Genomic DNA, 115,343 nt, shown 5'->3' on the forward strand with positions numbered 1-115,343 from the left:
CATTTTATTGCAAGTTATGGGTATAGACATTTTTAATGTTTCTAAAGATGCGTTATAAAAATCTCTTAAATTTATAGTATATCTATTAAATAAGTTAGAATTTTTATATAGACACAATACTATAAAGAGTATATTTATTGTTTCACCAATTGAAATTCCTAAAAGTGCAATATAGCAATTTTGTGATTTATCATTTAAATACATAATTATTAAATATACAAAAATAATTCTACTTACTTGTTCTAATACTTGCCCTATAGCAGGTACACAGACATCCTTCAATCCGTAGTAATAGCCTCTTAAAATATTAGATATTGTTATAACTACTATAGCAGGACATATAGCTAAAACTAATAGACTTAAATTTGAATTATGCAATAATTTAAATGCTATAAAATTTGAATTTAATGAAATAAATAATGATACAACTAAAGAGATGAAAAAAGCAACATATAATGTTGAAATAAATAAAACATTACTACTATGTTTATCATTTATAGCCTTTTTATTTGCAACAAGGCAGCTGAGGGTAGTGGGAATTCCGGTTGTAGTAAAAGCAAGACATATCATTAAAAAATTAAAAAGAATATGATAAATTCCAAGTCCTGTATCACCTATAACTTTTGATAAAAATATTTTGTACAAAAAACCGAGAACTCTTACTATTAAATTTGATAAAAAAAGTATTATTGTAGAGAATACAAGGTTGGGAACCCTCAATAAATCACCCCCTTATGTTTAAATATATTCATAAGGGGGTGAAAAAATAATTATATCTTTTTAAATTCGGGTTTCATTTTATTAAATGTTGATACATATTTAAACCCAGACTCTTTTAAATATGTATATATATAGTCAAATTGATAAGCAACCTGAGACGGATTATGAGAGTCAGACCCTGTAGTTATTATCTCCCCACCTAAATCTTTATATAAAGATATAATATTTCTAGATGGTGTTAAATCAGGGAGATTATATCTATAACAAGATGTGTTTATTTCTATACCTTTACCATCATAAATTACTTGTTTTAAGATGGCTTCTATTATATCTGAAAATAAGCTATCATCCAATAATTTATCATAGTTACCGTAACGTTTAATCAAATCAAGGTGACCTAAAACCGAATAGTCTTTATAATTTTTAACAACTGTATAAAGTTCTTTAAAATAAGTTTCATAAGCTTCGTGCTGAGTTTTGTTTTTAAAAAATTCACCAAAATATAAATCTAATTTGTTTATAGCATGAATTGAACAAATTATAAAATCAAAAGGATATTTACATGCATCCTCACTGCATTTTTGAGTAATTTGTTTTTGTAGTCCAAGTTCAATTCCTTTTTTTATAGAAATTTGTTTATGATATTTGTTTTGTAAAAAGTTTAGTTTTTCAAAATACTTATCATAGTCAATTCCCCAATCAAAATCAGTATCAAGATCATAATCAACATGATCTGTAAAACAAATTTCCTTTAATCCTAGTTCGATAGATCTTTTAACCATTTCCTCCATATCAGTTTTACTGTCATTAGAGAAACTAGAGTGCATGTGATAGTCATAAAACATAAATATTTCCCCTTTTTATCAAATTTTGGTATTATATATACATACTACATATTAGCAAATATAAATATAACCATCAAGGAATTAATGAAAAATACAAGTGGTGATAAAATGGAAAAATATAATATAGAATTAAAAAAAGATACCGCAAAATATTTACAAATTTATAATCATATAAAAAGTATGATTGGAGATAAAAAAATCATTGAGAATGAAAAACTTCCTCCAATAAGGAAGTTATCTCATTTGATAGGAGTAAACAATACCACTATAGTTAAAGTGTATGAACTTTTAGAAAAAGAAGGATATATATATAAAACTGTTGGTAGTGGTACATTTGTATCTCCTATGAAAAGTGAAAAGGAAGCTAAGGTAATAAAAAAAGAAGGCTTAATACATTTAGATAGTGGAAATCCGTCAACAGATATGTTTCCAATAGAAGATTTTAAAAGTGCAGTTAATATGGCTCTTACAAATGAAGGAAGCTCTATATTTGAATATGATGAAGGTTTAGGTTTTGATGATTTAAGGGAAAAGTTAGTTGATTACTTAAAAGAAAAAGAAATTAGTACAACTAAGGATAATATTCAAATAATATCAGGGGCTCAGCAGGGAATAGACATTGTTTGCAAAGGCCTTATAAACTACTCTGATGTAGTATTTGTAGAAGAGCCAACGTATAATGGAGCAATACAAGTATTTAAAAGTAGGGGAGCTAAAATAATATCAATACCAATGCTAGATGATGGAATAGATATAGGTATACTTAAATTAAAGTTAGACAAAGTTAAACCTAAGTTAATTTATACAATGCCTAATTTTCAAAATCCAACTGGAATTTCATACTCTAAATATAAAAAGAAAAAATTAATTGAACTAGCAGAAGAATATGATTTTTATATTGTAGAAGATGATTTTATTAGTGATTTTAAATTTGAATCTATTGATAACAAACCATTGAAAAGTTATGATGATAAAAATAGAGTCATTTATATAAAAAGTTTTTCAAAAATTTTAATGCCTGGTCTTAGAATTGGTATGGTAGAAGTTCCAAATGAATTATTAAAAAAAGTGCTTTGGGCAAAGTATTCTTCAGATATATCAACTCCAGGATTAATACAAAAATCTATGTATTACTATATGAAATATTTTGATTGGAATGAATATCTAAAATCTGTAGAAAATGTATATTTAGAAAAGTATAAATTAACAAAAAAATTAATAAAAGATAAACTGGAAGGTAGATTGAAAGTTCGAAATAGTGATGGTGGTATTAACTTTTTCTTAGAACTACCTAGAGGATATTTATCACAAGATTTTACTGATTTTATGCTAGATAAAGGAGTATCAATTCTTCCAGGAACATATTTTTTTGATAATATAATTGATGATAGATTTTTTAGGATAAATATAGCAAAGTCAAGTATACAAGATTTAGAAAAGGGAATATCTATAATAAGTGATAATTTAGATGAATTTTTTACAGAATATAAAAATATAGCAAAAATAAAAAGTAATAAATTATTTTATTAAATGCAAAAATAAGAAAGGAGATTACTTAAGATAACTAGTATATTTTAAGTAGAACTAAAAATGTTTGATAAGAAAAAATTAGATAGAATAAATGAATTAGCGAAAAAAAATAAAGAAGAGGGATTAACACAAGTTGAATTAAAAGAAAGAGAAGAATTAAGAAAAGAGTATTTACAACATTTTAGAGCTCATTTTAAATCAAGATTAGATAATGTTAAGGTTGTTCATTCTCAAGAAGAATATGATGAGTACATGAAAAATAATCCTCAAGCACAACCTGTAGAACCAATAATAAAGAAAGACTAATAAGTAATTTTTATAATATTGACTTAAGAAAAAATATAAAAATAATAAAGTTTTTGGAGGGGTAACATGGAACTTAAACATGAATTTAGAAATGCATGGGAAGTAGAAAGAAAAAATAATCAAATAGAAAATGTTATGGCTTATTCAAAAGAGTATATGACTTTCTTAGATAATGGGAAAACTGAAAGAACTTCAGCAAGAGAAATAGTAAAAATAGCTCAACAAAATGGGTACATATCAATAGAAGATGCTATAGAAAAAGGTAGTATAAGCCCTGGAGAAAAAATTTATGCGGTTAACAAAGATAAAGGTGTTGCCTTATTTGTAATAGGTAAAAATAATTTAGAAAAAGGAATGAGAATTGTAGGAGGGCATATAGATGCTCCTAGAATTGATTTAAAACCAAATCCTTTATATCAAGAAGCTAATTTAGGATTTTTCAAAACTCATTACTATGGTGGTATAAAGAAATACCAATGGACGGCAACACCACTTGCTATACATGGAGTAGTTATTTTAAATGATGGTAAAAAAGTAGATATTTGTATTGGAGAAGAAGATTCTGATCCAGTATTTTGTATAACAGACCTTTTAGTTCATTTAGCAGGAGATCAAATGCAAAAGAAACTAGCTGATGGTATAACAGGAGAAGGTTTAAACTTACTAATAGGACATATGCCGCTAGAAGGTGCTGAAAAAGAGGCTATAGAGCAAAATATATTAAAAATGTTAAATGAAAAGTATGGAATGATTGAAGAAGATTTTCTAAGTGCTGAAATAGAAATAGTACCAGCAGGTAAGGCTCGTGACTTAGGATTTGATAGATCTATGGTGCTTGCATATGGTCATGATGATAGAGTATGTTCTTATGGTGCAGTAAAAGCTATAATAGAAACTGAAAATCCAGAGTATTGCGCAGTAGCATTATGCGTAGACAAAGAAGAAGTAGGATCACAAGGAAATACAGGAATGCAGTCAAAATTCTTTGAAAATGTGGTAGCTGAGATTATTGCATTAGAAGGAAATTATTGTGACCTAAAAGTAAGAAGAGCAATGGCAAATACAAAAGTTTTATCAGCAGATGTTTCAGCAGGATATGATCCTAATTATCCAGATGTATATGAAAAGAGAAATTCTGCATATATGGGTCAAGGGATTGTACTTAGTAAATATACAGGTGTTAGAGGGAAAAGTGGATGTAATGATGCAAATGCTGAATTTATAGCGGAAATCAGAAGAATATTTAATAAAGCTGATGTAGTATGGCAAACAGCAGAGCTTGGTAAGGTAGACCAAGGTGGCGGAGGAACAATCGCCTATATATTAGCTAATTATGGTGCTGAAGTCATAGATTGTGGAGTAGGAGTTTTAAATATGCATGCTCCTTATGAAATAATCTCAAAGGTAGATATCTATGAAATGTATAAAGGATATAAGGCATTTTTTAATTTAAATATATAATTAAAAAATAGACATTGATTAATCAATGTCTATTTTTTTTCTAGTTTAAAGTATTCACATAAATTAGTTAAAAACTTATCTTCTAAAGGATTAAAAATTTTCTTCTTAGAGTAAACAAAGTAGAATTTTCTTTTAAATTCCATATTAGTTATTTTATAATATCTTATTTTACTAGAATTTAAATAATCTATACATGATGAATATGATATAAATGACACACCTAATCCTAACCTTACCATTTCCTTTATAGATTCGTTAGATTCTACATGTGCTAAAATGCTTAGCTTGTCTATTGAAAAATTGTTTTCTTTAAGTGTATTCATAATTAAATTTCTAGTTCCAGAGCCTTCTTTTCTCATAATAAGCTTTAGGTTTATTAATTCATTTATATCTATAAAACCATTTTTATTAGGTAACTCTAAATCAAAAGGAGTAATTAGAACCAATTCATCATCAACTAAGTCCATATATTCTATTTGATTATTGTTTATCTTAGACCCGACAAATCCGAAGCTTACTCTTTCGTTAAGTATTTCAGATATAGCATACTGAGAATCATAGTGACTAATACTAAACTTAACGTCTGGATATGTTGAAGAAAAACTTTTTAAAAAATTAGGAAGTATGTAAGTTTCAGGTATAGAGCTACAAGCAAGATCTATTACACCTTCTATTTTTCCCGCATATTCTTTTATATCATATACTGCCTTTTTACAATTATTCAATATATATATGGCATGATCATAAAGTATCTCACCTGATTTTGTTAAAGTGATATTTTTATTATTTCTATTAACTAAAATAGTATCTAGTTCTTTTTCTAAATTTTGAATATGAGAACTAACTGTAGGCTGCGTTAAAAATAGCTCTCTAGCAGCCTTGGAAAAGCTTTGATGCTTAGAAACAGCAACGAAAACTTCAAGTTGTTTAAAGTCCATTATTACCCTCTCCCTTTGATATTATATAAGTATTATATCACACATCAAATTTAAAGTAGGTGTAAACAATGTATAATGCCATGGTTTTGATTTAAATATAATAATTTGATATAATGTTAATAATTAATGTAATTATTTTACATAATTGGTAATAAATAAAGATTCTATTACAAAAATATTACAAAATAGCCCTATTTATTATTAAGATATAACAAATAGTATATAATTTATATAAGGTAAGGAATATCTTTATTTAATAAGAATGGTACTTTAGATTATATAAATATTTAAATCAACGGGAGGAGGTCTGTAAATATGAATTTAAAAAAGACATTTATGACTAGCATTGTTGTATTAAGTATACTTGTTACGGGATGTAATAAAAATAGTGCTAAAGAAGATGTTTCTATAGAAGATGAAGCAACTCAACAGAGGATGATGACAAAAGTTCAAAACGATGTTAACGAAATAATGAATAAAGATTATGAATATGTTATAAATAATATGGGGCAGCCATATTGCACAACATATTATTTAGATATGGACAATATAAATAATCTAGAAAATATGGATGAAACAGATAATTTAAGACTTATATATCCTAAGTATACGGCTGAAGACGAGTTTGAAGGAAGTGCTTTATATATAGAAATACATGATGATAAAGTCGTAGAAGTACAAACATATGAGTTTTCTGAAACTGATATAAAGTCTGAAACAGTTAGTGATGATATAGATATAATAGTAGACCAGTACAATGAATCATCGTATTTACCACTAAGTAAAGTTGAGGGTATAGACTTTAGTAAATATGAAGGAAAATCTATAGATTCGCTATATGAAGTAGTTGGAGATGCTATGTATAATGTAGAAGCATATGATAAAACTAGAAATCAATATGTGACAGCATATGCATTAATTGATAATGGAGGCCAAATAAACAAGATATTAACTGTTTTTGGAGACCATGAAAAAATTGAAAAAATTGAAATTGTAGATAAAGACAAAACAATGGACTTAGCTCAAAAGTATTTGTATAATTATTAAAGCTATAATTTAAAATTATAGCTTTTCTTGTTTAACAATCTATTATTCAAAAATATAGGCTATTTATTTAAGTAATAAATAATATTTTTTTGGATAAATTAATTCTAGATAATAATTTTTCTAGGAGGCATAGATTAAAATGGACAATAATAAGAATAGACTAAAAGATAGACCAAAATCAAAAGCTGAGATGAGAAAAATGTACTTTGAACATGGATCAGAATTAGGAATAAAAGATGGATTACATGTGGGTGCTAAAAATAGTGGAACAAATAGAACTAAAACAGAAAAATTATATAATAAAGTAAAAAAAGAAGATTAATAAATTGACTTTATAATAAAAGCAGCTATAAATTTATAGCTGCTTTTATTATTATTTTTAATATATATATAAAAGGGATATAAGGTATAATAGTAAAGACAAAATAATATAGAGGAGATATATTTATGTTAGATAAAGTGATTTTAGGAGGATCAGTATTATTAGGAATTGGTGGATTATGCTTATACGAAACTAATACGATTGAAATCAATCAATATGAAATAAAAAATAAAAAAATACCTAAAGAGTTTAATAATTATAAAATAGTTCAAATCAGTGACTTGCATAATAAAAGTTTTGGAAAAGACAATTATAAATTAATAAATAAGATAGATTCTTTAAAACCAGATGCGATATTTATTACAGGAGATTTGGTTGAAGGAGAAAATAAAAAATATAAAGTAGCATTAGATTTAGTAGATAAATTAAGTTCAAAATATCCTATATATCATATTATAGGAAATCATGAGCAAAAATCATTAAATAAAAAATATAAAGATTTATATAAAGATTATTTTAAGCAACTATATAATAAAAAAATAATTAATTTAGATAACGATAAGGTAAGAATAAACAAGGGGAATAGCTATATAAATTTATATGGAGTAGTAGTTCCACTAGAGTATTATCCGTATTTCTTTAGTAATTATAAAAATAAAAATAAATCTTTAGGATGTAATTTTATGAATGAAAGTTTAGGTGAAATTAATGCTAATGAATACAATATTTTATTAGCACATAACCCGTTTTTCTTTGAAGAATACTCTAGTTGGGGAGCTGATTTGATTTTAGCAGGTCATGTACATGGAGGAATAGTAAGACTGCCTTATTTGGGAGGTGTACTTTCTCCTAGTCGAGAATTTTTCCCTAAGTATGATTTAGGACAATATGAAAAAAAATCATCTACAATGTTACTAAGTAAAGGGCTTGGGGGATCTAAGGTTTTAGTTAGATTAAATTGCAAACCTGAAATAGTCCAGATAACTTTAAAAAGTAAATAATTAATAATATAAAAATATTTAGCATTTGCTAAATCTTTTTATATTATCAAATTGAAAAAATTTTTATTCATTAGTTTTACTATAAACTAAATTTACTTTATCCAAAGGAGTAACTTTAGTTTTATGTTTAACTTTATATCCGATATATAAAGTTAGGAATAAAGGAATACCTATATAAGAAGCTATTAAATTCTTCCAATCAACTCCATTTGGTGTGATGCAAGAATACCCTTGACCAACAATAATTATAATACACATTAAAAGTGCTAATATTGGTCCGAAAGGATACCATTTAGCTTTAAATTTTAATTCTTTTAAATCATGACCTTGATGAATATAGGCTTTTCTAAATCTGTAGTGGCAAATAGCAATACCGACCCAAGCTATAAAACCAGCTAGACCTGATGCAGCAACTAACCAAACATAAACTGTGCTTTCTGCAAATATACCTGTTAAAAAGCAAGCAGAGGCTACTAAAGTTGTTAATATAAGAGCATTTACTGGTACTCCTCTATTATTAGTTTTTGCAAAAACTTTCGGTGCAAGTCCTTCCCTAGCCATTGAGTAAAGCATTCTAGTAGAAGCATACATACCAGAATTTCCAGCAGATAATACTGAAGTAAGTATAATAGCATTCATAATAGATGCAGCTCCAGCAACTCCAGCCTTTTCAAAAACCATAGTAAATGGACTTTGTGAAACACTTGCTTGAGTAAAAGGTATTATAGCTCCCAAAACAATTATAGTTCCTAAGTAGAATATCAATATTCTCCAAAATATAGATCTAACCGCTTTAGGAATAGTTTTTTCAGGGTTTTCACTTTCACCAGCAGCAACTCCAATAAGCTCTGTTCCTTGGAATGAAAAACCTGCAACTAAGAAAATAGCAAATATTGACTTTATTCCACCGTGGAATGGTCCATCAGCTATGAAGTAATTATGGAACCCTATATTATCTGAACCCATTACACCAACAATCATTAGAAATCCTATTATTAAAAATATAATTACAGTAACTACTTTTATACCTGCAAACCAATATTCTGATTCACCATATGCTTTTGCAGATAAAAAGTTTAAACTGACAATTATAAATAAAAATATTATACTCCAGTAAAACCCAGGAATGTTAGGAAACCAATATTTCATTATTAAAGATCCTGCAACCATTTCAGCAGCTATTGTTATAGCCCAGTTATACCAGTAATTCCATCCAAGTGCAAAACCTAGTGCAGGGTCTATGAACTTTGTAGCATAAGAACTAAATGAACCTGATATAGGCATATAAGTTGCCATTTCACCTAAACTAGTTATTAAGAAATACACCATTACACCTATAAGACCGTATGCAACTAGTGCACCTCCTGGACCTGCTTGATTAAGGGTATCACCCATAGCAAGAAATATACCTGTTCCTATAGAACCACCTAAAGCAATCATATTCAAGTGTCTTGCCTTTAAACCTCTTTTTAAATCATGATTTTGTTCACTCATTTAAATTTTCCTCCTTATGGTATCAATTATAAATAAGTAACTAAGATAATATAAATTTTTCTAACAACAAAAAAGCCATGAGACTATGCCCATGACTTTATACGAAAATATCATACTAAAAAAAGTATAAATATACCGTACGTTTTCATTGAAAATAGCTCTCCACAAAAATGTGACAGTCCTATATATATTCTATATAAGCCCAGCGAATAGTATTAAAGCTATTAACTATTCACTTCGGCGAAACTTCCTTTCATATTACTTCATTGAGCTTACCTCCATAATATTACTTTTAAGTTTCGCGCCTCTATCTCAGTTATCTACTTGTTGTATACCATTATAAATCAAATTTTAAATAAGTCAATATGAACTACAATATTATAAAAATTTATTTTTAATATATATAAACATTTATTACAGTAATTTTAATACTTTATTTTATTTCTTAATTAATATTAACGGATTTATTATTTTAGGGTACAATAAAAGAGTTACAACTATTAGTTGTAACTCTTAAAAATATTGGTGCCGGATATGGGACTTGAACCCATACGGTATTGCTACCAACGGATTTTGAGTCCGTCGCGTCTGCCATTCCACCAATCCGGCAAAATATGAAATATAATTATATTATAACAATATAATTAAACGTTTGCAACATATTTATGTTAATATAATTTCAAGATTATGGTAATATTAAATAATAACATATTAGCTTATAAAAATAAAAATATGAAGCTTAGCAGGAGTGATAAATTTGGATAAAAAATTAGTTATAATAGATGGAAATTCAATAATAAATAGAGCTTTTTATGCATTACCAGAAATGAATAATAAAGAGGGATTAAAAACAAATGCTATATATGGTTTTACAACAATGTTGTTTAAGATAATAGATACATATAAGCCAACACATATTAGTGTTGCATTTGATAGAAAAGCTCCCACATTTAGACATATAGAATTTGAAGATTACAAAGCAGGAAGAAAGAAAATGCCAGATGAATTAAAAGTTCAGTTTGAGCCATTAAAAGAGCTTTTAGATAGATTTCAAATTAATAGATTAGAGTTAGATGGATACGAAGCTGATGATATTATAGGAACAGTTTCAAAATTAGGCGAAGAAAATGGATATAAGGTCTATATAGTAACTGGAGATAAAGATGCCATTCAACTAGCTTCTGATAAAACAACTACTTTGATAACTAAAAAGGGCATTGGAGAAGTTGAAGAATATGATTTTGATGAAGTTATCAAAAGGTATGAGATGACACCGACTCAATTTATAGATTTAAAAGGGTTAATGGGAGATAAGTCGGATAATATACCTGGGATACCTGGAGTAGGTGAAAAGACAGGTATAAAGCTTATAAAGGAGTATTCTAGCGTAGAGGGTATAATAGAAAATATAGAAAATCTAAAAGGCAGTATAAAAAAGAAGGTAGAGGAAAATAAAGAGTTAGCAATAAAGAGTAAAATGCTTGCAACCATAGTAAGAGATGTTCCTATAGATATTAATTTAGATGATTTAAAATATGGAGATTTTGACCCAAATAGAGTAGTTGAATATTTTAGATATTTAGGATTTACTAGTTTAATACCTAGAGTAATTGAAATCGATGATAAAGAAAAACTGAATTTTGATAATGAGAATTATAATATTAAAAAGCTTGAAGATATTGAGTGTTTTGTAAAAGAAGCAAGTAACAAAAAAGAAGTTTTAATAAAAACAGTTAGAAAAGAAGGGAATATACTAGAAAAAAATATTCTTTATATATTTGTAAGTACAGATGGTAGTAATATATACTATATAGAAGAGGATAATATAAGTGATCTAAAAGAGATACTTTTAAGTAAAGAAATTAAAAAGTTTGGATATAATCTAAAAGATGATTATATAGCCTTAAAATCATATGATATAAAATTAGAAAATATGTACTTTGATATAGCTATAGCAGAATACTTAATAGATTCTATGTCATCTACATCATATGAATGTAGTGCTATAGCTATGAAATACCTTACAAAAAAAGTAAAATCAACCGAAGAACTTTTAGGAAAAGGGGTAAAGGCTAAAAAGTACCAAGATTTAGAATTTGAAGAACTATCAACGCATATATCTCAAATACTAAGCACTGTTTATAATGTTAACAGTATCATGGAGAGTAATTTGAAAGAAATGGATATTGATGGTTTATTCTATCATATAGAAATGCCATTAGTTGAAGTTCTAGGTGACATGGAACATGAAGGTATAAAAGTTGATAAAGAAAAGCTAAATGAACTTGGAACTGAATTTAAAGAGATTATAAAAAGACTAGAGAAAGAAATATATGATATTGCAGGAGAAGAATTTAATATAAACTCACCAAAACAATTAGGTGTGATTTTGTTTGAAAAATTAGGACTACCTGTAGTAAAGAAAACAAAAACAGGATACTCTACAAATGCGGATGTTTTAGAAAAACTAAAAAATCAAAGTCCTATAATAGATAAAATAACAGAGTACAGACAAATAGTTAAGTTAAACTCGACTTATGTAGAAGGATTATTGAATATAATAAATCCAATAAGTAATAGAATTCATTCGTCATTTAATCAAACGATAACAACTACAGGGAGAATTTCATCAACAGAGCCAAATCTTCAAAACATACCTGTAAAACTTGAAATTGGTAGAAATATAAGAAAGGTATTTATAGCTGATGAAAATTGTAAGTTGGTAGATGCAGATTATTCTCAAGTTGAACTTAGAGTTTTGGCTCAAATGAGTCAAGATGAAAATATGATAGATGCATTTAAACATAACGAAGATATACATACAAAAACAGCATCTCAAGTATTTGATGTAGATGCAAAAGATGTAACCAGTGAATTGAGAAGTGCAGCTAAAGCAATAAACTTTGGAATTGTATATGGTAAAAGTGACTTTGGTTTAGCCGATGACCTTAATATACCAGTTAAGCAAGCCAAAGAATATATAGAGGGGTACTTTGAAAAATATGATAAAATAAAAAATTATATGGATCAAACTATAGAAAAAGCTACAGAAGATGGTTATGTAACTACTATATTTAATAGACGAAGATACATACCTGAAATTAAATCTAGTAACTTTATGGAAAGAAATCGTGGAAAAAGATTTGCCATGAATGCTCCTATACAAGGAAGTGCAGCAGATATAATAAAAATAGCAATGGTTAATGTATATAAAAAATTAGAAGAAAAGAATTTAAAGTCTAAACTGATTTTACAAGTACATGATGAACTTATTGTTGAAGCTATTAAAGAAGAACTAGATATAGTTAAAAGTATAGTCAAAGATGAGATGGAAAATGCTGTATTAATGGATGTACACTTAGATGTAGACTTAAATATAGGTGATTCATGGTATGAAACAAAGTAGGTGAAAGTGTGTTAATATTAGGTCTTACTGGTAATATAGGCTGTGGTAAAAGCAGCCTATCAAATATATTTAAAGATAATAACATGAAAATAATAGATGCAGATATAATATCTAGGCAAATATTTGAAGATAGAGATGTTTTACAATCGGTATTTAATCATTTTGGAGATTCTATAAAAAATGATGATAATACTTTGAATAGAAAAGTTTTAGGCAGCATTGTGTTTAATGACGATAAAAAACTTATAGAGTTAAATGAATTAACTCACCCACAGATATATATGAAAATAGTAAATCAAATTCAAAAATATAAATCAATGGGGGAAGAAATAGTAGTTATTGACGCAGCATTACTTATAGAAGGTGGATATTTAGATATAATAGATAAGCTAATAGTTGTAATTTGTAATAAAGAAGAGCAAATAAGAAGGGTACAATACAGGGATAAATGTAGTATAGAAGAAGCTAAAAGTAGAATAGATTCTCAAATGAAACAGGAAGAAAAAATTAAATTTGCAGATTATGTAATAGATAACTCAGGGGATATTAACAAATTAAAATTAGAAGCTGAAAAATTTATAGAGTATGTTAAGGTGAATTGGTTTGAATAAAAAAAAGATATTAATAATCTTATCTATTTTATTAATTTTATTTATAACAATTTTAATAGAAAGTAAAACTGTGCACAAAATTATATATCCTAAAAAATATCCTGAGGCTGTAGAAAAATATTCAAAAGAGTTTAATTTAGAAGAAAATTTAGTTTATAGTATTATAAAAGCAGAAAGTAAGTTTAGAAAAAAGGCAGTATCAAATAAAGGTGCTAAAGGTTTAATGCAAATAAGTGATATAACTAGAGACTGGGCTAAAGAGGAGCTTGAATTATCTGAAGTGGATATATTTGATCCAGATACTAACATTAGAATAGGATGTTGGTATTTGAATAAACTATTTAAAGAATTTGGAAGTTTAGACTTAGTTATAGCAGCATATAATGGAGGGTCGGGTAACGTGAAAAAATGGTTATCTAATAGTGACTTTAGTAAGGATGGAGAAAAGTTACATATGATTCCATTTAAAGAAACATCAAATTATTTAGAGAAAGTAAATAAAAATTATAAAAATTACAATGAGATATATGGCAAGGAAGGTATTAACTAATGAAAAAAGTAAAAATTTTACCTATAATCTTAGCAACTCTAATGGTAGCGTCTGGGTGTAGTAAAAGCAAAACGACTGAAACGAAAGAAAGTACTGTACAAAGTTCATTAAATTCACAAGAAATAAATTTAAGTATGGTAAAACCTATAACTATAAATCCACTACTAAATAAAGATAGATCAGTTGGATATGTTATGAATTTAATTTATGATGGATTATTTACAATAGATGAAAACTACAATGTAGTTCCACAACTAGTAGATACATATCAAATTTCACAAGACGGCATGAGTGTAGATATGAAATTAAAGGATGCAAATTGGCATGATAAGACGCCTGTTACATCTCAAGATGTTGATTTTACAATAAGATTAATTCAAAAAAATGTGGATAGTTCTTATTATGAATTAGTTAAAAATATATCATCTGTGTCTATTCAAAATGAAAAGGAATTTACAATTAAATTTAAACAAAAATATCCATTTTCTATAGATACACTAATATTCCCAATAGTGTCTGAGGATAAGATAGGAACTATGAATACAAAAGATGCAAATGAAATAAAGAAAAATTTAATAGGTAATGGACCTTATAAAATTGATAAATATGAGGAAAGAGAAGGTATGATACTTTCTAAAAATGAAGATTATTATAATGAACTACCTAAAGATGTAAAAGATATAAAAGTAGGTGTCGTTCCTGATGAAAATGCTTTAGTTTCTATGGTTATGGCATTAGAAAGTGATATAGCGAGCATATCTTTAAATGATTTAAGTAAATTTTACGAGAAACAATTTAATTTAACAACATATGAAGGAAGAGGATATGAAAATATAATATTTAATTATGATAATCCATATTTAAGAGATGTTAATTTTAGAAAGGCTATAGCACATGCAATTAACAGAGAACGTATAGTTGAAGAAGGCTATATGTCAGATGCCACATTAGTTAATTTTCCTCTAAATTCAAATTCAAAGTATTATGATAAAAGTTTAAAACCAATAAAGTATGATAAAGATAAGGCTAAATCTTATTTAGAAAAAGTTAAACCAGTTACAGACGAAGAGTTAAAGCAATTAGAAAATAAAGAAAAAGAAAATCAAAAAAATGCTAAGAAAGATACTAAGACAAATACTAAAGTTGTAGAAACTAAACAAGAAACTAAAAATGTTAAGGAAAAAGAAAAAGAACAAGATATAGATAAAGAAACTCAATTAAAAGAAAAATTAGCTAAAATAGACTTAAAAATACTTGTAAATAAAAACAATACGGAAAGAGTTAAATCGGCACATTTAATAGTTGAAAATTTAAAAACAATAGGAATCAAATCTCATATTGTAGAGTTAGAAGGGCAAGCTTTAGATGATGCAATAAGCTCTAAAAAATATGATTTAGCACTAGTAGGATGGGAACTATCAATTATACCAGATGCTAGAGAAATAATAAATAATTCTGGATACAGTGACAAAAAACTTGAAAGTTATGAAAATTCTTTAATAAATGCTACAACTGAAGAACAAATAAGTGATATATACAAATCTATGCAAAAATATATAAATGATAATGTAATATTTATTAGTTTAGCGATTAGAGATGAATATATAGTAACGAATAGAAGAGTTCAAGGAAAAATATCTCCAAATGAATTTGATGTTTATGAAGGAATAACTAATTTAAAAACTCCACAAGAATAATATTAAAAAGTCGATAAATCTAATAATTAGATTTATCGACTTTTTTCCAAATTAGACTAAATCGCTAGCAACATAAAACGTAGAGCCTGTGAAGTAGATTTTTTATTTAGTTTGATTTTATAATATATAAAAAATAAATTAGTATTATATTTAGTGAGATAAATGAAAAAACTATTGTTTAGATACTTAAAATTTATGGTATAATACCTATACAGGGTATATAAAGGAGGTATAAATTATGAATAAAAAATTATTAATTGAAGGCATGAGTTGTGGTCATTGTGTAAATCATTTAAAGACTGCTCTTACGGAAGATATAGAAGGTATAGATGTATTAGAGGTAAATTTAGAGGATAAGTATGCAATAGTTAAAATGGATGATAGCGTCAATCCTGAGGAGTTAAAAAATGTTATAGAAGAGTTAGGATTTGAACTAAAAGATATACAATAAAATAAGAATGCCAATAGAATAATAAGCTATTGGCATTTTTATTTTATTATATAAAAAAAGACTCCTATTGGGGGAAATAATAGAAGTCTAAAATGGGGGAGATTGAGTATGTTTGATTTTACATTAATAGTATGTCCATACTCAAATTAAATATACATATAAATATACTACAACTAAAATATCATTATTAATTTTTAAACTAATAAATATAAAATTAGTAAATTTAATGTATATAAGTTATATTATGAAAATTGTCCAAGAAGGGAACTCACATTTTAAAAAAATTTTGAATATAATATAAATAACTAAGGGGGGAGTATCATGGATGAAAGAGGATATAAAGAAAATTTGAGAAGGATGATACTTGAAATGGCCCAAAAAGAACTTGAAAGTTATGTATCCCAAAAGGGAGTACAAAAGTACTTTGAGGGAAATGTTGATAAAATAATAAATGAAAATATAAAAAAAGTATCACAAGGTATAGGAAATAATAAAACATATTTAAGAGTATTGAAAAAAGGGTCACATCAAGAAAATGCATCTTCTGTTGTTAAAGTTATAAAATCAGAGGACTTATTTAAGTCTAAAAATGAATTAATTAAATTTGCGAAACATTTAGGCATAAATGCTAACATGAAAAGTTCATACAATCAAACACTTAGAAAAGTAGCAAATCATATATACTCTAATAAAGATGAATATTCAAAGCGATATTTTTCGTATAAAAGAGGAAGTGACGAATATATATTAGAACCAGAAAGAATAAAAACAGATTTAATAGAAAGTTATCGATCAAAAACAAGAAATGATATGAGATCTATAGCAAGACTATTAGATTTAAAAGTAGAAGATGATGACTCTGCAGAAGAGATAAGAAAAAAAGTAATAAATTATATTATGAAAGAGAAACTTGTTAAAAAATAAATAAAATAATGTAAAATTGAAGGCGCTTATAAAGCGTCTTTAATTTTGAAAAACGCATATAATATAAAAGAAATCAAACAAGGAGTTGATGACATATACGTATTAAAAAATTAATTTTAGTAATTTTTATAATAATACTTATGAGCATAAGTTTTATGTTTGAGGTTAAATATTTTCCTCCTAAAAAAGAAATTAAAATAGTAAGTTATAATATTCATAGCGGATTAAATAAAGATATGTTTCCAACACTTTTTGATATAATAGATTTTTTAAGAGTATCAAAATCAGATATTATATGCCTTCAAGAAGTAAATGAGTCAGCGAAGGCAGGATTTCAAGTCAGTAGTTTTAAGGATGAGCTTAAAATGCATTCACACTTTGGAGCTAATGTTGTTGGACTAGGATCAAATTATGGTTTAGTAACTTATTCAAAATATCCCTTAAAGAGTCAAAATCATATATATTTAAAAAGTGATAGAGAGCAAAGGGGTATGTTACATACAGTTGTTAATGTAGAAGGTAGAAAATTAAATGTTATAAATGTACATCTAGGTTTAGGTGAAGAGGAAAGAAAAGTCCAATTAGATGAATTAGTTGGGTTTATAAGTACATTGGAAAATGAGCCTTATATTGTTGTAGGAGATTTTAATCAAGGCAATATGTCTATAGATGATAAAATTCTTAAAGATGTTGCAATAGAGCTAAATAAAGCAAATGTTTTAACCTTTGCAACTGGATTAGATAGAATAGATTATATATTTGTTTCACCCAATATTGAAGTTTTGGATTATGATGTTTTAATAAAAAATATGTCTGATCATTATCCTATAATTGCAAAAATTAGAATATGATTTTATAAAAAAACATATATATATATAGGCTATAAAAAAATAAATTTAATAAATAAATTTCATAACTAATCATAAATTTGTGTATTTAAAAATATATATTATTAATAATATTTTTAGGGGGGACAAACTAATGAATAAAAGAAAAACAATTTATAAAGGTTTTAATAAGAGACGTAAGACAAGACCTATTCAGGCACTTGTGATAACCGCTAGTATATGTTTAATTAGTGGATATGGTATTTATAAAATAAAAGATAGTAATATTTTAGAAAATGTATCTAAGAAGGTATCATTTATAAAATTAGAAAATCCTTTTAAAAAAGACAGTGATTTTTTAGGATATGAGGACTATAAGATTAAACCACAAACAAATGATAAAGAAGTAGTGGAAAACGTTGAAAATAAAAAGCAAGAAAAAAAAGAAGTTAAAGAAAAGGAAGTTTCTGAGGATGTTAAATTAGCAAGGGTAGAGCCTTGGAGTATATATACTGTTCAAGTAGCGTCTGTTAGCAATGATAAAGATTTAAATAAAGTAGAAACACAATTAGTAGAAAAGAAAATACCTTTCTCTGTTGTAGAAATTGATGGTGCAAAAAAGGTACAAACTCATGGATATTTTGATCAAGAATCTACTAGAAGTCATATAGATGAAGTAAAATCTATATTTCCAGATGCATTTTTATCAGAATTAAAGATTCCTGTATTAGCAATAGAATATACAAGTAAATATTCATATGTTGAAAGCATTACAAAGCAATTAAATAGTCTAATAAAGAACTTTGAGCAAGAATCTGCTTTCTGGCAATCAAGCAAGGAAAATGTAGATATAAAAAAATATAATGAAATATTAGCAGAAAGAAAAGAAATTGTATCAAATATAGAAAAAGAAGGTAAAAAAATTGATTATTCTGAAATGGATGTATTCAAAGATAACTTACTTAGCTATACAAAAAATTTAAATGAAAAGATGGAAATGGCTTTAAAATCAGCTAATGATAAAAATTATAATGTAAGTGAAAGTATGTATTTATCATCTATGCAAGAGTATTTTGCTTTTATAAATTCTATAAAGAAAGTATAAGAGTTGTTATTTAACAACTCTTTTTTACGATTAAAAAATGTAATATATCAAAGCTTACATTAAAAGTAAACATGCCATAAAGTATAAAAATATTTTAAAATCGGATATTTTTTTAACAATTGTTAAGTTTTTACAGTAAATATAGTATACTTATTAGTAAGTGGAAATAAATGTTTAAATTTATAGATAAGGGGGTAAAAGTATGAAACTCTTAACTTTTAGAGGGGGAATCCATCCTCCATATAAAAAGGAGTATTCTAACCAAAAAGCTATTGAAAAAGCAGAGAATCCTAAAGTCGTATACATACCACTCCAACAGCATATAGGAGCGCCAGCAAGCCCAATAGTTCAAGTGGGTGATTCAGTAAAAGTAGGTCAGAAGATAGGTGAACAACAAGGATTTGTTTCTTGTAATGTTCATTCATCAGTATCAGGAAAAGTAGTTGCAATAAAAGAATGTGAGGTAGCCGGGGGAACAGGAGTCTGTGTTGTCATAGAAAACGATTTCTTGGAAGAAAAGCACGAAAGTGTGAAACCTAAAGGCGAATTAGACAATTTAACCAAGGAAGAAATAGTATCAATAATAAAAGAAGCAGGTATTGTAGGAATGGGGGGAGCAACATTTCCAACTCATGTAAAACTATCTCCTCCACCAGACAAAAATATTGATGTAGTAATATTAAATGGAGCAGAATGTGAGCCATACCTAACTGCAGATCATAGGTTAATGCTTGAAAATCCAGAAGATGTAGTATTTGGTCTTAAGGTATTTATGAAAGCTTTAAATGTAAAAAAAGGTTACATAGGCATAGAAGTAAATAAGCCAGATGCATTAGATGCTATACAAAAAGCAGCTCAACAGTATAAAGATATAGAAGTAGTAGGACTTGAAATAAAATATCCTCAAGGAGCAGAAAAGCAACTTATATACGCTTGTACAGGTAGGGAAGTTCCTTCTGGAGGACTGCCAATGGATGCAGGTGCTGTAGTTAATAATGTTGGTACAGCAGCTCAGGTAGCAAGAACTATAAAAACAGGTATGCCTTTAATAGAAAGAATAACTACTGTTACTGGAAGTTGTATAAAAAATCCTAAGAACTTAATAACTAAAGTTGGTACTTTAGTTTCAGAAATAATAGAACAGTGTGAAGGATTTAAAGAAGATAAAACAGTAGGTAAAGTTATAATGGGTGGTCCAATGATGGGGATTGCACAGTATACAATAGACATACCGACAAATAAAGGTACGTCAGGGATACTTTGTTTAGATGAAGAGGAATCAAAAACTCCTAAGCCACAAAATTGTTTAAGATGTGGAAAATGTTTAAGTGTGTGTCCTGCATTTTTACAACCATTATATATAAGTGCATATTCTTTAAAAAATGATTTTGAAAATGCTCAAAACTATAGAGCTTTAGATTGTATAGAATGTGGATCTTGTTCATTTGTATGTCCAGCAAGAAGACCATTACTTCAATCTGTAAGAAATGCAAAAAGAGAAATAATTGCTAATAAAAGAAAGCAAACAACTAAATAAGGGGAGCTAGGAGGGAATAGGATGAATAATAAACTCATAGTATCATCTTCTCCTCATGTGAGAAGTAATGAAGATACATCATATATAATGAAACAAGTTATAATAGCACTTCTTCCAGCAACATTAGGTGCTTTATATTTCTTTAGATTAAGTGCTTTAAATGTAATTTTCTTTTGTATATTAGGTGCTGTTGGTTCAGAATTTTTATATCAAAAGATAACAAAACAAGAAAGTACTATAGCTGATTTTTCAGCAGTAGTTACAGGGTTACTATTAGCCTTTAACGTACCAGCATCACTTCCTTGGTGGATGTGTATATTAGGATCTATGTTCGCAATAATAGTTGTGAAGATGGTGTTTGGAGGTATAGGAAATAACTTTGTAAATCCGGCTCTTGCAGCAAGAGCATTTTTACTAGCATCATTTCCGGTAGCTATGACAGCTTGGACAAAAACAGGCGTAAATTGGGTTAGTAGTGGAAATATAGATGCGTATACAACAGCAACACCTTTAAGCTTTTTAAAAAATGGAGTACAAGGAATAGATGCCCTTACAAATAGCGGAATAAGCTTGACCGATATGATGATAGGGAATATAGGTGGATGTATAGGTGAAACATCAGTTATATTAATTTTAATTGGTGGACTTTATTTAATGTATAAAGGAATAATAAATTATGTAATTCCGGTTTGTTACATAGGAACAGTTTTCGTATTATCATTTATACTAGGTGGATTTAATTTAAATTTTGCTATCTATCAGTTACTTGCAGGAGGACTTATGATAGGTGCATTCTTTATGCTTACTGATTATACTACGTCGCCTATGACAACTAAGGGGCAAGTAATATATGCAGTATTAGCAGGGGTAATAGCGACTGTAATAAGATTATATGGTGGATATCCAGAAGGTGTATCTTATTCAATATTACTAGTAAATGTTGTTACACCTCTTATTGATAAGTATGTTAAAAATAGAGTATTTGGGGAGGTGGCTAAGTAATGAATAATATTGCAAAATTAGGTGCAACATTATTTGCTATATGTGCAGTAGCTGCTCTAGCTCTAGGGTTTGTAAACCAAGTAACAGCTCCAATTATAGAACAAAGAAATATACAAACCAATAATGAATCTAGAAAAATTGTTTTAGCTGATGCTAAGGAGTTTAAGCAGCTAGATGATAGTGTATTTAAACAGGTTGACGGACTAGAAGATGGGATTATTGCAGAAGTATATGAAGGTAAAAATGGATCTGAAACAGTAGGGTATACTATAAAAACTTTACCAAAAGGATATGGCGGACAAATAGAATTAATTGTAGGTATATCTAAAGATGGAGTTATAAAAGGTATAAATATAGGGAGCATGTCAGAAACACCAGGGTTAGGTACAAAAGCTGCTGAACCTGGATTTAAGGATCAATTCAATGAAAAGCAAGCTAAGGAACTTAATGTAGTTAAAGGGAAAGCATCATCAGATGATCAAGTTCAAGCAATATCAGGAGCTACTATAACATCAAAAGCTGTTACAAGTGGAGTAAATGCAGCGATAAAGGTGTTTGAAAGTAGTTTAAATAAATAGGAGGGTAGAATATGAAATTAGCTAAAATATTTAAGAACGGGCTAATAGATGAAAACCCAACGTTTGTGCAAGTTATAGGTATGTGTCCTACTTTAGCTGTAACTACTTCAGCTATAAATGGACTAGGTATGGGGCTTTCAACAACAGCAGTTTTAGTTTGTTCAAACTTGGTAATATCTTTAATGAGAAAAATAATACCAGATAAAATAAGAATTCCAGCCTTTGTTGTAGTAATAGCAACATTTGTTACTATTGTAGGGATGCTTTTAAAAGCCTATGTTCCTGCACTGGATGCAGCTCTTGGTTTATTTATACCACTAATAGTTGTTAACTGTTTAATATTAGCTCGTGCAGAAAGTTTTGCATCAAAAAATACACCGGTAGAATCTGCAGTAGATGGCTTAGGTATGGGTCTAGGATTTAGTATGGCCCTTACAATATTAGGGGCAGTAAGGGAAATACTTGGAAATGGTAGTTTATTTGGATTTAGTTTATTTGGAGCATCTTTTGAGCCAGTGTTACTATTCATATTACCACCAGGTGCATTTTTAACACTAGGGTTCCTTTTAGCAGGGTTTAATAAGCTAAGAAGCAAAAAAGCATAATGGGGGTGTAGAGTTTGAATTTAATACTTTTATTTTTAAGTGTTGTTTTAGTTAACAACGTTATAACATCACAATTCTTGGGGATATGTCCATTCCTAGGAGTTTCAAAAAAGGTAGATACAGCAGTCGGTATGGGTGTTGCTGTTACATTTGTTTTAACTTTAGCATCAATAATTACATACTTTATACAAAAATTACTAATTTCAACTGGTAATGTTTTTTTACAAGCAATAGCATTTATATTAGTTATAGCATCTATAGTTCAATTCGTTGAAATGGTAATTCAAAAAATGAGTCCTTCTTTATATCAAGCATTAGGGGTTTTCTTGCCTCTTATAACTACAAACTGTGCAGTATTAGGGATTGCATTAGTTAACGTTAAAAATGGATATAATTTAATAGAAACGATAGTCAATGGATTTGGGGCAGGTATAGGATTTACTTTAGCAATCGTATTATTTGCAGGCATAAGAGAAAGATTAGAGTTGGCAGATATACCAGATGCGTTTAAAGGTTTCCCTATAACTCTTATATCAGCAAGTCTAATGTCAATTGCATTTTTAGGATTTGCAGGGCTTATACAATTATAAGATAGGGGGGTGAAAAAATGAGTTTATTTAGTTCAGTTTTAGTATTAGGTATTTTAGGGTTAATATTTGGAGCAGTTTTAGCTTATGCATCTAAAAAATTTGCAGTAGAGGTCGATCCAAGAGTAGAAGCTATACTTGAAGCTCTTCCTGGAGCAAATTGTGGAGGTTGTGGATTTCCTGGTTGCGGAGGTTTAGCTAGTGCTATAGCCGAGGGAAATGCTCCTGTAAATGGATGTCCAGTAGGAGGATCTGATTGCTCTCTAAAAATAGGTGAAATTATGGGGCTTAAAGCGGAAGAAGGCGAGAAAAAAGTAGCAAAAGTTATCTGTAAAGGAAACTGTATGAGCTCAAAAGACAAGTATACATACGAAGGAATCCAAGATTGTAGATCTGCAAATGTTTTAAATGGTGGAGCTAAATCATGTAAATATGGATGTTTAGGATTAGGTACATGCAGAGATTATTGTAAATTTGGTGCTATATCTATAATAGATGGAGTGGCAGTAATAGATGAAGAGAAATGTGTTATGTGCGGTAAATGTATGGAGGTTTGTCCTAAAGGAATAATTATATCAAAGCCTCAAAAACACGAGATAATTGTTGAGTGTAATAGTAAAGATTTTGGAAAAGCTGTAAAAGAAAAATGTAGTGTAGGATGTATTGGATGCGGATTATGTGCAAAGGCATGTAAGTTTGATGCAATAGAATTTGAAAATAAGATTGCAAAAATAAATCCAGAAAAATGTGTTGGATGTATGGAATGTGTTCAAAAATGTCCAACAAAAGTTATAAGTGGAGATTTAAAAAATAGAAAAAAAGTAATCATAGATGAAGAGCTTTGTGTAGGATGTACTATTTGTAAAAAACAATGTAAATTTGATGCAATAGAAGGGGAACTTAAAGAAAAACATAAAGTAGACCCAGAAAAATGTGTTGGATGTCATTTATGTTTACAAAAATGTCCTAAAAAGGCTATTAAAACTATATAATATGGATAAGATAAAGGTATGGACTTCCATACCTTTTATTTTGTATGGGATAAATAAATTTATAAAAATGTAAATAAATAATAAAATACAAAAATTAAAATTTATTTTGTATTTTAAGTATGTCCTATGATATGTAAAAAAAGTATTACAAAGTAGAATGAATGTTAAATTGGTTATTAATGGAATTCAAGCATAAATATAACAATAGTGTAATAAAATCGTTCGACATTTGTGTTGAATTTTTTACAATATAATGATAGACTAAATAAGTACAAATTCTAAGTACTAAACGAGGTGAGAAAGTGAATATAATCTTAGCATCAGCATCCCCTAGAAGAAAAGAAATTCTAGAAAACACAAATACTAAATTTGAAATAATAAAAAGTGAAATAGATGAGGTTATATTAGATAATGAATTACCATCTCAAGTAGTAATGAGACTTGCATTTGAAAAATCTATTGATATAGCACTAAAGCATCCGGATAGTTTGGTTATAGGAGCAGATACAGTTGTAGTTTTAAACAATAACATCTTGGGAAAACCAAAAGATTCAAGCGATGCTTTTAATATGATAAAACAATTATCAGGAAAAACACATCAAGTTATAACTGGTATCAGTTTGATAAATTTAAATGCAAATCAAAAAATAATTGACTATGTAGTTAGTAATGTAAAGTTCAAAAATCTATCTGAAGAGGACATAAAAGATTATATACAGACTAATGAATCATTAGATAAGGCTGGAGCTTATGGAATTCAAGGTTTCGGTGCTATGTTAGTTGAAGAAATTCAAGGAGACTATTTTAACATAGTGGGACTTCCTATATCTAGACTTAGTGATTTATTAAAGAAGCATTTTAATATAAATCTTTTTTATGGAGGGTGATTTAGCTGAGAAAATCTTTTAATGTTTCCATGACAGTAAAGGAAATGACATTAGAAGAAAGACCTAGAGAAAAAATGTTAATACAGGGAGAAAAGAAATTATCTAACTCAGAGTTATTAGCAATTCTCTTAAGAACAGGAACTAAACAAAAAAATGCTATAGAATTAGCTAACTATATTATAAGTAAAGACACACAAGGACTAAGATATCTACAAGATATGACTATAGAAGAGTTATGTGAAATTGACGGAATAGGACTATCAAAAGCAGCGCAAATAAAAGCGGCACTAGAGTTAGGAATTCGAGTTGCAAGTGTCAAACCTAAAAAATATAAAGTTAAAAATCCTTGGGACATATATAAATTTTATATGGACGGATTAAGATATCAACAACAAGAGATTTTTAAGGTAGTTCTTTTAAATACAAAAAATGAAATCATATCGGATGTAGAGGTATCTAGAGGAACTTTAAATTCTTCGTTAGTTCATCCGAGAGAAGTTTTTAGAGAAGCAATAAAAAGATGTACAAATAAAATAATTTTAATGCACAATCATCCGTCAGGAACTATAGAGCCATCTAAAGAAGATAAGGATGTTACATTTAGACTTATTAAGTGTGGAGAGTTAATAGGAATAGAAGTAATTGATCATATAATAATAGGAGATGGTCTGTATTTTAGTTTTAAGGAAAATATGATAATTTGATTTGATAGAGCAGGAAGGAGCAGCAATATGGCTAAAGAGAAAAAAGAAAAAAAAGAAAAGAAGGGGTTCATGTCTATGTTTGGATTTAATAAAATGACAAAAGATATGGGGATAGACTTAGGTACAGCAAATACACTAGTTTATATAAAAGGACAAGGAATTGTAGTTAGAGAACCTTCAGTTGTAGCAATAAGAGATGATAGTAAAGAAGTTTTAGCAGTTGGTGAAGAAGCTAAAAAAATGATAGGTAGAACACCAGGGAATATAGTTGCTATAAGACCAATGAAAGACGGAGTTATAGCAGACTTCGATGTTACATCAGCAATGTTAAGCTACTTTATACAAAAAGCAGCATCTAAAAAAGGTGTAGTAAGCCCTAGAATAGCAATATGTGTACCTTATGGTGTAACAGAAGTTGAAAAAAGAGCTATAGAAGAAGCTGCAAGACAAGCAGGAGCAAGAGATGCATACTTAATAGAAGAGCCTATGGCAGCTGCTATAGGAGCTGGACTTAGAGTTGAAGAGCCAGAAGGAAATATGGTAGTAGATATCGGTGGAGGTACTACAGAAATAGCTGTAATATCTTTAGGTGGTATAGTTACTGCTAAGTCAGTTAGAATTGGTGGAGATGAGTTTGACGAATCTATAGTAGCTTATGTTAAGAAAGAATATAACTTAATGATAGGTGAAAGAACTGCAGAAGACGTTAAGATAAGTATAGGTTCTACATTTAAAGAGGACCAAGAAACAACAATGCAAATAAGAGGTAGAGATTTAATATCAGGACTTCCAAAAACTATAGAAATAGGTTCAGCAGAAGTTAGAGATGCATTAAAAGAACCAATAAATTCAATAGTAGATGCAATAAAATCAACTTTAGAAAAAACACCACCAGAATTAGCATCAGATATAATGGAGAACGGAATAATGTTAACTGGAGGGGGAGCATTACTTAGAGGTCTTGACAAGTTAGTTAAGCAAGAAACAGGAATGCCAGTTCAAATAGCAGAATGTCCACTAGACTGCGTTGCAATAGGAACAGGAAAATCAGTTGAAGATCAAGAAATATTTGAAAAAGTATTAATGATGAATGCTAGAAAGTAAATAAAAGTTGGTGATACCTTTGAAATTCGATAAGAATAAAAAAGAAAAAAAGAGGATTAATGTTAAAGTGATAGCAACAGGAATTGTTGCTATCACTTTAATTGGAATTGTAGGAATATCAATCGGGAGATTTGGAGGAACAAATCCAGCAGGGCCAGGTGTAGTATTAGATGGAATTGCTAGTATTGAAGGTGGATTTAATAAAGGATTTGTATTTTTAAAAGAAAACTTAGAGGAGCTTATAAATTATAAAAAAAATGCTAATAAAATAGCAAAAATAGAAGAGCAAAAAGAAGATTTAGAACAACAAGTAATTGAATTAAATAAAAAATTAGATGAAGTTGAGTCTTTAGAAAGTTTAAAAAAATCACTTAACTTTATAGATGAAAAGTATAAGGCAAATAGGGTAGCTGCAAGTGTAGTTGCCAAGAATGACGGTAACTGGTATGACAGTTTTACTATAGGAGCAGGTAGTGAAGATGGAGTTAAAAAAGATAGCATAGTTGTAAATGGAAATGGATTAGTAGGAAAAGTATATGAAGTTTCGAAAAATTATAGCAAAGCTATTTCTCTATTAGATAGTAAATCATCTGTAAGCTTTAAATTGATGAAAGATTCTAATTATAAAGGCGTTATAACTCAAAATACAACTTTAGATAACAAAGAATCATATAAAAATAAAGGTTATTTACAAGGATATATGTTTGAAACATCTTATGATGTGTTACCTGGAGATGTTGTTGTAACATCTGGCTTAGGTCTATACCCAGAGGGGATTCCTATAGGTGAAGTAGATAAGGTAATAGATGATAAAAATAAATCTATGAAACATATAGTTGTAAAACCATACGTTAACTTTAAAAACGTAGAAGATGTAACAATTATTGAACCAAGAAATATAGGATAAAGGAGACTAATAATAATGAAAAAAGTTTTACTTTGTCTTTTCGGTATTTTGTTAGTTATGGTAGAAAATAGTATAACTAACTACTTAGATATACTAAGCATAAGTTTTAATATAGTTATTATATACATGACCATAATAGCTCTTTATTTAGATGAACTAGATGTTGGAATAATAGGAGCTATAATTGGTTTAGTAAAAGATATAACTGTATGTGGTATATTTGGAGTTAATGGATTAGTTTTATTTATAATAGCTTATTCTATAAGTCATTTAAGAGATAAAATATATAAAGAAAGTAGTATGACTATATTTGTTTTAGTTCTTATAACGAGTTTATTTGATTCTTTAGTAAATATAGCTACAGTTAGCCAGGTATTTAATACTAACACAATAGCAATATTAGCTCTTAAGGGAATAATAATAATACCTATAGCTAATAGCTTACTAAGTATATTGCTATATAGAATTTCAAAAAAATCTATATTAAAACTTAAAGAAGATTAGTTGGTGATTTAATGGAAGAAAATAAAAAATTAGATAGATTATCTACAATAAGAAATATTATAATAGTTGCTTTTGTAGTAATAATATTAAAAGCAGTATTTATGACAACATTTAAGTATGAACACTATAATCAATTGGCTGAAAATAAAACATATAAAGAACTTGCTATAAAAGCCCCTAGAGGTGAAATAAGAGATAAGTATGGAAGGCTATTGGCAGGAAATAAAAACTTATTTACTATTCAGGTATCTGCAGATGGAATCAATAAAAAAGATTCTAATGGAGATTCTATGGCAAATGATATATGCTTAACTTTGATAAATTTATTAGAAAAAAATAATGAAGAATACATAGATGAATTCCCTATATACTTTAAAAATGGAAAATACTATTATACATATGATAAAAAAATAAATGAATTTAAAGATGAAGAAAATATACCAAGAAATTTAAATGCAAAAGAAAGTTTTTATTATATTGTAGATAGGATGATAAAAGAGGGTATTCTTACTGAAAGTGATAGAGATTTAGATCCTAGTAAACTTCAACAAAAACTTAATGAAAATGGAGTTTATCCACAAATTCTTGTAAGTAAATGGATGTTTACAGAAGAAAAGAACAAAAAGGATTGGCTAGAAAGTTACAACATTAAAAACCCTAATATAAGTGCAAAAAATGCTTTTAAAGAAATTAGAAATGAAGAAAGTAAAAAAGATAAAAATTACAAAATTGATGAAAAATTAAGCGATGAAGACGCTAGAAAAATACTTATAGTTAGAGATTTAATAAAATCACAAGGATATTCTAGATATAATCCGGTTACTATAGCTAGAGATATTGATCAAAAAACAATAGCTCAAATTGAAGAAAGTGCAATGGAACTATCGGGAGTAGCAGTAGCGGTAGAACCAGTTAGAGACTATCCTGAAAATAATTTAGCATCTCATACTATAGGACATATGGGTAAAATGCCTTCAACACAAGAAAGTTATTTCTTGAATAGAGAAGAGGGTAAAAAGTACTCAAAAGGTGACACTGTAGGAATGAGTGGTATAGAAAAAAATTATGAAGAACAATTAAAAGGTGTTGATGGATATAGAAAGGTTCAAGTAGATGCAGTAGGTAGAGTGACAAAAGAGCTTGAAGTAAAGGAACCTCAATCAGGAGATACAGTTTATCTAAGTATAGATAAAGATTTACAAGAGACAGCTCAAGATGTATTAAAAAGAACTATCGATGCAGCAAGAGTTGGAGGAACGTTTAAGAGTCCTCTTGGAAATAAAACTTTCTCAACGCCAGCACGAAATGCTAACTCAGGAGCTATTATAGCTGTAGACGTAAAAACAGGTGATGTATTAGCTATGGCAAGTTATCCTGATTATGATCCGAATAAATTTGTAAATGGTATATCATATGAAGATTATAAAGAACTTCAACCTAAAAATATGAATGATGTTTTAGCTCCTAATGCACAAGTTAACCTTGCAACTCAAGGTGTATTCCAACCAGGATCTACATTTAAGATGATAACAGGAATGGCTGCTTTAGATAACGGATTAGATCCTAATTACGCTATAAATGATACAGGAGTTATTTATTTATCTAAAGGTGGTAGACCTTTTGCCGATTATATATGGCATAAATCTAGAAGAAACCATGGATATACAGATTTATATAAAGCTATTCAAGAATCTTGTAATATATATTTTGCAACGATAGGTAGTGGTAAAAGCTGGACAGGTGGAAATGATCCAAATGCTAAAATAGGTCCAAATGACATACTTGATTATGCTAGAAAATTTGGATTAGACGAGTATACAGGATTAAATAAAGAGATAGATGAAAGAAAAGGTAGCGTACCTAGTGTAGAAGCTAAGTTGGAGTCTGCAAAATCTTTATTAAGATCATTCCTTGAAAAAGAAATGGCTAATGCATTTACTGACATAACTAAGAAAAGCAATGAAGATGAATACGAAGCTAGAATTGAAGAAATAGTTAAATGGGCAGATGAAAAAGAAACTATAAATAGAATAGAAGCTCAAGAAAGATTAGCTAAATTAAAAGTTAAAGAAGATAAGATAGAATATATTGGTGATAAAATAGTATTTGACCATTTAAAATTTGCTAAATGGAGTACAGCAGATACATTTAACCTTGCTATAGGGCAAGGAGAAAATCAATATACGCCAGCACAAATGGCAAGATTTACATCAGCTGTAGCTAATGGTGGGGATTTAGTTGAACTATCAGTAGTTGATAGAGTTATATCTAGTAATTATTCATCTGTTGATATAGATGAAAATGAAAAGGTAAAAGCTGACTTAAAGAAACCTGAAAGATTAAAAGATTTAACTGAAGGTATGAAAAGAGTTACAACAGTAAGTTCAAATAAATCACTGTTTAGTAATTTCCCTATATCTGTAGCAGCTAAAACAGGTACTGCAGAGAAAAGTGGTAAAATACCTACAGAAAATGAATATGACTATCTGATAAGCCAAATGAGTTCATGTGGTGTAGATAAAGAGGAAGCAGTAAAACTTTCAGAGAAGCTAAAGGCCAAAAGAGAAATAGAATTATCTGAAGAAAGAAAAAAAGAAATACAAGAAGAGCTAAAATCTAAAGATTTAGATGATAAAAAGAAAAAAGAATTAGAAGAGGAACTTAAAGAAGGTCCTAAAGCTAAATTAGAAAATACAGATAAAATAAATGCAGCTTACTTAAGAAAAGCTATGAAAGAGCTGAATCCTAAGTTAACTGATGATACGATAGACAAAAATAAAAGAAACTATGAACCTTTTTCATGGAGTGTCGGATTTGCACCTGCAGATGATCCAGAAATAGCTGTAGTATGTATGATACCTCAAGGTGAGCAAGGTTCGTATTCTATGATACCTCTTAGAGAAGTTATGGGTGCGTATTTTGGATTATTAGATAACAATAAAACACAAAATAATTCAAAAACTGAAGATAAAAATAAAGAAGAAGATAATAAAAAATCGAAAAATGAAGATATAAATTTCGCATCAAAAATGAAAAAATAAGAGGAATCAAGGTTTTTTTGCAGAATATATAATCATATATCACTCTGGAGGTTGTTATGTCTTTAAAAGATTTTGAAGCCAGAGAACTAGTTGAGTTTAAAGGCAGTAAAGCAGGGATAATAGTAAATATCAAAAGATCAGCATCTTTTGATGAAATACAGCAAAGCATAATAGAAAGACTAGAGTCATCTGTAGGTTTTTTTAGTGGGGCTAAGATTTGCGCTATTAATTGTGAATGTTTAAGTGATATACAAATTATATGTATAAAAGATTATATATCTTCTAGATTTGACGTTGAATTTGTAGAAGAATATGAAAAAAGGCAAATGTCAGAATTTAAAACAAAATATGTCAATAATCTTAGGTCAGGAGAGAATGTTGAATTTGATGGAGATGTTGTTGTTTTATTAGATATGAAGTCGGGTTCACAAGTAAGTTCTACCTCAAATGTTGTTGTTATGGGAAATATAGATCCAGGAGCAAGAGTTGTTGCAAATGGAAATGTGATTGTAATGGGTAGTGTAAAAGGATTTATACATGCAGGTGCACTAGGTAATGAAAATGCTTATGTAGTTGCTAATGATCTTAATGCTAAAGTATTACAAATAGCTCAAAATATAGCAGAAGCACCAGATGATGAAAGCTATGAAGAAAAGATAATTAAACCAGAAATAGCCTTAGTAAGTGAAGGCACAATAGTAATAGAAAGTTACGCATCTAAAATAGTAAAATAAAAGGATTTAATCCATAGGGGGTAGTAATATGAGCGAAGTTATAGTTATAACATCTGGTAAGGGTGGAGTTGGAAAAACTACTACCGCAGCAAACCTAGGAACTGCTTTAAGCTTAGAAAATAAGAAAACAGTTATTGTTGATGCAGATATAGGTCTTAGAAACTTAGATGTAGTTATGGGGTTAGAAAATAGAATTGTTTATGATATTGTCGATGTTGTTGAAGGGACATGTAGATTAAAACAAGCTTTAATAAAAGATAAAAGATTTGAAAATTTATATTTATTACCAGCAGCTCAAACAAGAGATAAAAATGCTGTTACAGTAGAACAAATGTCAGAACTATGTGATAAGTTAAGAGAATCATTTGACTTTATATTAATAGACTGTCCAGCAGGTATAGAACAAGGATTTAAAAATGCTATAGCAGGAGCAGATAGAGCAATAGTTGTGACGAATCCAGAGGTATCTGCTGTTAGAGATGCTGATAGAATAATTGGCTTGCTAGAAGCAAATGAAATAAAAGATATTAGATTAGTTATAAATAGAATAAGACAAGATATGGTAAGACGTGGCGACATGATGGGTAAACAAGACATCATAGAAATATTAGCTATAGAATTATTAGGATTAGTTCCTGATGACGAAAGTATAATTGTATCTACAAATAAAGGCGAACCAGCAATTTTAGATAGCAAGTCTTCTGCAGGACAAGCATATAAAAATATTGCCAAAAGAATATTAGGAAATGATGTTCCGTTGTTAGAAGTGTCAACAGATAACAATATTTTTAGCAAATTAAAGAAAATGTTTGGTATGGCCAAGTAGTGAAGGGGGATATATCCGTGTTAGATTTATTTAAAGTTTTTTCTAATGAATCTAGAACTAGTAAATCAGTAGCTAAAGAAAGATTAAAATTAGTTTTAGTACATGATAGGGTGGATTGTTCTCCACAACTTTTAGATATGATTAAGACAGATATTCTTAAAGTTATAGCTAATTATGCTGACATAGAAGAAGACGGTCTAGAAATAAAAATGTCTAAGGCTAGAGGCGAACAAGATGATAGGCCTGTATCAGCGTTAGTTGCGAATATACCGCTAAAAAATATAAAAGACAGAAGTATATAAAATAAAGGGGGGGAAAATCCCCTTTTATTTTGTATATGAGTAAATTATATTCAGAAAAGTAGGAAGACGGTGAACCAATGATAGAATACAAATCAACTATAAAATTAATTAAACAGTTAGATTGGAAACTGATAATTACAGTACTAGCTATATTTGGATTTGGACTTGTAGTTTTAAGTAGTGCTACACATGCTCAAATAACAGGTAATTACTGGCAAATATATAAGCAGGGATCAGCATTTGGATTAGGTGTTCTTATGATAATAGGGATACTACTATTTGATTATAATTTTTTAGGAAAATACTATAAGGCATTGTATATAGTTAGTTTACTACTATTAGCTGTAATTTTAATTCCAGGAATAGGAGCTGAAAGAGGTGGAGCTAGGTCTTGGCTAAATTTAGGTCCTCTAGATTTTCAAACATCAGAATTAGTTAAATTAACATTTATACTAAGTTATGCTAAAATAGTAGAATCTAAAAAAGGTAAGTTAAATAATCTTAAAGAAATAATGCCTGTAGTAATATATGCAGTTCCATTTATAGGGCTTTTATTTGCTCAACCTGATTTAGGAACAGCGATAGTTTTCAGTTGTATTATAGCTGGAATGCTATTTACTGCAGGGTTAGATATAAAGTTAATAAAAAGATGTATAGTTGCAGTTTTAGTAACTTTACCACTCATGTATTTAGTTATGGCACCACACCAAAAGGAAAGAATAGATGCATTTTTACACCCTGATGATCCAACTAAAAAAGGTAACTATCAAGTTATGCAATCTATGATAGCCATAGGATCAGGAGGAGTAACTGGTAAAGGTTTATACAATGGTACTCAAAATCAAGAAGGATTCTTGCCAGTACAAGAAAGTGATTTTATATTTGCTGTAATTGGAGAAGAATTAGGTGTAGTTGGAATGGCAGCAGTTATAGGTTTATATGCACTATTCTTAACTAGGATGATTTATATAGCCAAAGAGGCTAAAGACTTTTATGGAACTTTAATTGTAGTTGGAGTAATGAGTATGTTTGCGTATCAAATTATTCAAAATATAGGAATGACAGTTGCTCTAATACCAGTAACAGGAGTAACATTACCATTTATAAGCTATGGAGGAAGTTCATTGTTGACATCTTTAGCTAACTTAGGTTTAGTTTTAAATGTATGCATGAGAAGAAAGAAAATAAACTTTTAACTAAATATGGAGGGAAGCATGAATATAGCATTAATAGCACATGATGAAATGAAAAACACTATGATTGGATTTTGTATAGGTTATGAGGCGATATTAAAAAAGTATGGCCTATATGCAACAGGAACAACAGGTAAGAAAATCATGGATGCAACAGATTTAAATATAAATAGGTTAGCATCAGGTCCTTTAGGTGGAGATCAACAAATAGGGTCATTAATTGTTTCTCAAGAAATAGATTTAGTTATATTTTTAAGGGATGCTTTGACAGCTCAAGCTCATGAGCCAGATATACAAGCTTTAATTAGACTTTGTGATGTATATCATGTACCAGTAGCTACTAATTTAGCTTCTGCTGAAATATTTGTTAAGGCTCTAGATAGAGGAGAGCTTTCTTGGAGAGAAGTTAGAAAAACTACGAGCCAAAGAGTGTAAATTAAAAAAGGTTATATATCATTATATGATATATAACCTTTTATTATTTATTTTATTAATTTAGCAAACTCTGCACCATAGTTAAAACATTCATCTAATGTTTGACAACAAGGGAAGAATTTTTTCTTTACTGTTTCAACAGGCATTTTAAAGGCCATTGACTTTAATAAGTTTTCTGCCATTGTAATACCTTCTCCACTCCATCCGTAAGATCCGAATACACCAGCTATCTTACCTTGGTTAGCCATTGGGTCTATAGTAGAGAATAAATCCCACATAGGTTTAACCATTGTTCTATTTATAGTTGGAGATCCTAATAATATAACTTTAGACATAACTACTGCATCATGCATTTCTTTTAAATTCATTTCCTCTAAGTCATATAAAGTAACACAAGCGCCCTCAGATACTAGGCCTTCTTTTATTTTTTTAGCCATTTCTAATGTATTAGTGTAAGCTGATAAGTAAAATATTGCAACTTGATTTTGATTTGTAGAATTAACAACTTCTGTAGACCAATCAAGGTATCTTTTAACAGCGGCCATAGGGTCTTTTGTAAGCATAGGACCGTGAGAAGTTAATATAGTATCAAAATCTATTTTTAAATCTACAACTTTGTTTATAGCATTTAAAACATGCTTAGCAAATGGTTTTACTATACAATCATAATAATGTTTAGAAGACTTCAGATAATCTTCATTTTCAACAGCATCTGCATCAACATTAGCAAAATGACAACCGAAAGCATCACAAGTAAATAAAGTTTTTTCTTCTTCTACATAAGTAAACATAGTATCCGCCCAATGTAAAAATGGTGCAGTTATAAATTTAAGATTTCTTTTTCCTATATTTAAAACTTCTCCATCTTTTATCACATGACACTTAAAAGGTTTATTTATTTGCTCAGTTAAATACATTTTAGCTGCATTTGTACAGAAAACCTCTATATCAGGATTTAAATCTAAAAGATACTTTAAACTACCAGCATGATCTGGTTCTGTATGGTGTATAACAACATAATCTATATCAGCTACATCTGTAACTTCAGAAATATTTTTTAAGAATTCTTCTTTAAAATTTGGTTTTACAGTATCAAATAATACAGTTTTTTCATCCTTTATTATATAACAGTTATAAGTTGTCCCAAATTCAGTTTCCATTATTATATCGAAAACTTTTAAATCTTTATCAACAACTCCTGTAAAATAAATATCTTTTTTTACTTCAAACACATTACTCATTACAAATCCTCCTAAAAATAACATTATATTAAAATTATACCCACATAGTATGTATTCAAACAAAAAAATACATACATATAAAATAAAGTATTTAATTATATTGAAATTATTAATGTAATATTTCTTTATTATGCCAGACTATTAAATACAGAGGTACTTATATTTATTATACCTTTAAATTAAGATATAAATAAATAATATATTAGATATTTAATGACATATTTCGAAAAAATAATAAAATTTTTATTAGATTACTATAATAAGGAAACAAATTGGAAAAACTATATTTAAATAGTTAATAAAATTTTGATAGATAATATCATATCGTGTATAATAGTAGTTATGCTTATAAAACAATAAACTTATTGGAGGTTTTAAGATACATGAATAAGGTAGACTTAAAAAGAATTTTAAAGAAGGTTGAAAAGCCTGCTAGGTATCTTGGAAACGAGATAAACTCAGTACATAAAGATACGTCAAATAAAGATTTAATAAGATATGCTCATTGTTTCCCAGACTTATATGAAGTTGGTATGAGTCATTTAGGAAGTCATATATTATATGATGTAATAAATAAGGATGAAGATGTATTTTGTGAAAGAGTATATTCTCCAGCAGTAGATATGGAGAATATGATGAGAGAAAGAAATATACCAATGTTTGCTTTAGAGTCAAGAGAAGCTATAACTAATTTTGACTTTGTTACGTTTACGTTACAGTATGAGCTTTCATATACGAATTTACTTAATATATTAGATTTAGCTAATATACCATTATTAAGAGAAGAAAGAAAATTAGAAGATCCTTTCATATTAGTTGGAGGTCCTTGTGCATATAATGTAGAGCCTTTAGCTGACTTTGTAGATATAGCCATATTAGGAGAAGGTGAAGAAGTAAACTTAGAAGTAATAAAAGCTTATAAAGAGTGGAAGAAAAATAAAACTACTAGAGAAGACTTTTTATTAAAAATAGCTTCAATAGAGGGTGTTTATATACCTAGTTTCTATGATGTAGAATACAACGAAGATGGGACTATAAAATCTGTAGTACCTAACACAGAAGGTGTACCTGCAAATCCACATAAAAGAATAATAAAAAATATGGAAGAAGTTTCATATCCTGAAAAATTAATAGTACCATTTATAGATACAGTGCATAATAGAATAGTTCTTGAGTTATTTAGAGGATGTACAAGAGGATGTAGATTCTGTCAGGCTGGTATGATTTATAGACCAATAAGAGAAAAAAGTGTAGATAGATTAAAAGAGATATTAGAAAATCTAGTTAAAAACACTGGATATGATGAAATATCATTATCTTCATTAAGTACAAGTGACTATAGTCAATTAGAAGAACTTACAGACTATTTAGTAAATGAATATACGCCAAGAAATATCGGTATATCTTTACCATCTTTAAGACTAGATAATTTCTCGATGGAAATCGCAGAAAAAATACAACAAGTAAGAAAATCAGGTCTTACATTTGCACCAGAAGCTGGAACTCAAAGATTAAGAGATGTTATAAACAAAGGTGTAAGTGAAGATGATTTATCAAATGCTACAAGAAAAGCATTTGAAATGGGATGGAATAGTGTTAAATTATACTTTATGATAGGCCTTCCTACAGAAACTTATGATGACTTAGATGGTATAGCTAAGCTTGCATATGATGTTATAGATACTTATAGAGATGTTAATGGAGGAAAGTTAAGAAGAACTTTTGGTGTAACAGTTAGTACATCTACATTTGTTCCTAAACCATTTACACCTTTCCAATGGCATGGTCAAGATACTACAGAAGAAGTGGTTGAAAAACAAAGACATTTAGTTAAAAAGTTAAAGAATAGAGATATAAAATATAACTACCATGATTCTAAAACAAGTTTAATGGAAGCTGTAATAGCTAGAGGTGACAGAAGACTAGGTAAAGTTATATATGATGCATTTAAACTAGGCGCTAAATTTGATGGATGGTCAGAGTACTTCAATTTAGATATATGGAAAGAAGCTATGGCTAAAAATGAATTAGAAATAGAATTTTATGCAAATAGAGAAAGAGATTACGAAGAAGTATTCCCATGGGATCATATAGATGTAGGGGTTACTAAGAAATTCTTAATAAGAGAAAATGAAAAAGCTACAAAAGAAACAGTTACTCCTGATTGTAGACATAAGTGTAATGCATGTGGTATTAATGCACACAACATTGGAAGGGGGATGTGTTAATTATGAGTAAAATAATAAGAACTAAATTCAACAAAGAGGGAGATATGATATATATATCACACCTAGATTTACAACAACTTTTACAAAGAGCTTTTAGAAGAGCTGAAATAGAGTTAGTTCATTCTCAAGGATACAATCCTCATCCTAAGATAAGTTATGGAAATGCACTAGCTTTAGGAACAGAAAGTCAAGGAGAATATGTAGACGTTGAGATAGAAGATGATTTAAGTGTTGAAGAATATTTAAAGAGAATGAATGAACAATTACCAAAAGGAATTGAATTCATTACTGCTATGGAAATAACTAAGCAAACACCTTCTTTAGCATCTACTATAGAATTTGGAGAATATATATATACTATAGAACTAGAAAAGCCTTTAACTAAGGAATTCATAAAATCTAAAATTTTAGATTTTATGAGCCAAGATGAAATAATTATAACTAAGAAGAATAAAAAAGGTAAACTAGTAGAATCTGATATAAGACCTATGATAAGACAATTTGATATATTAGATTTAACAGAGGATACTTTGACTATAGAAGCGATGATAGCAACTGGATCAAAAGCTAATTTAAACAATTCTGTATTTATACCTAAAATATTAGAAATGTTAGATATAGAGATGGATCCATTAGATGTTGACATATTAAGAAGAGACTTATACGTAATAGATGGAGAAGAATTGGTATCTCCTATGTAATAAAAAGGTGGGTAAAACCACCTTTTTTTATATATAATAAAGTTATGAAATATAAAAAATCTAAAATATATTTTGATAAATGACGGTTTTTGATCAACGGACGAAGTTGTTGGAACTATGAGTAAAGCGGATTTTTTATATAAAATTATTAAGTAAAAGTTACAAGGAGTTATTATGAAAAAAATAGTAATAGAATCGCTTATTTCATCTCAAAAGACAGCAATATTAGAAGATGATAGGCTTACAGAGATTTTTATAGAAGATAATAAAAAAAATAAAACTGTATCTAATATATATAGGGGAATTGTAAAAAAGGTATTACCAGGAATAGAGGCTTGTTTTATTGATGTGGGATTTGAAAAATTAGCTTATCTTCAATTGAAAAAAGACACTAATATAAAAGCTGGACAAGAAATTTTGGTACAAATAAATAAAGAAGAAATAGGTAGTAAAGGAGCTAAATTAAATTTAGAAATAAGCCTAGCTGGAAGATATTTAGTTTATATACCTTCAAATGATAGAATTACAATGTCAAATAAAATAAGAGATGAAAAAGAAAGATTTAGATTAAAAAAAATAGCTAAAAGTATAAGCAAAGATAATTCTGGTCTTATAATAAGAACAGAAGCAGTAGGGTGTAGCAAAGAAGATTTAGAAAATGATATAAATGAATTACATATTAAATATGAAAATATATTAAAAGAGTATAAATTAGGAATGGGTCCTAAATTATTATATAAAGAATTGGACTTTTCTAGTAAATATATAAAAGATAATATAAACGAAGATATAGAATTGATAGTAGTTAATAATAAAGATAAATATGATGAATTAAAAGATATATTAAAAAACATAAAAAAAGAGTATATAGAAAAGTTGAAACTAGAAGAAAATAAGGATATATTTGACTTATATAAAGTAGACTCACAAATAGAAAAAGCATTAAATAAAAAAGTATGGTTAAAAAGCGGTGGATATTTGATAATAGAAAAAACAGAAGCTTTAACCGTGATAGATGTTAATACTGGAAAATTTACTGGAAATTTAAAGTTAGAAGACACTGTATATCAAACTAATATAGAAGCTGCAATAGAAATAGCTAGACAACTTAAGCTTAGAGATATAGGTGGTATAATAATAATAGACTTTATAGATATGCATAAAGATAAACATAAAAAAGAATTATTAAAGATATTAGATGATGAAATGTTAAAAGATAAAAGAAAATATGAAGTATTAGGTATAACTAGATTAGGCCTTGTAGAGGTTGCAAGAAGAAGAGAAAAAGATTCACTAGCTAAATATTATTTAGAGGAATGTAATGAGTGCAAAAACACTGGATTTATAAAGTCTATAAATTCTGTGATTGATAATATAGAAAAAGAAATTATTAGAATAAAAGAACATACAACTTATAAAAATATAACTATAAAAACGAGTTCATATATATATAAAGAAATTAAGAAAAATTTTGAGGATATAATTGAAAAAATAAGCATAAAATATAATGTTTTAATAAAAATAGAAGAAGATGAAAAAATAAATTCTGAAAAAATAAATATAATTTATAATAGTTAGTTGACAAATGACAAATAAAGTAGTAATATTAATAACTGTAATGCCGCACAGAAAAGGTTAGAAACTTCTTTAGGGAGGTACCTATATGGCGAGTTTGAGACCGAGGAGGTGTATTTAATGTACGCTATAGTTAAAACAGGTGGAAAGCAATATAAAGTTGCTGAAGGTGATGTATTATTCGTTGAAAAGTTAGAAGCTAACGCAGGTGATGTTGTTACTTTAAACGAAGTATTAGCTTGCACTAAAGATGGTGAGTTAGTAGTTGGAGCTCCAGTTGTAGAAGGTGCTTCTGTTCAAGCGAAAGTTGTTGAACAAGGTAAAGCTAAGAAAGTTGTAGTTTTCAAGTATAAAGCTAAGAAAGACTACAGAAGAAAGCAAGGACATCGTCAACCATATACTAAGATAGTTATCGAAAAGATAAACGCTTAATTATTGGTTAAGTAATGATAAAAGTTAAATATTATTACAATGATGACTTTTCAATAAAAGGATTTTGTCTAAAAGGACATGCTGACTATGCTGAGATAGGCTATGATATAGTATGCTCTGCAGTTACATCAAATGCAATTGCAGTTATAAATTCTTTAGACAAATTACAGAAAGTTGAATTTGATAAAGTAACAGGACAAGAAGGTCATATAGAATGTATCGTTAAAGATGAATTTTTAAATGACGCTAAACTTTTATTAGATCATTTTCAATTGGCTATTGAAGGAATTAAACGGGAATATCCCAAAAATATAAAAATCTTAAAAAAGTAGGGGGTGACTCCATATGTTAAACATGAACTTACAGTTACTTGCATCTAAGAAAGGGGTAGGGTCTTCTAAAAACGGTAGAGATTCTATAGCTAAGAGATTAGGTGTTAAGAGATTTGACGGACAAGTTGTAACTGCTGGTAGTATAATAGTAAGACAAAGAGGTACTAAAATACATCCAGGAACTAACGTAGGTAGAGGTGGCGATGACACTTTATTTGCATTAGTTGACGGTGCTGTTAAATTCGAAAGAAAAGATAAGAAGAGAAAGAAAGTAAGTGTATACCCAGTATCTATAGCTGAGTAATATGCTAAAAAAAGGAGTGTTAATACACTCCTTTTTCTTGTAAATAGATATTTATAGAATGATAAGTATTTATTTTGTAAAAAATATAAAAAAGTCTTAATCAAGTAGGTGATTAATTTGTTTATAGATAAAGCTAGAATATTTGTTAAAGCCGGAAACGGTGGAAATGGTGCGGTAGGATTTAGAAAAGAAAAATATGTTCCAGCTGGTGGTCCAGACGGTGGAGACGGTGGAAATGGTGCAAGTATAATATTTGAAGTTGACTTAGGTCTTAGAACTTTAATGGACTTCAAATACCAAAGAAAATATGCAGCAGAGCCAGGTGGAGATGGTACAAAAGGAAGAAGAGCAGGTAAAAATGGAGAAGATTTAGTACTTAAAGTACCTGCAGGAACAATAATAAGAGATGAATCAACAGGCTTAGTACTTGCAGATTTAAAGCAAGAAGGAGACAGAGCTGTTATTGCTAGAGGTGGTAGAGGTGGAAAAGGAAATCAACACTTTGCCAATGCAGTAAGACAAGCTCCTGCTTTTGCAAAATCAGGAACTGATGGACAAGAAAGATGGATAACTTTAGAACTTAAGATGATAGCAGATGTAGGTCTGTTAGGATTCCCTAATGTTGGTAAATCAACTTTCTTATCTGTTGTTACTAAGGCTAAACCAAAGATAGCTAACTATCATTTTACAACACTAACTCCTAATCTAGGTGTTGTACAAACAAAATTTGGAGAAAGCTTCGTATTAGCTGATATACCTGGACTAATAGAAGGGGCAGCGGAAGGAATTGGTCTTGGCCATGACTTCTTAAGACATGTTGAAAGAACTAAAGTTTTAATACATATAGTTGATATATCTGGACTAGAAGGTAGAGATGCTTTAGAAGATTTTGATAAAATAAATGATGAACTTAAAATGTATAATGAAAAATTAGCAACTAGACCACAAGTAGTAGTAGCTAATAAAATTGATATATTAGAAGATGAAAGTGTATTTGAAGATTTTAAAAATGAATTAGAATCTAGAGGATATAAAGTATTTAAAATGTCTGCAGCTACTCGTCAAGGAATAGATGACGTAATTGCTTATGTAACTCAATTATTACAAGAGGCAGAGGACATAGAATTAGTTTCAGAAGAAGAAATGTATAGACCTGAATTAGATGTACAAGAAGAAGAAGGTTTAAGTGTAGAAATAGAAGATGGAGTATATGTTGTTACTGGTAAGGCACTTAGAAGAATTATGTACTCTGTTAATTTTGACGATATGGAATCTCTTCAATTCTTCCAAAACTCTATGGAAAATCAAGGTGTATTTGATAAATTAAGAGAAATGGGAATTGAAGACGGAGATACAGTTAGAATTTACGAATTAGAATTTGAATTCTACAATTAAAATTTAAAGAGGTGATAAAATATGTTAAAAGGTAAGCAAAGAGCACACTTAAGATCAATAGCAAATACTTTAAAGCCAACTACTCAAATAGGAAAAGATGGTGTAACAGAAAGTTTTTTAGAACAATTAGATGATATGCTAAGAGTTAGAGAAATAGTTAAAGTAACTATACTTGAAACTGCTGGACTAGATACTAAAGAAACTGCTAATGCAGTATGTGAAGCTTTAAGAGCGGAATTTGTACAAGCTATAGGATCTAAATTTACATTATACAAAAAGAATATGGAAAATCCTCAAATAGTATTCCCTGGTCATGAACAAGCTAAAGCAAAAGTTAAGGTGGAAAATATGACTAAAAAAGGAAAAGCTACTAAAAAATCATATAGATAAATAGTAAGCACTTGTATATATACAAGTGCTTTTTTGATTTTAATTTAAAAAATTAAGTAAAATTGTATAAAAGTATAATAAAATATTTGAAAATATAGATTTTTATGAAAAAAAATGTTAATATAATGACTAGAACTGGGTATATATAAAATGAAGAGGAAAACGAAAACATAGTAGATGAAAGGCTAGTTTAGGAGGACAAATATGAGAGTTATAATAATTGGAGCTGTAGCAGCAGGAATGAGTGCAGCTGCTAAATTAAAAAGAATGCAACCAGAGTATGAAGTTGTAGTATATGAAAAAGGGGATGTAGTTTCGTTTGGAGCATGCGGACTTCCATATTTTGTAGGTGGATTTTTTGATGATCCAAATAATATGATAGCAAGAAGCCATGAAAAATTTAGAGAAACAGGAATTGATTTAAAAACATTTAATGAAGTAGTAGATGTAGATGTTAATAATAAAAAAGTTACAGTAAGAAATTTAGAGACAGGTGTTGAATTTGAAGATTCTTATGATAAATTAATGGTAGCAACAGGAGCTAGTAGCATAATACCACCAATAAAAAATGTTAAACTTGAAAATGTTTCAACTTTAAAAAGTATGGCAGATGGAATTAAAGTGAAAGAGCTTTTAAATAAAGACGAAAATAAAAATGTAGTTATTATAGGAGCCGGGTTTATAGGATTAGAGGCGGTAGAAGCTGCTAAGAAGTTAGGCAAAAATGTTACAGTGTTCCAAGCTACAGATAGAATATTAGAGCAAGTTTTTGATAAGGAAATTACAGATGTTTTAGAAGAAGAAATTAGAAAGCATGATGTTGATTTAAGATTAGAAGAACTTGTATCTGAATTAGTTGGAGAAAATAAAGTAGAAAAAGTTATAACAAATAAAGGCGAAGTTGATGCAGACGTAGTTATAATAGCAACAGGAGTTAGACCAGCAACAGGATTCTTAAAAGATACAGGTATAGATATGCTGCCAAATGGAGCTATAATAGTAGATGAATTTGGTAAAACTTCTGTAGAAGATATATATTCAGCAGGAGATTGTGCGACTATTAAAAATATAGTAACTGGTCAAGATACATATGTACCACTTGCTACAGGAGCTAATAAATTAGGAAGAATAGTTGGAGAAAATTTAGCAGGAGCTAATAATTCATTCCAAGGGTCATTAGGGTCAAGTTGTTTAAAAGTTATGGATATGGAAGCTGGGTCAACAGGTATAACTGAAAACCAAGCTAAAAAATTAGGATTAGATGTAAAAGTTAAGTTTATATCTGACTTTAACCAAACTAATTACTATCCGGGTAGAGACAAAATATATGTGAAATTAGTATATGATGCTAAAACTAAAGTTTTATTAGGTGGTCAAGTTGCAGGATTTAAAGATGCAGTTCAAAGAACCAATGTAATTGCAGCAGCTATATTTGGCAAGCTTACAACAAATCAACTTGGGATGTTAGATTTATGTTATGCACCACCATTTGCTAGAACTTGGGATGTATTAAATGTAGCTGGGAATGTATGTAAATAATTAAATTTATTTTAATAAAAAAGAGTGTAGAATTTTCTACACTTTTTTTGTACAAGTAAATTATAAGCGTGTAGTTGCCATAATCAAATAAGGTTTTTCATAAGAACTAATCTTCAAATTTTAAATTTAATTCTAATCTATCCTCTCCAATTATCGTATTTTCAAATACACTAGTAGCATTTGTAATATAATTGCAAGGATTATCTAGAGAAGGACTAAAGTGAGTAAGCAGTAATTTTTTTACATTTCCTAGTCTAGCTAAATTTGCAGCTTCTCTAAATGTCATATGACAGTTTTTACTTGCTTTAGATATATCCATATCATCTCCATACATACCTTCACAAATGAATAAATCACTACCTTTTATAAATTCTGGTATAGAAAATAAAGGTCTTGTATCAGTTATATAACTTAGTTTTATTCCTTTTCTATTATCCCCAAGTACCATAGATGGAGTATATTCAATTCCATCCATTGTTATGCTTTTACCTGACTGAAGTTTTTGCCAAAGCATAGTTGGAACCTTGTTTTCAAGAGCTTTATCTTTATTAAACTTAGCTTGTCTTTTAAAATATAGAGAATAACCGATACATTCTGTTGAATGCTCTAGATCGATACATGAAATTTCAATATCCTTTAAAATTTCATCCATTAAAGAGAAAGTACCTCTAGGATCTTCTATAATATTTAGTTTATAAGGTAAGTATTCAACTAAAACTTTAACAGCACTCATATACTCAATTATTCCCTTAGGTCCTACTATGGTTAAGTCATTTGTTCTAGAACTATTTCCTATAGTAGATAATAGACCTATAATACCATTGAAATGATCTCCGTGAAGATGAGTTATAAGAATTAAATCTATATTTTTAAAACCACAATTTTTCATTTTCATAGATATCTGGGTACCTTCTCCGCAGTCTATGAGTATTTTTCTGCCTCTATAATTTATAAAAAGTGATGATAAATATCTTGTAGGCGTAGGCATATTTCCTCCACATCCAAGTAAAACTAAATCAACCATAAATTTAACTCCTTTTTAATAAAATAATTTAATACAATACTTATATAAAAATTACATTTATTATAATTGTAACACCTAAATAAAAAACTTGTTTATAATATATTGTTAGATTAAAGACTTAATTTAATTGAAGAAATAAACAAAAAGTAATAAAATAATATAGTAATAAAATTTAATATAAGAGAGCAAGAGGAATAATATGGATAGTAAAATGAATGAAAATTTAATTAAGTTTATATTATGGAAAGAAATTTTTTCTATACCTGTATACACATTACTTTTTAATAAGTTAAAATTAGGGTTTTGGATATATTTAATTATAGATAGACTAATTGTTTTGACAATAGTATCGAAATCTATAAAAATTGATGAAATTTTAGAAGAAGCATTTAGTGATAAAAACTCAAACCTTTTAAGTTTGTCTATTTTTTCTATGATTTGCAGTATTACACTTTATATTATGACATTTATAAAAAATAGAAAATTATTTTATATACTTATTGTGTGTGAAGCATCTGATTTTATTGTGACTAAATTATTAGAAAAATAGTTAAAACGTATTAAATAATAATTAACATATAAAAAAATTGCTTTAAAATATAAATTCATTCAAATCATTTATATTTTAAAGCAGTTTTTTATTTTATACTATCTTGTTTATAAAATTGAATAACATTATATATTCCTAATGCTAAACTTATAGCTCCGATCAGTATCCTTTTAACTTCGCTCAAAATAAATCCTCCTTTATAGAAATATATATTTATAAATCGTAATCATCTACATTTAAAAGTTTGTTTAACACTTTTTTTATAATATCATAATTAAAACCCTTATAAGCTAGATGTTGAGAAATTTTTTGATAAATTTTTCTTTTATCTTCGTTTTTTACTCTTTGATATCTTTTTTTAGCTAAATACATAGCATTTTCAAATTCTATATTTTCATCGATTTCACATAATGCTTCAGAAATTGATTCAGAGTTAATTCCTTTATTATATAAGTTTTGTCTTATTTTATTTTTTCCGCATTTATTTAAGTTAATATTAGTATTGACTATTTTAGATGCTAATAACTCATCATCAATAAATTTATTGTTTTTTAAAAAATCTATAACTTCATTTATAGTATATTCCTCAAATTCATTAGAAAGTTTTTCTCTAATCTTTCTTTCGGATTGATCAGCTTTAGATAAAATATTTAATGCTTTATTTTTTGCTTTTACATACATTTCTTTATCTAAAATTTCTTTTAAATGTTCTTTTTCTATTAGCATTCCTTTTTTTAAGTTTAATTCATATACTAACTCAGTAAATATTGCTAGAAAGAATTCGTCATTGACATATATATTAACTCTATTTTTATCTTTTTTTTGTGCTTCTATTTTTGTAATTATAGCCATAAAAATCTCCTTTAAGTGGTATATAAATATAAGTATACACTAAAAATTAATTTATAATCTTTAATATTATAAAATAAATGATACAATGTTAGTAGTATTGTTAAAAAAGGAGACGAAATATGAGTATTGAGAATCTGATAAAAAGGGCAGAGGATAAAAATACTAGAAAGTTAAAAAACTTTGAAAATAAATCAAAAAATATAAAAGTAGGAATTATGGGCGGAACGTTTGATCCAATTCATTATGCACATTTAGCTACAGCTGAATTTATTAGAGATAGATATAAATTAGATAAAATACTTTTTATACCATCCGGAACACCACCACATAAAAGTCAGAGTATAACAAATAAGTTTGATAGATATAATATGGTTAATATAGCAACAGAGAATAATGATCATTTTTTAGTACTAGATTTAGAAATAAAAAGAAATAAAAAAACATATACAATAGATACTTTGAAAGATTTGAAAAAAACATATAAAAATATAGAGATATATTTTATAACTGGAGCAGATGCAATATGTGATATTGAAACTTGGAAAGATGTAGAAGAAAATTTTAAGCTAGCAACATTTATAGCAGCAACTAGACCGGGGATAAGCTTATTAAAAGTACAAGAAAAAATTGCGAGCTTAAAGGTAAAATACAATGCAAACATAATAGACGTATATGTACCATCATTAGATATTTCTTCAACATATATAAGAAATCAATTAAAAGAAAATCATTCTGTAAGATACCTAGTACCTGAAAATGTTGAAAATTATATAAAATATAAAATGTTATATAGATATGGAGAGTAATAAATGAATTTAGAAATTATAAGTAATAAGTTAAAAAATATGTTACCAGAAAGAAGATTTAAACATTCTGAAAATGTAGCTAAGTGTGCTGTAAAATTGAGTGAAATATATGGATGTGACAAAGAAAAGTCATATATAGCGGGAATTATTCATGATTGTGCTAAATATTTAGAAGCAAAAGAAGTTGATTTTTATGTTGAAAAATATAGCATAGAATTAGATGAATTAGAAAAAAATAATTTAGCACTATCACATAGTGTCATAGGTTCATATATTGTAAGAAATGAATTTAATATAGATGATGAAGAAATAATAAATTCGGTTAAATATCATACAACTGGAAAAGCTAATATGAATTTAATAGAAAAAATAATTTATATTGCAGATTTAATAGAAGAAGACAGAAATTTTCCAGGAGTAGAGAATCTTAGACAGCTAACATATAATGGAAAATTAGATGAAGCATTACTAGAGTCTTTTGATAATACAATTAAGTTTGTTATTGATAATAAACAATTAATACATCCTAGAACTGTAGAGGCTAGAAACTATCTTATGAAACAAAACAATTAAGTATGGTAATAATATTATTAAATATAAAATATCATAGGTACAACTATAGATTTATGGTATAATAAATAAATACGTTTAAAATTAGAAAGGTAGGAAATAATATGACAGTAGAACAAATTACTAAAGTTGTATACGATGCAATAGATGATAAATTAGGTCAAGATATATCTATTTTAAATATAGGAGCGGTTTCAAGTTTATGTGATTATTTTGTTATAGCTACAGCATCTTCTCAAAGACAAGTAAAAGCTATAGCAGATAATGTAGAAGAAGAATTAACTAAACATGGAATAGAACCAAGAGGAAAAGAAGGTTATGATTCTCAAGTATGGATACTTCTTGATTATGGTGATATTATAGTTCATGTATTCAATGAAGAAAATAGAGGATTCTACAACTTAGAAAAAATGTGGAAAGATGCTCCATATGTTGATATTGACACATTAGCATAATAGTGATAATATAATTTATAATAAAAATTAAAATTATTAAATAGACTAGAGTAGTAAAAGATCTATATTTTTTCAGAGAGCTAGTGGTGCTGTAAACTAGTAAAATATAACTTTGAACTTGCTAGATAAATATCTATTTAGCCGTAGTTGGCATAAAGACTAACTAAGAGAGTCTATTATTAGACTAATTAGGGTGGTACCGCGAGAAAATATAATCCTCGTCCCTAAACATTATGTTTAGGGATGCAGGATTTTTTTATTTTTAAAATAATAATATACATAGGAGGAAATTAAATGAATGTTTATAAACCAAATGAAGTAGAAGCTAAATGGCAAAAGATTTGGGAAGATAATAACCAATACAAGACAGATACTAATGACACAACAAAACCAAAATATTACGCATTAGAAATGTTCCCATATCCATCTGGGAAATTACATATGGGTCATGTTAGAAACTATTCTATAGGTGATGTTGTTGCAAGATTTAAAAAAATGCAAGGATACAATGTGCTTCATCCAATGGGATGGGATTCATTTGGACTTCCAGCAGAAAATGCAGCAATAAAGCATGGAATACATCCAGATAAGTGGACTATGGAAAACATAGAAGATATGAGAGGGCAATTTAAAACTTTAGGTCTTAGCTTTGACTGGGATAGAGAAATAGCAACATCTACTCCAGAATACTATAAATTTACTCAAGAAATATTCTTAAAATTCTTAGAGAATGGATTAGCATATAAGAAAAAATCTTTCGTTAACTGGTGTCCATCTTGTGAAACAGTTTTAGCAAATGAGCAAGTTGTTCAAGGTGCTTGTGAAAGATGTGATTCTGTAGTAGTAAAAAAAGACTTAGAGCAATGGTACTTTAAAACTACTGCATTTGCAGAAGAATTATTACAAGATTTAGATACTTTAGACGGATGGCCAGATAAAGTTAAGACTATGCAAAAAAACTGGATAGGAAAGAGTACTGGAGCGGAAATAACTTTTGAGATAGATAATATGGATAAATCTATAACAGTATTCACAACTAGACCAGACACAGTATACGGAGTTTCTTATATGGTTTTAGCTCCTGAACATGAATTGGTTAAAGAATTAGTAGCTGGAACTGAGTATGAAGAAGCAGTTGATAAATTTGTTGCTAAAATGCATACTATGACTGAGATAGAAAGAACTTCAAGCGATGTAGAAAAAGAAGGAATGTTTATAGGCAAGCATGTTATAAATCCTCTAAACGGACAAAAAGTTGAGTTATGGATAGCAAACTATGTATTAGCTGACTACGGAACAGGTGCTGTTATGGCAGTCCCAGCTCATGATGAAAGAGATGCTGAATTTGCTGCTAAATACAATTTAGATATAGTTGAAGTTATAAATGAAGATAACATAATGGTGAACTCTGGAGAGTTTAACGGTATGGAGGCTTCAAAATCATTTGATGCTATAATAGAAAAAATAGAAGAAATGAAAATAGGTAAGAAAACAGTTAATTATAGATTAAGAGACTGGTTACTTTCTAGACAAAGATATTGGGGATGCCCAATACCTGTAGTATACTGTGAAGACTGTGGTATAGTTCCAGAAAAGAAAGAAAATTTACCTGTACTATTACCTACAGATGTTGAATTTACAGGTAAGGGTGAATCACCACTTACAACTTCAAAAACATTTATGAATACTACTTGCCCTTGTTGTGGAAAACCAGCAAGAAGAGAAGCTGATACAATGGATACATTTGTTGATTCTTCTTGGTATTTCTTAAGGTATATAGATCCTAAGAATACACAAGAGCCATTTAATAAGGAGGCAGTTAATAACTGGATGCCAGTTGATCAATATATAGGTGGAGTAGAGCATGCTATACTTCATTTATTATACTCTAGATTCTTTGTTAAGGCATTTAATTCTATGGGAATGCTAGACTTTAAAGAGCCATTTAAAAACCTATTAACTCAAGGTATGGTATTAAAAGATGGAGCTAAGATGAGTAAGTCTAAAGGAAATGTTGTATCTCCTCATGAAATAATAGCAGAGTATGGGGTTGATACTGCTAGATTATTCGTATTATTTGCTGCACCACCAGAAAGAGATTTAGAATGGTCAGATCAAGGAGTTGAAGGATGTTATAGATTCTTAAATAGAGTTTATAGATTAGTAGATGAGTTAGCTAAATTATCTAAATCTGATGCAACTATGGGTGAATTAACTAAAGAAGACAAAGCTATGAGATTCACTATAAATGCTACATTAAAGAAAGTAACTGAAGATTTAAATGAAAAGTTTGGATTTAATACTGCAATATCTGCATTAATGGAATTAATAAACGAAATGTATAAGTACAAAGAGTTAGATAATAGAAATGATGCAGTTATAAAAGAGGGTGTAGAAACTATAGTTACTATATTATCACCATTTGCTCCGCATATGGGAGAAGAACTATGGGCTATGATAGGTAAAGAAGGAAGTATATTCGATATATCTTGGCCAACATATGATGAATCTGCTTTAGTTAAAGATGAGGTTGAAGTTGTAGTTCAAATAAATGGTAAAGTCAGAGGAAAGTTAAGCGTTGCTGCTAACATATCAAGAGAAGATATGCAAGAAGCTGCAATAAATGATGAAAAAATAAAAGCTTTAGTTGAAGGCAAAACAATAGTCAAAGTAATTGCTGTTCCTAAGAAATTAGTTAATATAGTTGTAAAATAATGTATAAAATTTTAAAAAGAGAGAAAACTTTTTGTTTTTCTCTCTTTTTTTATGATAAAATTTTAAGAGAGGATATTTTAAGCAAATAATACTTTTTTTAGTTTATTAAAACATATAAAAGTAAAATATAATAACTAGTATTAAAAAATTAACGAAATTAAAAAATAAAAAATAAAGTTTAAAATTTTGTGAAATTAAAAAAATTATTTAAATACCTAAAAGATACATTATACAAGTTAAAAAAATAAAGGTGAATGAGGAGAATGTTTTAATAAATAATGCTAAGTGACGAATTGTATTAAAAACACAATTAATTTAGAAAAATAAAAAGATTACGAAAAAGCGATTTCCTGTTGATTTTTGTAAAAAAAAAGTATAGAATAAAAATTGTTAAAGGAAGAACAAATTACAAAGATTAAATTTTAAAAATAAAATTATATTATATAAAAAGGGAGAATTAATACGATGACAAAAGTTACTTTACAAGATATAAAAGATGCTAGAGAAACCATAAAAGATATAGTTAAGAAAACTGATGTATTAGAAAGTGTTAAGCTTAGTGCTATGACTGGGGCAAATGTTTTCTATAAATGTGAGAACTTACAAAAAACTGGTTCTTTTAAAGTAAGAGGGGCTTGTAATAAGATAGCTAGTTTAACTGAACAAGAGAAGGCAAACGGTGTTATAGCATCAAGTGCAGGGAATCATGCACAAGGTGTTGCATTAGGGGCAAAAATGAGTGGAATAAAAGCTACAATAGTAATGCCAGCAACTGCACCACTTGCAAAAGTTACAGCAACTAAAGGATACGGAGCAGAAGTTGTTTTAAACGGATTAGTATATGATGATGCTTATGCAAAAGCTGTAGAAATACAAAAAGAAACAGGAGCTACTTTCTTACATCCATTCAATGATAAAGAAGTTATAGCAGGTCAAGGAACAATGGCCCTTGAAATATTTGAACAATTAGATAACAAAGTTGATACTATATTATGCCCAATCGGTGGAGGGGGAATAATAGCTGGTGTAGCTGTAGCAGCTAAGGCTTTAAATCCTAATGTTAAAATAGTTGGTGTTCAAACTGCAAACATACCTTCAATGAAAGAATCTGTTGCAAATGGACAAGTTACAACAGCATTTAAAGATACAACAATAGCAGATGGTATAGCAGTTAAAACTCCAGGAGATATGACTTTTGAAATAATAAAAGAATTAGTTGATGAAGTTATAGTTGTAGAAGAAGCTGAAATAGCACAAGGAATGTTATACTTAATGGAAAATCAAAAAGTTGTTGCAGAAGGATCTGGAGCAGTAACTACAGCAGCATTATTAAGTAAAAAGTATGCTCCTAAAGCTGGAGAAAATGTTGTATGTATAATATCTGGAGGAAACGTTGATGTTAACACACTATACAGAGTTATAGGAACAGCATTAGCTAAAGAAGGAAGAAGATTTACATTCAATACAGTAGTTCAAGATAAGCCAGGCGGACTTGCAGAATTAACTAAGGTAATAAGTGAAAATAACGGAAATATATTAAGCGCTAACTTATCAAGATTAGCTATAGGTGGGGCACTAGGAAAGCAATCAGCAGAAATGGTTTTAGAAACTTTCTCAAATGAACATATAGAACAAATAACAAAAGCTGTAAAAGAAGCTGGATTTGAAATATCTGAAATGTAATTTAATATAATATAATATAACTGAAATAATACAAATATAGATAAAATTTTTAAGATAAATTTAGATTTTAAATACAGGCTAAATATATACTAAAAAAAAGATTATAATTTTAGCCTGTATTTCAAAAATATATGTACATAATGACAAATATAATAGTATAATAGTATATGAAATAGAGTACTATATACATAGGATTTATATTTATAAGGAGGAAACTGTAAAATGAAACATCAAATAATACATACTGATAATGCTCCTAAAGCAATAGGACCATACTCTCAAGCTGTAAAGGCTGGAAACATGTTATTCGTGTCTGGACAAGTTCCATTTGTACCAGAAACTATGGAAATAGTAGAAGGAGATGTTAAAGCTCAAGCTGCTCAATCTTTAAAGAACGTTCAAGCTATATTAGCTGAAGCTGGATTAGATTTTTCACATGTTGTTAAATCTACAGTGTTCATAAAAGATATGAATGAATTTGCTCAAATAAATGAAGTTTATGCTGAATACTTCGGAGAAAACAAGCCTGCTAGAGCTTGTGTAGAAGTAGCTAGATTACCAAAAGACGTTAAAGTTGAAATAGAAGTAATAGCTATAGGATAATTTTAATACAGTAAAGTGGCCAGATTAATAACTGGCCATTTTACAATTAGAATATTAAAAGTTACAATAAATGGAAGTGTCATATTAATATCTATTAAATGATTTAAATGCAAAAAATTTTAACTGGAAATCGTTAGATATTGTAAAATAAGAATTTATGATATCTGGTTTATATATCAAATTTTAGGATATAAATAAAATGTGTATAGATGTAGATTTTAGATAAATAATATTAATATAATTAAAGACCTAAAATTAACACATAAATATCTAAAAATCAAATTAATTTCAGATAGTTGACATTAAAGAGTAATTAACATTAAAATAAGACATCTAAGAAAAGAAAGAGGTAAAATAATGGCTAAAGATTATAGTGTATTTGATATCGTAGGGCCTAATATGATAGGGCCATCTAGTTCTCATACGGCAGGAGCAGCTAGATTAGGAAAAACTGCTTCTAAAATAGCAGGGAAGCCAGTAAAAGAAGTGAAATTCTTACTTCACGGTTCTTTTGCAGAAACGTATAAAGGTCATGGTACTGACAAAGCATTAGTTGGAGGAATATTAGGATTTGCACCAGATGATGCAAAAATAAAAGATTCTTTCAAATTAGCTGAAGAAGCTGGAGTTAAATTTGAATTTATAAAAAAAGATTTAGGTGAAAATGCGCATCCTAATACAGTTAAAATGGAAATGGTTTTAGAAGATGGATCAACATCAAGCGTTATGGGAGCTTCTATAGGTGGAGGTAACATAAAGCTTACTGAAATGGACGGATTAGCATTAGACTTTAACGGTTCAAAAGCAGCTGTAGTTTTAGAAATAAAAGATATACCAGGTGCAGTATCGTTTGTAACAGGATTACTTGCTCATAACAACAAGAACATAGCAACTATGTCAACTAACAAGCCAGCTAAGTCTGAATATACATTTGTTACAATAGAAACTGATGATAAGTTAGACCAAGATATAGTAGAACAATTAAGAAAATTTGAAGTAATAGCTAAAGTTGTAGTTTTAGACAAATTCTAATGAGTAAGGAGAGACAAAAAAATGAAATATAACTTCACAAGCGGAGCGGAATTAATAGAAAAATGTAAAGAATTTAATCTTAAAATACATGAAATGTGTGTTGAAAGAGAAGCAGAACTTTCAGGGAAATCTACAGAAGAAGTAAGAGAGCAAATGAGAGTTAGTTTAAATATCATGAAAGCAGCTACAGAAAAAGCTGTAGAAGAAGACATAAAATCTATGGGTGGTCTTATAGGTGGAGAAGCTAAGAAGTTAACTGCATTTAGATCATCTTCGAGAAGTGTATGCGGAGAATTAATGAATAAAGCTATGGTAGCTGCAATGGGTACTATGGAAGTTAATGCTTCTATGGGTCTAATAGTTGCTGCACCAACTGCAGGTTCTTGTGGGATACTTCCAGGAGCAGTTGTTACTATAGGTAAGGAATATGGATTCAGCGATGATGAAATGATAGATGCTTTATTTGCAGCTTCTGCAATCGGTGTTATAATAACTAGAAATGCTACAGTATCTGGAGCAGAAGGTGGATGTCAAGCTGAAACTGGAGCTGCTGCTGCTATGGCTGCAGCTGGTGTTGTAGAAATGATGGGAGGATCAGCAGAGCAAGCTGTACATGCTGCATCTCATTGTTTACAAAATGTTATGGGACTTGTATGTGACCCAATAGCAGGACTTGTTGAAGCTCCTTGTCAAGGAAGAAATGCAATAGGTGTTGCAAATGCTCTAATATCTGCTGAATTATCATTAGCAGGAATATTAAACATAATACCATTTGATGAAACAGTTGCTGCAATGTACAAAGTTGGTAAGACACTTCCAATGGAATTAAGAGAAACTGCATTAGGTGGAGTAGCTGCTACTTGCACAGGATGTTCATTAACTAAAAAAATATTTGGATAATTAATTCAAATTTTAAAAAACTGATATGTATATACATATCAGTTTTTTTTATATAATAAATCAAACTATAGTTTATATTAGGCTTATTTAAATACTATATTAATCAAGTTATTTTAGGTAAATTAAATTAATTAGAAAAAACAAGTTAAATGAATAGATTAAAAAGGTGTATATTTAAAAAATTATTAAAAAAGAAGGAATTTTGACAAAAAAATAGAACTATATTAGATGGTAGATATATTGAATAAAATCATAAATGAAGGGAGATTAATCTTGAACAATATAACTATAGGAATAAGAGACGTAATTAGAGAATTCGATATAACTAAAAATAAGATAGAATTTACCAATGATTTAAATATATTTTTAAATATATCAGCATTTAATGAATCTAGGGGTGAATACTATGATATTATAAAATCCAACTTTAATAATTATATGGGAAAATGGGAAATAGATATAAATAATAAATTTTTAATTTTATCTAAATATATAAAATGCAGAAAGTTACCATATAAAATAGCAAAAGATGAAGGATTTGAAATGATAAAAAGTGAAAAATTTATAATATCTATGTTAGTAGAATTATATGCTATGAATATTATCATGGACAATGAAAATATATCTAAGCAAGAACTAAGTAAATTCATTCAAAGTGAGTTAGAATTAAATAATCTAAAAATAGCAGCAAAAGATATTATTTTAAATGATTTAGATTATTATTTTAAAGACAAAAAATTAATGCATTTATGTAGAGAAAATATTGTAAAAAATGAAAAAAAATTACAAGATGCTTTGGAAAAAACAGTAAAAGAAGTTGAAAGAAGAAAAAAAATCAAAATAAATTTAGAAACTAAAATAATTAATAATGAAATTCAAAATGAGGAAAACGTAATCACAGATAATGATCATAATGAATTAATAATAAAAGAAAATTTAAAATTAAAAAAGGAAATAGAAAAGTTAAAAAAAGAAATTGATATTACAAGTAGTATTATAAATGAACACATGGATAAAGAAATACATCTTCAAAATGAGATTAATAAGCTTCAAAAGGATAACATAGATTTATTAAACCATGGTAAGACTCAGTATGAAAAAGCGCTAGTAGATTTAGTGAAAAATATGAATGATAATACGAATGGAAATTTATTAGATAGATTATATTGTTATTGCAAGGGTGAAAAAGAACAAAACTTAATGTTTATAGCAACAAATTTCTTTAATGTATTTAGGCAAATGGGAATATCCCCTAGAGAAACTATAAAACTAGGGTCAAGTGTATCTATAGAGGAATATTCTTTTTATAATTATAGGTTAAATAAAGATATTTCTGATATAAAGTTATGTGAGGGAACGGTTATATATCCATCATGGTTTTATAATAGCACAGAAATTCTAAAACCATATGTAAATGTAAAGGGGGAGTAGCTTATGGAAATTAATACATCGAATGAAACTTATTTTGGAATTGATTTAGGAACTACAAATACTGTTGTATCAAAAGGTAATGTATTATTTAATGGATTAATACAATCTCAAATAATTCAGATTATGCAAGTTGATGAAAATAAATGCCCTACAACAGAATTTATATTGCCATCTGTATTATATGTAGATGAAAATGGAAAAGAATATGTAGGAAAAATTGCAAAAAATATAAAATCGCAAGCTTCAAAAAAAGTGTTATATAATACAAAACGATATATAGGGAGTAATAAAACATGGTCGTTAGGTAATTCAGAATATACAGCTAAAGAAGTAGCTAAGCAGATACTTAAAACTTGTAGAGATTCTATGAAAAGATATAACCAAGGTAAGGAAGTAGAAAATGTAACTATAACAGTTCCGGCATCTTTTAATACAGATCAAATAAAGGATACGAAAGATGCTGCGTTAGAAGTCGGTTTTAAAATTGTAAATCTTATACCAGAGCCAACATCGGCTCTTATCGATTTTATAAATGAACAATCTAATTTAATAGAATCACAAAGACAAGTAGACCTTTCTAAACCAACAAGAATATTAGTTTTTGATTTGGGTGGAGGAACATGTGATATAGCTATAGTTGATGTAACTCAAGAAGGTAGAAAAGTTGAATTTACGGAAGTGGCAATAGGAAGATATGATGAATTAGGTGGTATCGATTTTGACAACAAAGTAGCCCTAGTTAAATTAAATGAATTTTTAGATTTATATAATTTAGATTATTATTCATTAAATAAAGAAGACAGAGAGAGAATGGTTAGACATTTAAGAATATTTGCTGAAAAGGCAAAAGAAAGAATATCTTCAGATCTAGAGATGAATTGTTATTTTGGAGAGAGTTTTGACCATTATGTAATGAATTTTTATGGAGAAGATCCAGTTCAGTTTTGTATAAATAAAGAAGAATATGATGAGTGTATAGAAGAATTTTTTATAAAATCCAGAGATAGCAATAAAAGGTCTGATGAAGAGAATAAAAAAAATATAGTAGATCCAATTTTAAACACTTTAAGAGATTATAATATAAGCAAAGAAAGTATAGATTATTTATTTTTAACAGGTGGAATGACTAAGTACCAGGTGGTTAAAGATAAAATAAGAAATATTTTAGATCTAAAAGAGAATCAAGTCATTAATTCTACAGATCCTTTAAGTTCAGTTGCAAAAGGGGCAGCCATATATGATTATTATGAAACTATAATAAACAGAGTAGAAAGATATACAGGAGAAAATGAATATAATGAAGAAGTAAGTGTAACCGAGGAAAAGAAGTTTGAGTTAACTAGAGTATTAGCAGAAGCAATAATGATTGATGTAAAAGAAGGATTACCAGTTATAATTATTAACTCAAATCAAGAAGTACCTTATGAGGGCAAGTTAAAGGGAGCATTAAAAACAACAAGTCCATCGGGGGTAGAAATTAATCTTTATGCAGGAATAGATCAGTATGATTCTAAGATGAGAATTCAAAGAAAATATAAAGCATATTTTAAAACACCTAAAAAACCGGGAACTCCAATTGACATAGATTTTTCTATAGATAAAGATAAGTATTTAAGGCTATCTGTAGATGTAAATGGTGAAAAGATAGAGCTAAAGCAAGAAGTAGATTTAAAAGAGAAGGATGCAATGTAAGGGGGGGGATTTTTGTGATATTAAAAAGCTTAGAAGATTTAGAGAACTATAAAAATAGTATAAGTATCCCAAAATCTTTCATTAGTTTAAAAGATATAAATGAAGTGCAGATGAGTGGTGGAGAAAGTACAAATACGTGTAATAATAAATTATTTTATTGGAATTTTGAATCATACCATATAGAAGAATTAGTTAAGATATATGAAAAATTAAATGTAGGAAATATAAATAATGGAAAGCTACATGAGTTAGAATTAGATTTAAAATATATAGGACAAGAAATGGCACATAAAAAAACTTGTCCAATTGAAGCTATTTTGTATACATCTAAGGTGATTAATAGTTTAATAATATCAAATAATTCATTAATAGAAACTATAGGTACAGTTATCGCAGATATATATAAGAAGAATGTATGCCAGGAGTATAAAGATACAATTACATTTATACTAGAAGAATGGTCATGGGATTATCAAATAATGATACTGATAAACGCTTGTGGAAAAATAAAAGATACAGACTTGCTTAAAATTATATATGATAGACATACAAAAGGGGACACAAGATTACAAGCATTAAAGGCATTTATGAGTGATGATAATGACATATGCATAGATTACTCATTGAAATTAATAAGTTTAACACAAGAAGCTGACAATACTGAAGTTCAGATGGCTAAATATTTTATACATAACTTTACTAAAATATTTGGTAAGGAATCCATAAAAAAAGCAGAAGAATATTTAGACATACCTAATATAAATAAACAAGCAAGAAAGATAATAAGTAGAGTTATACCAAGTTGTAAAACTAATGAAAATATTACATTAGATACAATGATAAAAAAAGCTAAAAATTGGGATACGGATAATGATTTTGAAAGTTGCTTTTTGTCTTGGATGAACAATAATGCTACAAGGAAAAATGCATTTTTAGCAATAAGGTATTCAAATTCACCAAGGGTAGAAGAAATCATAGTTGATATTTTAAATAAATATAATTGTAACTCAATAGAGATTGGAACAGCATTGGTAACATTAGCACAGTGGGCATCTAGAAAAGGGGCAAGTAAACAATTATTAGATCTAATAGAAGAAAATAAGTATGATACAACTAAAAAGGTTTATTGTCATGCTGCTATGTGTAGTCTTGGAAAAGAAGAGGATTCTATAGATCTAGTAAAAGAATTCTTAGAAGAAAATTATTATGATAGCCGTCAAATATTTTCAATGATAAGAGATTGTGCATATAAAAGCAGTCAATTATTAAGATACTCAATAAAATCAGTATATGATGAATATTTAAGTAGTGAAGATGAAGAAAAAGTTATAAAGGCTATAAACGGTGCTTATGAATTATGTGATAAGCCTAAATTTAATTTTAAAAATATAACGTTAAATATGATAAAAGACTATATAGGAATAAATAAAAAAGTAGATAGAAAATTTTCTGATGAAGTTTATACATCACTTTTAAATTTAGTGGAAAGGTTGCTTAATGATAAAAATAAAGATGAATTTATAGATATACTATTCTTTATTATAGAAAATGAAGATTGTAATAAAAGACTAAAATTTAAAGCAATTTCCATGTTAAAAAGATTAAGCGTAGATCCACCAAAATAATTATGTATAAATATAAAGATATTATATTAACTGAATCTGATGTTGAAAAAATAGAGCAAGATATATACTACACTTTAGAAAATTATAATATAGAAGAGATAGAAAATTTAAAAGAAATAGATTATTTTATAGAAAATATACTATATATTCAAAAAGGTAAAAAAGATTTTTTAGAGGTTTTATCCTATATAAAATATAATTTAGGTGAGTATTTATTAGCGTTTCAGTATGGATTGCAAAGTTTTAATTTTAACCAAAATAGTACAGGGATAATATACGCTACATTATCCCTTTTAAATTTAGGATTATATAGTCAAGCACATTTTACTTTTATAAATAACAAAGAAAAAATAATAGATATCATAAACTCAAACAAATCACAACCAGATGATATTATAAATATATTGATATATTTTGGAGTAGATATAACTTTAATCGATGACATTCAAAGTAATATAGAAAATTTAAAAGATAAGAGAAAGAAATATTTATATATTTTAATAAATTTAATTAGAGATAGAAAAAAAGAAATTTTTAAAAACTTAGAAAATGATATACAAGAAAAAGATTTAAGATCATATATAAATGAAATGTCAGATATTCCAAACATTTTATTAGAATTAAATTTACCTACTTTATCTGATTTATGTAGTTTAATTTTAGAATTTAAGGAAGATGAAATAGATTTTTATAAAATTTTACCTTGTGATAATCTTGAAACATATATAGGTAAGGCCTTATTAGAATCTATAGATGTAAAAAGAAATAAAATTATATACATACCAAAAACAATATCTAAATATGATTTTAAAGATAATGATGTTGAAATAATTAGTTATAAATCAAAAGCATTAGTTAGTATGCATTTATTAAGAATTAAAGATGAATATTTAATAATTGATTGTGGAGCTCACATTAATAATTTGAAATTAGAAAAAATAAATATCGAAAATTTTATAAGTGAAAATAATATTCCTAGAGAAAAAATAAAATCAATTATAATTAGTCATGCTCATTTAGATCATTATGGTAGCTTAAATACTATTCAAGAATATGTAGATGAAATATATATGACTAAAGACACTTATAATATAATAAATATCGTAGCAAAATCAATAAACATAGACGAAAGTAAAGTTAAAATAAAAAAAGATTATGATGAATTTAAAATTGGAAATTTAAATATTAAATTTTTCCCGACTAATCATATAAAGGGATCTGTAGGAATTTGTGTAGAGTATAATAATAAGAAAATTGTATATACGGGAGACTTTTCATTTAATAGGCAATGCACTACACAATATATAGATCAAAGTAATTTTTATGAGTTTAAAGATGCAGATTATTTAATTATGGAGACTACATGTGGATATAAAAATATAGATCTTCCATATATATATAATAAAAAGCTGTTTACCTATTTTGTAGATTTATCAATAAAAAATAATAAAAAGGTAATAGTTCCATCTTTTTCAGTTGGAATAGCACAAGAATATTTTGAACTAATCAACAATAGTACAATAAAAGCTAATGTAATTGTAGATGGATCAGCTATAAGAGTTAATGAGTATTACAATAAAAGAAAAAATAATGTAATTGCAAATAATCAATTAAATCATAATAAAAGAAAAAATATAGAAGAAAAATATTATGAAAATGATATTATAATAGTAAGCTCAGGGTTAATTAATGATATTAGTTTAGCAGAAAAGTATTTTGATTTAGCATTAAATGATAAAAATATGGTAACAATCTTAAAGTGTAAGACTATAGGTAAGAATTTGTTAGAGCGTAAATTGAATGCCTATGATTCAATAGCTATAAATCTTATTGATATTAGCTTATCATCTCATGCAAACTATGAAGACCTACTAAAGACTATAAATATGATAAAACCAAAAAATTTAGTAATGGTTCATGGTAAAGGAATAAAGTTGTATGATGATTTGTATAATGTTTAAATAATAATAATAAGAGGATTGATATTATGATTAATTGGGAGTGGACATTTGCAGATGACTTTGAAAATAATAAAGACTGGGATAATGCAAGAATATATATGTATAAACAATGGAGTACAGATAGGTACAATATAAAAAAATTATTGAGAACAAGTTTTTTATGTTGGACTATATGCATAGACCAGGGAAATTTAATAAACAATAAAATGATTAAAAAAGAAGAATCTAAAAAAGTATTAGACGAATTATTTAATTTTGGACTTAAATTTTTTAGAAATGAACCTGATTTTTTATGGCTTTACGGATATATGATGACATTAACCCCTACGTTATTCGGAGATGAAAATTTATTCGAACAAATTGGTAAACAATGGAAATATGAAGCGTATATAAAGTCTAATAACAACGATATAATAAAGTGTATATTTTTAGAAGGATTAGATGATGAAAGTAGAAACAAATTAGGATATAAGCAACTTTGTAGAGAACTTATTCCTATCATAGAAAGTACATTTAAAGGAAATGGATATATGCAAAAATATTTTAAAAGCTTATTCCTAATAGATATTTTAGCTAAAAGTTAAAAAAAGTAGCAAATTTAATTGCTACTTTTTTTTATCTTTTTCTTTTTTTTATATGTTTTACTTTATTAGAATATACAGATGAATTGTATCTTTTTCTTTTTTTAGATTTTTTTCTTATAATAACAAGTGAAGTTAAAATAATTAATGCACCTATCACAGCTAAAGCTATTTTTACAGTTGACATAATTGCTTTGTTTTCTGTTATTACACCAAATATACTATTTACATTATCTTTAGCAACTAAGTTTATTGTATGTTCTAATTTATCACCATTATGAACTTCTAAAACTCCTACTTTATCACCTTTATGTATAGGTAAATTTATTTTATCTAATTTTACACTTGTAGTATAATCTTTTGGTTTAGTTCCATTAGGTAAAATTGTTTTATAACTATATTCTGGTTCATAAACCAACTCGCCCTGTTTACTAATTAGAATTTTTTTACTATCTGTAAATTTTTCTTTTTCTACTATAGTAGTTGTGTAGTAATTCTCAAATCCATAATCTAATAAAGTTCTAGAATCTAAATATAAATCATTTCCGCTAGCTTTAAAAACTGCAGATATTAGTCTCATGTTATTTTTTACACCACTAGACAACAGGCATCTACCGGCATCATCCGTGTATCCTGTTTTAATTCCATCAACAATATCATATTGAATATTTATTTCTTCTCCCTTATACTTGATTTTTTCATTAGAACTTAAAAACTTATTAGTATTTTTAAATATTCTTGCATAAGGATATGCTTCAGTTGCTTCAAATGTTAATGTTTTTGTTTTTACAATATTTCTGAAAACCTCATCGCTCATAGCTTCTCTCGCCATTAAAGCCATATCATAAGCTGTAGTGTAGTGATCTTTATCAGGTAATCCATGAGAATTGTTAAAATGTGTATTTTTAGCACCTATAGACTTAGCTTCTTCATTCATTAACTTTACGAATTCTGCTTCGCTGCCACTTACATATGTAGCAAGAACATATGCTGCATCGTTAGATGAATGAACTAAAAGAGCATTTAATAAATCTCTAACTGTAAAAGATTCCCCGTTTCTTAAATACATACTAGAACCCTCTATTGGTGGTAAATCTTTGATTTCTATTACTTGACTTAAATCTGGTACATGTTTTAAGACAACATGAGCAGTCCAAGCTTTAGTAGTAGAAGCCGGATAAAGTTTTTCATTTCTATTTTTACCATATAATACTTCCCCAGTTTCGTAATCCATTAAAACCGCATATTTTGCAGTCAAATCAAGCTTTGTATTATTAGCAAATGATTTTCCTGTAGCCCCTAACATAGAGGTGAAGACCATAAGAAATGCAACTAAAATTGATAGTCTTTTTTTCATTTAATAACCTCCAAATTTAAAACTTATATTTTAGTATAACACATTTTAGTCAATAATTAAAATGAAGGAGTGATTTTATTTTGAAGGCTATTGTAAATGTAGGTATAGTAGTAGTTATAATTATTGTTGCTACAATAGGTATATTTTTTAGTAAAAATTTAGATATTGATGAAAATGTGAACGTTGTAAGTGAAAGTAAACAAGAAAAAATTCAATATGTAGAGAGCAACAATGATAAATTAGAAGAAGAAAAAGAAAGTGATAAAAATAATAAAAAAGTAAATCAAAATATAATTAAGGAAGTAACCATATTTATAAGTGGAGAAGTTAACAATCCAGGCGTAGTAACGATTAATTCAGATAAACGTCTAGCAGATGCAGTCAATAAACTAGGTGGATTTACACAAGATGCTGATTTGAATAAGATAAATTTGGCTATGAAAATAGAGGATGAAAAGCATTATATAATACCTAAGATAGGTGAAAATATAGAAACAAGTAATGATGATAATAATTTAGATATTAAAGGTGAAGAAAATAATTTAGTTAATATAAATGAAGCAGATATAAAAGAACTTGATTCATTACCTGGAGTAGGAGAAGCTACAGCGACAAAAATTATAAATCATAGAGAAGAAAATGGAAAGTTTAAAGCTATTGAAGAAATAAAAAATGTTAATGGAATAGGTGACAAAAAATATGAAAATATAAAGGATATGATTACTATTAAGTAGAATTAGGTATTAATAAGTAATAATTTAATAAATAAGATAATCTCATTAAATTAAATAAAATATCATAATAAAATATGATATTATATGTATGTAAAAGATAACTCAAGGAGACAGGCAAATGGAGATTAGAAAAAAACTTACAGATATGACAACATCAGGTGGATGAGCGGCTAAAATAGGGCCAGAGGTTCTGGCTTCAGTATTAGCTCAATTACCTAAAAATACAAATACAGATAACTTATTAGTTGGATTAGAAACTTCAGATGATGCGGCTGTTTATAGATTAAATGATAGTAGTGCATTAATACAAACACTAGACTTTTTTACACCTATGATAGACGATCCTTATACATTTGGTCAAATTGCAGCATCAAATTCATTGTCAGACGTATATGCTATGGGAGGAACTCCTATAGTTGCGATGAATATAGTATGCTTTCCTTCATGTCATGATATGAATGTACTAGCTGAAATACTTAAGGGTGGATTTGACAAAGTAAAAGAAAGTGGTGCCTTACTGGTTGGAGGGCACACTGTTGATGATAAAGAACCTAAATATGGACTTTCAGTATCAGGAACAGTTCATCCTGATAATGTTTTATCAAATGCAACAGCTAAAATTGGCGATAAATTAATACTTACAAAACCTATAGGTGTTGGTATATTAAATACTGCTATGAAAGAAGGATTAGTTGAAGATAAAATTTCTAAGTATGTAGTGGATGTTATGGTTCATTTAAATAAATATGCAGCAATGAGCTTTAATAATATAAAAGTCAATTCAGCAACAGATGTTACAGGTTTTGGACTTTTAGGACATGCATTAGAAATGGCTAAAGCTTCAAACGTAAGTATAGAAATAAATTCTGATGAAGTACCAATAATAGAAGGTGCAATAGAAATGGCTAGCATGGGTATAATACCTGCTGGTATGTATAGAAATAAAGAGTATATAGGAAAAGATGTAGAGATTAAAAATATAAAAACTGAAATAGAAGATATATTATATGATCCTCAAACATCAGGAGGATTATTAGTTTCAGTAAGTTCAGACTTAGCTGAAGAACTTATAAAAGATATGAAAAAAAATGGTTCTATAGAGGCTAAAATAATTGGGACAGTAAAAGAGAAGCAAGAGAAATATATTATTGTAAATTAATATTTTAATATGCTCACTAGTAAAAACTACCCATTAAGTTTTGTATAAAAATCAAATATACAACTATTAAAATGCCCATTCGTGTATTTATTCGCGAATGGGCAATCTAATAAAATAATGATAAGAGAGAGTGATAATTGTGAATAAAAAAAGTTTATTTTCAATGCTTCCATCAGTAGATGAAGTGCTAGGAGCAAGTAAAATTATAGATATATCAAAAGAGTATCCAAGAAGTTTAATTTTAGAGTCAATAAGGGAAGCTATAGATTTAAAAAGAAAAGAGATAGTAAGATTAAAGGAAGAAGAAGTAAATAAATTTAATTTAAATAATGAAGAAATAGTTGAAAGTGCTTTAAATAGATTAAGAATAAATTATTCGCTGTCATTAAAAAAAGTAATAAATGCTACAGGAACTGTTGTTCATACAAATTTAGGAAGATCTCTTCTAAGTGAAACTTTTAAAGATGACTTGTGGGAAGCAGCATCGAGATATTCTAATTTAGAATATAACTTAGAAAAAGGTGAAAGAGGATCACGATATGATCATTTAACTAATACAATTAAAAGACTTACTAAAGCAGAAGATGTTTTAGTTGTAAACAATAATGCAGCAGCTGTTTTATTAGTTTTAAGTACCTTAGCAAAAGACAAAGAAGCTATAGTATCGAGAGGCGAATTAGTTGAAGTTGGTGGATCATTTAGAATACCTAGCATAATGGAATTAAGTGGGGCAAAGTTAGTTGAAGTTGGAGCAACTAATAAAACACATTTGAAAGATTATGAATATGCAATAAATGAAGATACAAGTGTACTTATGAAAGTACATACAAGCAATTATAGAATTCTTGGATTTACAGAAAGTGTTGAGATAGATAAACTTTCAGAGATAGGAAAAAAATATAACATACCAGTTATAGAAGATTTAGGTAGCGGGGTATTTATAGATCTATCAAAATATGGATTATCTTATGAACCTACAGTTTTAGATTCTATAAACAAAGGTGCAGATATAGTGACTTTTAGTGGAGATAAAATGTTAGGTGGACCTCAAGCGGGTATAATAGTAGGAAAAAAAGAATATATAGATAAAATGAAAAAAAATCAACTTACGAGGGCCTTGAGAGTTGATAAATTGACAATATGCGCATTAGAAGCAACACTTAGAATGTATTTAGATGAAGAAAGAGCAATAAAAGAAATACCTACACTAAGAATGTTAACATATAAAATAGAAGAGTTAGAAGAAAAAGCAAAAAAATTATTAAATATGATAGATCAGTTAAAATTAGACGCTGAGGTTTGTATAGAAGATGGACTATCTCAGGTTGGTGGAGGATCTATGCCTTTAGAAACTATAAAAACGAAGGTTATATCAATAATGCCTAAGATTATGAATGTTTCAGCATTAGAGAAAAAGTTGAGATTAGGTGAAGCTAATATAATTGCTAGAGTATATGATAATAAATATGTATTAGATGTTAGAACTATATTTGATGATGAATATGAAATTATAGTAAATGAGTTAGATAAAGCTTTTAAATAAAGACATAGATAGGGGGCCTTGACATGAAAAATATAGTGATAGGAACAGCTGGTCATATAGATCATGGAAAAACAACGTTAATAAAAGCACTTACAGGAAGAGATACAGATACATTAGCTGAAGAAAAAAAGAGAGGAATATCTATTAATTTAGGGTTTACATATTTTGATTTACCTAGCAAAAAAAGGGCTGGAATTGTTGATGTTCCAGGTCATGAAAAATTCATAAAAAATATGTTAGCAGGCGCATCAGGACTAGATATGGTCTTACTTGTAGTTGCTGCTGACGAAGGTGTTATGCCTCAAACAGTAGAACACTTAGATATACTTAGCTTTTTAGATACGCAAAAAGGGATAATTGTTTTAACTAAGTGTGATACAGTAGAAAATGAATTTATAGAATTAGTAAAAGAAGATATATCAGATAAAGTAAAAGGCACATTTTTAGAAAATGCAGAAATTATAGAAGTGGACTCTGTATCAAAAAAAGGAATAAATGAGCTAATTAATAAAATAGATGAAATAAGTGATGAGATAGATGGTAATAATGAAAATTCACCAGCGAGATTAAATATAGATAGAGTATTCTCTGTTAAAGGTTTTGGAACAGTAGTTACAGGAACTTTAATAGAAGGTATGATTAATATAGATGATGAACTACAAATATATCCTAAACAAATTAATACTAAAATAAGAAGTATTCAAGTCCATGGTGAAAGTGTAGATATAGCATATGCAGGTCAAAGAACAGCTATAAACATATCTAATATAAAAGTTGAAGATATTCAAAGGGGTGATGTATTAGCAGCTAAAAATTCTTTAGAAGAAGCAATGATGATAGATGTTAAAATTTCATTGGTTAATCATGGAGGAAAAACACTAAAACATTGGGATAGACTTAGACTTTATCATGGAACAAGAGAAATACTTTGTAGAGCAGTTCCTTTAGATAAAGATATTATAGACTCAGGAGAAAGTGGTTTTGTTCAATTGAGATTAGAAGAAAGTATAGTTGCTAAAAAAGGAGATAAGTTTGTAGTTAGATATTATTCACCTATGGAAACTATAGGTGGTGGAATTATAATAGATACAGCTCCTAAAAAGCATAAAAGATTTGATGAAAAAGTTATTGAAGCTCTTAAAATAAAAGAAAAGGGGGAGCTAGAAGATATATTAGAAGAATACCTAAAAAGAAATTTAAATAATTATCCAAGTAAAAAAGATATAATGAGCTATAGCGGTGAAAGTGAACAAAATGTAAATATAGCACTAGAGAAGCTAATAAATAGCAACAAGATAACATTAATTAATAATATGTATATGCACAATAATCAGTATGAAAAGTTAAAAGAAGAATCAATAAAACTTTTAGAACAGTATCACAAAAAACATAGACTTAGAAAAGGCATATTAAAAGAAGAATTTAGGTCTAGATTAGAAAATAAGTTTAAATCAAAAGAAATGGACATATTAATAGATAAGTTTTCAAAGGAAAAAATATTAAAAGTTAATGAAAATTTAGTCTCAATTTATGACTTTAAAGCTGAATTTAACAATAAGCAAAAAGAAATAAAGGATAATATAAAATCTGTCTTAGATAAGAATGGAATAGAAACCCTTTTAACTATAGATGATATATGCAATAAAAATATGTATTATGAAGAAGTATTAGAAGCTATGATAGGATCAGATATAGAACAATTAGATGAAAAATATGTAATAAGCAACGATCTATATAATAAATTAAAATCAGAAATTATTGAATATCTAAAAGAAAATACAGAAATTACACTAGGAGAGTATAGAGATCTATTAAATTCTAGTCGTAAAAATTGTATGATAATTTTAGAAAATTTTGATAGGCAAAAAATAACAAAAAGAGAAGATAATAAGAGAATATTATATTAAATTATATTAAATTATAGAAAAAAATGTAAAAAAATTAATAAAAGTGATATAATAAATCTGTAAAATACCAAGTTAAGTATAAATAAGAATAATATACATAGCTTGGTATTTTTTAATTTAAATAAGGTAGAGTTCTTTAATCATAGAAGGATTTTATTTTTATAAGCTATTACTAATCATGCTATTATTTGAATGGGGGAGATAGGTATTGATTATGAATCAAAAAAAAATTAATAGCAATAAGGAGATATTAAGCTTAATATCCACATTTTTATTGTCTATTTTGCTGTTAGTATTAATAAATGATGAAAAAAAATATATTATTTTTATACATAGTATATATGCAACCTTTTTAATTGCTATGGGGATAATTGTTTTAAACACAATTAAGTTTAATGTAAATAAATTTTCGATTTTTTTTGGAAGCATTTTTGCTACAACTGGAATATTAGAAATAATATTTGCGTTTATGTGTTTAAATCGTTTAAAATCGGTACATTATGATTACAATTTGTTTATATTTATATCGATTATAATGGATTTATTGCCGGTTTTAGGAATATATATGAGCTTAAATTATTTATATGAAAATAAGCTTAAGTATGAAAGAATAATTTTAAATATTATTAGTTTTATATTGGCTTTTTTATTTATAATAATTATTCTTAATTGGAATGTAAAGCAAAATAAATCATTTAATTATGAACAATTTACAATTATTACAGAAAATATAGTAACTATATTTACGATTATTATTGCAATCTTTATAAATAACAAACTAAAAATTACAGATGATAAACTAGATGAAATTGAAAAAGGTTTTTTTAAAAAAATAACAATAATAATTATTTTAGCTCGCATACCTTCAATTTTTCATATATTTTTAAATGATCTATACTTTAAAGATATTTTAAAACAAATAATAACCAATTTTGAAATTTATTATCTATATCAATATATAGTACATACAAATGTGAAAAAACCATACAGAAAACTTAATAGTATAAACAATGAACTTATCCAAAAATCAGAATCATTAAATACTAAAAATAAAAAATTAATAGAAGAAACAAAAAAAATTCAAGACTTAAAAAACATGCTAAGTAGTAAAGAAGCTAAATTAAAATCTACTTTAGATACCTCTGTTAATTGCATAATAGTATTTAATGATAAAAAAGAAATAACATATGCAAATAAAATGTTTTTAAACACATTTAAAAGTAGTAATAATGCTGAAGACTATAATATTGATAAGAATATAAAACCATTAATAAAAGATTATAATAAGTTTATAAATAATATTGATTATGCATTTGATAAAAATAAAAGCATTGAAGAAATTACGTACACTACAACAAATAAAATTTATCAAACTATATTTGCTCCATTAAACATAAATGGAACAATACAAGGTACTTTATGTATAATGATAGATAAGACGAAGAAAAAAGAGTTTGAGGAAAAAATAATTGATATAAATACTAGATATGAAAGGTTTTTAGAAAGTATAGGAGATGGAATTGTTGTAATTCAAAATGGACAAAAAATTTATGCAAATAAAGCATGTAAAGATATTTTTAAGGATAAGTTAGATACAATAGATTTTAAGGATGATTATGAAAAAGAAAATTTAGAACAATGTCATGAAATAGATGGCAAAAAAGTATATGTTGAAATGAGTTATTCTCAGTACACTAAAAATAATGAGAATAAAACAATTATTGTAATTAGAGATATAACGAAAAGAAAAAAAGCACAGTTGAAATTAAAAGAGAGCCAAAAATCCTATGCAAGACTTATAGATATATTACCTGATGGTATATGCTTGTTAGATAATAATTTAAAAATAGATTATGCTAATCAATCATTACTAAATATGGTTAAAGTATCAAGTATGTCAGAACTTAAAAATCTCAATATAAAAAAACTTATAAATTTGACTTTAGATGAAGAATCTAAATTTGACTTTAGATGAAGAATCTAAATTTGAAAGAAAGATGAAGAAAGTAATAAATGAAAATAAATATATGTTACTTCTAGAACATGAGATAAAGTCTTATAGTGGGGAGAATATACAAGTTGAAGTAAATGCATTGCCATTTTCTATTGATGAGCATAAAAACATAATGCTTATAATAAAAGACTTAACCCATAAAAAAACATCAGAAATGGCAGAAAAAGAATTACTTGATAGATTGAAAACGGATAAAATAAAAACAGAATTTTTTGCTAATATGTCTCATGAATTAAAGACTCCTCTAAATGTTATTTCAAGTTCTAATCAATTGGTAGATTCTTTATATAAAAATGGAAAAATAGAAGATTATAATGACAACATGAAATCTCACATTGAATTAGTTAGACAAAGTGCATATAGATTACAACGATTAATTAGTAATATAATCGATTTAACTAAAATGGAATCAGGCTTTTATAATTTAAAATTAGCAAATCATAATATCGTAAACGTTATAGAGGACTTATTTTCAATTGTTGAACAATATGCAAGTAAAAAAGATATAAGTTTAGTATTTGATACAGATAATGAAGAAATAAATATAAATATAGATAAAGTTGAAATAGAGAGAATCATATTAAATTTATTATCTAGCTGTATTAAATTTACTAATAATGGAGGTAGCATTTTTGTAAATATTTATGATGGTATAGATGTAGTTACAATAAGTGTAAAAGACAATGGGGTAGGAATACCAAAAAATAAAATTGATATAATATTTGAGGAATTTGCACAAGTTGATAAAACTCTTTCAAGAAATACTGAAGGTAGTGGAATAGGACTCACTATAGTTAAAAATTTAGTAGAGCTTCATCAAGGAGATATAAAAGTTAATAGTAAAGAAAATATAGGGACAGAATTTATAATAACAATTCCAAAAACAAGTTTAACTAAAGAAGACTACAAAGAAGATAAAAGAATTTATAATATAGATGAAAAGGTAAAAATAGAGTTTTCAGATATATATTATTAAGATTAGGAGAGTTATGATGAATAGTGAGTATTTAAAGAATTATAATACATCAAAATTAGAATATGTATTTTACTGTGTAAGTCTTTTAATACTGTTAACAATAAGCCGGATAGATACAAATTCTTATGAATTTATAATAATAATTATAAGAAGTGCGTTAAGCCTTCTTATAATTATTTTAATGAAAAATAACATATCAGATAGAAATAAGTTTATTAGACTAATTGGATTGGGGTATGTAATATCAAATATAGTTGATATATTAGGCATTATATTTATTAATCAAAATACTAATATATATAGAATTAATATTTTATCTAGTTCTTTGGAAACAATTATATTTTTATTAGCAATAAAAGGATTGGCAAAAAAAAATTTATATAATACTTTCGGATTTAAAAAAATTATAAAGTTTATATTTATTTTTGTATTTTTGATACTATTTTTAATGATTAATTATTATCATAATAACTTAAATTTTATTAGTATATCTAATTTATCCATAATTTATTTTTTTAATTTAATAATTTTACTATTTGGGTATCACTTAATGGATAAATATAAAAAATCTCAAGGTATAAATAATTTTAACCTTATAGATAAGTTACTAATATCAAAAATATTATTTTTTGTGATAGGATTTATGGTAACTATAATTAATAAGAAATTAAAAATAATAAATATAACATTAGATATATTAAGTGTTATTCAAATATTTTTAGTTTACAAGTTAATTATACAGAATGCTTTAATTAATCCATATATAAAAACTAAATCTTTAAATGATCAGATAATAAAGAGTACCAAAAACCAAGAAGAGATTAACTATTTGTTGAAACGTATAAATTACATAGAAGATAAGATAGAAGAAAGACTTGTATATGAAGATGAATTTTTTAAATCTATAATATCATCAACACCAAATGGATGGTTAATATTTAATAAAAATTTGGATCTTGTATATTGTAATAACTCATTTAAAAAAATTATAAACTGTCAAGATGATGATGTATTAGGTGCAATAAAAGAAAATATAATTGATTATAGTAAGTTTAGAGATAATATAATTAAATCACAAACTAAAAAGATAAAGATCGAAGACTCTATAAGAACTATAGATAAAAAAATTTATAAATGTATTTATATGTCTTATAAAAATGACAATGAATGTATTTGTTTTATGTTTGAAATAACTAAGGAAGTTAATATTTTAGATAACCTTATAAATCTAAAAAAGGAATATGAAGACTTAATTAGAAATATAAAAACTCCTGTTTTTATATGTGATGGGTATAACAATATAGTTGATTTTAGTAAATCATATGAATTAACATTTGATAAATATAAAACATATATAAGTGAAGACAATAAAAAATTAAATCTAGAAGGTTTTTTTAACATAATTCATCCTGATGATAAAGAAATCGTAAGATATGTATTTAAAATAAATCAAGAAGCAAAATCAAATAATGAATTATACAATCACGGTGTATTTAGATTTAGAATAATAAATAAAAACAGAGAAATTATATGGCTAGAATCGAAGACAACAATATATTATGAAGGTGATACTAAATATAAAATAGTAAATTATGTTGACATAAGTGAGTATATAGAAAGTAAGAAAAATTTAGAGAGAAACCAAGATATGTATAAAGGAGTACTTGATAGTATTCCAGAAGGCATATATTTAGAAGATATAGACAATGAAGAATATATATTTGTAAATGATAAATTTAAAGAAATATTTAGCTATAAAATAAAAGATATAAATCAAAAAATATATAAAAATGAGGCTATGAAAGTACATCCAGAATATAGCCATGTCTTATATAAGGGTATAGAGAATATAAAACACGATAAAATATCTGAGTTTGATGATATTAAATATATTGATAGTAATGGAAAAATTATAGATGCTAAGGTAGGAAGTGTACCTTTTAAAATAAACAACAATATATTTAAATTAAGTGTAATAAAAACTATGGAAGATATAAAAAATATAGAAAAGTTAAAAAAGAAAATAATCGAAAGAGACAAACATGACAAAATGAAAATGGAATTTTTTGTGAATATGTCTCATGAATTAAAAACCCCACTAAATTTAATCTTTACAAGTACTCAGTTAATAGAGAGTCTTTATAACAAAAACAAACTAAGTGGAGAAAGTATAAAAAATCACATAAACTTAACAAAGCAAAATAGTTATAGATTATTAAAAATAATAAATGATTTAATTGAATTTACTAGAATGGAAACTGGTTTTTACCATGTTAACTTAATTAATAAAGATATTATTTTAGTAATAGAGGATATTGTAATGTCGGTCGTAGATTATGCAAAATCAAAAGGAGTACAAATAATATTTGATACAGATATTGAAGAACTTACTATGGCTATCGATGTAAATGCTTTGGAGATAATAGTATTAAATTTATTATCTAATGCTATAAAGTTTACAGATAAAGATGGATATATATATGTAAATATGATATATAAAGAGGATGAAAACAAAATTGATATAAGAATAGAAGATACAGGAATAGGTATAGAAGAAGACAAGTTAAACCTTATATTTAAAAGATTTAATAATGTTAATAAAGGATTTGTAGGTAATATAAATGGAAGTGGTATAGGTCTATCTATGATAAAATCATTATCAAATTTAATTAACGCAAAAATAAGCGTTGAAAGTGAATATGGTAAAGGTAGTATATTTACAATATCTTTAAATATATCACATAAAAAAGAAGATGATAGAAATAGTAATTATAAGGTGAAAAAAAATGAACCTTTAAACGTAGAAAGACTAGTTGTAGGGATGGAAGATATTTATAATGTATAAAATATAAGTTATGAAAGGTTAATATTATTAATATAGGTGATTTTATGATTAGACTTAATAATGATTGGGACGAGCTTTTAAAAGATGAGTTTGATAAAGAGTATTATTTAAAGTTAAGAGATTTTCTTAAGGCAGAATATAGTACAAAAACTATTTTTCCAAATATGTATAATATATTTGATGCTTTAAAACATACGTCATATAAGGATACTAAAGTGTTGATACTTGGACAAGATCCATATCATGGACAAAATCAAGCTCATGGACTAGCTTTTTCGGTACAGCCAGATGTTGCTATACCGCCATCTTTACTTAATATGTATAAAGAGCTAAACTCAGATTTAGGTTGCTTTATACCGGATAATGGATACTTGATACCATGGGCAGATCAAGGAGTATTACTTTTAAATACAGCTTTAACAGTAAGAGCACATGAGGCTAATTCTCATAAAGATAAAGGTTGGGAGATTTTTACTGATAAAATAATACAACTCTTAAATGAGCGTAAAGATCCAGTAATCTTTGTATTATGGGGAGCTAATGCTAGAAAGAAAAAAGCATTTATTGATTCAAGTAGGCATTATATATTAGAAGCGCCTCATCCAAGTCCATTATCTGCACACAGAGGTTTTTTTGGATGTAAGCATTTTTCAAAAATAAATGAAATTTTAAATAGTGTAGGCAAAGATCCTATAAATTGGCAAATACCAAATATAAAAAGCTAAGTACATTTGTACTTAGCTTTTTATATTTGGTATTTATATCAATTAAAAACTTAGAATTTGAAGATAAAAGTTTAAAAATGTAACTTTTTATCAATTAAATAAATAGTATATATTAAAGAATAAGGAGGTATATGAATGAGTATAACTAGTTTAAATTCAAATAAAGTTAAACTTATGATTGAAGAAAATCAATTTGATTTAATTATAGATTTAAGAACTGAAGATAATTATGAGAAAGGTCACTTACAGGGGGCTATAAATATACCTATAAATCAAATACCAGATAAGATGGATTTTTTAAGTTATTACAAAGATAAAAAAATATTATTGTACTGTGGGATAGGTAGTCAAAGTAAAAGTGCTTGTAAAGTATTAGCTTTAAATGGATTTGAGTACTTGTATAGCTTATATAAAGGAATTAAAGATTATAAATATAGTTTAGAATATTAGAAATAAAATTGTGCCCAAATATAATTTAAAGGGCACAATTTTATTTTTTTGTCAAGTTGACATTAGGTATTAAAAAAGTTACAATCCTTTTTGCAAACATCGAAATAATATAGAGTTAAAATAAACAAGGGAGATAATATATGAACTTTGTGAATAACAAAAAAATAAAATTCTTGGCATTGGGGAGTATAATAGCCATAGGTTTAGTGGGATTAGGATATTCTTTATCTAGCAAAGATATTACTTTGATTATAAAAGGTAAAGAAAAAAATATTAGCACACATAAATCAAATGTGAAAAGAATCCTAGAAGAGCAAGACATTGAATATGATGGAAATGATATAGTAACTTTAAAGTTAGATAGTAAAATAAAAAGTGGCGATACAATTGAGGTTATAGATGTAAGAGAACAAACTATAAGACAAAAAAAAGAAATACCTTATGAAACAAAAATAGTAGATGATAAAAATTTACTAAAGGGTAACAGTACTGTATCTACTGAAGGTGAATCTGGAAAGAATGAATTAGTTTATAAAATAACATACCATAATGGAAAAAAAGTAGATAAAAAATTTATAAAAGAAGAAGTAATATCACATCCTATAAATAAAGTAATACAAAAAGGAATAAAAGAAGAAGTAAAGGTAGCTTTATCTAGAAGTGAGATTACGAGATCAACATCAAAAGTAGATAGCTATATTAATACTACAAAAAATTATAGTGATACATCAAAAACAGATGGAAAACAGATATCTGTTGAAGCAACTGCTTATACAGGGCATAATATAACATCTACAGGAACAAAACCTCAATGGGGAACAATAGCAGTAGATCCAACAGTAATACCTTATGGAACAAAAGTCTATATTCCTCAATTTGGAAAAACTTTTATAGCAGAAGACTGTGGAAGTGCTATAAAAGGAAATAAAATAGATATATATATGTATGATAAAGGAGAAGTTTATAACTGGGGTAGAAGAAATATAGATGTATATATTGTAGAATAAAAAAGTATAGCCCTTGTTAATAAAGCTATTATGGGCTATATTTAAATTTGTGTACAAACTATATTGAAAAACTTTAATAAAAATGTTATTATAAAAATAAGCATGGGGGTGGATGGGTGCTGGTGTGCCCTCTAGTCTTCAAAACTAGTATGAGGGGTTAAGAGCCTCTTAGGTGGGTTCGACTCCCACGCATTCCCGCCAATCAAAAAGAACTCATATGAGTTCTTTTTTATTTTTATCTAATTATATTACTACTAAATAAATCAAACGTATTTTTAGAATAATTAAAGTTATAAACTTCTTTTTTAGTAATCTCCTTTATTTTTTCTGGAGATTTATCTTTTTGTGAAGAGAATAATTCAGTCCTGTAGACTGAGGTTGTTACAATGCATAGTATCTTAGGTATATCTCCGGGAACATAGTCTATAGATGAAATTTCTATTTCTTTAAAGCTATCATTATCTTTGGATATAAATTTTTCATCATACGTACTTTTTTTAAAAACGGATATAAATGTATTGTTTTGTTTAAAAAAAACTTCAAATAGTTTTTTTTCATTAAATTCAGCTGATTCATTTTTATCTTTTTGTTCAACTATTAAAAAATTATTATAAAAATAGAAGTTATCTATTAAAGATAAATTATCTATTAAGTATTTAAATTTATAATTATTGTTGTCAATTTTATTATAAATAGCTATAAAAGAAACTTGTTCCGGTAATGATAAAGTAAACGCTATATTACTTTTAGGTAGATTAGGGATATTTTCCGTGATTTGGATTTCAAAATAATCTGCATATTTTATAAGATTATTTTTATTAGTGTCTTTTAAAATAGATGTAATTAAATTATAATTATCATTATTATGCTTAGCAGTTTGAGCATAAGATATAGGTAATAAATCAACAGTATTGTATTGTTTAATGATTAGATTACCTAATATAAGTAAGTTTATAACAAGAAGAAAACTTAATAGTTTTATAAGTTTATTCAATTTAAACCTCCTTAAAAATTAGGATTTAATAATAAAATATATTCTATTAAGTTAAAATAAATACTTTAGGAGAACATTATAAATGGAAAAAAATTTTACAATGAGAACTAGTCTGATAGTCGGCGATGAAGGTATAGAAAAATTAAAAAAATCAAATGTAATTGTATTTGGTGTTGGAGGTGTAGGTAGCTTTGCAGCAGAAGCTATAGCTAGAGCTGGAGTAGGAAACCTAACAATTGTAGATTTTGATGATGTTGACATAACAAATATAAATAGACAATTACCTGCACTTCATTCTACTGTAGGAAAATATAAAGTAGAAGTTATGAAAGAAAGAATCTTAGATATTAATCCTAATATAAATATAAAAGCAATAAGAAATGTGTATAATAAAGATACTAGTGAAGAGATACTATGTGAAGATTATGACTATGTAGTGGATGCTATAGATATGGTAACTTCAAAAATTCACTTAATAGAAACTTGTAAGTCAAAAGGTTTAGAAATAATAAGTTCTATGGGAATGGGAAATAAATTAGATCCAACCAAGATAGTAGTGACAGATATACATAAAACAAGTATGTGCCCATTAGCTAAAGTAATGAGAAAAGAGCTAAAAGATAGAAGAATAAAGAAGTTAAAGGTAGTGTATTCAACTGAAAAGCCATCAGATTTAAAAAAGAAAATACTAAATGGCAAAAAAATAACTCCAGGAAGTACATCTTTTGTACCATCAGTTGGAGGTCTAATAATAGCATCAGTAGTAATAAATGATTTATTAAATAAATAAAAAATATAAGGCAGATTAATGATAATATAATTATTTTTAATCTGCCTTATTGAATTGCTTAATATTTTTATTTATATTTTTTCTTAGTGTATATTATTTCTCCGTTACTATATAATACTATATCTCCAGACAAATCAGTTCTATAGGTTGTGACATTGTGGTCTTTTAAATTTTTCAAGGTAGTGTTATGGGGGTGACCATATTGATTTTTATACCCGCATGAAATAACAGCTACATCAGGTGTTGTTTCATCTAGAAACTCTGAAGTTGTAGAAGACTTACTCCCATGATGTCCAACTTTTAGAAAATCTATATCTTCAAGATTAAATGAATTAATAATATCAGATTCATTACTACTTTCAGCATCTCCTGTAAATAAAAATGATTTATTTTTAAAACTTAATTTAAATACTATTGAATTTAGGTTATTGTCATCCTGTATATACGAAGGACTTAAAACAAATAAATCTATATAATTATCTATTGAGAAATTATCGCCTTTATACACATAATTTAGTGGAACCTGCTTTTGATTGCATGCAGATATTAAATCGTTATAACTATCAGATGTAATCGTTTGTTCTGGAAGATATAACCCTTTAACATTGAATTTATTTACGACAGCATCTAATCCGCCTATATGGTCTGAGTCGGGGTGTGTAGCTATTAAAAAATCTATTGTTTTTATTTTATGTTTTTTCAAGTAGCCTTTAACTATATGTTCACTTTCGTTAGTACCGCCATCTATTAATAATGTTTTAGAATTAGGTGTTTTAATCAATATACTATCGCCTTGACCTACATCTATTATATGAATTTCCAATAGGGAATTTTTGCCACAACCAGATAAAAGTGTTATTATAATAAGTATTATATAAAAAAATTTCTTTCTTATAAAAAATCACTCCATTCACAAAATGTTTATATAAATACAATATGGGTAAAATAATTTAATACAAATTTCATATTTTAGATTTTATACAAATTCTAAGAATTAAATTCAAAAAAAGAAAATAAATAGATAAGAAATGAAAATAATATAACAAGACAAAAAAAAATTTCAGGAGGCATTATGATTTTTAAAGAGATTAATATAGATTCAAAAAAGGAATTAGACCCATATTTTGAAATGGTTGATTATGAAGCATGCGAATATTGTTTTAGTACCCTTTATATGTGGCAGCACGTATATAAGACAGGATATTATATAGGTGATGATTTTGCAGTAATAGTTGGAGAGTACGAAGGAGATAGTTTTTCTATACTACCATTAGCAACTAGAGAGAAATTACCTAAAGTAATAGATTTTGTTATAGATTACTTTGAAAAATCAAACAAAAAGATATACTTAAGAGGAATAACATCAGAGGTAGTAGAACTTTTAAAAGAAAAATATCCTAATAAATTTGAATATATAGAAGAGCGAGATTTATTTGATTATATATATGATGCAGAAAGTTTAAGAACATTAGCAGGTAGAAAAAATCAAAAGAAAAGAAACCATATAAATTATTTTATAAAAGAATATGAAGCAAGATTTGAGTATAAGCTTTTAGATAAAGAAAATTTTGATGAATGCTTAGATTTAATGAAAGACTGGACTAGCAATAAAGAAGAAAATGATGAATTTGATGAAGGGATGGACGATGAACTTTTAGGAATAAAAAAAATATTTGATGATTTTGAAGTCTTAAAAGATAAAGTTAAAATAGCTGGTATATATGTAGATAATAAGTTAGAAGCATTTACTATAGGTGAACTTTTAAACAACAATATGGCTTTAGTACACATAGAGAAAGCAAATCCTAATATAAGAGGATTATACCCTTATATAAATCAGCAATTTATTGTTAATGAATTCGAAAACGTAGATTTTGTAAATAGAGAAGAAGACTTAGGTATTGAAGGTCTTAGAAAGGCAAAACTTTCATACCATCCGTGTAAATTTGTTGAAAAATACACTGTCAGGGAGGCGTAATATGAAGATAAGACACGCTAAAGAAGATGAATTAAAGGATATAAAAAATATTTGGAATTATTGTTTTAATGATGGAGAAAGTTTTGTAGAGTATTATTTTAAAGATAAATATAAAAGACACAATACTATTGTAGTTGAGGATGAAGGTGAGGTAGTTTCTTCTCTTCAACTCAATCAATATAAAATAAATCTAAATAATAAGATTTATAATACTTCCTACGTTGTAGGCGTATCAACATTACCTCAAGTTAGAGGTCGTGGTTATATGAAAAATATAATGAAATTTATGTTAAAGGAACTATATAGAAAAAATCAATTAGTTTCAATATTAATGCCTATTGACTATAGGTTATATAGAAAGTATGGATATGAACATTGTTATGACCAAATAGAATATAATATAAATATAGAAGATTTAAGTAGCTACAAAATAAATGGAAAATTATACAAAGCAAATCGATATAATATAAATGAATTAGTAGATATAAGTAAAGATTTTTTAAAAGATGTAAATGGAAATGTAGAAAGAGACGATAAGTTTTATCAAAGTCTGTTAGAAGAAATAAAAAGTGAGAATGGCCATATATACATACACGAAAATGATGGAAGTGAAGGATATATAATATATTTTTTAGATGGAGAAACTATGTTTGTCAGAGAAATATATTATAAAAATATGGATTCTCTAAAATCTATGCTAAAGTTTATATATAATCATAATACACAGTGTAAAAAGGTTAAAATATCGGCTCCTATAAATGATAAAATAAAATTTGTACTAGACAATCCAAGGACATGTGATATAAAAATTAAACCATTTATGATGGGAAGAATAATAAACTTAAAGGCTTACTTGGAGAGTTTAACTATAAAAAGTAATATAGAAGGAAGTTTAAATATATTAGTAAAAGATAACTATATAGAGAATAATAATGGCGTATTTAAAATACAAATAAAAAATAATAGACTATTTGTAGAAAAAGTAAATGAGAAACATACTGTTTCATTTAATATAAACACATTGACACAACTAGCATTTTCATATATTGATATAGATGAAGCTATACTATTAAATGATTTAAAAATAAGTAAAAGAGATATTAGTTTATTAAATTATATATTTAAAAAGCGTAATAACTATATAAATGAATACGTTTAAAAACATACTTTTAGAGACTTCATGTCTCTTTTTTTGTTTTAAAAATTAATATATTGATGATAATTAAAAATAAAACAAGGAGTTAATAATGAGGAGACCGCTTCTAATTGTATTTTTAATAATTATGATAATATCATTACTATATACAAATAATAAAATACTTGATTGTAGTTACAATGATGAGAAAGTAGAGATAACAGGAATTGTTGAATATAAAAAGGAAAAAGAAAAATATGATGAGTATAAGATTTCTAAAATTTTAGTTAGAGACTATACTAAAAGTAGAAATATTAAAGTTGGAGATAAAATAATTATAAGTGGAAAATTTAAATCTCTAGGAAAAATGAATAATTTTGAATTTGATTACGGAAGATACCTGAAAAGCATAGGATGCGAAGGCTTAATTTATATACAAAGCTATAAAATAATAGGTGAAAGTAAATTTTATAAAGGTTTAGGTAAATTAAAAGAGTATATAAGAAATTCAAATAGATATTTATATAAAAAAAATTCGGATTTTATTAATTCATTAGTTTTAGGAGAGAAGGATGAGTTATCAGAAAATGAAAAAGATATGTTTTCTAGAACTGGAACAAGCCATATAATAGCTATATCTGGACTTCATACAGGCATACTATGTGTATTAATTTCATTTATAATAGGAGGAGTTAACAAATTTTATAAACTAGTAATTCTTATAACTATTATGTTTATATACTGTATAATGATAGGTAGTTCGCCATCTATACTTAGAGCTATATTTTTTATAATAGTATTGTATATAGCGGTTTTTACAGATAGAAAAAGAGATGGTATAAGTACCTTATCTTTAATAGGTATTATTTTATTAGTAAATAACCCATATATTTTATATAATATAAGTTTCCAATTGTCTTTTCTTGCAACATTGTCTATAATATATTTCTATGGTTATTTAAATAATAAGCTAAAAATAAGTGTTATTTCATTAACTTTGGCTTCAAATATTTTAACATTGCCAATAATATATTATAATTTTAATGGTATACCAATAATATCTGTTATTAGTAATATAATAATAGTACCGTTTATAGGGATTATAATATATGTAAGTATTTTAAGTGTAGTTTTATTTAATATAAATATAACTATATCAAAATATATAGCGTATTTTAATTGTATAATAATAAATGCTATATACTTTTTATTATGCAATTTAAGTGATTTAGATTTTGCATATGTAGAAATAGAAAATCCAAGTAAAGTTTATGTAATAATTTACTATACAGTAGTATTTTCATATATGATTTATAAAGAATTAAAGGTTATGAAGGAGCAGACGAATGAATTACAAGGATATTATAAATAATCTTAAAAATAGAAATTTTGAAAAGACATATCTTTTTTATGGAAGAGAATATTATTTAATTGAAAATACTATAAAAGTATTTAAGGAAAGCTTAAGTGAAGGTATGGTTGATTTTAACTTAGATATTATAGATGGTAAAGAAACTATGCTAGATCAACTTATAAGTTCTATAGAGACTCTTCCTTTTATGGATGATAGAAAGATAGTGATAGTAAAAGATTTTGAGTTATTAAAAGGTAAGAAGAAAAACTTTACGGATAGTGATGAAAAGTATTTGATTGAACACTTAGATAACATTCCTGATAGCACGGTATTAGTTTTTATAGTTTATGGAGATGTAGACAAAAGAAAATCTTTAGTAAAGAAGATTGATAAAAATGGAATAGTATTCAATTGTGATAAGTTATCAGACATGGATTTATTTAAGTGGGTAAAAAAGAAGTTTGAGGCTAAAAATGTAATTATAGATAATCCACAAATAATGTATTTTATAGAACAAGAAGGATATAGAGATAAAAGTAGTGAAAAAACTTTATCGGACTTAGAAAATGAAATAAATAAAATTAGTTCATTTGTAGGAAAAGGAAATAAAGTAAGCAATGAAGTTATAGACAAACTTTCTCAAAAAAAGGTAGAAAATGATATATTTAAGCTTATCGACTATATAGGAGAAAAAAATTCTTCTAATGCTATGAAAATTTTAAATGACATGATATATGAAGGAGAGTCTGTACTTGGAATATTTGCTATGATAGCAAGACAATTTAAAGTAGTAATGCAAGTTAGGCAACTTCAGACAGAGGGATATACATCAAAAGTTATTGCTGAAAAATTAAAAATCCATCCATTTGTAGCAGGGAAGGCGTTAAAACAGTGTAATAATTTCTCGGATGAAGTAATAATTGATATGTTAAATTATATATTAGAGAGTGATTATAAAATAAAAAATGGACTAGTTAGAGATACTTTGGCTATAGAGATGTTATTAAGCAAGTATTGTCAAAAGAATATAAGTTAAAAGCCTTAGGTAGAAAAATCTATCTAAGGCTTTTGTTATGTTATGTTTTACATTTGAGTAATAATAAAGTAAAAAACCCTTGATTAAGAATCAAGGGTTAATATCTATAAGCTTAAACGGGTAATTAAGCGTTCATTCCGTTTAACTTTTGAGCTAATTTAGCAACTTTTCTAGCTGCAGCGTTCTTGTGTATAGTTCCTTTAGAAGCAACTTGTTGTAATTTCTTTTGAGCAAATTGGAACTTAGCAACAGCTTCTTCTCTGTTTCCTGCAGTAACAGCTTCTTCGAATCTTCTTATTGCAGTTTTAACTTGAGATTTTCTAGCTCTATTTAAAGCAGTTTTCTTTTCGATAACTCTTATTCTTTTCTTAGCTGATTTTATGTTTGCCACCGTGTTCACCCCCTCGTGTGCGTTTTTATTATATTCATCGTCAACATATTAGATTTTAACAGAAATAAATCTAAAAATCAAGGATAATTATTTATAAGTTTTTATATAATATCTTTTTGTTTTGACTTTTTAGATTATAACCTATATAAAAATAATTTACAACATCCAAATTAAATATTCAAAGATTTGTTAAATTATATTTTTTGTTATAAAATACTAAAATTTGTTAACACTTATAAGTAGCATTTAAATTGTACTTGGAGGTTTGATATGATTAGTATAAGAACAGATTTAGCTTTAGAAGCTAGAGAGATGTGTGAAGATGGACAGTCATCAAAAGAAATACCTGGAGTGAAATTAGATAAAAAAGAATTAGAAAACTGTACAGTAACAAAAGTTGAAGTTATAGATGAACAAGGATCTCAAATAATGAACAAGGGTATAGGTAAATACATAACACTAGAAAGTAACTTAATGAAATTTGATGATGATGAATCAAGAGAAGAAATTATAGACTACTTAAAGAATGAACTAATTGAAGTTTTAGGTCAAGATAAAACTAAAAAAACGTTAGTTATAGGATTAGGTAACTGGAACATAACATCAGATGCCCTTGGACCAAAGACAGTATCTAAAACTTTAGTTACTAGACATATTTTTAAAAATTATAACAAAGATTATGATGATGATTTTACAGAAGTTGCAGGACTTAGTCCAGGTGTCATGGGACTTACAGGTATAGAAACTAGCGAAATTGTCAAATCAATAGTAGATAAGATAAAACCTGATAGAGTAATAGCAATAGATGCTTTAGCATCTAGAAAGATGGAAAGAGTAAATACTACTATACAAATATCAACTGCAGGTATAGCGCCTGGAGGTGGAGTTGGAAATAAAAGAAAAGCATTGAATAAGGAATACTTAGGAGTAGACGTAATAGCAATAGGTGTTCCAACTGTTGTAGATGCAGCAACACTAACTAGTGATGTCTTAGATTTAGCAATAGACAATTTAATGACTCAGTCAGAGGGAGCAGAAGACTTTTATAATATGTTAAAACAATTAAAAGAAGAAGAAAAATATCATCTTATAAAAGATTCACTAGATCCATATGATAAAAATTTAATTGTTACACCAAAGGATATAGATGAAACAATTGAGAATTTATCAATAATAATAAGCGAAGGATTAAATAGGTCTCTTCATCCAGGTAGAATCACCAAATAAGGAGGAGAAAGTATGTTAAAAAAGCGCATTAAGACATTGGTCGTGTCATGTGTGTTAGTTTGTATTTTGCCTATAACTTCTATAGCTATGGATAAGGATGAATTTCTAAAATTTTTAGTTAACTCATCATATCCAGAAAGTAAAGAAGAAAATCAAGTAAAAGAAAATAAAGAAAATACAAATACTCAGAAAAATGAAAAAGATTATATGAAATTTCATGTAGGTGAAGAAAATATACCTACAATAAATAATGAAAAATCTAAAGAAGAATCTACAGATAATAAAAATAATGAAAATAGCTCAGTTGTAGCAAATAGCTCAAAATATATAAATGATGTAAGAGTAAGTAAAGATCAACCTAGAATACTTTTATATCATACACACACAGGAGAAACATATTCTAATTCGCCAGGAGGAAATTATCATTCACAAGATAAGCCTAATTCAGTATTAGAAATAGGTACAATGCTTACAGATGAATTAACAAAAAGAGGATGGGGCGTAGTACATAGTTCTAAGTATCATGATTATCCATCATTTAATGGAGCTTATATGAGTAGTAGACAAACATTAGATGCTTTAATGCCTAAATATCCAAGTGTAGATATAGCAATAGATTTACATAGAGATGGTAGAACATTGACGGGTGATGAAGCACAAAAAATGGGTCTTACTTTAGATCAGCTTAAGAATAAAGAACATAGTAGAGCAACAACTACATATAAAGGAGAGAGTGTAGCTAAGTTTTTATTTGTAGTTGGAATGAGAAATGAAAATGTAAGTCATGTACAAGAATTAGCAAATGATATAACATCATATGCAATGAAAAAATATCCAGAATTAGTTTTACCTGTTGTAAAAAAACCTTACGGTAAATTTAATCAATCGGTAGCCCCTAACCATCTACTTATAGAAGTGGGTAGTAATGGTACTACAATTCAAGAAGCTCAAGCTAGCGTTAAATATATAGCAGATGTTTTAGATGGATATTTTAAGACAAAATAAATACAGTACTAATAGGAGAAACTCATGAGTAGATTAGAAAAAACTGTACACAAAAAAAATAAACGGAAAAAATTGAGATTTATAACCAAAGTACTATTTATTTTGTTAATGAGCATAAATTTATGCATTTGCATAGTTATAGTTGATCAAAATGCAAAAGCTATGCTAGGAGAAGATGTCTACCAAATAGAGCCTATTATAAAAGAAATGAGATCATTTATAGAGAACAAAGTGGGATATGTAGATAATATTACCAAAAAAATAATGTCTCAGATAAATAAATAATATTAAAAATAAGACTTATTAAAAAGATAAGTCTTATTTTTTGTCCATGTTATTTACATAAAAGAGGATATATTATAAAATAAAAGTTATGATAATAATAAAGGAGGAATTTAGGGTGGACAGCAAACAAAGCAGAACTAGGAATTTTAGTATAATAGCGCATATAGATCACGGTAAGTCTACCTTAGCGGATAGATTAATACAAAAAACAGGACTTGTTAGTGATAGAGACATGAAAGCTCAATTATTAGATAATATGGATCTTGAGAGAGAAAGAGGAATCACTATTAAGCTTCAAAATATAAGATTAGTTTATAATGCTAAGGATGGAAATGAATATTACTTAAACCTTATAGATACGCCAGGTCACGTAGATTTTACATATGAGGTATCAAGAAGTTTAGCAGCATGTGAAGGTGCTCTACTAGTAGTAGATGCAGCGCAAGGTGTTGAAGCACAAACTTTAGCGAATGTTTATTTAGCATTAGATCAAGATTTAGAAATATTACCAGTTATAAATAAAATAGATCTTCCAAGTGCCAGACCTGATGAAATAAAAACGGAAATAGAAGATATAATAGGTATTGATGCAAGTGAAGCACCTCTTGTATCTGCTAAGAGTGGATTAAATATAGAAGATGTATTAGAAACTATAGTTGCAAAAGTTCCTGCCCCACAAGGTGATAAGGAAGCTCCATTAAAGGCTTTAATATTTGACTCTTACTACGATGCATATAAAGGTGTTGTGGCTTATGTTAGAGTGTTTGAAGGTACTGTTAAAAAAGGTATGACGATAAAGATGATGAACACTAATAAAAAGTTTGAAGTAACTGAAGTTGGTGTTATGGCTCCAGGTCAAACTGAACTTGATGGACTTTATGCTGGTGATGTTGGTTATATAGCAGCTAGTATAAAGGATATAAGAAGTTGTCAAGTTGGAGATACAATAACAGATGCAGATAATCCAACAGAGATACCTATGCCAGGTTATAAAAAGGCCACACCAATGGTTTACTGTGGTATATACCCAGGTGAAGGTGAAAAATATGAAAATGTAAGAGATGCACTTGAAAAACTACAAGTAAATGATGCAGCACTTGAGTTTGAAGCAGAAACATCAGCAGCATTAGGATTTGGATTTAGATGTGGATTCTTAGGTTTACTTCATATGGAAATAATTCAAGAGAGACTAGAAAGAGAGTTTAATCTTGATATTATAACAACTGCACCATCTGTTATATATAAAGTTACAAAGACTGATGGAGAACTTGTAATGATACAAAATCCTGCAAACTTGCCAGAAGTATCTGAAATAAAACAAATAGAAGAGCCTATAGTTAAAGGAGATATAATAGTTCCTAAGGATTATGTTGGTATAGTTATGGAACTTTGTCAAGAAAGACGTGGAAACATGATAAACATGGAGTACATAGATGAAAAAAGAGTTATGCTTCACTATGACTTACCATTGAATGAAGTTGTTTATGACTTCTTTGATGCATTAAAATCAAGAACTAGAGGGTACGGTTCTCTAGATTATGAAATGAAAGGATATGTTCCTTCAACTCTTGTGAAGCTTGATATATTAATAAATAAAGAACAAGTAGATGCACTTAGCTTTATAGTACATGAAACTAGAGCATACCCTAGAGGGAAATCAATGTGCGAGAAGCTAAAAAATGAGATACCAAGACATCAATTCCCTGTGCCAATACAGGCTGCTGTTGGTAACAAGGTAGTGGCTAGAGAAACTATAAGTGCACTTAGAAAAGACGTTCTTGCTAAGTGCTACGGTGGAGATATATCTCGTAAGAAGAAACTTCTTGAAAAGCAAAAAGAAGGTAAAAAACGTATGAGACAAGTTGGATCTGTAGAAGTTCCTCAAAAAGCATTTATGTCAGTATTAAAATTAGATGAGTAATTTATTAAAAATTAATAAATTTTTATTTGAGCTTATAGAATTAAATTCTATAAGCTTTTTTATATTTAAGTAAAATTTATGTTAAGTAAACTAAAAAAACATTGGAAAATACAGATAAAAACTGGTATTAAAAATGTAATTTATAAAATTTAAATCAGTTAACTTATTCTTAACACTTAAAATTTAAGATTCATGCTATAGTCAAAATATATAAAAATATTTATAGTAGATATCTATTAAAACATTTTATACATAATTTTCATGAAAAATGTCATTTTTAATAAATACATAAAACTTGGGAATAATAAAATCAAATAAACACAAAATTGTATGCATTTATACAGTAGTAAGGAGGAAGTGTATGAGCAATCAACTTAAGAAGACTCTAGGATTATCTGCAGCTCTTTCTACAGTAGTTGGTATGGTTATAGGGTCTGGAGTGTTTTTTAAACCTCAAGCTATCTATACAGCTACAAATGGAGCTCCAGGTCTTGGAATAATAGCATGGATTGTAGGTGGAATTATAACTATCACAGCAGGTCTTACAGCAGCAGAGGTTTCAGCTGCAATTCCAAGAACTGGAGGAATGATGGTTTATATTGAGGAGATATATGGCCAAAAACTAGGTTTTTTAACAGGGTGGATGCAAACTGTTCTGTTTTTTCCAGGAACAATAGCAGCTTTAGCTGTAATATTTGCTCAACAAGTAGCAGAATTACTAGGATATTTGCCTAGTGATATGATGATTGTTTTACCAGTAGCAATTGGAATTATATTATTTATAGCTTTATTAAATACTGTAGGTTCATCTTTAGGAGGAACGATACAAACAATTGCAACTATAGGTAAATTAGTACCTTTAATATTAATAATTATATTTGGATTTATAAAAGGTAACGGAAATCCAATACTTGATCCTATGGTTGGACAAGGTAAAACTGTTGCAGGTACATTGGGACAAGTTTTAATAGCAACTTTATTTGCATATGATGGATGGATAAATGTAGGAGCTATAGCAGGTGAAATGAAAAATCCAGGTAAGGATTTACCTAGAGCTATAGTTGGAGGTTTATCTGTAGTTATGGCAGTTTATATAGTAATAAATATAGCATATTTATGGGTAGCACCAGCTTCAGAATTAGCATCAGCAACAGCTCCAGCGGCATTAGTTGCTCAAAGGATATTTGGTCCTGTTGGAGGCAAATTAATAACGATAGGGATATTAATTTCTGTATTTGGAGCGCTAAATGGATATTTACTTACTGGTCCAAGAGTTCCATACACTTTAGCTAAACAAGGAACACTTCCAGGAAGTAAAACTTTTGCAAAGCTAAACAAAGGTAATGTACCAGCTAATGCTATTTGGTTACTAGCAGTGCTAGCATCACTATATGCTCTTTCTGGTCAATTTAATCTTTTAACAGATTTAACAGTATTCACTATATGGGTATTTTATGTATTTACATTTGTAGGTGTAATGAAATTGAGAAAAGACAAACCTCAATTAAATAGACCATATAAAGTTCCTTTATATCCAATAATACCTTTAATAGCTATAACTGGAGGCTTAATTGTTATAGTAAATCAGTTGATTACAGCTACTATGATAGCTTTAGGAGGAATAATAATAACATTAATAGGTATACCTGTTTATGCTGTTACAAGTAAAAATTCCAAATAGATAATTACAATAAAAAAATCTCTATCCTTGAAAGGGTAGAGATTTTTATTATGTAAGTATTAATAAAGATTAAATTGCAAAAAATACACTGTAGAAAAGATTAGACTTAAATGAAATCTTATATTATTTATATTTATCTATGGTATAAAGTGGGTAATTAATATAAGATAAAATATAGAAACTTTTAAAAGTTAAGAGAGGTAAATAAATGTTAGGACTTTATATACATATTCCATTTTGTATAAGTAAATGTAATTACTGTGATTTTAACTCATATAAGTTAGACTTAGATTTAAAAAAAAGATATCTAGATGACTTAGAGATAGAAATGAAATTATACAATGAGGATATCAAAAAAAATAATATAAAAAATGAAATCAGCAGTGTATTTATAGGAGGTGGAACTCCAAGCATATTAAATAGTAATGAAATAAGAAAAATATTTAGTACAATAAAAAATAATTTTAATATTAAACAAGATGCAGAAATAACGATGGAGTGTAATCCGGGAACTCTAACTAAAGAAAAATTAATTACGATGAAAGAGGTAGGCGTAAACCGATTAAGCATTGGACTACAAGCTGTTCAAGATTATCATTTGAAGTCGATAGGAAGAATACATAGTTATGATGAATTTGTAAAAAATTATAAAGAAGCTAAAGAGGTTGGATTTAATAATATAAATGTAGATTTAATGTATGCTCTTCCAAATCAGAACTTTGAAGATTGGAAAGAAAGTCTACAAAAAATAGTTAATTTAAACCCTTCTCATGTATCAGCGTATTCATTAATTTTAGAAGAGGGTACAAAATTATATGATATGTATGAAAATAATGAATTTGAGGTTATAGATGAAGATACTGATATCAATATGTATAATTATACAATAAGTTACCTAAAAGAAAATGGATATAATCAATACGAGATATCTAATTATTCAAAGTCACATTTTGAATGTGAACACAATATATTATATTGGAAATGTGGACACTATATAGGAGTAGGCCCAGGGGCATCAGGCTATATTGAAAATTATAGATACAATAATGTTGAAAGCTTAGATGAATACCATAGTAAACTGAGTGAAAATAAAAAGCCTTTATCAAATTTAGAAAAATTAAGTATAGAAGATAAAATACAAGAAAAAATATTTATGGGATTGAGAATGAATGAAGGAATAAAGTTTGAAGACTTTAGAAATGAATTCAAAATAGACTTTAAGGAAAAATATAGTAAACAAATAACAGATTTAAAGAATAAAAAGCTTATAAATGAAAGTATAACTGGGATTAGCCTCACTCAAAAAGGAAGAGAAATATCAAATAGTGTATTCGTAGAATTCATAAATTAATCCAAAAGTGTTGACAAAGGTAAAATATAATGATATATAATATATATAATCTTTTTAGCACTCGGATATAGTGAGTGCTAACAGCATGGAGGTAATATAGTATGGAACTAAACGAAAGAAAATTAAAAATCCTCAAAGCTATAGTTAAAGATTATATAGAAACAGCTGAAGCTGTAGGATCAAGGACTATATCTAAAAAACATGATTTAGGTGTTAGTGCTGCTACTATAAGAAATGAAATGGCTGACCTTGAAGAACTTGGTTACCTTGTTCAGCCTCACACTTCTGCTGGTAGAGTTCCAACTGAAAAAGGATATAAACTTTATGTTGATTCACTTATGAGTCAGTGTGAATTAAGTGATGAAGAAAAGTGCTTAATAGAACAATGTGTAAAGGATAATGTGGATCATATAAAAGATTTAATCCATGAAACTTCTAAGCTGTTATCTCAGCTTACTAACTATACGACGGTAGCTGTGACTAAAAGTTTAGTAAATCAGAGTGTTATCAAACATATACAGTTAGTTGAGATGAGTGATAATAAAATCTTGCTAATAGTTGTAACAGACCAAGGTGATATAAAAAATGCAAACCTTGTAACAAATGTTTATTTAGAACAATCTAAACTAAACTTAATTTCAGATAATCTTACAAGAAAACTTGCAGGAAAAAGCATAACTGATTTAGATGAAAGGTTAATTGCATTTATAAAATATGAAATAAGTGAATATTCAGCGCTTATAGATGAATTAATAAGTGCTTTGAATTTTGAAACATCAGAAGATGATCTTTTAGTCTCGTTAAGTGGAGCAACTAATATATTTAGTTATCCAGAATTTAATGACATACTTAAAGCAAAATCTTTCTTAAATATGTTAGAAAAGAAAGAAACAATAGCAAGTATGGTCAGAGCTAAAGGTATTCAAAAAGATAATATTAATATAATTATAGGTAGTGATAATGATTGTGAACTAGCGCAAGATTGTAGTGTAGTTACTGCAACCTATAATATAAGCAATGACTTAGTAGGTAAGATAAGCTTTATAGGACCTACAAGGATGGATTATGCTAGGATATCATCAATTATGAATTACATGAGCTTATTGTTTAGCAAAAAATAAATTAAGGGGTGTAATGTCTTGCAAGAAAATAACATAGAAAAAGAAGAATTAAAAGAAGAAATGGATAATTCAGAACAAGAAACAACAGAAGAAACAGTTGAACAAGAAGAAATAACAGAAGAAACTAACTGTGATGATAACATTACTGACATAAATGAAAAGCTAGAAGAAAAAAAATTACAAGATGAAATAGATAAAGTAAATGAGCAATATCAAAGGCTTCAAGCAGAATATGCAAACTATAGAAGAAGAACTCAACAAGAAAAAGAAACTATAGGCTTATTTGCAAATGAAAAAATACTAAATGACTTAATACCAGTTATAGATAGTATGGAAAGAGCTTTAGAAGCTTGTGAAGACAAAGAAGACTCTATGTATAAAGGAATAGACTTAGTATACAAGCAATTACAAGATACTTTAAATAAATTTGGTGTAGAGGAAATAGAAGCTTTAGACCAAGAATTTGATCCAAACTTACACTTAGCTGTAATGCAAGAAGTTATAGATGGAGTAGAAGCTAATAAAGTAGTAATGGTACTTCAAAAAGGATATAAATTAGGAAGTAAAGTATTAAGAGCTAGTATGGTTAAAGTTTCTTGTTAATAAGCTTTATACAAAATACAATATAAAAAATAACTTTAAAATTAATATAAATAATTTAGGAGGAATCAATCATGGGAAAAATAATAGGTATAGATTTAGGAACAACTAACTCTTGTGTTGCAGTATTAGAAGGTGGAGAACCACAAATAATAACAAACTCAGAAGGTATGAGAACAACTCCATCAGTAGTAGCTTTTACTAAAGATGGAGATAGAATAGTAGGAGAGCCTGCAAAAAGACAAGCAGTTACAAATGCTGATAAAACAATAATATCAATAAAAACTCACATGGGAACAGATTATAAAGTAGATATAGATGGGAAAGGATACACTCCACAAGAAATATCTGCTATAACATTACAAAAATTAAAAGCAGATGCTGAAAGTTACTTAGGTCAACCTGTAACAGAAGCTGTTATAACAGTTCCAGCTTACTTTACAGATGCTCAAAGACAAGCAACTAAAGATGCTGGTAGAATAGCTGGACTTGACGTTAAGAGAATAATAAATGAACCAACAGCTGCTGCACTTGCATACGGAATGGATAAATTAGATCAAGATAAGAAAATATTAGTATTTGACTTAGGTGGAGGTACATTTGACGTTTCTTTACTTGAAATCGGAGATGGAACTTTCGAAGTTTTAGCTACAGCTGGTAACAACAGATTAGGTGGAGATGACTTTGACCAAGTATTAATAGACTACTTAGCTGATGAATTCAAAAAAGCTGAAGGTGTAGATTTAAGAAATGATAAAATGGCTCTTCAAAGATTAAAAGAAGCTGCTGAAAAGGCTAAAAAAGAGTTATCATCAACAATGACAACTAACGTAAACTTACCTTTCATAACAGCTACAGCTGAAGGACCAAAACACTTAACAATAGATATATCAAGAGCTAAGTTTGATGAATTAACTTCTCACTTAGTAGAAAAAACTATGGAACCAACTAGAAGAGCATTACAAGATGCTGGTTTATCTACATCTGATATAGATGATGTATTATTAGTTGGTGGTTCAACTAGAATACCAGCAGTTCAAGAAGCTGTTAAGAAATTCATAGGAAAAGAACCTCATAAAGGAATAAACCCAGATGAATGTGTTGCAGCAGGTGCTGCTATACAAGCTGGTGTATTAACTGGAGAAGTTAATGACTTATTACTTCTTGATGTTACTCCATTATCATTAGGGATAGAAACTATGGGTAACGTAATGACTAAAATAATAGAAAGAAATACAACTATACCAACTAAGAAGTCTCAAGTATTCTCAACTGCTGCTGACAACCAAACTGCTGTTGATATACATGTACTACAAGGTGAAAGAAGTATGTCTTTCGACAATACTACTTTAGGTAGATTCCAATTAACAGATATACCACCAGCTCCAAGAGGAATACCTCAAATAGAAGTTACTTTCGATATAGATGCTAATGGTATAGTTCATGTTACAGCTAAAGATTTAGGTACTGGAAAAGAACAAAAAGTAACTATAACTTCAGGAACTAACTTAAGTGAAGATGAAATAGAAAGAAAAGTAAAAGAAGCTGAAATGAATGCTGAAGCTGATAAGCAAAAGAAAGATAAAATAGAAGCATTAAACCAAGCTGATTCTACTATATACCAAATGGAAAAAACTCTAACTGATGCTGGAGATAAAGTAGATGCAGCTGCTAAGAGTGAAGTAGAAGCTGAAATAGCTAAATTAAAAGAATTAAAAGCTAAAGAAGATGTAACAGCTGAAGAATTAAATAAAGCTATGGAAGAATTAAACAATAAATTCCACAAAATAGCTGAACAAATGTATCAACAAGCTCAAACTGCGCAAGGTGAAGCGCAAGGAGCAAATGATCAATCACAAGCTCAAGATGATAATGTAGTTGATGCTGACTTTACAGAAGTAAATGATGAAAAATAGGTTACACAAATAAAGAAATTTGTATATAATTAATATAGAATTGGAAAAGAGTATCTTTTCAAAAGTATTCAGTCATTAAATTAAATAGATTAGAATACTAAAATAATAATAATAGCTTGTAGTATGATATTCTACAAGCTATTGTTTTGTAAGATGAAGGCGGTGACAAATATTGAGTACTAAAAGAGACTACTATGAGGTGCTAGGTGTAGATAAAAATGCAGATGCTCAGACACTAAAAAAAGCATATAGAAAATTAGCTATGCAATATCATCCAGATAGAAATCCTGATAATAAAGAAGCGGAAGAAAAATTCAAAGAGATAAATGAAGCTTATGAAGTGTTATCTGATGATACAAAAAGACAAACATATGATCAATTTGGTCATGCAGGAATGAATGGTCAAGGTGGATTCGGTGGCCAAGGATTTGGTGGTCAAGGTGGATTCGGTGGATTTGAAGATATATTTGGAGATATGTTTGGAGATATATTTGGCGGAGGCTTTGGTGGTTCAAGACAAAGAAGAAGAGGTCCAGAGCGTGGAGCTGATATTAGGCATAGTATAGATATAACTTTTGAAGAAGCTGCTTTTGGTAAAAAAGCATCTATAAAAATTAATAGAAGTGAAGAATGTAGCGAATGTAATGGAAGTGGTGCAAAGCCAGGAACAGGAAAGAAAACTTGTCCAACTTGTAATGGTGCAGGAGAAGTTAGAACTGTTCAAAGAACTCCATTTGGTAACATAGCAAGTTCAAGAACATGTAGTGCATGTAATGGAGAAGGTGAAATAATAGAAACTCCATGTAATAAATGTGGTGGAAAAGGTCATACAAGAAAAGTTAAAACTATAGAAGTTGACATTCCAGCAGGTATAGATGATGGTCAAATGATAAAATTATCAGGGCAAGGTGAAGTAGGAAGTAAAGGTGGACCTAGAGGAGACTTATACTTAGTTATAAATGTCAAACCACATTCACTATTTACTAGAGAAGGAAATGATATATACTTTGATATGCCTGTAACATTTGTTCAAGCAGCGCTTGGAGATGAAATAGAGGTTCCAACATTAGATGGTAAAGTTAAATATACTATTCCAGAAGGAACTCAAACTGGAACAGTATTTAGACTAAGAGAAAAAGGTATACCAAGAATTAGAGGTAACTCTAGAGGTGATCAGTACGTTAAAGTTATCGTAGATACACCTAAAAAATTAAATGAAAAACAAAAAGATCTTCTAAGACAATTTGCAGAAGAATGTGGAGAAGAAGTTCATGAAAAGAAAAGAACTTTCGGTCAAAAGATAGAAGATATGTTTAAAAAAAAATAAAAAAAGGCTCTAGGATATTTTCCTAGGCCTTTTTTGTTTAGAAAAGTAACATGAAATTTTCAAACTCATAATATATATTATACAAAGTAGTTTAAAAAAATAAAGGTGGGGGATAAATATGGAGACCTTATTTATAGATGGTAAGAAAATTTCAACGGAAAAAGAGTTACACGAGTATTTAAAAGATAAATTAAAAAAAGAGCATAATATAAATTTAGATGAAATTAATCAAGATGATATATCTAGAGGAAAGAAAAAGAAACCAGTTCAACCACAAGGACCTAGACAAGTTTACTTAAAGTATATGTTTCCGTACAAAATAGAGCTAAATTCAGGTTGTAAACAAATGATATTTGGTGTTTTAGTAGATGCTCATGGCCATCCTGTTAGAAATGCGATGATAGAATTTGAAATATCTGATTATGATTTGGGGACAATGAGTTTTAGCCCTGCAATAAGTTTTGGAGATGGATGCTTTTTCACTACATTTATAGCAGAGTGTCCAGGTCGAGGATGTCTTAAATTAACAGCTGTCGGAACAACATTGAACAAAGAAATACCAATATGTGTATATAATACTAGTTGTTATTAGTTGGTAGTATTTAACTTATAAAAAAAGAGTAAATCAAATTTGATTTACTCTTTTTACATTGAAATAATAGCTAATGTTTGAATTTGACTAAATATAGATTGAGATAAACTATTAATAATTTCTTGATCTATCTCCATATCCTTTAAAGCTAAAAATGTCATAAAAGCATTTATAACTATTTTTTCGTATACATAGAAATAAGTATGTTTATCCGTTAAATATTCTTTATTTCTTATAGATTCATTTATAAGAGTAAGTTCATCTATAGTTGAAAACATAACAGCCTTAGTTGTAGTAGATTCAATTTCGGATTGTTTTAAAGTATCATATTTTTGCATTGAAAAATTATTAAAATCTATAAGAATTTTATAAATTTCTTTTGAATCTTTATTTTTTAATTCATCTTTTGTTTGTTTAGAAACAAAATGAGCTCTACTTTTTATATCATCTAATTTATCGTTATAAAATTTAAGTAAAGATTTTAACTTTATATTATCTTCAACATCTTTTTTATCATCTTTAAGTTGCCAATCTTTATATTTATCAGAAACTAATTGTATATCTTGAAATAGTTTTAATGATTCTAGTTTATTCATAATAATCCCCCCTAAGTTGTTGCTATTATTTTTTATAATAACAATAGTATAATCTATTAATTAAATATAATAAAGAAAATGTTTTCTATATAAAATGAAAAGTTTTTGACTAAATAAGATATTTATAGATAAACTTAAATATTTGAACTTTTACTATTAAAAACCTTCATATAATATAGAATTAACAAAACTTAATAAATAATACAAAACTAATTACTTAAATAAATTTGCAATGTTCAAATAAAGGGAGGCAATTATGTATTTTATAGGAGTAGATATTGGGGGAACTGGTGTACAAGCTGGTATTGTGAATGAGAGTGGAAATATACTTTTTAGAAAAGAATGTACAACAAATGTAAATTCAGGATTTGAAAGTGTAATGGATGATATAAATACTTTAGTCAGAGAACTAATAAAAGAAAACAATCTAAATATGGATGATATAAAATCAATAGGATTTGGAGTTCCAAGCTTTATAAATAAAAGTGGATTGGTAACTTGCGTAAATTTAGGCTGGCATGAAGTTGACTTTATGCAAGCTTTAAAAAGTAGATTTCCAGATGTTAGTGTTTATGCTGAAAATGATGCGACAGTTGCAGCATTAGGAGAAGCTAAATTTGGAAGTATGAAGGATAAAAACATAGCTGTTATGTATACTTTAGGAACAGGTGTAGGTGGTGGGATTATAATAAATGGCAAGGCATTCACAGGTGCCAATGGCATGGGATCAGAGATTGGACATACTGTAATTGGTGAAAATTATTTTAATTGTAATTGTGGAAACAATGGATGTCTAGAAACATTTTGTTCAGCTACTGCCATTATAAAGCATGCTCAAAAGTTAATTGAGGAAGGGAAAAATAGTAAGATTCTTGAACTTGCTGAAAATAATTTACAAAATATAAATGCAAAGATGGTATTTGATGCTTATAGAGAAAATGATGTAGTTGCATTAGAAACCATAAATAGATTTAAATCATATTTAGCTAAAGCAATGTCTGGGATGATAAACACTTTAGACCCAGATGTAATATCTATAGGCGGTGGTGTATCTAGAGCTAGTGATATAATACTAGATGGGATAGAAGACTTGATAAGACAACAAATATTATATAAAAAAGAGGACTTTGCAGAAATAGTTTGTGCAAATCTAGGAGCGGATGCAGGTATTATAGGAGCAGCATTTTTAAATTAATTTTAAAATAAGCTATATTTTTATTATAAAAACTACACTAAGTATATGAATAATTTGTAGAATATTGAATTTGAAAACGTTTTTAAATATAATCAAACTATAAAATCAGTAGGGGAGGTAAAACATGAAAGATATGTTTTATACAATCGACAAATTAAGAAATAGAATACATGAGATTGAAAACTTTAGATATAGAGATGCAATAGAGTTAGAGTATTTTAATACTAAAATAAATGAAGATAAAGATATAAATCCAGAAATACCAAGTGAGTTTGATGGTGTGCTAAGATTAGGGGAAACTTGGAAGGGCAGAGATTTATATATATGGATGAAGAAAATTGTAAATATACCATCTGATTGGAAAAATAAACGTATAGTTGGGATATTTGATTTTGGTGAAACAGGCGCAGGCAATAACTCAGGATTTGAATCTTTATTTTACTTAGATAATAAGCCTTATCAAGGGGTAGATAGTAATCACAAAGAAGTTTTTTTCCCAGAAGGTAGTGCAGGATGTGATTTAGAATTATTATTTAGATTATGGTCAGGTCTTGAAGGTGGAGGCGTACCTAGAGATCAAGAACATAGAATAAATAGGGCGCAAGTTGCATGGTTAGATGAAAAGATGGATGATTTATACTATAATGCAATGGTTGTACTAGAGACAATACAAGAATTAGATCAATATTCATCTGATAGAGTTCATTTAACAAAAATATTAAATAATACTTTTAAGCTAGTAGATTGGTCGTATCCAGGAAGTGAAAGCTTCTACATATCAGCACATGAAGCAAGTGACTATTTAAATTCAGAAATAGATAAAATAGATAAAGACTCAGTAATAAATGTAACATGTATAGGACATACACATATTGATGTTGCATGGTTATGGCGATTAAAACATACTAGAGAAAAATGTGCGAGATCATTCTCAACAGTATTAAGACTTATGGAACGATATCCGGAGTATATATTCTTACAAACTCAGCCTCAGCTATACGAATATGTAAAAAATGATTATCCAGAGCTATATGAAGCTATAAAACAAAAAGTAGCTGATGGTAACTGGGAAGTTGATGGAGGCATGTGGCTAGAAGCTGACTGCAATATACCATCGGGAGAATCTTTAGTAAGACAAATATTAGTTGGTTCAAGATTTATAAAAGAAGAATTTAATAAAGATGTAGACTACTTATGGTTACCAGATGTATTTGGTTATTCATGGGCATTACCTCAGATTTTAAAGAAATCAGGAATAAGCACATTTATGACAACAAAAATAAGTTGGAATCAATATAATAGAATGCCGCATGATACATTTAACTGGAGAGGAATAGATGGTTCAGAAGTACTAACTCACTTTATAACAACTCCAGAGCCATGGAGTCAACCAGGTTCTTGGTTCTACACATACAATGGAAGACTTACACCAAAATCAGTAAAGGGTGTATGGGATGCATATACGGATAAAAATATAACTAGTGATTTACTAGTATCATATGGATTTGGAGATGGTGGCGGTGGAGTAAACCGTGAGATGCTAGAATACAGAAGAAGACTAGATAAGATGCCAGGACTTCCAAATGTTAAAACAGGAAAAGCCGCAGATTACTTTAAGTGTCTAAGGGAAAAAGTAGAAAATACAAATGAATATGTACACACATGGGATGGTGAATTATATCTAGAGTATCATAGAGGAACATATACAAGTCAAGCATATACTAAGATGATGAATAGAAGGCTTGAATTATTATATAGAGAAACAGAATGGTTAGGAGCTATGAATTCATTAAATATAGGAGATTGGAATTCATATCCTCAGACTGATTTAACTAAAGGGTGGAAAACTATACTTAGACATCAATTCCACGATATAATACCAGGGTCCTCTATAACAGAAGTTTATGAAGATACTAAGGTAGAATATAAGGAAGCAGAAAAATTAGCATTAGAAGCTCAAGAAAATTTCAAGAATTCTTTAATAAAAGAAGATGAAAATTCTTGGACAGTAATAAATAATGCTAACTGGAATAGATGTGAAACTGTAGAAATAAAGACTGAATTAGAAGGAAACTTCTATGATAATAAAGGAAATAAATTAGAATCTCAAAGAAAAAATGGAAAATATACTGTTAAAGTTAATAATGTAGAAGGAACAGGATTTAAAACAATAAAATTAAAAGTTGAAGATATTCAAGAAGGCAACGAATCATTTGAATACAGTGAAAATAAGATAGATACTCCATATTATGAATTAAAGTGGAATGAATTTGGTCAATTAACTTCTATATTTGATAAAGAAAATAATAGAGAAGTTTTAGCAAAAGGACAAAGAGGAAATGTTCTTCAAATGTTTGAAGATAAGCCAATGGCGCATGAAGCTTGGGATATAGATATATATTACCAAGAAAAAATGAGGGAAGTTACTGATTTACAAAATATAGAACTTATAGAAGTCGGAAACTTAAAAGCTGTAGTAAGATTTAATTATAAATATATGAATACTACAATAAGTCAAGATATGGTAACTTATGCTAATGATAGAAGAATCGACTTTATAACAAATGTTGATTGGATAGAACAAAAGCAATTATTAAAAGTTGCGTTCCCAGTTGATATAAGAAGTACTATGGCAACATATGATGTCCAATTTGGTAATGTAAAAAGACCTACTCATTGGAATACTAGTTGGGAAATGGCTAAATTTGAAACTGTTGCTCAGCAGTGGGTAGATCTATCACAAAGAGATTATGGGGTAAGTTTATTAAATGATTCTAAGTATGGGCATGACATAAAAGATAATGTAATAAGACTTACATTATTAAAGTCAGCGACTCACCCAGATCCAGTACAAGATCAAGGAGAACAAAACTTTACTTACTCATTACTTCCTCATGCAGGGGACTTTATAGAAGCAGACACAGTTAAAGCTGCTTATCAGCTTAATCAACCACTAAGAGCTATAGAAGGTGAAATTAAAGGAAATATACCTACTAAAATGTTTGATTTTAATAATGCTTATGTATTAGTTGATGCTATAAAGAAAGCAGAAGATGAAAATATGGTAGTAGTCCGCTTCCATGAGTATGCAGGAAGTAGACAAGAAGTTAAGATAAATAGTGATTATAATATAGTTGGATGGATGGAAACTAATTTAATGGAAAAACCAATAGAAGAATTAAGAAATGAAAAAGATATAAACTTAATAGTTAATCCGTATGAAATAAAAACTATAATGATAAAAATGGCATAGATATAATAGCCAAAGTATATACAAAAATACACAAGGTAACTAGAAAATCTAATTAGATAATTTAGTTACCTTGATTAATATAATATAGATTAGGGGAATAAATTTATGAAAAAAACAGCTCATATAATATCTCATACTCATTGGGATAGAGAATGGTATTTACCTTATGAAACTCATCATATGATGTTAATAAAAACTATGGATACATTATTAGATACTTTTGAAAATGATCCTGAATTTAAATATTATCATCTAGATGGTCAAACTGTTTTACTTGAAGATTATTTAGAAGTTAGACCGGAAAGAAAAGAATTATTAGAAAAAGTGATAAAAGAAGGTAGATTAAACATAGGTCCATGGTATGTATTACAAGACGAATTTTTAACAAGTAGCGAATCAAATGTAAGAAATCTACAATATGGCCATAGAGATGCTAATAAATACGGAGTTAATGCTTGTAAAATAGGATACTTCCCAGACTCATTTGGAAATATGGGACAAGCACCTCAAATATTAAAACAAGCAGGAATAGATACTGCAGCATTTGGTAGAGGAGTAAAGCCTACAGGATTTAACAATGAAGTTAGTGCAGATGATAAATTTGAATCACCTTATTCGGAGATGTATTGGGAGAGTCCTGATGGTTCTAAAATATTAGGAATATTATTTGCTAACTGGTACTGCAATGGAATGGAAGTACCTGCAGATGAAAAAGATGCTAAAGTATATTGGGACAAAAGAATAGATGATGCCACTAAGTTTGCTTCTTGCGACCAACTATTATTCATGAATGGGTGTGACCATCAACCAATACAAACTGATTTATCACAGGCGATTAAAGTTGCTAATAATATATATCGAGATATAGAATTTATACATTCAAACTTTGAAGATTATGTGAAAACTTTAAAAGAAAAAATGCCAAAAGACTTACAAGTTATAAAAGGAGAACTTAGAAGCCAGCAAACAGATGGATGGTATACTCTTGTTAACACTGCATCAGCAAGGATTTACTTAAAACAGTGGAATCAATTATGCCAAACTTTATTTGAGAAAGTAGCAGAACCAATAGCTACAATGGCAAGTAATTTTGGATATAAATACCCTCATCATTTATTTGAATATGGATGGAAATCTTTAGTGAAAAATCATCCACATGATAGTATATGCGGATGTAGTGTTGATGAAGTACATAGAGAGATGGTAGCTAGATTTGATAAAGCTAAAGATGTAGCTAAGTATATAATAAATGAAAGTCTAGAATACATCACAAATAAAATAAATACAGATAAGTTTAAACATTTAGGTGAAGATGTATATCCATTTGTTATAGTAAATACATCTGGATACAATAGATGTAGTATTGTAGACACAGAAATAGATATAGCTAGAAAGTATTTTAGAGAGGGACACCCAAACTTAATAGCAAAAGAAATGAAAAAAATACAATTACCAAAGTATAAAGTAGTTGATATAAATGGAAATAAAATAGATGCAAAAATAATAGATATGGGAATTAGATTTGGATATGATTTACCAGATGATAAATTTAGGCAACCGTACTATGCAAGATACATAAAAGTAGAATTAGAAACTAATGATATAAAATCATTTGGATGGGATACATATTCTTTAGTTGAAGATAAAGAAAATTCTATATTAGAAAGTAAAGCATCTTTAATAAATAATAATATATTAGAAAATGAAAATATAAGAGTTGAAATAAAAGAAAATGGATCAGTAAATTTACTTGATAAATCAACAGGAAAAACTTTTAAAGATTTATGTATATATGAAAACTCAGGTGATATAGGAAATGAATATATATATATGAAACCAATAGGAGAAATTCCTATTACTACGAAAAACTTAAAAGCCAATATAGAAATAAAAGAAGACTTAGAGTACAAGGCTGTAATTGAAATAACTCATAAATGGGATATACCAAAGAGTGCGAATGAATTACTTCAAGAAGAAATAGAAGAAGTTTTAGAATTTAAGCATAGAAAGTCACAAAGGTTAGAAGAAACTGTAGAAATGGAGATAAAGACTACTTTAATACTAGAGAGAAAAGGAAAAGGATTAAAAATAGTATCTGAGTTTAATAATATTTGTAAAGATCATAGAATGAGAATGCTATTCTCAACAGATATAGAAAGTAATGTACACTATGCTGATTCTATATTTGAAGTTGCTAAAAGGAGTAATAGTGTAGATAAAGCATGGCAAAATCCTAGTAACTGTCAGCATCAACATGCTTTTGTAAACATTCATGATGATGATTACGGATTAACTATAGCTAATAAAGGATTAAATGAGTATGAAATATTAAATGATGGTAGAAATACGATAGCTGTAACGCTTATTAGAAGTGTATCAGAATTAGGAGATTGGGGAGTATTTGAAACTCCAGAAGCACAATGTTTAGGTAATCATAAAGCAGAAATAGAAGTAATACCTCATGGAAAAAATTTATATGAGTCTTATAAAGAAGCTCATATATTCCAAATACCAATGATTACAAAGCAAATGTCTATACAAAATGAAGAGTTAGGATCTGAAAACGGTTTACTGGCATTAGACGGATATGGTATAATGTGTTCAACATTAAAATTAGATGACAAAAAAGGAAATAAAATTTTAAGGGTATATAATGTATCAGATAAATCAACAGAATTAGATATAAACATATGTAAATTTAAAGGGGATAAGTACATATCTAATATACTAGAAGAACAAACTCAAAATAACATAGACAATAAAGTGAACTTAAGACAATCAGAAATATTAACAATAGGAATTGGAAAGTAATTGTAGAAAAATAATATAGATTATATAAAGTTCGCTTAAGTATTATTGGATTATTATTAATTAATAGCTCATTTAATATTTAGCGAACTTTTTTATATACTAAGGTATTATAAATTATCTGGTTTGCGGATAAGTTATAATACCAACTGCTAGGCTTGAGTAACGGACCTGTTTTTTAGGTCGTTGGCGACATGAGCGAAGCGAATTTTTTATTAAAATTATACTTTGAGGTGATTATATGAAATTAGGGGATGTATTATTAAACTCATGTGAGTGGATTTGGAGGTTTATGATTTTAAACTTCTTGTGGGTTGTATTTATGATTGCGGGAGGTGTTGTATTTGGAATAATGCCATCTACCATAGCTACATTTTATATATTGAGAAAATGGGTACAAGGTGAGTTTGATTTTAATATTTTTAAAACATTCAAAGATGCATATAAAAAAGAATTTATTAATGCAAATAAATGTGGATTAGTATTTTTAGTTATATTTGCATTCTTAGCATTTGATTTAAATATTTTATTTAAAATAGAAGCTATGTATTCAACAGTTTTATATATTTTAGTTATGGCAGTATTATTCTTTGTAAGTATGGCGTTTGTATATTTTTTTCCAACGTATGTACATTTTAAATCAAGTAATAAAGAGTATATAAAAAATTCTTTTGTACTAGCTTTATCAAGTCCTTTTCAAACAATATTAATATTAATCGGATTTGGATTACTATATTATATGGTACAAAGTAATGGTGGATTACTAATGTTTTTCTGTATGGTTATACCAGGATATTGGGTAATGCATGTATTATACAAAAGATTTTTACAATTACAAAGAACCATATGATTTTTCAATAGGGGAGAAAAATTTTGATAGAATTATATAGAAGATATATAAAAAATAAAATATTTAATAAAATGCTACTTATATACTCAAGTATAACTATAATAGCTATATTTTTATTAACAGCAGTGTTTATAAGTTATTATGTGGATAATGAATTACAAAATGAGTTAAATATACATTCAGAAGTTATATTTAATATAGAAAAAAGGTTTGAAGAACAAGATAATATAAGTAATTCTGTAATAAATGGTATAAATACACAGCCTAAAATAATTGATGAAATATTAAAACTTACAACATCTACATATGAAGAATATCTGAGCTATAAGCTAGATAATTTTTCTATTTCTAATACGAAACAGTTAGATTTAAAATATTTATTGGATACAATGTTATCAAATAGAAATGATGCTTTAGCAGTAGTTATAAATGACAAAAACAAAGAATATAAAAATGAAATTGTTTTAAATTATGATAAATGGTATGACATAAAAAATGATCCAGAGGGTGTAAAATACATTAGAAAAATAACTAGACCTATAAAGAATGTAGATACTATGTATACTATAGGATATATAGATATATATTTTGATTTAAAACATTTAAACAAAATAGTAGATAATTCAAATTTAAAAGGAAACTTAATAATATTAGATGAAAATAAAAACGTTGTATTTGTTTCTAGTAAAGATTTGTCTCAAAAATATGTAGATAAAGTTAAAGGATATGGAATTAAAAATTCTAGAAATGAATTTCTACACAGAGGAGAATTTAAGTTAAAATATCCTATTATCAATATTAAAGAAGATGCACAAACAGGTTTTAAATATGGAAGCATTATAACTGAAAAAGATTTAGGAACAAGTAAAATGAGTTCTAAAATATTATATATATCTTTAGTGTTTATAATATTAATATTATGTGTAACTTACACTGTAATAAGTGGTTATTCGAATAAGTTGAAAAACATGATGAAAGGTATAGAAAAGATAAAAGATGGAGATTTGGATACTAGATTTAACATAGAAGTTGAAGATGATGAATTAGATATGATTGCTATTAGAATTGATGAGATGAGCGAAAGTCTACAATATAACATAAATAAAAACTATATTGCAGAAGTTAAGCAAAAACAAGCAGAATTGAATGCTTTGCAATCTCAAATAAATCCACATTTTTTATATAATACATTAGAGGTAATAAGAATGTGTGCATTAGCAAGTAAGAATAGAGAAGTAGCTCAGATGATATACAATTTAGCAAGTATGTTTAGATATTCAACTTATAATAATGGTAGTTTAGTAACATTGAGTGATGAAATAAAACACTGCAAAATGTATTTAGATTTGTGTAGTACAAGATATAAAGGAATGCTAGAATATAAAATCCAAATTGATGATTTATATAAACAGTGTTTAATTCCAAAATTTACTCTTCAACCTATATTAGAAAATAGTATAAATCATGGCCTAAAAAAGGATTCTTGTGAAAACGTTATAAAAATCGGATTGATTTGTAGCGAATCTGAAATGGAAATTTTGATAAAAGATAATGGTCATGGTATTAGTAAAGATGAGTTAAAACATCTAAGAAAAAGTCTAGAAAAAAATTTGCAAAAAACAAGCTCTATAGGCTTGATGAATATAAATAATCGATTAAAATTAAAATTTGGGGAAATTTATGGCCTAGAAATAGACAGTGAAGCAAATGAAGGTACAACAGTAAAAATAAAAATACCAATATTGAGGGATGAGGTTAAAAATGTATAGTGTATATTTATTAGATGATGAACCGTTTATATTAGAAGGGCTTAAGTATATACTGCCTTGGGAAGAGCATGGATTTGAAATAGTAGGAAGTTCTAACAATGGTTTTGATGGATACAATGAAATAATTAATAAAAATATAGATTTAATAATCACAGATATAATGATGCCTAAAATGACAGGCTTAGAACTTATTGAAGAATTAAAAAAATCAAGTTATGAATCAAATTTTATAGTACTTAGTGCGTTTCAAGAGTTTGAATATGCAAAAAAGGCTATAAGTATAGGTGCCGAAAACTATTTGTTAAAGCCTATTGATACAGAAGAGCTATCTAATAATTTAAAAACTGTATATGCAAAGTTAAAGAAAAAAGAAAAAATAGCTTCAGATGATAAATTAGTTAAGAATAATTTATTATTAAGTATTTTAACAGAAGAATATTCTTTAGATACAGAAGAAAAATGGAATAGATTAAATCATAACTTTAAAAGTAGTAGCTATGCTGTGGCAATAATTGAATTTAAAAGTGGATCTAATGATATTTCTAAAATTTTAAAAAGTTGTATAGATAATAAACAATTTATGTATTGTATACAATCACAGTCGAAAGCTTTATTAATAGTAGATGAAGATGACAAATCTTTAATAATAGATAAGCTTACAGTTTTAAAAAACAAAATTGCAAGTGTTATTGAAGATAGTATATATATAAGTTTGGGAAAATTTGTAAACAGTTTAAATGAGCTACATGATAGCTATCAAACTGCAAATAAAATTAGTGACTATAAAATAGTATATCCAAATATATCTTGGATAAAAGAATACAAAGACGGTTCTATAGATGAAGATAATATAAATATAGAATTTGAAGAATTAAAGAAAATTTTAATGAACAAAGATTTTTCAAATACAACTGAATATATAAAAGATATGTTTATAAATCTAAAGAATGAAAAAACAAGCCCAAAGCAAATAAAAATGAAAGCGATAGAAATATTTTTAAATGTATATAATTACTTCAATGATACGAAGTTAATGAAGGGATTAAATATATATTTAGAAAATACCATAAATAATAGTACTATAGATGATATAGAGTTTGAGCTAATTAGTATGGTTAAATATATGCAATCTAAGTTAGAAAATACAGAAGAGAGTATAAGTCCTGTAATAATCAAGTTGCTTAAGCATATAGAAACAAATTACAAAGACGATTTAAACTTAAAAGAAATAAGTGAAAGTCTAAATATAAATTCAATTTATTTAGGGCAATTGTTTCAAAAAGAAACAGGTATATTATTTTCAGATTACATAAATAATTTTAGAATAAATAAGGCAAAAGACTTATTAGTTAATACAAGTTTAAAAGCCAGTGAAATAGGGGATTTAGTTGGGTATGCCAATAAAAATTATTTTTATAGAAAGTTTAAAAATATAGTTGGCGTTACACCAAGTGATTGGAGAAAAATAAATTTATAATTAAGTAAAAATAGATTGTTTTAAAGATTAATTTAAATAAATTTTATCTTGAAACAATCTATTTTTATGTAAATTAATTTATAGTATAAAAAATTAAACAAGTTTTGTGGAAAACGTATACATTAATAAAATTAGTGTAGCGAATCTAATAATAGTAAACTTTAGAAAACATTTGCCTGATGGTAAAATATAAGTATAGAGAGGGGAGAAGCATTGATGAAAAAATTTCTTAAAAATCTATGGAAAAACAAGGCATGGTTATTAATGGTTTTACCGGGGACTATATGGTTATTAGTTTTCTCATATTTACCAATGTTTGGAACGGTATTAGCTTTTAAGGACTTCAAAATAAGTCCTGGAGGGTTTATAGAAAGTTTAGTTAGTAGTAAATGGGTGGGATTAGACAACTTTAAATTTTTATTTACAAGTGGAGACGCATTTCGTATAACAAGAAATACAGTTGTATATAATTTAATATTTATAATTTTAGGATTAGTATTCGCAGTATTTGTAGCAATAATACTTAGTGAAATAGCAAATAAAAAATTAGGCAAAATTTATCAAACAAGTATGCTATTCCCTCATTTCTTATCATGGGTTATAGTTAGTTATTTCGTATTTAGTTTCTTAAGTTTTGATAAAGGGATGCTTAACTCAGTACTTGGAACTTTTGGAGTAGACCCGGTTTCATGGTATAGCGAACCTAAACACTGGCCTTTCATATTAGTATTTATGAATATATGGAAAGGTGTCGGATATGGAAGTATAGTTTATTTAGCGGCTATAGTAGGTATAGATAGAACTTACTTTGAAGCAGCAAGAATAGATGGTGCTAGTAAGTGGCAACAAATAAAGAATATAACAATACCACTTCTTATACCGTTAATGATAGTATTAACAATAATGGCAATAGGTGGAATATTTAGATCAGACTTTGGATTATTCTATCAAGTACCAAGAAACTCAGCAGTATTATATCCTGTAACAGATGTTATAGATACATATATTTATAAAGGGCTTATGAATATGGGGAATATAGGAATGAGTACAGCTGCAGGTTTATATCAATCAGTAGTAGGATTTGTATTAATAATGACTACAAACTTCCTAGTTAAAAAATTAGATCCAGAATATGGTTTATTCTAGTATAGAAAGGGGTTAGGCAAATATGGATTCAACGGCAATAAAAAAAGAAATTAAAAAGCCTGGTCTTTTTACTAAGAAAAAGAAGAAAGCTTATAGTGAAGGATTTACAGGTATAACAAATATATTAGCAAATATAATATTAGCAATATTTTCTATAGCTTGCATATTTCCATTTATCTTCGTAATAATAATTTCTTTAACTTCAGAACAATCATTATTACAAAATGGATACTCAGTATTTCCATCAGAATGGAGCTTAGATGCATATAAATATTTAATTGAATCAGGAGGAGCATTAGCTCAATCATATATAGTGACAATTATAGTAACTATTTTAGGAACAATAGTAAATGTAACAATGGTATCTACATACGCATATGCAATATCTAGACCAAACTTTGCTTATCGTAAGCAATTTACATTTTTAGCATTCTTTACAATGTTATTTGGTGGAGGTATGGTGCCTTCATACATAGTAATGACGCAGGTATTAGGGCTTAAAAATACTATATGGGCGCTGATATTACCGTTAGCATTTAATGTATTTAACATAATAGTTATGAGAACTTTTTTCCAAAAATCTGTTCCGGAATCAATTATAGAATCAGCAAGAATAGATGGAGCAAGTGAATTGAAAATTTTCATAAAAATGGTAATACCTTTAGCGCTACCAGGTATTGCTACAATAGCATTATTCTCAACATTAGCATATTGGAATGACTGGTTTAACGCAATGTTATATATAGACTATCAAAATCTAGTTCCACTTCAACATATGTTAATGAAAATAGAAAAAAATATGGAGTTTATAAGACAAAATGCAATGCTAAGTGGTCAAGTTATGAGTGCCCTGCCACAAGAGTCTGTAAGGATGGCAATGGTAGTGATATCAACTTTACCAATAGCATGTACATATCCATTCTTCCAAAAATACTTTATAAGTGGATTAACTATAGGGGGAGTAAAAGAGTAAAAATATATAATATACATTAAAAATTTAAACAACATTAATAGGGGGATTTTATTATGAAATTCAAAAAATTATCTAGTTTATTTTTAGTAATGACAATAGCATCAACAACAATACTTACAGGATGCTCAAGTTCAAAAGATAAAGATAGTGCAGTAAAAAATGATGGTGATAGTACTCAATTAGTATGGTATATGATAGGTACTCCACAACCAGATCAAGCTAAGGTTATGGAAGAAGTTAATAAATATACAAAAGAAAAAATAGGTGTTACATTAGATTTAAGAATGGTTGACTGGGGTGATTATGGTCAAAAAATGCAAGTTATAACATCTTCAGGTGAACCATTTGATATATGTTTTGCAAGTGATTATGCGTTAAATGCGCAAAAAGGAGCTTATTTAGAAATAAGTGATTTAATGAATAATCAAGGAAAAGAAATGAAAGAAGTAATAAACCCACTATTCTTAGAAGGTGCAACAATAAATGGAAAGTTATATGGAGTTCCAGCTAATAAGGAAGTTGGTCAGCAAATGGTTTGGGCATATAATCAAAAAATGGCAAAAGAAGCCGGTGTTGACATGACAAATGTTAAGAGTCTAGAAGATTTAGAGCCTGTATTAGAAAAAATAAAAGCTAAATATCCAGATTTAAAAATGCCAATGGCAGCTGGAGCTAACTTTGTACCATATATGCCATATGATTTATTATTAGGTGAAAACTTACCATTTGGTATAGCTTTAGATGGTGATACTACTAAGATAGTAAATATATATGAACAAGATGATGTTAAGAAGACTTTAGACACATTAAGAAGATTCTATCAAAAAGGATTTGTTCATCCACAAGCAGCAACAGATACAGATCCACATGAAATGAGTGTTGACAACTGGTTTGTTAGAAAAGAGCAATATGCACCTGGTGCAGGAGAAATGTGGTCTTCAAATGCAGGATATGAAATTGGATATAGCCCAATGCACGATCCTCTAACTATAAACAATTCAGTTACTGGTTCAGTAATGTCAATATCTGCAGCTTCTAAAAATCCTGAAAAAGCTATGGAGTTCTTAAACTTATTAAATACAGATGAATATTTAAGAAACTTAATAGATAGAGGTATAGAAGATGTACATTACAAAACAAATGAAGATAAAACTATAACTAAGACAGAAGAAGCTAAAGCATATAATATGCCATCTTGGGCTTTAGGAAATGTATTCTTAACTAAGAACTTTGATACAGACCCTAAGGATAGAATTGAACAATATGAAAAATTCAATGAACAAGCTGTAGCATCTCCAACGTTAGGATTCTATGTTAATACAGAAAAGATAAGTACTGAACTTGCAACTATATCTAATATAGTTCAAGAATTCAAAGCTCCATTATTTACAGGTTCAGTAGATACAGATAAGTATTTAGCTGAATTAAATAAGAAGTTAGATTCAGCAGGATTAGATAAAGTTATGGCTGAAATACAAACTCAATATGACGCTTGGATGGCAGATTAAAAATAGATAACTACTAATATTTTCAAATATATATTAAACAATGTGCAAGGTATTCTGCAACTAAAATAGTAGTAGAATACCTTGTGTATGTTATGGAGGATACAATGTATAAATCACTAAATGGATTAATAGACAGAGTAAAAGAAAATTTTAAAGATGATGTTAAAATAGGGGAGATGTTTGAAAAATGTTTCTTAAATACTATCAACACAACTGTAAAAAGAATGGATGACAATACTACATATGTATTAACAGGGGATATTCCTGCTATGTGGTTAAGAGATTCTGTTTGTCAAATTAGACCATACTTAGTACTTGCAAATGAAGATAAAGAAATAGCAGATATGATAGAAGGATTAGTAGAAAGGCAATTTAGATACATATTAGTTGATCCGTATGCTAATGCATTTAATGAGATATCAAATGGTAAAGGTCATCAAACTGATTTAACGGATATGAAGCCTGATGTATGGGAAAGAAAATATGAAATAGATTCATTATGTTTCCCTATTCAATTAAGCTATTTGTTATATAAAAATACTGGAAGAACAACTCAA

Annotated in this window: 102 protein-coding genes, 2 tRNA genes, 1 riboswitch and 1 other annotated feature (2 of these 106 cut by a window edge); of the genes, 91 read left to right on the plus strand and 13 right to left on the minus strand. The window is 27.7% G+C overall.

Annotated elements, in window-relative coordinates; all coding sequences use genetic code 11:
- Positions 1-720 carry the 5' portion of a polysaccharide biosynthesis protein gene (locus tag BLP75_RS08610; protein WP_092725338.1) on the minus strand. It extends 618 nt beyond the left edge of the window, so the window shows 720 of its 1,338 coding nt (coding positions 1-720); the start codon lies at positions 718-720; its stop codon lies beyond the left edge, outside the window.
- 50 nt (positions 721-770) lie between these two features.
- Positions 771-1,565, minus strand: coding sequence for a histidinol-phosphatase HisJ family protein (locus tag BLP75_RS08615; RefSeq protein WP_092725340.1), 795 nt, complete (start codon positions 1,563-1,565; stop codon positions 771-773).
- Between the two features lie 108 nt (positions 1,566-1,673).
- On the opposite strand from BLP75_RS08615, the gene pdxR reads away from it, so the two are divergent.
- From pdxR to BLP75_RS08630, 3 genes are all read left to right on the plus strand, one after another.
- On the plus strand, positions 1,674-3,095 hold the full coding sequence (gene pdxR, locus BLP75_RS08620; protein ID WP_092725342.1) for a MocR-like pyridoxine biosynthesis transcription factor PdxR: 1,422 nt from the start codon (positions 1,674-1,676) through the stop codon (positions 3,093-3,095).
- Positions 3,096-3,155: 60 nt separating this feature from the next.
- Complete coding sequence (locus BLP75_RS08625) at positions 3,156-3,401, plus strand: DUF896 domain-containing protein (protein WP_092725344.1); 246 nt, start codon at positions 3,156-3,158, stop codon at positions 3,399-3,401.
- Between the two features lie 66 nt (positions 3,402-3,467).
- Complete coding sequence (locus tag BLP75_RS08630; RefSeq protein ID WP_092725345.1) at positions 3,468-4,862, plus strand: aminopeptidase; 1,395 nt, start codon at positions 3,468-3,470, stop codon at positions 4,860-4,862.
- Positions 4,863-4,891: 29 nt separating this feature from the next.
- Here BLP75_RS08630 and BLP75_RS08635 read toward each other — a convergent pair whose 3' ends face one another.
- Entirely contained in the window at positions 4,892-5,800 is a 909-nt protein-coding gene (locus BLP75_RS08635; protein ID WP_092725346.1) for a selenium metabolism-associated LysR family transcriptional regulator, read from the minus strand.
- Positions 5,801-6,115: 315 nt separating this feature from the next.
- Between BLP75_RS08635 and BLP75_RS08640 the strand changes: the two genes are divergently transcribed.
- The 3 genes from BLP75_RS08640 (at position 6,116) to BLP75_RS08650 (ending at position 8,170) form a co-directional block, all read left to right on the plus strand.
- Complete coding sequence (locus BLP75_RS08640) at positions 6,116-6,847, plus strand: hypothetical protein (RefSeq protein WP_092725348.1); 732 nt, start codon at positions 6,116-6,118, stop codon at positions 6,845-6,847.
- A 139-nt stretch (positions 6,848-6,986) separates the two neighbouring features.
- Positions 6,987-7,169 (plus strand): hypothetical protein, encoded by a 183-nt coding sequence (locus BLP75_RS08645; RefSeq protein WP_092725350.1) that lies wholly within the window; start codon positions 6,987-6,989, stop codon positions 7,167-7,169.
- 125 nt (positions 7,170-7,294) lie between these two features.
- Complete coding sequence (locus BLP75_RS08650; protein WP_092725351.1) at positions 7,295-8,170, plus strand: metallophosphoesterase; 876 nt, start codon at positions 7,295-7,297, stop codon at positions 8,168-8,170.
- A 63-nt stretch (positions 8,171-8,233) separates the two neighbouring features.
- Here the strand turns inward: BLP75_RS08650 and BLP75_RS08655 are convergent, their stop codons facing one another.
- Both BLP75_RS08655 and BLP75_RS08660 read right to left on the minus strand, forming a co-directional pair.
- On the minus strand, positions 8,234-9,664 hold the full coding sequence (locus tag BLP75_RS08655; RefSeq protein ID WP_092725353.1) for an amino acid permease: 1,431 nt from the start codon (positions 9,662-9,664) through the stop codon (positions 8,234-8,236).
- A gap of 147 nt (positions 9,665-9,811) precedes the next feature.
- Positions 9,812-9,982, minus strand: a riboswitch (Lysine riboswitch).
- A gap of 205 nt (positions 9,983-10,187) precedes the next feature.
- A tRNA-Leu gene (locus BLP75_RS08660) sits at positions 10,188-10,273 on the minus strand.
- 148 nt (positions 10,274-10,421) lie between these two features.
- Between BLP75_RS08660 and polA the strand changes: the two genes are divergently transcribed.
- The 25 genes from polA to mgsA all read left to right on the plus strand — a co-directional run bounded on the left by polA (position 10,422) and on the right by mgsA (position 35,173).
- A complete protein-coding gene (gene polA, locus BLP75_RS08665; protein WP_092725355.1) occupies positions 10,422-13,070 on the plus strand; it encodes a DNA polymerase I in 2,649 nt (882 codons plus the stop codon).
- A gap of 8 nt (positions 13,071-13,078) precedes the next feature.
- Positions 13,079-13,681: a dephospho-CoA kinase gene (gene coaE, locus BLP75_RS08670; protein WP_092725357.1), complete on the plus strand. Its 603-nt coding sequence runs from the start codon at positions 13,079-13,081 to the stop codon at positions 13,679-13,681.
- Entirely contained in the window at positions 13,674-14,231 is a 558-nt protein-coding gene (locus tag BLP75_RS08675) for a lytic transglycosylase domain-containing protein (protein ID WP_092725359.1), read from the plus strand. Before coaE ends, BLP75_RS08675 begins: the two co-directional genes overlap by 8 nt.
- Complete coding sequence (locus BLP75_RS08680; RefSeq protein ID WP_092725361.1) at positions 14,231-15,928, plus strand: ABC transporter substrate-binding protein; 1,698 nt, start codon at positions 14,231-14,233, stop codon at positions 15,926-15,928. The genes BLP75_RS08675 and BLP75_RS08680 overlap by 1 nt, the downstream gene beginning before the upstream one ends.
- Before the next feature lie 238 nt (positions 15,929-16,166).
- Positions 16,167-16,379: a heavy-metal-associated domain-containing protein gene (locus tag BLP75_RS08685; protein ID WP_092725363.1), complete on the plus strand. Its 213-nt coding sequence runs from the start codon at positions 16,167-16,169 to the stop codon at positions 16,377-16,379.
- Between the two features lie 321 nt (positions 16,380-16,700).
- Entirely contained in the window at positions 16,701-17,303 is a 603-nt protein-coding gene (locus BLP75_RS08690; RefSeq protein ID WP_092725365.1) for a hypothetical protein, read from the plus strand.
- Between the two features lie 155 nt (positions 17,304-17,458).
- Positions 17,459-18,154: an endonuclease/exonuclease/phosphatase family protein gene (locus BLP75_RS08695; RefSeq protein WP_242872410.1), complete on the plus strand. Its 696-nt coding sequence runs from the start codon at positions 17,459-17,461 to the stop codon at positions 18,152-18,154.
- Between the two features lie 130 nt (positions 18,155-18,284).
- The gene (locus BLP75_RS08700) at positions 18,285-19,235 is read left to right on the plus strand and encodes a hypothetical protein (RefSeq protein ID WP_092725368.1); all 951 of its coding nucleotides are present in this window, start codon (positions 18,285-18,287) and stop codon (positions 19,233-19,235) included.
- A 202-nt stretch (positions 19,236-19,437) separates the two neighbouring features.
- Complete coding sequence (rsxC, locus tag BLP75_RS08705; RefSeq protein ID WP_092725369.1) at positions 19,438-20,772, plus strand: electron transport complex subunit RsxC; 1,335 nt, start codon at positions 19,438-19,440, stop codon at positions 20,770-20,772.
- A 21-nt stretch (positions 20,773-20,793) separates the two neighbouring features.
- Entirely contained in the window at positions 20,794-21,774 is a 981-nt protein-coding gene (locus tag BLP75_RS08710) for an RnfABCDGE type electron transport complex subunit D (protein ID WP_092725372.1), read from the plus strand.
- Positions 21,774-22,352 carry an RnfABCDGE type electron transport complex subunit G gene (locus BLP75_RS08715; RefSeq protein WP_092725374.1) on the plus strand — a complete coding sequence of 193 codons (579 nt, stop codon included), beginning with the start codon at positions 21,774-21,776 and terminating at the stop codon, positions 22,350-22,352. Before BLP75_RS08710 ends, BLP75_RS08715 begins: the two co-directional genes overlap by 1 nt.
- A gap of 11 nt (positions 22,353-22,363) precedes the next feature.
- Positions 22,364-22,957, plus strand: a complete 594-nt coding sequence (rsxE, locus tag BLP75_RS08720) for an electron transport complex subunit RsxE (RefSeq protein WP_092725376.1) — start codon at positions 22,364-22,366, stop codon at positions 22,955-22,957.
- Positions 22,958-22,971: 14 nt separating this feature from the next.
- The gene (rsxA, locus tag BLP75_RS08725) at positions 22,972-23,547 is read left to right on the plus strand and encodes an electron transport complex subunit RsxA (RefSeq protein WP_092725378.1); all 576 of its coding nucleotides are present in this window, start codon (positions 22,972-22,974) and stop codon (positions 23,545-23,547) included.
- Positions 23,548-23,564: 17 nt separating this feature from the next.
- Positions 23,565-24,536, plus strand: a complete 972-nt coding sequence (locus tag BLP75_RS08730) for an RnfABCDGE type electron transport complex subunit B (protein ID WP_092725380.1) — start codon at positions 23,565-23,567, stop codon at positions 24,534-24,536.
- Positions 24,537-24,838: 302 nt separating this feature from the next.
- The gene (locus BLP75_RS08735) at positions 24,839-25,423 is read left to right on the plus strand and encodes a Maf family protein (RefSeq protein ID WP_092725382.1); all 585 of its coding nucleotides are present in this window, start codon (positions 24,839-24,841) and stop codon (positions 25,421-25,423) included.
- Between the two features lie 44 nt (positions 25,424-25,467).
- Positions 25,468-26,127, plus strand: a complete 660-nt coding sequence (gene radC, locus BLP75_RS08740; RefSeq protein ID WP_139149838.1) for a RadC family protein — start codon at positions 25,468-25,470, stop codon at positions 26,125-26,127.
- 27 nt (positions 26,128-26,154) lie between these two features.
- Positions 26,155-27,231: a rod shape-determining protein gene (locus tag BLP75_RS08745; RefSeq protein ID WP_092725386.1), complete on the plus strand. Its 1,077-nt coding sequence runs from the start codon at positions 26,155-26,157 to the stop codon at positions 27,229-27,231.
- Between the two features lie 10 nt (positions 27,232-27,241).
- The gene (gene mreC, locus BLP75_RS08750; protein ID WP_242872411.1) at positions 27,242-28,138 is read left to right on the plus strand and encodes a rod shape-determining protein MreC; all 897 of its coding nucleotides are present in this window, start codon (positions 27,242-27,244) and stop codon (positions 28,136-28,138) included.
- Between the two features lie 15 nt (positions 28,139-28,153).
- Positions 28,154-28,642, plus strand: a complete 489-nt coding sequence (gene mreD / locus BLP75_RS08755) for a rod shape-determining protein MreD (protein WP_092725390.1) — start codon at positions 28,154-28,156, stop codon at positions 28,640-28,642.
- A gap of 11 nt (positions 28,643-28,653) precedes the next feature.
- On the plus strand, positions 28,654-31,683 hold the full coding sequence (locus BLP75_RS08760) for a penicillin-binding transpeptidase domain-containing protein (protein ID WP_092725392.1): 3,030 nt from the start codon (positions 28,654-28,656) through the stop codon (positions 31,681-31,683).
- Between the two features lie 56 nt (positions 31,684-31,739).
- Positions 31,740-32,417, plus strand: coding sequence for a septum site-determining protein MinC (locus BLP75_RS08765; protein ID WP_092725394.1), 678 nt, complete (start codon positions 31,740-31,742; stop codon positions 32,415-32,417).
- Positions 32,418-32,445: 28 nt separating this feature from the next.
- Positions 32,446-33,243 (plus strand): septum site-determining protein MinD, encoded by a 798-nt coding sequence (gene minD / locus BLP75_RS08770; RefSeq protein ID WP_092725396.1) that lies wholly within the window; start codon positions 32,446-32,448, stop codon positions 33,241-33,243.
- A gap of 17 nt (positions 33,244-33,260) precedes the next feature.
- Entirely contained in the window at positions 33,261-33,545 is a 285-nt protein-coding gene (minE, locus tag BLP75_RS08775; protein WP_092725398.1) for a cell division topological specificity factor MinE, read from the plus strand.
- Between the two features lie 77 nt (positions 33,546-33,622).
- Positions 33,623-34,741, plus strand: a complete 1,119-nt coding sequence (gene rodA / locus BLP75_RS08780; protein WP_092725399.1) for a rod shape-determining protein RodA — start codon at positions 33,623-33,625, stop codon at positions 34,739-34,741.
- A gap of 18 nt (positions 34,742-34,759) precedes the next feature.
- A complete protein-coding gene (gene mgsA, locus BLP75_RS08785) occupies positions 34,760-35,173 on the plus strand; it encodes a methylglyoxal synthase (RefSeq protein ID WP_092725401.1) in 414 nt (137 codons plus the stop codon).
- A gap of 47 nt (positions 35,174-35,220) precedes the next feature.
- On the opposite strand, the gene BLP75_RS08790 is transcribed toward mgsA, so the two are convergent.
- Complete coding sequence (locus BLP75_RS08790) at positions 35,221-36,414, minus strand: FprA family A-type flavoprotein (RefSeq protein WP_092725403.1); 1,194 nt, start codon at positions 36,412-36,414, stop codon at positions 35,221-35,223.
- 383 nt (positions 36,415-36,797) lie between these two features.
- Between BLP75_RS08790 and BLP75_RS08795 the strand changes: the two genes are divergently transcribed.
- The 9 genes from BLP75_RS08795 (at position 36,798) to BLP75_RS08835 (ending at position 45,310) form a co-directional block, all read left to right on the plus strand.
- Positions 36,798-38,642 (plus strand): TIGR03960 family B12-binding radical SAM protein, encoded by a 1,845-nt coding sequence (locus tag BLP75_RS08795; protein ID WP_092725405.1) that lies wholly within the window; start codon positions 36,798-36,800, stop codon positions 38,640-38,642.
- 2 nt (positions 38,643-38,644) lie between these two features.
- Positions 38,645-39,343 (plus strand): TIGR03936 family radical SAM-associated protein, encoded by a 699-nt coding sequence (locus BLP75_RS08800; protein WP_092725407.1) that lies wholly within the window; start codon positions 38,645-38,647, stop codon positions 39,341-39,343.
- 174 nt (positions 39,344-39,517) lie between these two features.
- A complete protein-coding gene (locus BLP75_RS08805) occupies positions 39,518-40,921 on the plus strand; it encodes an Rne/Rng family ribonuclease (protein ID WP_092725409.1) in 1,404 nt (467 codons plus the stop codon).
- 117 nt (positions 40,922-41,038) lie between these two features.
- Entirely contained in the window at positions 41,039-41,350 is a 312-nt protein-coding gene (rplU, locus tag BLP75_RS08810; protein WP_042275706.1) for a 50S ribosomal protein L21, read from the plus strand.
- A 14-nt stretch (positions 41,351-41,364) separates the two neighbouring features.
- Positions 41,365-41,682 carry a ribosomal-processing cysteine protease Prp gene (locus BLP75_RS08815; protein WP_092725411.1) on the plus strand — a complete coding sequence of 106 codons (318 nt, stop codon included), beginning with the start codon at positions 41,365-41,367 and terminating at the stop codon, positions 41,680-41,682.
- A gap of 13 nt (positions 41,683-41,695) precedes the next feature.
- The gene (gene rpmA / locus BLP75_RS08820; protein ID WP_092725413.1) at positions 41,696-41,986 is read left to right on the plus strand and encodes a 50S ribosomal protein L27; all 291 of its coding nucleotides are present in this window, start codon (positions 41,696-41,698) and stop codon (positions 41,984-41,986) included.
- A gap of 117 nt (positions 41,987-42,103) precedes the next feature.
- Complete coding sequence (gene obgE, locus BLP75_RS08825) at positions 42,104-43,381, plus strand: GTPase ObgE (RefSeq protein ID WP_092725415.1); 1,278 nt, start codon at positions 42,104-42,106, stop codon at positions 43,379-43,381.
- A 21-nt stretch (positions 43,382-43,402) separates the two neighbouring features.
- The gene (locus tag BLP75_RS08830) at positions 43,403-43,771 is read left to right on the plus strand and encodes a YhbY family RNA-binding protein (RefSeq protein ID WP_092725417.1); all 369 of its coding nucleotides are present in this window, start codon (positions 43,403-43,405) and stop codon (positions 43,769-43,771) included.
- Between the two features lie 204 nt (positions 43,772-43,975).
- Positions 43,976-45,310: a CoA-disulfide reductase gene (locus tag BLP75_RS08835; protein ID WP_092725418.1), complete on the plus strand. Its 1,335-nt coding sequence runs from the start codon at positions 43,976-43,978 to the stop codon at positions 45,308-45,310.
- A 106-nt stretch (positions 45,311-45,416) separates the two neighbouring features.
- Here BLP75_RS08835 and BLP75_RS08840 read toward each other — a convergent pair whose 3' ends face one another.
- Positions 45,417-46,334 (minus strand): ribonuclease Z, encoded by a 918-nt coding sequence (locus BLP75_RS08840; RefSeq protein WP_092725420.1) that lies wholly within the window; start codon positions 46,332-46,334, stop codon positions 45,417-45,419.
- Positions 46,335-46,533: 199 nt separating this feature from the next.
- On the opposite strand from BLP75_RS08840, the gene BLP75_RS08845 reads away from it, so the two are divergent.
- Positions 46,534-46,884, plus strand: a complete 351-nt coding sequence (locus BLP75_RS08845; RefSeq protein ID WP_092725421.1) for a hypothetical protein — start codon at positions 46,534-46,536, stop codon at positions 46,882-46,884.
- A gap of 213 nt (positions 46,885-47,097) precedes the next feature.
- Here the strand turns inward: BLP75_RS08845 and recX are convergent, their stop codons facing one another.
- A complete protein-coding gene (gene recX, locus BLP75_RS08850) occupies positions 47,098-47,736 on the minus strand; it encodes a recombination regulator RecX (RefSeq protein ID WP_092725423.1) in 639 nt (212 codons plus the stop codon).
- 119 nt (positions 47,737-47,855) lie between these two features.
- On the opposite strand from recX, the gene nadD reads away from it, so the two are divergent.
- The 13 genes from nadD (at position 47,856) to BLP75_RS08915 (ending at position 63,793) form a co-directional block, all read left to right on the plus strand.
- Positions 47,856-48,542: a nicotinate-nucleotide adenylyltransferase gene (nadD, locus tag BLP75_RS08855; RefSeq protein ID WP_092725424.1), complete on the plus strand. Its 687-nt coding sequence runs from the start codon at positions 47,856-47,858 to the stop codon at positions 48,540-48,542.
- Positions 48,543-48,545: 3 nt separating this feature from the next.
- A complete protein-coding gene (gene yqeK / locus BLP75_RS08860) occupies positions 48,546-49,115 on the plus strand; it encodes a bis(5'-nucleosyl)-tetraphosphatase (symmetrical) YqeK (protein ID WP_092725426.1) in 570 nt (189 codons plus the stop codon).
- Between the two features lie 101 nt (positions 49,116-49,216).
- Complete coding sequence (gene rsfS, locus BLP75_RS08865; RefSeq protein ID WP_092725427.1) at positions 49,217-49,567, plus strand: ribosome silencing factor; 351 nt, start codon at positions 49,217-49,219, stop codon at positions 49,565-49,567.
- A 39-nt stretch (positions 49,568-49,606) separates the two neighbouring features.
- Positions 49,607-49,796 (plus strand) — a binding site (T-box leader).
- Positions 49,797-49,861: 65 nt separating this feature from the next.
- Positions 49,862-52,282, plus strand: a complete 2,421-nt coding sequence (gene leuS, locus BLP75_RS08870) for a leucine--tRNA ligase (protein ID WP_092725429.1) — start codon at positions 49,862-49,864, stop codon at positions 52,280-52,282.
- 465 nt (positions 52,283-52,747) lie between these two features.
- Positions 52,748-53,965 (plus strand): threonine ammonia-lyase, encoded by a 1,218-nt coding sequence (ilvA, locus tag BLP75_RS08875; protein ID WP_092725430.1) that lies wholly within the window; start codon positions 52,748-52,750, stop codon positions 53,963-53,965.
- Positions 53,966-54,187: 222 nt separating this feature from the next.
- Complete coding sequence (locus BLP75_RS08880) at positions 54,188-54,568, plus strand: RidA family protein (protein WP_092725433.1); 381 nt, start codon at positions 54,188-54,190, stop codon at positions 54,566-54,568.
- Between the two features lie 357 nt (positions 54,569-54,925).
- Positions 54,926-55,600: an L-serine ammonia-lyase, iron-sulfur-dependent subunit beta gene (gene sdaAB / locus BLP75_RS08885; protein ID WP_092725435.1), complete on the plus strand. Its 675-nt coding sequence runs from the start codon at positions 54,926-54,928 to the stop codon at positions 55,598-55,600.
- 21 nt (positions 55,601-55,621) lie between these two features.
- Positions 55,622-56,500, plus strand: a complete 879-nt coding sequence (sdaAA, locus tag BLP75_RS08890; protein ID WP_092725436.1) for an L-serine ammonia-lyase, iron-sulfur-dependent, subunit alpha — start codon at positions 55,622-55,624, stop codon at positions 56,498-56,500.
- A gap of 273 nt (positions 56,501-56,773) precedes the next feature.
- A complete protein-coding gene (locus BLP75_RS08895) occupies positions 56,774-57,931 on the plus strand; it encodes a hypothetical protein (protein ID WP_092725438.1) in 1,158 nt (385 codons plus the stop codon).
- Positions 57,932-57,934: 3 nt separating this feature from the next.
- Positions 57,935-59,623 carry an Hsp70 family protein gene (locus BLP75_RS08900; RefSeq protein ID WP_092725439.1) on the plus strand — a complete coding sequence of 563 codons (1,689 nt, stop codon included), beginning with the start codon at positions 57,935-57,937 and terminating at the stop codon, positions 59,621-59,623.
- A gap of 14 nt (positions 59,624-59,637) precedes the next feature.
- Entirely contained in the window at positions 59,638-61,248 is a 1,611-nt protein-coding gene (locus tag BLP75_RS08905; RefSeq protein ID WP_092725442.1) for a hypothetical protein, read from the plus strand.
- A gap of 2 nt (positions 61,249-61,250) precedes the next feature.
- Positions 61,251-63,209, plus strand: coding sequence for an MBL fold metallo-hydrolase (locus BLP75_RS08910; RefSeq protein WP_092725444.1), 1,959 nt, complete (start codon positions 61,251-61,253; stop codon positions 63,207-63,209).
- A 26-nt stretch (positions 63,210-63,235) separates the two neighbouring features.
- Entirely contained in the window at positions 63,236-63,793 is a 558-nt protein-coding gene (locus tag BLP75_RS08915; RefSeq protein ID WP_092725446.1) for a hypothetical protein, read from the plus strand.
- Positions 63,794-63,824: 31 nt separating this feature from the next.
- Here the strand turns inward: BLP75_RS08915 and BLP75_RS08920 are convergent, their stop codons facing one another.
- Complete coding sequence (locus tag BLP75_RS08920) at positions 63,825-65,147, minus strand: D-alanyl-D-alanine carboxypeptidase family protein (protein WP_092725448.1); 1,323 nt, start codon at positions 65,145-65,147, stop codon at positions 63,825-63,827.
- 80 nt (positions 65,148-65,227) lie between these two features.
- Here BLP75_RS08920 and BLP75_RS08925 point away from each other — a divergent pair, with 80 nt between their 5' ends.
- The 11 genes from BLP75_RS08925 (at position 65,228) to BLP75_RS18150 (ending at position 78,708) form a co-directional block, all read left to right on the plus strand.
- A complete protein-coding gene (locus BLP75_RS08925; RefSeq protein ID WP_242872412.1) occupies positions 65,228-65,881 on the plus strand; it encodes a helix-hairpin-helix domain-containing protein in 654 nt (217 codons plus the stop codon).
- A 118-nt stretch (positions 65,882-65,999) separates the two neighbouring features.
- A complete protein-coding gene (gene selD / locus BLP75_RS08930; protein WP_092725450.1) occupies positions 66,000-67,040 on the plus strand; it encodes a selenide, water dikinase SelD in 1,041 nt (346 codons plus the stop codon).
- 163 nt (positions 67,041-67,203) lie between these two features.
- Positions 67,204-68,583 (plus strand): L-seryl-tRNA(Sec) selenium transferase, encoded by a 1,380-nt coding sequence (gene selA / locus BLP75_RS08935; protein ID WP_242872419.1) that lies wholly within the window; start codon positions 67,204-67,206, stop codon positions 68,581-68,583.
- Positions 68,584-68,606: 23 nt separating this feature from the next.
- A complete protein-coding gene (selB, locus tag BLP75_RS08940; protein ID WP_092725452.1) occupies positions 68,607-70,490 on the plus strand; it encodes a selenocysteine-specific translation elongation factor in 1,884 nt (627 codons plus the stop codon).
- Between the two features lie 214 nt (positions 70,491-70,704).
- Complete coding sequence (locus BLP75_RS18380; protein WP_242872413.1) at positions 70,705-72,465, plus strand: PAS domain-containing protein; 1,761 nt, start codon at positions 70,705-70,707, stop codon at positions 72,463-72,465.
- On the plus strand, positions 72,452-73,480 hold the full coding sequence (locus BLP75_RS18385) for a sensor histidine kinase (RefSeq protein ID WP_242872414.1): 1,029 nt from the start codon (positions 72,452-72,454) through the stop codon (positions 73,478-73,480). The genes BLP75_RS18380 and BLP75_RS18385 overlap by 14 nt, the downstream gene beginning before the upstream one ends.
- Before the next feature lie 16 nt (positions 73,481-73,496).
- Positions 73,497-76,325 carry a sensor histidine kinase gene (locus BLP75_RS08950; RefSeq protein ID WP_170139054.1) on the plus strand — a complete coding sequence of 943 codons (2,829 nt, stop codon included), beginning with the start codon at positions 73,497-73,499 and terminating at the stop codon, positions 76,323-76,325.
- 44 nt (positions 76,326-76,369) lie between these two features.
- Positions 76,370-77,050: a uracil-DNA glycosylase gene (locus BLP75_RS08955; RefSeq protein ID WP_092725455.1), complete on the plus strand. Its 681-nt coding sequence runs from the start codon at positions 76,370-76,372 to the stop codon at positions 77,048-77,050.
- 135 nt (positions 77,051-77,185) lie between these two features.
- Positions 77,186-77,500: a rhodanese-like domain-containing protein gene (locus BLP75_RS08960; RefSeq protein WP_092725456.1), complete on the plus strand. Its 315-nt coding sequence runs from the start codon at positions 77,186-77,188 to the stop codon at positions 77,498-77,500.
- Positions 77,501-77,640: 140 nt separating this feature from the next.
- Positions 77,641-78,507, plus strand: coding sequence for a 3D domain-containing protein (locus BLP75_RS08965; protein ID WP_092725458.1), 867 nt, complete (start codon positions 77,641-77,643; stop codon positions 78,505-78,507).
- Positions 78,508-78,611: 104 nt separating this feature from the next.
- Positions 78,612-78,708, plus strand: a tRNA-Sec gene (locus tag BLP75_RS18150).
- A 34-nt stretch (positions 78,709-78,742) separates the two neighbouring features.
- On the opposite strand, the gene BLP75_RS08970 is transcribed toward BLP75_RS18150, so the two are convergent.
- Positions 78,743-79,501 carry a hypothetical protein gene (locus BLP75_RS08970; RefSeq protein WP_092725459.1) on the minus strand — a complete coding sequence of 253 codons (759 nt, stop codon included), beginning with the start codon at positions 79,499-79,501 and terminating at the stop codon, positions 78,743-78,745.
- An 82-nt stretch (positions 79,502-79,583) separates the two neighbouring features.
- Between BLP75_RS08970 and BLP75_RS08975 the strand changes: the two genes are divergently transcribed.
- A complete protein-coding gene (locus BLP75_RS08975; RefSeq protein ID WP_092725460.1) occupies positions 79,584-80,291 on the plus strand; it encodes a tRNA threonylcarbamoyladenosine dehydratase in 708 nt (235 codons plus the stop codon).
- Between the two features lie 67 nt (positions 80,292-80,358).
- Here BLP75_RS08975 and BLP75_RS08980 read toward each other — a convergent pair whose 3' ends face one another.
- On the minus strand, positions 80,359-81,114 hold the full coding sequence (locus BLP75_RS08980) for a ComEC/Rec2 family competence protein (RefSeq protein WP_330385799.1): 756 nt from the start codon (positions 81,112-81,114) through the stop codon (positions 80,359-80,361).
- A 249-nt stretch (positions 81,115-81,363) separates the two neighbouring features.
- On the opposite strand from BLP75_RS08980, the gene BLP75_RS08985 reads away from it, so the two are divergent.
- The 4 genes from BLP75_RS08985 (at position 81,364) to holA (ending at position 85,794) form a co-directional block, all read left to right on the plus strand.
- A complete protein-coding gene (locus BLP75_RS08985; RefSeq protein ID WP_092725464.1) occupies positions 81,364-82,269 on the plus strand; it encodes a DUF2156 domain-containing protein in 906 nt (301 codons plus the stop codon).
- A 1-nt stretch (position 82,270) separates the two neighbouring features.
- On the plus strand, positions 82,271-83,428 hold the full coding sequence (locus BLP75_RS08990) for a GNAT family N-acetyltransferase (protein ID WP_092725465.1): 1,158 nt from the start codon (positions 82,271-82,273) through the stop codon (positions 83,426-83,428).
- Positions 83,429-83,516: 88 nt separating this feature from the next.
- Positions 83,517-84,776 (plus strand): ComEC/Rec2 family competence protein, encoded by a 1,260-nt coding sequence (locus BLP75_RS08995; RefSeq protein ID WP_092725467.1) that lies wholly within the window; start codon positions 83,517-83,519, stop codon positions 84,774-84,776.
- Complete coding sequence (gene holA, locus BLP75_RS09000; protein ID WP_092725468.1) at positions 84,751-85,794, plus strand: DNA polymerase III subunit delta; 1,044 nt, start codon at positions 84,751-84,753, stop codon at positions 85,792-85,794. The genes BLP75_RS08995 and holA overlap by 26 nt, the downstream gene beginning before the upstream one ends.
- A 124-nt stretch (positions 85,795-85,918) precedes the next feature.
- Here holA and rpsT read toward each other — a convergent pair whose 3' ends face one another.
- Complete coding sequence (rpsT, locus tag BLP75_RS09005) at positions 85,919-86,185, minus strand: 30S ribosomal protein S20 (RefSeq protein WP_092725469.1); 267 nt, start codon at positions 86,183-86,185, stop codon at positions 85,919-85,921.
- Positions 86,186-86,455: 270 nt separating this feature from the next.
- Here rpsT and gpr point away from each other — a divergent pair, with 270 nt between their 5' ends.
- The 11 genes from gpr to BLP75_RS09060 all read left to right on the plus strand — a co-directional run bounded on the left by gpr (position 86,456) and on the right by BLP75_RS09060 (position 99,211).
- On the plus strand, positions 86,456-87,412 hold the full coding sequence (gpr, locus tag BLP75_RS09010; RefSeq protein ID WP_092725471.1) for a GPR endopeptidase: 957 nt from the start codon (positions 86,456-86,458) through the stop codon (positions 87,410-87,412).
- A 12-nt stretch (positions 87,413-87,424) separates the two neighbouring features.
- On the plus strand, positions 87,425-88,417 hold the full coding sequence (spoIIP, locus tag BLP75_RS09015) for a stage II sporulation protein P (RefSeq protein WP_092725472.1): 993 nt from the start codon (positions 87,425-87,427) through the stop codon (positions 88,415-88,417).
- 24 nt (positions 88,418-88,441) lie between these two features.
- The gene (locus BLP75_RS09020; protein ID WP_092725473.1) at positions 88,442-88,702 is read left to right on the plus strand and encodes a hypothetical protein; all 261 of its coding nucleotides are present in this window, start codon (positions 88,442-88,444) and stop codon (positions 88,700-88,702) included.
- Between the two features lie 115 nt (positions 88,703-88,817).
- On the plus strand, positions 88,818-90,623 hold the full coding sequence (lepA, locus tag BLP75_RS09025) for a translation elongation factor 4 (protein ID WP_092725475.1): 1,806 nt from the start codon (positions 88,818-88,820) through the stop codon (positions 90,621-90,623).
- Between the two features lie 361 nt (positions 90,624-90,984).
- Positions 90,985-92,304, plus strand: a complete 1,320-nt coding sequence (locus BLP75_RS09030; protein WP_092725476.1) for an APC family permease — start codon at positions 90,985-90,987, stop codon at positions 92,302-92,304.
- A gap of 208 nt (positions 92,305-92,512) precedes the next feature.
- Positions 92,513-93,655: a radical SAM family heme chaperone HemW gene (gene hemW / locus BLP75_RS09035; RefSeq protein WP_092725478.1), complete on the plus strand. Its 1,143-nt coding sequence runs from the start codon at positions 92,513-92,515 to the stop codon at positions 93,653-93,655.
- Between the two features lie 101 nt (positions 93,656-93,756).
- A complete protein-coding gene (gene hrcA / locus BLP75_RS09040; protein ID WP_092725479.1) occupies positions 93,757-94,776 on the plus strand; it encodes a heat-inducible transcriptional repressor HrcA in 1,020 nt (339 codons plus the stop codon).
- 18 nt (positions 94,777-94,794) lie between these two features.
- Complete coding sequence (gene grpE, locus BLP75_RS09045) at positions 94,795-95,379, plus strand: nucleotide exchange factor GrpE (protein WP_170139055.1); 585 nt, start codon at positions 94,795-94,797, stop codon at positions 95,377-95,379.
- A gap of 71 nt (positions 95,380-95,450) precedes the next feature.
- The gene (gene dnaK / locus BLP75_RS09050; RefSeq protein WP_092725481.1) at positions 95,451-97,292 is read left to right on the plus strand and encodes a molecular chaperone DnaK; all 1,842 of its coding nucleotides are present in this window, start codon (positions 95,451-95,453) and stop codon (positions 97,290-97,292) included.
- A gap of 172 nt (positions 97,293-97,464) precedes the next feature.
- Positions 97,465-98,619: a molecular chaperone DnaJ gene (dnaJ, locus tag BLP75_RS09055; RefSeq protein WP_092725482.1), complete on the plus strand. Its 1,155-nt coding sequence runs from the start codon at positions 97,465-97,467 to the stop codon at positions 98,617-98,619.
- 118 nt (positions 98,620-98,737) lie between these two features.
- Positions 98,738-99,211: a hypothetical protein gene (locus BLP75_RS09060; protein ID WP_092725484.1), complete on the plus strand. Its 474-nt coding sequence runs from the start codon at positions 98,738-98,740 to the stop codon at positions 99,209-99,211.
- 53 nt (positions 99,212-99,264) lie between these two features.
- Here BLP75_RS09060 and BLP75_RS09065 read toward each other — a convergent pair whose 3' ends face one another.
- On the minus strand, positions 99,265-99,807 hold the full coding sequence (locus tag BLP75_RS09065; RefSeq protein WP_092725485.1) for a hypothetical protein: 543 nt from the start codon (positions 99,805-99,807) through the stop codon (positions 99,265-99,267).
- 256 nt (positions 99,808-100,063) lie between these two features.
- Here BLP75_RS09065 and BLP75_RS09070 point away from each other — a divergent pair, with 256 nt between their 5' ends.
- The 10 genes from BLP75_RS09070 to BLP75_RS09115 form a co-directional block, all read left to right on the plus strand.
- Positions 100,064-101,002, plus strand: coding sequence for an ROK family protein (locus tag BLP75_RS09070; RefSeq protein ID WP_092725486.1), 939 nt, complete (start codon positions 100,064-100,066; stop codon positions 101,000-101,002).
- Positions 101,003-101,126: 124 nt separating this feature from the next.
- Positions 101,127-104,255, plus strand: coding sequence for an alpha-mannosidase (locus tag BLP75_RS09075; protein WP_092725488.1), 3,129 nt, complete (start codon positions 101,127-101,129; stop codon positions 104,253-104,255).
- A gap of 105 nt (positions 104,256-104,360) precedes the next feature.
- Positions 104,361-107,066: an alpha-mannosidase gene (locus BLP75_RS09080; RefSeq protein ID WP_092725489.1), complete on the plus strand. Its 2,706-nt coding sequence runs from the start codon at positions 104,361-104,363 to the stop codon at positions 107,064-107,066.
- A gap of 238 nt (positions 107,067-107,304) precedes the next feature.
- Positions 107,305-107,913, plus strand: coding sequence for a YesL family protein (locus BLP75_RS09085; protein ID WP_092725491.1), 609 nt, complete (start codon positions 107,305-107,307; stop codon positions 107,911-107,913).
- A gap of 23 nt (positions 107,914-107,936) precedes the next feature.
- On the plus strand, positions 107,937-109,682 hold the full coding sequence (locus BLP75_RS09090; protein ID WP_092725493.1) for a sensor histidine kinase: 1,746 nt from the start codon (positions 107,937-107,939) through the stop codon (positions 109,680-109,682).
- Entirely contained in the window at positions 109,675-111,159 is a 1,485-nt protein-coding gene (locus BLP75_RS09095) for a response regulator transcription factor (RefSeq protein WP_170139056.1), read from the plus strand. Before BLP75_RS09090 ends, BLP75_RS09095 begins: the two co-directional genes overlap by 8 nt.
- Positions 111,160-111,375: 216 nt before the next feature.
- On the plus strand, positions 111,376-112,305 hold the full coding sequence (locus BLP75_RS09100) for an ABC transporter permease (RefSeq protein WP_092725496.1): 930 nt from the start codon (positions 111,376-111,378) through the stop codon (positions 112,303-112,305).
- A 22-nt stretch (positions 112,306-112,327) separates the two neighbouring features.
- On the plus strand, positions 112,328-113,278 hold the full coding sequence (locus BLP75_RS09105; protein ID WP_092725498.1) for a carbohydrate ABC transporter permease: 951 nt from the start codon (positions 112,328-112,330) through the stop codon (positions 113,276-113,278).
- A 53-nt stretch (positions 113,279-113,331) separates the two neighbouring features.
- A complete protein-coding gene (locus BLP75_RS09110; protein WP_092725500.1) occupies positions 113,332-114,786 on the plus strand; it encodes an ABC transporter substrate-binding protein in 1,455 nt (484 codons plus the stop codon).
- Positions 114,787-114,890: 104 nt separating this feature from the next.
- A protein-coding gene (locus BLP75_RS09115; RefSeq protein ID WP_242872415.1) for a glycoside hydrolase family 125 protein crosses the window boundary here: on the plus strand, positions 114,891-115,343 show its beginning. It continues 822 nt past the right edge of the window; the window shows 453 of its 1,275 coding nt (coding positions 1-453); the start codon lies at positions 114,891-114,893; the stop codon falls past the right edge of the window.

This window comes from Romboutsia lituseburensis DSM 797 (genome assembly GCF_900103615.1).
GTDB lineage: Bacteria > Bacillota > Clostridia > Peptostreptococcales > Peptostreptococcaceae > Romboutsia_F > Romboutsia_F lituseburensis.

Excerpts from the sequence above, each read along its gene's own strand:
- BLP75_RS08615 (WP_092725340.1), bottom strand. The coding sequence starts at position 1,565 with ATGTTTTATGACTATCACATGCACTCTAGTTTCTCTAATGACAGTAAA.
- pdxR (WP_092725342.1), top strand. The coding sequence starts at position 1,674 with ATGGAAAAATATAATATAGAATTAAAAAAAGATACCGCAAAATATTTA.
- BLP75_RS08625 (WP_092725344.1), top strand. The coding sequence starts at position 3,156 with ATGTTTGATAAGAAAAAATTAGATAGAATAAATGAATTAGCGAAAAAA.
- BLP75_RS08630 (WP_092725345.1), top strand. The coding sequence starts at position 3,468 with ATGGAACTTAAACATGAATTTAGAAATGCATGGGAAGTAGAAAGAAAA.
- BLP75_RS08635 (WP_092725346.1), bottom strand. The coding sequence starts at position 5,800 with ATGGACTTTAAACAACTTGAAGTTTTCGTTGCTGTTTCTAAGCATCAA.
- BLP75_RS08640 (WP_092725348.1), top strand. The coding sequence starts at position 6,116 with ATGAATTTAAAAAAGACATTTATGACTAGCATTGTTGTATTAAGTATA.
- BLP75_RS08645 (WP_092725350.1), top strand. The coding sequence starts at position 6,987 with ATGGACAATAATAAGAATAGACTAAAAGATAGACCAAAATCAAAAGCT.
- BLP75_RS08650 (WP_092725351.1), top strand. The coding sequence starts at position 7,295 with ATGTTAGATAAAGTGATTTTAGGAGGATCAGTATTATTAGGAATTGGT.
- BLP75_RS08655 (WP_092725353.1), bottom strand. The coding sequence starts at position 9,664 with ATGAGTGAACAAAATCATGATTTAAAAAGAGGTTTAAAGGCAAGACAC.
- BLP75_RS08680 (WP_092725361.1), top strand. The coding sequence starts at position 14,231 with ATGAAAAAAGTAAAAATTTTACCTATAATCTTAGCAACTCTAATGGTA.
- BLP75_RS08685 (WP_092725363.1), top strand. The coding sequence starts at position 16,167 with ATGAATAAAAAATTATTAATTGAAGGCATGAGTTGTGGTCATTGTGTA.
- BLP75_RS08690 (WP_092725365.1), top strand. The coding sequence starts at position 16,701 with ATGGATGAAAGAGGATATAAAGAAAATTTGAGAAGGATGATACTTGAA.
- BLP75_RS08695 (WP_242872410.1), top strand. The coding sequence starts at position 17,459 with ATGTTTGAGGTTAAATATTTTCCTCCTAAAAAAGAAATTAAAATAGTA.
- BLP75_RS08700 (WP_092725368.1), top strand. The coding sequence starts at position 18,285 with ATGAATAAAAGAAAAACAATTTATAAAGGTTTTAATAAGAGACGTAAG.
- rsxC (WP_092725369.1), top strand. The coding sequence starts at position 19,438 with ATGAAACTCTTAACTTTTAGAGGGGGAATCCATCCTCCATATAAAAAG.
- BLP75_RS08710 (WP_092725372.1), top strand. The coding sequence starts at position 20,794 with ATGAATAATAAACTCATAGTATCATCTTCTCCTCATGTGAGAAGTAAT.
- BLP75_RS08715 (WP_092725374.1), top strand. The coding sequence starts at position 21,774 with ATGAATAATATTGCAAAATTAGGTGCAACATTATTTGCTATATGTGCA.
- rsxE (WP_092725376.1), top strand. The coding sequence starts at position 22,364 with ATGAAATTAGCTAAAATATTTAAGAACGGGCTAATAGATGAAAACCCA.
- BLP75_RS08730 (WP_092725380.1), top strand. The coding sequence starts at position 23,565 with ATGAGTTTATTTAGTTCAGTTTTAGTATTAGGTATTTTAGGGTTAATA.
- radC (WP_139149838.1), top strand. The coding sequence starts at position 25,468 with ATGACATTAGAAGAAAGACCTAGAGAAAAAATGTTAATACAGGGAGAA.
- BLP75_RS08745 (WP_092725386.1), top strand. The coding sequence starts at position 26,155 with ATGGCTAAAGAGAAAAAAGAAAAAAAAGAAAAGAAGGGGTTCATGTCT.
- mreD (WP_092725390.1), top strand. The coding sequence starts at position 28,154 with ATGAAAAAAGTTTTACTTTGTCTTTTCGGTATTTTGTTAGTTATGGTA.
- BLP75_RS08760 (WP_092725392.1), top strand. The coding sequence starts at position 28,654 with ATGGAAGAAAATAAAAAATTAGATAGATTATCTACAATAAGAAATATT.
- BLP75_RS08765 (WP_092725394.1), top strand. The coding sequence starts at position 31,740 with ATGTCTTTAAAAGATTTTGAAGCCAGAGAACTAGTTGAGTTTAAAGGC.
- minD (WP_092725396.1), top strand. The coding sequence starts at position 32,446 with ATGAGCGAAGTTATAGTTATAACATCTGGTAAGGGTGGAGTTGGAAAA.
- rodA (WP_092725399.1), top strand. The coding sequence starts at position 33,623 with ATGATAGAATACAAATCAACTATAAAATTAATTAAACAGTTAGATTGG.
- mgsA (WP_092725401.1), top strand. The coding sequence starts at position 34,760 with ATGAATATAGCATTAATAGCACATGATGAAATGAAAAACACTATGATT.
- BLP75_RS08790 (WP_092725403.1), bottom strand. The coding sequence starts at position 36,414 with ATGAGTAATGTGTTTGAAGTAAAAAAAGATATTTATTTTACAGGAGTT.
- BLP75_RS08795 (WP_092725405.1), top strand. The coding sequence starts at position 36,798 with ATGAATAAGGTAGACTTAAAAAGAATTTTAAAGAAGGTTGAAAAGCCT.
- BLP75_RS08800 (WP_092725407.1), top strand. The coding sequence starts at position 38,645 with ATGAGTAAAATAATAAGAACTAAATTCAACAAAGAGGGAGATATGATA.
- BLP75_RS08805 (WP_092725409.1), top strand. The coding sequence starts at position 39,518 with ATGAAAAAAATAGTAATAGAATCGCTTATTTCATCTCAAAAGACAGCA.
- rplU (WP_042275706.1), top strand. The coding sequence starts at position 41,039 with ATGTACGCTATAGTTAAAACAGGTGGAAAGCAATATAAAGTTGCTGAA.
- BLP75_RS08815 (WP_092725411.1), top strand. The coding sequence starts at position 41,365 with ATGATAAAAGTTAAATATTATTACAATGATGACTTTTCAATAAAAGGA.
- rpmA (WP_092725413.1), top strand. The coding sequence starts at position 41,696 with ATGTTAAACATGAACTTACAGTTACTTGCATCTAAGAAAGGGGTAGGG.
- BLP75_RS08830 (WP_092725417.1), top strand. The coding sequence starts at position 43,403 with ATGTTAAAAGGTAAGCAAAGAGCACACTTAAGATCAATAGCAAATACT.
- BLP75_RS08835 (WP_092725418.1), top strand. The coding sequence starts at position 43,976 with ATGAGAGTTATAATAATTGGAGCTGTAGCAGCAGGAATGAGTGCAGCT.
- BLP75_RS08840 (WP_092725420.1), bottom strand. The coding sequence starts at position 46,334 with ATGGTTGATTTAGTTTTACTTGGATGTGGAGGAAATATGCCTACGCCT.
- BLP75_RS08845 (WP_092725421.1), top strand. The coding sequence starts at position 46,534 with ATGGATAGTAAAATGAATGAAAATTTAATTAAGTTTATATTATGGAAA.
- recX (WP_092725423.1), bottom strand. The coding sequence starts at position 47,736 with ATGGCTATAATTACAAAAATAGAAGCACAAAAAAAAGATAAAAATAGA.
- nadD (WP_092725424.1), top strand. The coding sequence starts at position 47,856 with ATGAGTATTGAGAATCTGATAAAAAGGGCAGAGGATAAAAATACTAGA.
- yqeK (WP_092725426.1), top strand. The coding sequence starts at position 48,546 with ATGAATTTAGAAATTATAAGTAATAAGTTAAAAAATATGTTACCAGAA.
- rsfS (WP_092725427.1), top strand. The coding sequence starts at position 49,217 with ATGACAGTAGAACAAATTACTAAAGTTGTATACGATGCAATAGATGAT.
- leuS (WP_092725429.1), top strand. The coding sequence starts at position 49,862 with ATGAATGTTTATAAACCAAATGAAGTAGAAGCTAAATGGCAAAAGATT.
- ilvA (WP_092725430.1), top strand. The coding sequence starts at position 52,748 with ATGACAAAAGTTACTTTACAAGATATAAAAGATGCTAGAGAAACCATA.
- BLP75_RS08880 (WP_092725433.1), top strand. The coding sequence starts at position 54,188 with ATGAAACATCAAATAATACATACTGATAATGCTCCTAAAGCAATAGGA.
- sdaAB (WP_092725435.1), top strand. The coding sequence starts at position 54,926 with ATGGCTAAAGATTATAGTGTATTTGATATCGTAGGGCCTAATATGATA.
- sdaAA (WP_092725436.1), top strand. The coding sequence starts at position 55,622 with ATGAAATATAACTTCACAAGCGGAGCGGAATTAATAGAAAAATGTAAA.
- BLP75_RS08900 (WP_092725439.1), top strand. The coding sequence starts at position 57,935 with ATGGAAATTAATACATCGAATGAAACTTATTTTGGAATTGATTTAGGA.
- BLP75_RS08910 (WP_092725444.1), top strand. The coding sequence starts at position 61,251 with ATGTATAAATATAAAGATATTATATTAACTGAATCTGATGTTGAAAAA.
- BLP75_RS08915 (WP_092725446.1), top strand. The coding sequence starts at position 63,236 with ATGATTAATTGGGAGTGGACATTTGCAGATGACTTTGAAAATAATAAA.
- BLP75_RS08920 (WP_092725448.1), bottom strand. The coding sequence starts at position 65,147 with ATGAAAAAAAGACTATCAATTTTAGTTGCATTTCTTATGGTCTTCACC.
- selA (WP_242872419.1), top strand. The coding sequence starts at position 67,204 with ATGCTTCCATCAGTAGATGAAGTGCTAGGAGCAAGTAAAATTATAGAT.
- selB (WP_092725452.1), top strand. The coding sequence starts at position 68,607 with ATGAAAAATATAGTGATAGGAACAGCTGGTCATATAGATCATGGAAAA.
- BLP75_RS18380 (WP_242872413.1), top strand. The coding sequence starts at position 70,705 with ATGAATCAAAAAAAAATTAATAGCAATAAGGAGATATTAAGCTTAATA.
- BLP75_RS08950 (WP_170139054.1), top strand. The coding sequence starts at position 73,497 with ATGAATAGTGAGTATTTAAAGAATTATAATACATCAAAATTAGAATAT.
- BLP75_RS08955 (WP_092725455.1), top strand. The coding sequence starts at position 76,370 with ATGATTAGACTTAATAATGATTGGGACGAGCTTTTAAAAGATGAGTTT.
- BLP75_RS08960 (WP_092725456.1), top strand. The coding sequence starts at position 77,186 with ATGAGTATAACTAGTTTAAATTCAAATAAAGTTAAACTTATGATTGAA.
- BLP75_RS08965 (WP_092725458.1), top strand. The coding sequence starts at position 77,641 with ATGAACTTTGTGAATAACAAAAAAATAAAATTCTTGGCATTGGGGAGT.
- BLP75_RS08975 (WP_092725460.1), top strand. The coding sequence starts at position 79,584 with ATGGAAAAAAATTTTACAATGAGAACTAGTCTGATAGTCGGCGATGAA.
- BLP75_RS08985 (WP_092725464.1), top strand. The coding sequence starts at position 81,364 with ATGATTTTTAAAGAGATTAATATAGATTCAAAAAAGGAATTAGACCCA.
- BLP75_RS08990 (WP_092725465.1), top strand. The coding sequence starts at position 82,271 with ATGAAGATAAGACACGCTAAAGAAGATGAATTAAAGGATATAAAAAAT.
- BLP75_RS08995 (WP_092725467.1), top strand. The coding sequence starts at position 83,517 with ATGAGGAGACCGCTTCTAATTGTATTTTTAATAATTATGATAATATCA.
- holA (WP_092725468.1), top strand. The coding sequence starts at position 84,751 with ATGAATTACAAGGATATTATAAATAATCTTAAAAATAGAAATTTTGAA.
- gpr (WP_092725471.1), top strand. The coding sequence starts at position 86,456 with ATGATTAGTATAAGAACAGATTTAGCTTTAGAAGCTAGAGAGATGTGT.
- spoIIP (WP_092725472.1), top strand. The coding sequence starts at position 87,425 with ATGTTAAAAAAGCGCATTAAGACATTGGTCGTGTCATGTGTGTTAGTT.
- BLP75_RS09020 (WP_092725473.1), top strand. The coding sequence starts at position 88,442 with ATGAGTAGATTAGAAAAAACTGTACACAAAAAAAATAAACGGAAAAAA.
- BLP75_RS09030 (WP_092725476.1), top strand. The coding sequence starts at position 90,985 with ATGAGCAATCAACTTAAGAAGACTCTAGGATTATCTGCAGCTCTTTCT.
- hemW (WP_092725478.1), top strand. The coding sequence starts at position 92,513 with ATGTTAGGACTTTATATACATATTCCATTTTGTATAAGTAAATGTAAT.
- hrcA (WP_092725479.1), top strand. The coding sequence starts at position 93,757 with ATGGAACTAAACGAAAGAAAATTAAAAATCCTCAAAGCTATAGTTAAA.
- dnaK (WP_092725481.1), top strand. The coding sequence starts at position 95,451 with ATGGGAAAAATAATAGGTATAGATTTAGGAACAACTAACTCTTGTGTT.
- BLP75_RS09060 (WP_092725484.1), top strand. The coding sequence starts at position 98,738 with ATGGAGACCTTATTTATAGATGGTAAGAAAATTTCAACGGAAAAAGAG.
- BLP75_RS09065 (WP_092725485.1), bottom strand. The coding sequence starts at position 99,807 with ATGAATAAACTAGAATCATTAAAACTATTTCAAGATATACAATTAGTT.
- BLP75_RS09070 (WP_092725486.1), top strand. The coding sequence starts at position 100,064 with ATGTATTTTATAGGAGTAGATATTGGGGGAACTGGTGTACAAGCTGGT.
- BLP75_RS09075 (WP_092725488.1), top strand. The coding sequence starts at position 101,127 with ATGAAAGATATGTTTTATACAATCGACAAATTAAGAAATAGAATACAT.
- BLP75_RS09080 (WP_092725489.1), top strand. The coding sequence starts at position 104,361 with ATGAAAAAAACAGCTCATATAATATCTCATACTCATTGGGATAGAGAA.
- BLP75_RS09085 (WP_092725491.1), top strand. The coding sequence starts at position 107,305 with ATGAAATTAGGGGATGTATTATTAAACTCATGTGAGTGGATTTGGAGG.
- BLP75_RS09095 (WP_170139056.1), top strand. The coding sequence starts at position 109,675 with ATGTATAGTGTATATTTATTAGATGATGAACCGTTTATATTAGAAGGG.
- BLP75_RS09100 (WP_092725496.1), top strand. The coding sequence starts at position 111,376 with ATGAAAAAATTTCTTAAAAATCTATGGAAAAACAAGGCATGGTTATTA.
- BLP75_RS09105 (WP_092725498.1), top strand. The coding sequence starts at position 112,328 with ATGGATTCAACGGCAATAAAAAAAGAAATTAAAAAGCCTGGTCTTTTT.
- BLP75_RS09110 (WP_092725500.1), top strand. The coding sequence starts at position 113,332 with ATGAAATTCAAAAAATTATCTAGTTTATTTTTAGTAATGACAATAGCA.